At 66.7% G+C, this 110,192-nt stretch carries 113 protein-coding genes and 1 pseudogene (1 of these 114 cut by a window edge); 44 read left to right on the top strand and 70 right to left on the bottom strand.

The genetic code is table 11. The annotated features are described in order from the left end of the window. The 20 genes and pseudogenes from lon to N911_RS0106410 all read right to left on the bottom strand — a co-directional run. Window positions 1-2,247, bottom strand: partial view of an endopeptidase La gene (lon, locus tag N911_RS0106515; RefSeq protein WP_081859069.1) — the 5' portion only. 270 nt of this gene lie to the left of the window's left edge; only the first 2,247 of its 2,517 coding nucleotides appear in the window; the start codon lies at window positions 2,245-2,247; the stop codon falls past the left edge of the window. A gap of 186 nt (window positions 2,248-2,433) precedes the next feature. Next, complete coding sequence (locus N911_RS0106510; protein ID WP_029895497.1) at window positions 2,434-2,706, bottom strand: acylphosphatase; 273 nt, start codon at window positions 2,704-2,706, stop codon at window positions 2,434-2,436. 130 nt (window positions 2,707-2,836) lie between these two features. Continuing rightward, entirely contained in the window at window positions 2,837-3,511 is a 675-nt protein-coding gene (radC, locus tag N911_RS0106505) for a RadC family protein (RefSeq protein ID WP_029895495.1), read from the bottom strand. Next, a complete protein-coding gene (locus N911_RS0106500) occupies window positions 3,508-4,476 on the bottom strand; it encodes a DNA polymerase III subunit delta (RefSeq protein WP_035104446.1) in 969 nt (322 codons plus the stop codon). Before N911_RS0106500 ends, radC begins: the two co-directional genes overlap by 4 nt. A gap of 6 nt (window positions 4,477-4,482) precedes the next feature. Continuing rightward, window positions 4,483-4,977, bottom strand: coding sequence for an LPS assembly lipoprotein LptE (lptE, locus tag N911_RS0106495; RefSeq protein WP_029895491.1), 495 nt, complete (start codon window positions 4,975-4,977; stop codon window positions 4,483-4,485). Window positions 4,978-4,983: 6 nt separating this feature from the next. After that, entirely contained in the window at window positions 4,984-7,470 is a 2,487-nt protein-coding gene (leuS, locus tag N911_RS0106490; protein ID WP_029895489.1) for a leucine--tRNA ligase, read from the bottom strand. A 14-nt stretch (window positions 7,471-7,484) separates the two neighbouring features. Continuing rightward, window positions 7,485-7,955: a transcription antitermination factor NusB gene (nusB, locus tag N911_RS0106485; RefSeq protein WP_029895487.1), complete on the bottom strand. Its 471-nt coding sequence runs from the start codon at window positions 7,953-7,955 to the stop codon at window positions 7,485-7,487. Continuing rightward, window positions 7,956-8,426, bottom strand: coding sequence for a 6,7-dimethyl-8-ribityllumazine synthase (ribH, locus tag N911_RS0106480; protein WP_029895486.1), 471 nt, complete (start codon window positions 8,424-8,426; stop codon window positions 7,956-7,958). Beyond that, on the bottom strand, window positions 8,426-9,667 hold the full coding sequence (locus N911_RS0106475) for a bifunctional 3,4-dihydroxy-2-butanone-4-phosphate synthase/GTP cyclohydrolase II (protein ID WP_029895484.1): 1,242 nt from the start codon (window positions 9,665-9,667) through the stop codon (window positions 8,426-8,428). Before N911_RS0106475 ends, ribH begins: the two co-directional genes overlap by 1 nt. A 325-nt stretch (window positions 9,668-9,992) precedes the next feature. Beyond that, window positions 9,993-10,511: pseudogene (locus N911_RS17925) on the bottom strand (riboflavin synthase); the annotation flags it as partial. Next, on the bottom strand, window positions 10,511-11,653 hold the full coding sequence (gene ribD / locus N911_RS0106455; protein ID WP_029895478.1) for a bifunctional diaminohydroxyphosphoribosylaminopyrimidine deaminase/5-amino-6-(5-phosphoribosylamino)uracil reductase RibD: 1,143 nt from the start codon (window positions 11,651-11,653) through the stop codon (window positions 10,511-10,513). The gene ribD and the pseudogene N911_RS17925, both read right to left, overlap by 1 nt. After that, window positions 11,646-12,107: a deoxycytidylate deaminase gene (locus N911_RS0106450; RefSeq protein ID WP_272913349.1), complete on the bottom strand. Its 462-nt coding sequence runs from the start codon at window positions 12,105-12,107 to the stop codon at window positions 11,646-11,648. Before N911_RS0106450 ends, ribD begins: the two co-directional genes overlap by 8 nt. A gap of 8 nt (window positions 12,108-12,115) precedes the next feature. Beyond that, on the bottom strand, window positions 12,116-13,354 hold the full coding sequence (gene glyA, locus N911_RS0106445) for a serine hydroxymethyltransferase (RefSeq protein ID WP_029895474.1): 1,239 nt from the start codon (window positions 13,352-13,354) through the stop codon (window positions 12,116-12,118). A gap of 144 nt (window positions 13,355-13,498) precedes the next feature. Then, on the bottom strand, window positions 13,499-14,743 hold the full coding sequence (gene fabF / locus N911_RS0106440) for a beta-ketoacyl-ACP synthase II (protein ID WP_029895472.1): 1,245 nt from the start codon (window positions 14,741-14,743) through the stop codon (window positions 13,499-13,501). A gap of 88 nt (window positions 14,744-14,831) precedes the next feature. Further along, a complete protein-coding gene (gene acpP / locus N911_RS0106435; RefSeq protein WP_029895470.1) occupies window positions 14,832-15,062 on the bottom strand; it encodes an acyl carrier protein in 231 nt (76 codons plus the stop codon). A 59-nt stretch (window positions 15,063-15,121) separates the two neighbouring features. Then, window positions 15,122-15,859, bottom strand: a complete 738-nt coding sequence (fabG, locus tag N911_RS0106430; protein WP_029895469.1) for a 3-oxoacyl-[acyl-carrier-protein] reductase — start codon at window positions 15,857-15,859, stop codon at window positions 15,122-15,124. A gap of 62 nt (window positions 15,860-15,921) precedes the next feature. Next, on the bottom strand, window positions 15,922-16,911 hold the full coding sequence (locus N911_RS0106425) for a beta-ketoacyl-ACP synthase III (protein WP_029895467.1): 990 nt from the start codon (window positions 16,909-16,911) through the stop codon (window positions 15,922-15,924). A 25-nt stretch (window positions 16,912-16,936) separates the two neighbouring features. Beyond that, on the bottom strand, window positions 16,937-18,013 hold the full coding sequence (plsX, locus tag N911_RS0106420; protein WP_051693983.1) for a phosphate acyltransferase PlsX: 1,077 nt from the start codon (window positions 18,011-18,013) through the stop codon (window positions 16,937-16,939). Between the two features lie 5 nt (window positions 18,014-18,018). After that, window positions 18,019-18,201, bottom strand: coding sequence for a 50S ribosomal protein L32 (rpmF, locus tag N911_RS0106415; protein WP_029895463.1), 183 nt, complete (start codon window positions 18,199-18,201; stop codon window positions 18,019-18,021). A gap of 47 nt (window positions 18,202-18,248) precedes the next feature. Then, a complete protein-coding gene (locus N911_RS0106410) occupies window positions 18,249-18,782 on the bottom strand; it encodes a DUF177 domain-containing protein (protein ID WP_029895462.1) in 534 nt (177 codons plus the stop codon). A 180-nt stretch (window positions 18,783-18,962) separates the two neighbouring features. On the opposite strand from N911_RS0106410, the gene rpmB reads away from it, so the two are divergent. Further along, window positions 18,963-19,172, top strand: a complete 210-nt coding sequence (rpmB, locus tag N911_RS0106405; RefSeq protein WP_029895460.1) for a 50S ribosomal protein L28 — start codon at window positions 18,963-18,965, stop codon at window positions 19,170-19,172. Between the two features lie 77 nt (window positions 19,173-19,249). Here the strand turns inward: rpmB and gltX are convergent, their stop codons facing one another. Both gltX and N911_RS0106395 read right to left on the bottom strand, forming a co-directional pair. Next, on the bottom strand, window positions 19,250-20,653 hold the full coding sequence (gene gltX / locus N911_RS0106400) for a glutamate--tRNA ligase (protein WP_029895459.1): 1,404 nt from the start codon (window positions 20,651-20,653) through the stop codon (window positions 19,250-19,252). Between the two features lie 67 nt (window positions 20,654-20,720). Beyond that, window positions 20,721-20,948, bottom strand: coding sequence for a NifU family protein (locus N911_RS0106395; protein WP_029895458.1), 228 nt, complete (start codon window positions 20,946-20,948; stop codon window positions 20,721-20,723). 316 nt (window positions 20,949-21,264) lie between these two features. Here N911_RS0106395 and N911_RS17395 point away from each other — a divergent pair, with 316 nt between their 5' ends. From N911_RS17395 to N911_RS0106360, 6 genes are all read left to right on the top strand, one after another. Further along, a complete protein-coding gene (locus N911_RS17395) occupies window positions 21,265-21,804 on the top strand; it encodes a periplasmic heavy metal sensor (protein ID WP_051693980.1) in 540 nt (179 codons plus the stop codon). Between the two features lie 255 nt (window positions 21,805-22,059). Beyond that, a complete protein-coding gene (locus N911_RS0106385; RefSeq protein WP_029895455.1) occupies window positions 22,060-22,383 on the top strand; it encodes a hypothetical protein in 324 nt (107 codons plus the stop codon). A gap of 308 nt (window positions 22,384-22,691) precedes the next feature. Further along, complete coding sequence (locus N911_RS18600; RefSeq protein ID WP_035104438.1) at window positions 22,692-23,312, top strand: Spy/CpxP family protein refolding chaperone; 621 nt, start codon at window positions 22,692-22,694, stop codon at window positions 23,310-23,312. Window positions 23,313-23,500: 188 nt separating this feature from the next. Continuing rightward, on the top strand, window positions 23,501-25,237 hold the full coding sequence (locus tag N911_RS0106370) for a two-component system sensor histidine kinase NtrB (protein WP_051693979.1): 1,737 nt from the start codon (window positions 23,501-23,503) through the stop codon (window positions 25,235-25,237). Then, complete coding sequence (locus N911_RS0106365; RefSeq protein ID WP_029895451.1) at window positions 25,234-26,601, top strand: sigma-54-dependent transcriptional regulator; 1,368 nt, start codon at window positions 25,234-25,236, stop codon at window positions 26,599-26,601. The genes N911_RS0106370 and N911_RS0106365 overlap by 4 nt, the downstream gene beginning before the upstream one ends. A gap of 37 nt (window positions 26,602-26,638) precedes the next feature. Then, window positions 26,639-27,820 carry an aminotransferase-like domain-containing protein gene (locus N911_RS0106360; RefSeq protein WP_029895449.1) on the top strand — a complete coding sequence of 394 codons (1,182 nt, stop codon included), beginning with the start codon at window positions 26,639-26,641 and terminating at the stop codon, window positions 27,818-27,820. Here N911_RS0106360 and metW read toward each other — a convergent pair. Next, window positions 27,817-28,410 carry a methionine biosynthesis protein MetW gene (metW, locus tag N911_RS0106355; protein WP_029895447.1) on the bottom strand — a complete coding sequence of 198 codons (594 nt, stop codon included), beginning with the start codon at window positions 28,408-28,410 and terminating at the stop codon, window positions 27,817-27,819. The genes N911_RS0106360 and metW overlap by 4 nt on opposite strands. Next, complete coding sequence (metX, locus tag N911_RS0106350) at window positions 28,410-29,576, bottom strand: homoserine O-acetyltransferase MetX (protein WP_029895445.1); 1,167 nt, start codon at window positions 29,574-29,576, stop codon at window positions 28,410-28,412. The genes metW and metX overlap by 1 nt, the downstream gene beginning before the upstream one ends. Window positions 29,577-30,296: 720 nt before the next feature. Between metX and N911_RS0106345 the strand changes: the two genes are divergently transcribed. Together N911_RS0106345 and N911_RS0106340 are read left to right on the top strand one after the other, a co-directional pair. Next, complete coding sequence (locus tag N911_RS0106345) at window positions 30,297-30,569, top strand: transposase (protein ID WP_029895442.1); 273 nt, start codon at window positions 30,297-30,299, stop codon at window positions 30,567-30,569. After that, entirely contained in the window at window positions 30,566-31,342 is a 777-nt protein-coding gene (locus N911_RS0106340; protein ID WP_051693969.1) for an IS3 family transposase, read from the top strand. Before N911_RS0106345 ends, N911_RS0106340 begins: the two co-directional genes overlap by 4 nt. A 358-nt stretch (window positions 31,343-31,700) precedes the next feature. Here the strand turns inward: N911_RS0106340 and N911_RS18765 are convergent, their stop codons facing one another. The 9 genes from N911_RS18765 to N911_RS0106295 form a co-directional block, all read right to left on the bottom strand. Further along, entirely contained in the window at window positions 31,701-32,912 is a 1,212-nt protein-coding gene (locus N911_RS18765) for a methyltransferase domain-containing protein (RefSeq protein ID WP_029895438.1), read from the bottom strand. Window positions 32,913-33,001: 89 nt separating this feature from the next. Then, a complete protein-coding gene (locus N911_RS0106330) occupies window positions 33,002-33,361 on the bottom strand; it encodes a ferredoxin-thioredoxin reductase catalytic domain-containing protein (protein WP_029895436.1) in 360 nt (119 codons plus the stop codon). Beyond that, window positions 33,361-33,636, bottom strand: a complete 276-nt coding sequence (locus N911_RS0106325; RefSeq protein WP_029895434.1) for a glutaredoxin family protein — start codon at window positions 33,634-33,636, stop codon at window positions 33,361-33,363. Before N911_RS0106325 ends, N911_RS0106330 begins: the two co-directional genes overlap by 1 nt. Before the next feature lie 129 nt (window positions 33,637-33,765). After that, complete coding sequence (locus N911_RS0106320; RefSeq protein ID WP_029895432.1) at window positions 33,766-34,647, bottom strand: amino acid ABC transporter permease; 882 nt, start codon at window positions 34,645-34,647, stop codon at window positions 33,766-33,768. A 45-nt stretch (window positions 34,648-34,692) separates the two neighbouring features. Beyond that, window positions 34,693-35,520 (bottom strand): transporter substrate-binding domain-containing protein, encoded by an 828-nt coding sequence (locus N911_RS0106315; RefSeq protein WP_029895427.1) that lies wholly within the window; start codon window positions 35,518-35,520, stop codon window positions 34,693-34,695. A 32-nt stretch (window positions 35,521-35,552) separates the two neighbouring features. Next, window positions 35,553-36,278 (bottom strand): amino acid ABC transporter ATP-binding protein, encoded by a 726-nt coding sequence (locus tag N911_RS0106310; RefSeq protein ID WP_029895425.1) that lies wholly within the window; start codon window positions 36,276-36,278, stop codon window positions 35,553-35,555. A gap of 68 nt (window positions 36,279-36,346) precedes the next feature. After that, entirely contained in the window at window positions 36,347-37,147 is an 801-nt protein-coding gene (locus N911_RS0106305) for an amino acid ABC transporter permease (RefSeq protein ID WP_029895423.1), read from the bottom strand. A gap of 260 nt (window positions 37,148-37,407) precedes the next feature. Then, the gene (tmk, locus tag N911_RS0106300) at window positions 37,408-38,052 is read right to left on the bottom strand and encodes a dTMP kinase (protein ID WP_029897651.1); all 645 of its coding nucleotides are present in this window, start codon (window positions 38,050-38,052) and stop codon (window positions 37,408-37,410) included. Next, on the bottom strand, window positions 38,028-39,050 hold the full coding sequence (locus tag N911_RS0106295) for a 3'-5' exoribonuclease YhaM family protein (RefSeq protein WP_029895421.1): 1,023 nt from the start codon (window positions 39,048-39,050) through the stop codon (window positions 38,028-38,030). Before N911_RS0106295 ends, tmk begins: the two co-directional genes overlap by 25 nt. A 192-nt stretch (window positions 39,051-39,242) precedes the next feature. Between N911_RS0106295 and surE the strand changes: the two genes are divergently transcribed. Both surE and N911_RS16665 read left to right on the top strand, forming a co-directional pair. Beyond that, window positions 39,243-40,007, top strand: coding sequence for a 5'/3'-nucleotidase SurE (surE, locus tag N911_RS0106290; RefSeq protein ID WP_029895419.1), 765 nt, complete (start codon window positions 39,243-39,245; stop codon window positions 40,005-40,007). After that, the gene (locus N911_RS16665) at window positions 40,004-40,564 is read left to right on the top strand and encodes an OmpH family outer membrane protein (RefSeq protein ID WP_029895417.1); all 561 of its coding nucleotides are present in this window, start codon (window positions 40,004-40,006) and stop codon (window positions 40,562-40,564) included. Before surE ends, N911_RS16665 begins: the two co-directional genes overlap by 4 nt. A gap of 82 nt (window positions 40,565-40,646) precedes the next feature. Here the strand turns inward: N911_RS16665 and N911_RS0106280 are convergent, their stop codons facing one another. Together N911_RS0106280 and N911_RS0106275 are read right to left on the bottom strand one after the other, a co-directional pair. Then, the gene (locus N911_RS0106280; RefSeq protein ID WP_035104433.1) at window positions 40,647-43,838 is read right to left on the bottom strand and encodes a beta-phosphoglucomutase family hydrolase; all 3,192 of its coding nucleotides are present in this window, start codon (window positions 43,836-43,838) and stop codon (window positions 40,647-40,649) included. A gap of 5 nt (window positions 43,839-43,843) precedes the next feature. After that, on the bottom strand, window positions 43,844-45,061 hold the full coding sequence (locus N911_RS0106275; RefSeq protein WP_051693977.1) for a hypothetical protein: 1,218 nt from the start codon (window positions 45,059-45,061) through the stop codon (window positions 43,844-43,846). A 266-nt stretch (window positions 45,062-45,327) separates the two neighbouring features. Here N911_RS0106275 and fba point away from each other — a divergent pair, with 266 nt between their 5' ends. The 5 genes from fba to rnc all read left to right on the top strand — a co-directional run bounded on the left by fba (window position 45,328) and on the right by rnc (window position 49,159). After that, entirely contained in the window at window positions 45,328-46,251 is a 924-nt protein-coding gene (fba, locus tag N911_RS0106270) for a class II fructose-1,6-bisphosphate aldolase (RefSeq protein WP_029895411.1), read from the top strand. A gap of 79 nt (window positions 46,252-46,330) precedes the next feature. Beyond that, the gene (gene gap / locus N911_RS0106265) at window positions 46,331-47,320 is read left to right on the top strand and encodes a type I glyceraldehyde-3-phosphate dehydrogenase (RefSeq protein WP_029895409.1); all 990 of its coding nucleotides are present in this window, start codon (window positions 46,331-46,333) and stop codon (window positions 47,318-47,320) included. Window positions 47,321-47,460: 140 nt separating this feature from the next. After that, a complete protein-coding gene (locus tag N911_RS16660) occupies window positions 47,461-47,994 on the top strand; it encodes a hypothetical protein (protein WP_035104430.1) in 534 nt (177 codons plus the stop codon). Continuing rightward, the gene (rnhA, locus tag N911_RS0106255) at window positions 47,991-48,455 is read left to right on the top strand and encodes a ribonuclease HI (RefSeq protein ID WP_029895405.1); all 465 of its coding nucleotides are present in this window, start codon (window positions 47,991-47,993) and stop codon (window positions 48,453-48,455) included. Before N911_RS16660 ends, rnhA begins: the two co-directional genes overlap by 4 nt. Further along, a complete protein-coding gene (gene rnc, locus N911_RS0106250; RefSeq protein ID WP_029895403.1) occupies window positions 48,452-49,159 on the top strand; it encodes a ribonuclease III in 708 nt (235 codons plus the stop codon). Before rnhA ends, rnc begins: the two co-directional genes overlap by 4 nt. Before the next feature lie 125 nt (window positions 49,160-49,284). Here rnc and N911_RS0106245 read toward each other — a convergent pair whose 3' ends face one another. Then, entirely contained in the window at window positions 49,285-50,184 is a 900-nt protein-coding gene (locus N911_RS0106245; RefSeq protein ID WP_029895401.1) for a flagellin N-terminal helical domain-containing protein, read from the bottom strand. 295 nt (window positions 50,185-50,479) lie between these two features. Between N911_RS0106245 and N911_RS17390 the strand changes: the two genes are divergently transcribed. Continuing rightward, a complete protein-coding gene (locus tag N911_RS17390) occupies window positions 50,480-50,833 on the top strand; it encodes a flagellar protein FlaG (RefSeq protein WP_051693975.1) in 354 nt (117 codons plus the stop codon). A 151-nt stretch (window positions 50,834-50,984) separates the two neighbouring features. Here the strand turns inward: N911_RS17390 and N911_RS0106235 are convergent, their stop codons facing one another. The 10 genes from N911_RS0106235 to dnaE all read right to left on the bottom strand — a co-directional run bounded on the left by N911_RS0106235 (window position 50,985) and on the right by dnaE (window position 63,709). Then, window positions 50,985-52,652: a flagellar hook protein FlgE gene (locus N911_RS0106235; protein WP_029895397.1), complete on the bottom strand. Its 1,668-nt coding sequence runs from the start codon at window positions 52,650-52,652 to the stop codon at window positions 50,985-50,987. Between the two features lie 54 nt (window positions 52,653-52,706). Beyond that, window positions 52,707-53,459 carry a flagellar hook assembly protein FlgD gene (locus N911_RS0106230; RefSeq protein WP_035104427.1) on the bottom strand — a complete coding sequence of 251 codons (753 nt, stop codon included), beginning with the start codon at window positions 53,457-53,459 and terminating at the stop codon, window positions 52,707-52,709. 19 nt (window positions 53,460-53,478) lie between these two features. Continuing rightward, window positions 53,479-55,293 carry a flagellar hook-length control protein FliK gene (locus N911_RS0106225; protein WP_029895393.1) on the bottom strand — a complete coding sequence of 605 codons (1,815 nt, stop codon included), beginning with the start codon at window positions 55,291-55,293 and terminating at the stop codon, window positions 53,479-53,481. A 120-nt stretch (window positions 55,294-55,413) separates the two neighbouring features. After that, entirely contained in the window at window positions 55,414-56,787 is a 1,374-nt protein-coding gene (locus tag N911_RS0106220; protein WP_051693974.1) for a glycosyltransferase family 9 protein, read from the bottom strand. Window positions 56,788-56,793: 6 nt separating this feature from the next. Beyond that, a complete protein-coding gene (locus tag N911_RS0106215) occupies window positions 56,794-58,491 on the bottom strand; it encodes a CgeB family protein (protein ID WP_029895389.1) in 1,698 nt (565 codons plus the stop codon). After that, window positions 58,491-58,823, bottom strand: a complete 333-nt coding sequence (locus tag N911_RS0106210) for an STAS domain-containing protein (RefSeq protein WP_029895387.1) — start codon at window positions 58,821-58,823, stop codon at window positions 58,491-58,493. The genes N911_RS0106215 and N911_RS0106210 overlap by 1 nt, the downstream gene beginning before the upstream one ends. Further along, window positions 58,805-59,230, bottom strand: a complete 426-nt coding sequence (locus N911_RS0106205; RefSeq protein WP_029895386.1) for an ATP-binding protein — start codon at window positions 59,228-59,230, stop codon at window positions 58,805-58,807. Before N911_RS0106205 ends, N911_RS0106210 begins: the two co-directional genes overlap by 19 nt. Before the next feature lie 131 nt (window positions 59,231-59,361). Continuing rightward, window positions 59,362-59,829, bottom strand: a complete 468-nt coding sequence (dtd, locus tag N911_RS0106200) for a D-aminoacyl-tRNA deacylase (protein ID WP_029895385.1) — start codon at window positions 59,827-59,829, stop codon at window positions 59,362-59,364. Continuing rightward, on the bottom strand, window positions 59,829-60,215 hold the full coding sequence (locus N911_RS0106195) for a 6-pyruvoyl trahydropterin synthase family protein (protein ID WP_029895384.1): 387 nt from the start codon (window positions 60,213-60,215) through the stop codon (window positions 59,829-59,831). The genes dtd and N911_RS0106195 overlap by 1 nt, the downstream gene beginning before the upstream one ends. Beyond that, window positions 60,200-63,709 (bottom strand): DNA polymerase III subunit alpha, encoded by a 3,510-nt coding sequence (gene dnaE, locus N911_RS0106190; protein WP_035104423.1) that lies wholly within the window; start codon window positions 63,707-63,709, stop codon window positions 60,200-60,202. Before dnaE ends, N911_RS0106195 begins: the two co-directional genes overlap by 16 nt. A gap of 168 nt (window positions 63,710-63,877) precedes the next feature. On the opposite strand from dnaE, the gene N911_RS0106185 reads away from it, so the two are divergent. Together N911_RS0106185 and N911_RS0106180 are read left to right on the top strand one after the other, a co-directional pair. Continuing rightward, the gene (locus N911_RS0106185) at window positions 63,878-64,189 is read left to right on the top strand and encodes a hypothetical protein (protein WP_029895380.1); all 312 of its coding nucleotides are present in this window, start codon (window positions 63,878-63,880) and stop codon (window positions 64,187-64,189) included. After that, window positions 64,186-64,605, top strand: coding sequence for a YHS domain-containing (seleno)protein (locus N911_RS0106180; protein WP_051693971.1), 420 nt, complete (start codon window positions 64,186-64,188; stop codon window positions 64,603-64,605). Before N911_RS0106185 ends, N911_RS0106180 begins: the two co-directional genes overlap by 4 nt. On the opposite strand, the gene N911_RS0106175 is transcribed toward N911_RS0106180, so the two are convergent. The 10 genes from N911_RS0106175 to N911_RS0106130 form a co-directional block, all read right to left on the bottom strand. Further along, window positions 64,602-65,378, bottom strand: coding sequence for an IS3 family transposase (locus N911_RS0106175; RefSeq protein ID WP_051693969.1), 777 nt, complete (start codon window positions 65,376-65,378; stop codon window positions 64,602-64,604). The two genes, N911_RS0106180 and N911_RS0106175, sit on opposite strands and share 4 nt — an antisense overlap. Further along, window positions 65,375-65,647, bottom strand: coding sequence for a transposase (locus tag N911_RS0106170; RefSeq protein ID WP_029895375.1), 273 nt, complete (start codon window positions 65,645-65,647; stop codon window positions 65,375-65,377). Before N911_RS0106170 ends, N911_RS0106175 begins: the two co-directional genes overlap by 4 nt. Before the next feature lie 389 nt (window positions 65,648-66,036). Then, the gene (locus N911_RS0106165) at window positions 66,037-67,272 is read right to left on the bottom strand and encodes an ABC transporter permease (RefSeq protein WP_237559906.1); all 1,236 of its coding nucleotides are present in this window, start codon (window positions 67,270-67,272) and stop codon (window positions 66,037-66,039) included. Beyond that, window positions 67,253-67,933, bottom strand: coding sequence for an ABC transporter ATP-binding protein (locus N911_RS0106160; RefSeq protein ID WP_029895371.1), 681 nt, complete (start codon window positions 67,931-67,933; stop codon window positions 67,253-67,255). The genes N911_RS0106165 and N911_RS0106160 overlap by 20 nt, the downstream gene beginning before the upstream one ends. Next, window positions 67,930-69,171, bottom strand: coding sequence for an efflux RND transporter periplasmic adaptor subunit (locus tag N911_RS0106155; protein WP_029895369.1), 1,242 nt, complete (start codon window positions 69,169-69,171; stop codon window positions 67,930-67,932). Before N911_RS0106155 ends, N911_RS0106160 begins: the two co-directional genes overlap by 4 nt. Before the next feature lie 15 nt (window positions 69,172-69,186). Beyond that, window positions 69,187-70,839 carry a phosphoglucomutase (alpha-D-glucose-1,6-bisphosphate-dependent) gene (gene pgm / locus N911_RS0106150; protein ID WP_029895368.1) on the bottom strand — a complete coding sequence of 551 codons (1,653 nt, stop codon included), beginning with the start codon at window positions 70,837-70,839 and terminating at the stop codon, window positions 69,187-69,189. 79 nt (window positions 70,840-70,918) lie between these two features. After that, complete coding sequence (locus tag N911_RS0106145) at window positions 70,919-72,286, bottom strand: phosphomannomutase/phosphoglucomutase (protein WP_029895365.1); 1,368 nt, start codon at window positions 72,284-72,286, stop codon at window positions 70,919-70,921. A 43-nt stretch (window positions 72,287-72,329) separates the two neighbouring features. Further along, the gene (locus tag N911_RS17385; protein WP_051693966.1) at window positions 72,330-73,733 is read right to left on the bottom strand and encodes a sensor histidine kinase; all 1,404 of its coding nucleotides are present in this window, start codon (window positions 73,731-73,733) and stop codon (window positions 72,330-72,332) included. Continuing rightward, window positions 73,733-74,707 (bottom strand): ABC transporter substrate-binding protein, encoded by a 975-nt coding sequence (locus tag N911_RS0106135; protein WP_029895361.1) that lies wholly within the window; start codon window positions 74,705-74,707, stop codon window positions 73,733-73,735. The genes N911_RS17385 and N911_RS0106135 overlap by 1 nt, the downstream gene beginning before the upstream one ends. Window positions 74,708-74,874: 167 nt before the next feature. Then, complete coding sequence (locus N911_RS0106130; RefSeq protein ID WP_237559905.1) at window positions 74,875-75,612, bottom strand: LexA family transcriptional regulator; 738 nt, start codon at window positions 75,610-75,612, stop codon at window positions 74,875-74,877. 239 nt (window positions 75,613-75,851) lie between these two features. Between N911_RS0106130 and N911_RS0106125 the strand changes: the two genes are divergently transcribed. The 6 genes from N911_RS0106125 to N911_RS0106100 all read left to right on the top strand — a co-directional run bounded on the left by N911_RS0106125 (window position 75,852) and on the right by N911_RS0106100 (window position 81,469). Continuing rightward, on the top strand, window positions 75,852-76,544 hold the full coding sequence (locus N911_RS0106125; protein WP_051693964.1) for a S24 family peptidase: 693 nt from the start codon (window positions 75,852-75,854) through the stop codon (window positions 76,542-76,544). A gap of 436 nt (window positions 76,545-76,980) precedes the next feature. After that, window positions 76,981-77,664: a LexA family transcriptional regulator gene (locus N911_RS0106120; protein ID WP_029895356.1), complete on the top strand. Its 684-nt coding sequence runs from the start codon at window positions 76,981-76,983 to the stop codon at window positions 77,662-77,664. A 151-nt stretch (window positions 77,665-77,815) separates the two neighbouring features. Next, on the top strand, window positions 77,816-78,649 hold the full coding sequence (gene panB / locus N911_RS0106115; protein WP_029895354.1) for a 3-methyl-2-oxobutanoate hydroxymethyltransferase: 834 nt from the start codon (window positions 77,816-77,818) through the stop codon (window positions 78,647-78,649). Beyond that, the gene (locus tag N911_RS0106110) at window positions 78,649-79,605 is read left to right on the top strand and encodes a membrane protein (protein WP_029895352.1); all 957 of its coding nucleotides are present in this window, start codon (window positions 78,649-78,651) and stop codon (window positions 79,603-79,605) included. Before panB ends, N911_RS0106110 begins: the two co-directional genes overlap by 1 nt. Before the next feature lie 14 nt (window positions 79,606-79,619). Beyond that, window positions 79,620-80,330 carry an aspartate/glutamate racemase family protein gene (locus N911_RS0106105; RefSeq protein WP_029895350.1) on the top strand — a complete coding sequence of 237 codons (711 nt, stop codon included), beginning with the start codon at window positions 79,620-79,622 and terminating at the stop codon, window positions 80,328-80,330. Between the two features lie 20 nt (window positions 80,331-80,350). Next, window positions 80,351-81,469, top strand: coding sequence for a PQQ-dependent sugar dehydrogenase (locus N911_RS0106100; protein WP_029895348.1), 1,119 nt, complete (start codon window positions 80,351-80,353; stop codon window positions 81,467-81,469). Between the two features lie 30 nt (window positions 81,470-81,499). Here the strand turns inward: N911_RS0106100 and N911_RS0106095 are convergent, their stop codons facing one another. From N911_RS0106095 to N911_RS0106065, 7 genes are all read right to left on the bottom strand, one after another. Then, window positions 81,500-81,955 (bottom strand): YbhB/YbcL family Raf kinase inhibitor-like protein, encoded by a 456-nt coding sequence (locus N911_RS0106095; RefSeq protein ID WP_029895346.1) that lies wholly within the window; start codon window positions 81,953-81,955, stop codon window positions 81,500-81,502. A gap of 84 nt (window positions 81,956-82,039) precedes the next feature. Beyond that, window positions 82,040-82,897 (bottom strand): bifunctional methylenetetrahydrofolate dehydrogenase/methenyltetrahydrofolate cyclohydrolase FolD, encoded by an 858-nt coding sequence (gene folD, locus N911_RS0106090; RefSeq protein WP_029895344.1) that lies wholly within the window; start codon window positions 82,895-82,897, stop codon window positions 82,040-82,042. A gap of 150 nt (window positions 82,898-83,047) precedes the next feature. After that, window positions 83,048-84,337, bottom strand: coding sequence for a phosphopyruvate hydratase (eno, locus tag N911_RS0106085; RefSeq protein ID WP_029895343.1), 1,290 nt, complete (start codon window positions 84,335-84,337; stop codon window positions 83,048-83,050). 2 nt (window positions 84,338-84,339) lie between these two features. Next, the gene (locus N911_RS0106080) at window positions 84,340-85,131 is read right to left on the bottom strand and encodes a type III pantothenate kinase (protein WP_237559904.1); all 792 of its coding nucleotides are present in this window, start codon (window positions 85,129-85,131) and stop codon (window positions 84,340-84,342) included. A gap of 11 nt (window positions 85,132-85,142) precedes the next feature. Further along, the gene (locus tag N911_RS18760; protein ID WP_237559903.1) at window positions 85,143-85,487 is read right to left on the bottom strand and encodes a hypothetical protein; all 345 of its coding nucleotides are present in this window, start codon (window positions 85,485-85,487) and stop codon (window positions 85,143-85,145) included. A 383-nt stretch (window positions 85,488-85,870) separates the two neighbouring features. After that, window positions 85,871-87,016, bottom strand: coding sequence for a radical SAM family heme chaperone HemW (hemW, locus tag N911_RS0106070; protein WP_029895337.1), 1,146 nt, complete (start codon window positions 87,014-87,016; stop codon window positions 85,871-85,873). A gap of 198 nt (window positions 87,017-87,214) precedes the next feature. Beyond that, window positions 87,215-88,312 (bottom strand): ISL3 family transposase, encoded by a 1,098-nt coding sequence (locus N911_RS0106065; RefSeq protein WP_237559964.1) that lies wholly within the window; start codon window positions 88,310-88,312, stop codon window positions 87,215-87,217. Here N911_RS0106065 and N911_RS18755 point away from each other — a divergent pair. Continuing rightward, complete coding sequence (locus tag N911_RS18755; RefSeq protein ID WP_237559974.1) at window positions 88,238-88,606, top strand: hypothetical protein; 369 nt, start codon at window positions 88,238-88,240, stop codon at window positions 88,604-88,606. The two genes, N911_RS0106065 and N911_RS18755, sit on opposite strands and share 75 nt — an antisense overlap. Before the next feature lie 213 nt (window positions 88,607-88,819). On the opposite strand, the gene N911_RS0106060 is transcribed toward N911_RS18755, so the two are convergent. Genes N911_RS0106060 through N911_RS0106050 form a run of 3 tightly spaced genes read right to left on the bottom strand, consistent with a single transcriptional unit; the run spans window position 88,820 to window position 91,886 of the window. Further along, on the bottom strand, window positions 88,820-89,380 hold the full coding sequence (locus tag N911_RS0106060) for an epoxyqueuosine reductase QueH (RefSeq protein ID WP_029895334.1): 561 nt from the start codon (window positions 89,378-89,380) through the stop codon (window positions 88,820-88,822). 10 nt (window positions 89,381-89,390) lie between these two features. Continuing rightward, window positions 89,391-90,878 carry an Rne/Rng family ribonuclease gene (locus N911_RS0106055; RefSeq protein ID WP_029895331.1) on the bottom strand — a complete coding sequence of 496 codons (1,488 nt, stop codon included), beginning with the start codon at window positions 90,876-90,878 and terminating at the stop codon, window positions 89,391-89,393. A gap of 45 nt (window positions 90,879-90,923) precedes the next feature. Then, window positions 90,924-91,886, bottom strand: coding sequence for a radical SAM protein (locus tag N911_RS0106050; protein ID WP_035104412.1), 963 nt, complete (start codon window positions 91,884-91,886; stop codon window positions 90,924-90,926). Between the two features lie 63 nt (window positions 91,887-91,949). Here N911_RS0106050 and N911_RS0106045 point away from each other — a divergent pair, with 63 nt between their 5' ends. After that, window positions 91,950-92,852: a tRNA (adenine-N1)-methyltransferase gene (locus N911_RS0106045; RefSeq protein ID WP_051693961.1), complete on the top strand. Its 903-nt coding sequence runs from the start codon at window positions 91,950-91,952 to the stop codon at window positions 92,850-92,852. Here the strand turns inward: N911_RS0106045 and N911_RS0106040 are convergent. Next, the gene (locus N911_RS0106040; protein WP_051693960.1) at window positions 92,813-93,589 is read right to left on the bottom strand and encodes a molybdopterin-dependent oxidoreductase; all 777 of its coding nucleotides are present in this window, start codon (window positions 93,587-93,589) and stop codon (window positions 92,813-92,815) included. The genes N911_RS0106045 and N911_RS0106040 overlap by 40 nt on opposite strands. Window positions 93,590-93,664: 75 nt before the next feature. Between N911_RS0106040 and N911_RS0106035 the strand changes: the two genes are divergently transcribed. From N911_RS0106035 to N911_RS16655, 5 genes are all read left to right on the top strand, one after another. Then, window positions 93,665-94,192, top strand: coding sequence for a nitroreductase family protein (locus N911_RS0106035; protein WP_029895323.1), 528 nt, complete (start codon window positions 93,665-93,667; stop codon window positions 94,190-94,192). After that, a complete protein-coding gene (locus tag N911_RS0106030) occupies window positions 94,189-94,812 on the top strand; it encodes an MBL fold metallo-hydrolase (RefSeq protein ID WP_029895321.1) in 624 nt (207 codons plus the stop codon). The genes N911_RS0106035 and N911_RS0106030 overlap by 4 nt, the downstream gene beginning before the upstream one ends. 65 nt (window positions 94,813-94,877) lie before the next feature. Beyond that, window positions 94,878-95,057, top strand: coding sequence for a hypothetical protein (locus tag N911_RS0106025; protein ID WP_237559902.1), 180 nt, complete (start codon window positions 94,878-94,880; stop codon window positions 95,055-95,057). 1 nt (window position 95,058) lies between these two features. Further along, the gene (locus N911_RS0106020; RefSeq protein WP_029895318.1) at window positions 95,059-95,652 is read left to right on the top strand and encodes a flavodoxin family protein; all 594 of its coding nucleotides are present in this window, start codon (window positions 95,059-95,061) and stop codon (window positions 95,650-95,652) included. Then, window positions 95,634-96,425, top strand: a complete 792-nt coding sequence (locus N911_RS16655) for a ComF family protein (protein ID WP_138774347.1) — start codon at window positions 95,634-95,636, stop codon at window positions 96,423-96,425. Before N911_RS0106020 ends, N911_RS16655 begins: the two co-directional genes overlap by 19 nt. Here N911_RS16655 and N911_RS0106010 read toward each other — a convergent pair. Beyond that, the gene (locus tag N911_RS0106010; protein WP_051693955.1) at window positions 96,406-96,954 is read right to left on the bottom strand and encodes a cysteine hydrolase family protein; all 549 of its coding nucleotides are present in this window, start codon (window positions 96,952-96,954) and stop codon (window positions 96,406-96,408) included. The genes N911_RS16655 and N911_RS0106010 overlap by 20 nt on opposite strands. Before the next feature lie 14 nt (window positions 96,955-96,968). Further along, on the bottom strand, window positions 96,969-98,105 hold the full coding sequence (locus tag N911_RS0106005; protein ID WP_029895313.1) for a beta/alpha barrel domain-containing protein: 1,137 nt from the start codon (window positions 98,103-98,105) through the stop codon (window positions 96,969-96,971). A 179-nt stretch (window positions 98,106-98,284) separates the two neighbouring features. Between N911_RS0106005 and rplU the strand changes: the two genes are divergently transcribed. From rplU to ligD (N911_RS0105945), 12 genes are all read left to right on the top strand, one after another. After that, the gene (gene rplU, locus N911_RS0106000; RefSeq protein WP_029895311.1) at window positions 98,285-98,593 is read left to right on the top strand and encodes a 50S ribosomal protein L21; all 309 of its coding nucleotides are present in this window, start codon (window positions 98,285-98,287) and stop codon (window positions 98,591-98,593) included. Window positions 98,594-98,602: 9 nt separating this feature from the next. Beyond that, window positions 98,603-98,872, top strand: coding sequence for a 50S ribosomal protein L27 (gene rpmA / locus N911_RS0105995; protein ID WP_029895309.1), 270 nt, complete (start codon window positions 98,603-98,605; stop codon window positions 98,870-98,872). A gap of 112 nt (window positions 98,873-98,984) precedes the next feature. After that, window positions 98,985-99,587, top strand: coding sequence for a cobalt transporter CbiM (cbiM, locus tag N911_RS0105990; RefSeq protein WP_029895307.1), 603 nt, complete (start codon window positions 98,985-98,987; stop codon window positions 99,585-99,587). A gap of 11 nt (window positions 99,588-99,598) precedes the next feature. Further along, window positions 99,599-100,210, top strand: a complete 612-nt coding sequence (locus N911_RS0105985; RefSeq protein ID WP_051693954.1) for a hypothetical protein — start codon at window positions 99,599-99,601, stop codon at window positions 100,208-100,210. Beyond that, window positions 100,211-100,963 (top strand): cobalt ECF transporter T component CbiQ, encoded by a 753-nt coding sequence (gene cbiQ, locus N911_RS0105980; protein ID WP_029895304.1) that lies wholly within the window; start codon window positions 100,211-100,213, stop codon window positions 100,961-100,963. A 10-nt stretch (window positions 100,964-100,973) separates the two neighbouring features. Further along, entirely contained in the window at window positions 100,974-101,708 is a 735-nt protein-coding gene (locus N911_RS0105975; RefSeq protein WP_029895302.1) for an energy-coupling factor ABC transporter ATP-binding protein, read from the top strand. A gap of 147 nt (window positions 101,709-101,855) precedes the next feature. Beyond that, window positions 101,856-102,626 (top strand): DUF4198 domain-containing protein, encoded by a 771-nt coding sequence (locus N911_RS0105970; RefSeq protein WP_029895300.1) that lies wholly within the window; start codon window positions 101,856-101,858, stop codon window positions 102,624-102,626. 183 nt (window positions 102,627-102,809) lie between these two features. Then, window positions 102,810-103,826 (top strand): GTPase ObgE, encoded by a 1,017-nt coding sequence (gene obgE / locus N911_RS0105965; RefSeq protein ID WP_029895298.1) that lies wholly within the window; start codon window positions 102,810-102,812, stop codon window positions 103,824-103,826. Next, entirely contained in the window at window positions 103,823-104,977 is a 1,155-nt protein-coding gene (proB, locus tag N911_RS0105960) for a glutamate 5-kinase (RefSeq protein ID WP_029895297.1), read from the top strand. The genes obgE and proB overlap by 4 nt, the downstream gene beginning before the upstream one ends. A gap of 165 nt (window positions 104,978-105,142) precedes the next feature. Beyond that, entirely contained in the window at window positions 105,143-105,772 is a 630-nt protein-coding gene (locus tag N911_RS0105955; protein WP_029895296.1) for a DNA polymerase ligase N-terminal domain-containing protein, read from the top strand. Beyond that, window positions 105,769-106,773, top strand: coding sequence for a non-homologous end-joining DNA ligase (gene ligD, locus N911_RS0105950; RefSeq protein WP_202593858.1), 1,005 nt, complete (start codon window positions 105,769-105,771; stop codon window positions 106,771-106,773). The genes N911_RS0105955 and ligD (N911_RS0105950) overlap by 4 nt, the downstream gene beginning before the upstream one ends. Further along, complete coding sequence (ligD, locus tag N911_RS0105945; protein ID WP_029895294.1) at window positions 106,770-107,675, top strand: non-homologous end-joining DNA ligase; 906 nt, start codon at window positions 106,770-106,772, stop codon at window positions 107,673-107,675. Before ligD (N911_RS0105950) ends, ligD (N911_RS0105945) begins: the two co-directional genes overlap by 4 nt. Window positions 107,676-107,758: 83 nt before the next feature. On the opposite strand, the gene N911_RS0105940 is transcribed toward ligD (N911_RS0105945), so the two are convergent. Further along, a complete protein-coding gene (locus tag N911_RS0105940; RefSeq protein WP_029895292.1) occupies window positions 107,759-110,173 on the bottom strand; it encodes a methyl-accepting chemotaxis protein in 2,415 nt (804 codons plus the stop codon). Window positions 110,174-110,192: the final 19 nt, after the last annotated feature.

Genomic DNA, 110,192 nt, shown 5'->3' with positions numbered 1-110,192 from the left:
GTTGCAGACGCCCTGGCCGGTGAGGGCCGAGATGAGGGCCGTGACCAGGGTGATGCCCGCGGAGGGGCCGTCCTTGGGCGTGGCTCCGGCGGGCACGTGGATGTGGATGTCCCGGTTCTCGTTGAACTCGGGGTCGATGCCCAGCTCCTTGGCCTTGGCCCGCGCGTAGGACATGGCCGCCTGGGCGGACTCCTTCATGACCTCGCCGAGCTGGCCGGTGAGGGTCAGCTTGCCCTTGCCCTTCATGGTGGTCACCTCCACGTGCAGCATCTCGCCGCCGTAGGGGGTCCAGGCCAGGCCGGTGGCCACGCCGGGGGGCAGCTCCCGCTCCCGCTCGTCCTCGCGGAAGGGGGGCACGCCGAGCATGTTTTGCAGGGACTTGGTGGTCAGGCGGAAGGGGCCTTCCTCGCCCTCGGCCTTGCGGCGGGCGAACTTGCGGAAGATGGAGCCCACCTCGCGCTCCAGGTTGCGCAGCCCGGCCTCGCGCGTGTACTCGCGGATGACCTTGGCCAGCACCTTGTCGCCGATCTGCACTTCCTCCTCCTTGAGGCCGTTCTCCTTGGCCTGTCGGGGGATGATGAAGCGGCGGGCGATCTTGACCTTCTCCTGCTCGGTGTAGCCTTCAAGCCGGATGATCTCCATGCGGTCGCGCAGGGGGCCGGGGATGGTGTCCAGCACGTTGGCCGTGCAAATGAACATCACCTTGGAGAGGTCGAAGGGCACGTTGAGGTAGTGGTCCTGGAAGGTGTCGTTCTGCTCCGGGTCCAGCACCTCCAGCAGGGCGGAGGAGGGGTCGCCCCGGAAGTCGGCGCCCACCTTGTCGATCTCGTCCAGCATGAGCACCGGGTTGCGGGTGCCGCACTGCTTGATGGCCTGAATGATGCGGCCGGGCATGGCCCCGATGTAGGTGCGGCGGTGGCCGCGAATCTCGGCCTCGTCGCGCATGCCGCCCAGGCTCATGCGCTGGAACTTGCGCCCCAGCGAGCGGGCCACGGAGCGGCCCAGGGAGGTCTTGCCCACGCCCGGAGGGCCCACGAAGCAGAGGATGGGGCTCTTCATCTTGGGGTTGAGCTTGCGCACGGAGAGGTACTCCAGGATGCGGTCCTTGACCCGCTCCAGGTCGTAGTGGTCCTCGTCCAGGATGCGCTTGGCCTCCTTGATGTCCAGGCGGTCGCGGGAAGCCTTCTTCCAGGGCAGCTCAACCATCCAGTCCAGGTAGGTGCGGATGACGGTGGCCTCGGAGGAGTCCGGATGCATGGACTCCAGCCGCTTGAGCTGCTTTTCGGCCTCCTTCTTGACCTCCTTGGGCATGCCCGCCTTCTCGATATTCTCGCGCAGCTCCTCGAATTCCTCGGTCTCGCCGCCTTCCTCGCCCAGTTCGCGGCGGATGGCCTTGAGCTGCTCGCGCAGGAAGTAGTCCTTCTGCGCCTTGTCCATGCCCTCCTTGGCCATGGACTGGATCTTGTGCTGCATGGAGGCCACCTCGGCCTCCTTGAGAAGCTGTTCGTTGACCAGCTTGAGGCGCTTGACGTGGTCCTGGGTCTCCAGGATGGCCTGGGCGTCCTCCACCTTCATGCGCAGGTTGGAGGCGATGAGGTCGGCCAGGCGGCCGGGTTCCTCCACGCTGGCCAGCACCGAGGCGATGTCGTCGGAGGAGACGCCGCGCAGCTGCATGATTTTTTCGCTCTGCTCGCGGGAGGAGCGCATCAGCGCCTCCACCTCGGAGGTGGTCTCCTCCACGTCGTGCTCCTCGATGACTTCGAGGTTGGCGCTCATGAAGGGGTCCTCGGAGGTGAAGTCCGTGACCCGGGCGCGGGAGAGGCCCTGCACCAGCACCTTCAGGCGGCCGTCGGGCATCTTCAGCATGCGCATGATCATGCACACGGTGCCCACTTCGTGCAGGTCGTCCGGACCGGGGTCCTCCACGGTCTCGTCCTTCTGGGTGAGGATGAGGATGAAGCGGTTGGCGTTCAGGGCCGCGTCCACGGCCTGCACGGATTTCTCCCGGCCCACGAAGAGGGGCAGGATCATGTAGTTGAAGACCACGATGTCGCGCACCGGCATGACCGGCATGTGCGTGGGGATGTCCAGCTGGCTCTTCTCGTCGTCCCCTTCGGCGGTCTCGTCCAGGGGGTTCTCGATGTCCCCCTCCTCAACGAACTCGTATTCGATGAGGGGGCGCTCTTCTCCTTCCCCTGCGTTGTATTCCGCGGCGAACAGGCCGTCGAGGCGGGTATCGTCGTTCATATGGTTCGTGCCTCCGGATGAAGTCGTCTTTGGGGAGGTCGTCAATCGGGTTCTTGGGCGGAAAAAACCCGCCTGGAAGCCGCTTGCGTCACTCCGGAGAGGCCCAATTAATCATTTTGCCCGGCTCGTAAAGCGGTAGAGCCTGATTTTTGCCGAAAAAACCGGGTAAAACCCGACTCATCCGGCCTATCTGCGCACCTCGAAACCGCCGCTGGCCTCCGCGCCGGGGCGTTCGTCCGCATCCACCCCCTCCACGCGGGAGGCGGGCGGTCCCTGCCGCACCTTGTCCATAAACGCCCGCACGGCGTCCTCCCCGCCGGAGGCCAAAAACTCCACCGTGCCGTCCGGCACGTTGCGCACCCAGCCGGAGACGCCCAGCGAGTCCGCCGCGCCCCGGGTGAAGTCCCGGAAGCAGACGCCCTGCACGCGGCCGCGGACGATTCCGTGAACAGTCAGCATGGTTTTTCCTCCCTTTCCCGTTGATTCACCCTGAGTGAATACCACGAAAACGGGGGAAGATGGCAAGCAGCCTGGTGAAAACGGAAAAAAGAGCGGAAAAAGACCTTTTCTTTGAAAAAAATCGTTTCGCCTAAAGCATGCCTTCCTGCTGGAAGGAGTAGTAGGCGTCGTCGGTGACCACCAAGTGGTCCAGAATGCGTACGCCCAGGTCGGAGGCGGCCCGCACCAGGCGGCGGGTCAGCTCCATGTCCTGGGATGAGGGGTGTGGGTCGCCGCCGGGGTGGTTGTGCACCAGAACGATGCCCGAGGCCTCGTGCTTAAGCGCCAGGGCCATTACCTCGCGGGGGTAGACCGGGGCCTGGTCCACCGTGCCCTGGCTCACCCGCTCCCAGGCCAGCAAGCGGTTTTTGTTGTCCACCAAAGCGGCCCAGAACTCTTCGGAGCGGGAGGGACCCAGCCGGGCCATGGCCAGTTCGGACACCTCCTGCGGCGAGGAGAGCACCGCCCGGCTGCGGGCCGGGGTCTCGTGCAGCCGGGCCCAGACCTCCTTCCACAGGTGCCAGAAGGTCTCCATGGCCGGACCGAAGCCCTCCGCCTGCCGCAGTTCCTCGGGCGAGGCCTGGAAGACGCCGCGCAGGTTCTGGTGGCGGGCCAGCAGCTCCTTGGCCAGGGGCTTTGTGTCGCCGCGCCGCAGCACGTAGCCCAGGAGCATCTCCAGCACCTCGTAGTCCGCCAGGGAGCGCGGGTCGCGCTGCAGCCGTTCGCGCAGACGCTGGCGGTGGCCGTGGTAGTGGGGCTTCTTCACCCTCGACCCCCGGGGGCGGAGGCCAGCGAGCCCAGGTCGGACACCAAATGCTGCAGGGCCTGCTCTTCCTTCATCTCGCCGGTCTTGACCCGCACCTCGGCCTCCAGGGCCAGGCGGAACAGACGCCTCAGGCCGGCCACGCCCAGCCGTTTGGCCACGGGGGCCTTCTTGTCCGCTAACCAGCCTGGCAGGCCGGGGTTCTCGCCGTGCAGGATCATCCACATCTGCCGCGCGTCGCGGGTCAGTCCGGCCAGCAGGGGGAAAAGGAGGCTTTCGGAAGAGGTGCGGTGCCGCAGCACCTCGCGCCAGACGCCGGCTCCGGCCTGCCCCTTGGTCAGGGCGTCCAGCACGGCCCAGATTTCAAGGCCCTCCTCGGGCGGGGCCAGCAGGTCCAGGTCCTCGCGGGCGAGTTCGCGCCGCTCGCCCAGGGCCAGTTCCAGCTTGTCCAGCTCCGAGGCCACGGCCGCGGCGTCGGGCGGCAGACGGGAGGAAAATTCTCTGGCCAGTTCACGCGGCACGGTGATGCCTCGCGCCTCGGCCCATTCCCTGGCCATGCGCTCCACCCCGGCGCGATCCAGGCCGGGGCTCTGCCACAGCCAGCCCTTGCGCTCGGCCACGCTCCAGAACTTTTCTTTCTTCCAGTGGGCTGGAATCCTGGGCTTTTTCTTTTCCCAAGGGCCTTCCAGACAGAAGATGGGCCAGCAGGCGTCGTTGAAGCCGCCCAGCTGCGGTGTCAGGGAACGGACCTGGTCGGCGGGCAGCTTTTCCGCCCTGCGCAGGACCAGGGCCTTGTTGCCGCCCAGCAGCCCGGGGCTGCCCAGATCGGTCCAGAAGTCCTGGTCCAGGCCCTCGTCCCCGAAGTGCACGCGGCGGTCGAAGCCGCCGTCCGCCAGCAGCCGCCGCACCTGTTGCTTGATCAGTTCGGGATCGGGGCAGACGAGGATGCTGAAACCCGGCCTGGCCATGGGGGCTCAGTACGCGTCGGTGAGTTTGTCCACCAGGCGGCGGACGGCCAGGTCCACGGCGCGTCGGCGCGCTTCCTCCTCGCCCACGGCCTGGAAGGTCTGGGCGTAGGCGGCCGTGCCGTTCCACAGCCGTTTGCCGTCGGCCCGGCGGACGATTTCAGCGTTGAGGCGCACGTTGGCCGAGAACTGCAAAGTCTCCTGCCGTTCGCCAACAACCGAGGAGGTCACGGAGTAGCGTTCGATTTCCAAATCCACCAGTCCGTCGGCCCGCTCGCGCGGCGCCCAGGACAGCCCCTCGCGGCGGGTGATCTCGTCGCGGAAGGAGGCCATGAGCTCGGCGGGCAGGCCGGTCTCCATGGTGGGGTTCTCCACCTCGCGCACGTCCAGGGCGCGGACGTCGTCGGGCAGTTCGGCCTGGCCGCCGCCGAAGCCGTAGCGGGCGCAGCCGCAGGCCGCGAGCAGGAGAAGGGCCGGGAGGAGGAGTCGGATTACCGTACGCATGATCGCCTAGGCTACAACGATGTTCACCAGTTTGCCAGGGACCACGATGACCTTGCGCACCGTGACGTCCTCCAGGTGGCGGGCCACGTTCTCGTCGGCCATGGCCACCTTCTCCACTTCCTCGCTGGGAGCGTCTGCGGGCACGTCGATGCGGCCGCGCAGCTTGCCATTGACCTGGACGACCACGGTGATCTCGTCACGCTTGAGCGCGGCCTCGTCGTGCTCGGGCCAGTCCTTTTCCGAGACCAGCCCCTCGAAGCCCAGCCGTTGCCACAACTCCTGGGCGATGTGCGGGGTCATGGGCGAGAGCAGGGTGAGGGTGGTGGCCAGGGCGGAGGACATGGCGAAGCGGCCGTCCTCGCCGGCGGCAAGCTCCTCGCGGGCCTGGGATAATTCGTTGACCAGCTCCATGACCGCGGCCACCGCGGTGTTGAACTGGTAGGTCTTCTCCAGGTCGCGTCCCACGCGCATGACGGTTTCGTGCTCCTTGCGGCGCACGTCCTTGGCGCGGGCGGAAAGCTCCATGGGCGGAACGGCGCAGGCCCCCACCGGCTCCACGGACTCGGCCAGGTCCTCGGCCAGCCGCCAGAGGCGGTTGAGGAAGCGGTGCGCGCCCTCCACGCCCCGGTCGTGCCAGTCCAGGTCCTTTTCCGGGGGCGCGGCGAAGAGGGTGAAGAGGCGGGTGGTGTCCGCGCCGAAGCGCTTCACCATTTCGTCCGGGGAGACCACGTTGCCCTTGGACTTGGACATCTTGGCCCCGTCCTTGAGCACCATGCCCTGGGTGAGCAGCGCCTTGAAGGGCTCGTCCTGCACGGTGTAGCCCAGGTCGCGCAGCGCCTTGACGAAGAAGCGGGCGTAGAGCAGGTGCAGGATGGCGTGTTCGATGCCGCCAATGTACTGGTCCACAGGCATCCAGTACTCCAGCGCCTGGGTGGAGAAGGGCTCGTCCCCGTTTTGGGCGTCGCAGTAGCGCATGAAGTACCAGCTGGACTCCATGAAGGTGTCCATGGTGTCGGTCTCGCGCCGGGCTTCCCCCCCGCACTTCGGGCACTCGGCGCGGAGGAACTCCTCGGACTCGGGCAGAGGGGAACGGCCGTCGGACAGGGTGCGCAGGTCCTCGGGCAGGGTCACGGGCAACTCGGCGGCGGGCACGGGCTTCACGCCGCATGTGTCGCAGTACAGCACCGGGATGGGCGCGCCCCAGTAGCGCTGCCGGGAGATGTTCCAGTCGCGCAGGCGGTAGTTGACCGTCTGCCGCCCCCGGCCGGTCTCGGCCAGCCAGGCGGTGATACTCTCCTTGGCATCCTCGTTGTCCAGCCCGTCGAAGCGGCCGGAGTTCACCAACTTGCCGGGCCCGGTGTAGGCCTCGGCCAGGGGCTCGGGCAGGCCGTCCTCCGGTTCGATGACCGTGCGGATGGGCAGGTCGTACTTGGTGGCGAATTCGAAGTCGCGCTGGTCGTGGGCGGGCACGGCCATGACCGCGCCGGTGCCGTACTCCATGAGCACGAAGTTGGCCACCCAGATGGGCATCTTCTCGCCTGTGACCGGGTTCTCGCAGTAAGCCCCGGTGAAGACGCCCTCCTTCTCCAGGTCGTCGGAGGCGCGCTTGAGCCGGTCCATGTTGCGGATGCGGCTGGCGAAGGCCTCCACTTCGGCCTGGTGCCCGGTGCCGCGCACCAGCTCGGGCACCAGGGGGTGCTCCGGCGCCAGGGACATGAAGGTGGCCCCGGCCAGGGTGTCGGGGCGGGTGGTGAAGACCGTGGTCTGGTGGCCGCCGTCGATTTCGAAGGTCAGCTCCGAGCCGTAGGACTTGCCGATCCAGTTGCGCTGCATGGCCAGCACGCGCTCGGGCCAGCCCTCACCCAGCTTGTCCAGCCACTCCAGAAGCTCGTCCGCGTAGTCGGTGATGCGCAGGAACCACTGCTCCAGCTCCTGCCGCTCCACGGTGGCGTCGCAGCGCCAGCACAGCCCGTCCTCCACCTGCTCGTTGGCCAGCACGGTGTTGCAGGAGGGGCACCAGTTGACCGGCGCTTTTTTACGATAGATCAGCCCCTTCTCCAGGAACTGCAGGAAGAAGAGCTGCTCCCAGCGGTAGTATTCGGGGCGGCAGGTGGTCACTTCGCGGTTCCAGTCCAGGGAGAAGCCGAGGCGGTCCAGCTGGGCGCGCATGTCGCGGATGTTGGAGTAGGTCCACTCGGCCGGGGGCACGTCGTTCTTGATGGCCGCGTTCTCCGCGGGCATGCCGAAGGCGTCCCAGCCCATGGGGTGCAGGACGTTGTAGCCCTTCATGCGCCTAAAACGCGCCAGCACGTCGCCGATGGTGTAGACGCGCACGTGCCCCATGTGGATGCGCCCAGAGGGATAGGGGAACATCTCCAGCACGTAGTACTTGGGCTTGTCCGATTGGTTGGGCGCGCTGAAGAGGTTCTTCCCGCGCCACTCGTCCTGCCAGCGCCGCTCGATGTCGTCGAAGTCGTATTTGCCGAAGCCCATTGTCCGTCTCGTTCTCAGATTTCCTTGCCGGTGCCCAGCTCGCCCTTGTTCACGGCCCTCGCGGCCGCGTCCAGGATGCCGTTGACGAAGGTGGAGGAGGCCTCGTCGCCGTACGACTTGGCCAGTTCCACGCCCTCGTTGATGGCCACCTTCAGCGGCATGTCCGGCACGTACAGCATCTCGTAGAGGGCCAGCCGCAGCACGGTCAGCTCGATGCGGCCGATGCGGTTGACCTTCCAGTGGGTGGAGAAGCGGGTGATGACCTCGTCCAACTCGTCCATGCGGGACCACACCCCTTCCACCAGCTGGGCGGCGAACTGCCGCGCCCGCTCGGACACGTCCTCGTTCCACAGGGCGGGGCTTTCGGCCAGCACGTGGGGCAGACTGTCCAGCCCGCGCGCGGGCGGCACGTAGGTCAGCCCGTAAAGAATCTGGAAGGCCTTGGCGCGCCCTTCGCTGCGCGCTCCGGTCCGCTGCTGCGCCATCTACAGCTGCTCCACCACGCGGACCATCTCCAGGGCGGCGGCCGCGGCCTCCACGCCCTTGTTGCCCGCCTTGGAACCGGCGCGCTCCACGGCCTGCTCCAGGGAGTCGCAGGTCAAAACGCCGAAGCCCACGGGCAGGCCGGAGTCCATCATGACCTGGGCCAGGCCCTTGGAGCACTCGGCGGCCACGTAGTCGAAATGGGGGGTGGCCCCGCGGATGATGGCGCCCAGGCAGATGACGGCGTCGTACTCGCCCTTTCCGGCCAGCCGCTTGGCGGCCAGGGGCAGCTCGAAGGCTCCCGGCACGCGGACCAGGGTGATGTTGTCGCGGTCCGCGCCGTGGCGGGTGAGGTAGTCCACCGCGCCGCCCACCAGCTTGTCCACCACGAACTCGTTGAAGCGTCCCGCCACCAGCGCGAAACGCAGGCCCTTGGCGTCCAGTTGCCCTTCCACGGTTTTCAGGTGCGGCATTATTCGTTCTCCTGGTGCGGTTTGAGGTCAAGCAGGTGGCCCATCTTGTCGCGCTTGGTTTCCAGGTAGCGCAGGTTCAGGTCGCAGGCCTCGCACTCGATGGACACGCGTTCGGTGATCTCCAGCCCGTAGCCCTCGAGGCCGACCATCTTCTTGGGGTTGTTGGTCAGAAGGCGCATCTTGCGCACGCCCAGGGCCACCAGGATCTGCGCCCCGGTGCCGTAGTCGCGCATGTCCGGGGCGAAGCCCAGCTCCTCGTTGGCCTGCACCGTGTCCATGCCCTTGTCCTGCAGGTGGTAGGCCTTGATCTTGTTGGCCAGGCCGATGCCCCGGCCCTCCTGGCGCATGTAGAGGATGACCCCGCGCCCCTCCTCCTGCACCCGGCGCATGGCCGTGTGCAGCTGGGGGCCGCAGTCACAGCGCATGGAGGCGAAGACGTCGCCGGTGAGGCACTCGGAGTGCACACGCACCAGCACGGGGTCGCCGTCGTCGACGTCGCCCAGGGTCAGGGCGATGTGGGTGCGGCCGTCGGAGGTGGAGTCGAAGGCGCGGATGTTGAACTCGCCGAAGCAGGTGGGCAGCTTGGCCTCGCCCACGCGGGTGACGGTGTGGTCGCCGAAGCGCATGCGGTAGGCGATGAGGTCGGCGATGGTGGCGATCTTGAGGTCGTGCTTTTTGGCGAACTCCACCAGGTCCGGCATGCGGGCCATGGAGCCGTCCTCATTCATGATCTCGCAGATAACGGCTGCGGGCTTGAGCCCGACCAGCTTGGCCATGTCCACGCTGCCCTCGGTCTGGCCGGTGCGCACCAGCACGCCGCCGCTCTTGGCCCGCAGGGGAAAGACGTGTCCCGGCGTGACCAGGTCGTCCGGCTTGGCCTCGTCGGCCACGGCGGTCTGGATGGTGTGCGCCCGGTCGAAGGCGGAGATGCCGGTGGTCACGCCCTGGCGCGCCTCGATGGAGACCGTGAAGTTGGTCCCGAAGGAGGACTCGTTGCGGGTGGCCATCATGGGCAGGTCCAGCCGCTCCACCATGGGGGGGCTCATGGCCAGGCAGATGAGGCCCCGGCCGTGGGTGGCCATGAAATTGATCACCTCGGGGGTGACGTGTTCGGCGGCGATGGTCAGGTCGCCTTCGTTCTCTCGGTCCTCGTCGTCCACGAGGATGATCATCCGCCCCTTGCGGATTTCCGCGATGGCCTCCTCGGCCGAGCAAAGGGGCGGTTCGTGCGATTGGGTCATTACTGCTCCGGGTATCGAGTCCCGCGCCGTGGGCCCGGGGAAGGGCCGGGCGGCCGGGAGAATTGGCGAACGGGGACCTTACACGGAATCGCCGCGCTTTGAAAGCCCCCGCCAGGGGTCCCGGCCACGCCGGAAAGAGGTCGGAAATCCCTTCGTGAAGGGAGGCGTCAGAAGCCGTGGCGGCGGAAGAACTCCTCGCCCAGGCCGCCGGGCTTGCCGCCCCCGCCTCCCCGGCCGGCGCCGGAGCCGCCCCGGCCCACGGGCCCACCATGCGGGCCACGTACTTGCCGATGAGGTCGGTCTCCATGTTCACGGCCGTTCCAGGGGTCCAGGAGCGGATGGTGGTGGCCTTTTGCGTCTCGGGGATGATGTTCACCGAGAGGCTGGTGGCGGTGCACTCGTTGACGGTCAGGGAGATGCCGTCCAGGGCCACCGAGCCCTTGGGGATGACGAAGGGGGCCTGCTCCTTGGGAAAGGAGAGGGTGTAGACGGTGGATTCACCGGCCGGGGCGGTGGAGGCCACCTCCGCCAAGCAGTCCACGTGGCCGGAGACCATGTGGCCGCCCAGGCGGTCGCCCATGGCCAGGGCGCGCTCCAGGTTGGCTTCGGACCCGGCGCGCAGGCCACCCAGGTTGGAGCGGGAGAGGGTCTCGGCCGATGCGTAGGCGGTGAAGGCCCCGCCGGTCCAGGTCTCCACGGTCAGGCAAACGCCGTTGACCGCGATGGACTCGCCCAGCCGCACCTCCTCGAAAGTTCCCAGAGGGCGGATGCGGAAACGGGTCTCGCCGCCGCGCGTCTCGGCGCGCTCGATGCGGCCAAGGCACTGCACCAGTCCGGTGAACATCAGTCGTCCTCCCGCTTGGGACGGTAGCACAGTTCCAGGTCCGCCCCGGAGGAGGCGGTCCAGCAAAGCCGCAGGGACAGGGCGTCGGCCATGGGTATGTCGCCGGCCCCGGCGAAGGAGGCGCGGGCGCGCTCGTCGCCAAGCACGCGCGGGGCCATATACAGGCGCAACTCGTCCATGAGCCCGGCTCGGGCGAGGGACATGGCCAGCGTGCCGCCGCCCTCGCAGAGCACGTGATGGACTCCGGCCTCGTCGTACAGCCTGTTCAGCCCTTCGCCCAGGTCCAGGCCGCCACCGGACTCGCCCAGGCCCCACACCCGGCAGCCCAGGGCGCGCAGGTGGTCAGCCTCGTCGGATTCGGCCCGCTCCCGGCTGGTCAGAAAGACAGTCTCCGCCGGACGCTGGCGCAGCAGGCAGAGCTGCGCCCTGGGGGGCGGCAGGGAGCGGGTGGCCACCACGGCCAGGGGTTGCCCCTTGGGGGACAGGCCGCGCTCCTGCGGGTCCAGGCGGCAGGTCAGGCGAGGGTCGTCGGCCCGCAGGGTGCCGCCGCCGACCAGCACGGCGTCGGCCCGGCCGCGCAGCTCCTGCACCCGCCGGTGCGACTCGGTGCCGGAGACCTTTTCCGGAACGCCGGAGCGGGCGGCGATGCGGCCGTCGATGGTCTGGGCCAGCTTGACCAGCACGTGGGGGCGCTTGTCCCGTTGCCAGCGCACGAAGTCGTCGATGGCGTCGCGGCAGCGCTGTTTGAGTACGCCCTCGACGACTTCAACCCCGGCCGCGCGCAGCCGGGCGGAGCCGCCGCCCTCCACCTCGCGGTTGGGGTCGGCGCAGCCCTCGATGACGCGGGCCACCCCGGACTCGAGGATGGCCTCGGTGCAGGGCGTGGTGCGTCCGTGGTGGTTGCACGGCTCCAGGGTTACGTAGAGGTCGCAGCCGGTGGGGTCCACCCCGCGCGCGGCCGCGTCCGCCAAGCAGGCGCGTTCGGCGTGGGGCTCGCCCGCTCGGGCGTGGAAGCCCTCGGCCAGGATGCGCCCCTCCCGGGCCAGCACCGCCCCCACGCAGGGGTTGGGCGCGGTCAGGCCCCGGGCGCGCTCGGCCAGCTCCAGGGCGCGCCGCATGATGGGCTCGTGGGATTCAGCCATGGCTGTGGGGCATCTCCCGGAAGGTGATGTTGGCCTCCTCGATCATGGCCCGCGACAGCTCGTCCGGGTAGGACTCGGCGAAGAATATTTCCTTCACCCCCACGTTGATGAGCATCTTGGTGCAGATGAGGCAGGGCTGGGTGGTGCAGTAGATGGTGGCCTCGGCGATGCTCACGCCGTGGGCCGCGGCCTGGATGATGATGTTCTGCTCGGCGTGCAGGGCGCGGCACAGTTCGTGCCGCTCGCCCGAGGGCACGTTCATCTGTTCGCGCAGGCAGCCGATGTCCAGGCAGTGGGCCATGCCCGCGGGCGCGCCGTTGTAACCCGTGGCCAGGATGCGGTGCCCCTTGACCGCGACCGCGCCCACCCGCCTGCGCAGGCAGGTGGAGCGCTCGGCCACGATGTGGGCGATCTTCATGAAGTAGTCGGGCCAGGGCAGCCTCTGGTCGGACACGGTTCACCTCACCAGGCGAAGAGGGGGAACTGGCGGCCGAAGGCCTTGACCTCGCCCGCGATCTCGGAAAGCCGCGTCTCGTTGCCCACGTTGTTCAGGGCGTCCACGATCCAGCCGGCCACCTTGGCCATGTCCTCTTCCTTCAGGCCCCGGGTGGTCAGGGCGGCGGTGCCCATGCGCACGCCGGAGGTGACGAAGGGGGAGCGGGTCTCGAAGGGCACGGTGTTCTTATTCACGGTGATGCCGGCCAGGTCGAGGGCGTGCTCGGCGTCCTTGCCGGTGATGTCGCGGTCCGTGAGGTCCATGAGCACCAGGTGGTTGTCCGTGCCGCCGGAGACCAGGGAGAAGCCCGCGTCGGTGAGGGTCTTTGCCAGGGCCTGGCAGTTGTTCACCACCTGTTGCTGGTACGCCTTGAAGGTGGGACGCAGGGCCTCGCCGAAGGCCACCGCCTTGGCTGCGATGACGTGCATGAGCGGCCCGCCCTGGATGCCGGGGAAAATGTTGGAGTTGAGCGGCTTCATGTTCTCCTCCTCGGAGAGGATGAGGCCACCGCGGGGGCCGCGCAGGGTCTTGTGGGTGGTGGAGGTGGTGTAGTGGGCGTGGCCGATGCAGGTGGGATGCACCCCGGCGGCGATGAGCCCGGCGATGTGGGCCATGTCCACCACCAGCTTGGCGCCCACCTCGTCGGCTATCTCGCGGAAGCGCTTGAAGTCGATGACGCGGGGGTAGGCCGAGGCCCCGGCGATGATCATCTTGGGGCGGTGCTCCTTGGCCTTGGCCAGCACGTCGTCGTAATCGATGAGGCCGGTCTCCCTGGAGACGCCGTAGAAAGCGGTGTTGTAGAGCTTGCCCGAGAAGTTGACCGGCGAGCCGTGGGTCAGGTGGCCGCCGTGGGAGAGGTCCATGCCCAGGATGGTGTCGCCGGGCTGCAGAATGGACATGTAGACGCCCATGTTGGCCTGGGAGCCGGAGTGGGGCTGGACGTTGGCGTAGGTGCAGCCGAACAGCTCCTTGGCCCGGTCGCGGGCCAGGTCCTCGGCGATGTCCACGTATTCGCAGCCGCCGTAGTAGCGCTTGTGGGGGTAGCCCTCGGCGTACTTGTGGGTCAGCACCGAGCCCTGGGCCTGGCGCACGGCGGTGGAGGTGAAGTTCTCCGAGGCGATGAGTTCCAGCTTCTCGATCTGGCGGCCGCACTCAAGCTCGATGGAGCGGGCCAGTTCCGGGTCCTGCAGAATGAGTTCTTCCATGGGATGTACGATTTCCTTGCCGCGATGGCGCGGGTTTGGGGGGTCGCGAAGAGGGTGGGGGTACCCCCCGTTCAAGGGGGTCACTACCTTTGCCCATTGGAGCGGGACCGTCAAGTGGCGGTCCCGCTCCAGGGGAAGGACGAACTATTCCGAGAACTTGCGGAACAGCAGCGAGCAGTTGGTGCCGCCGAAGCCGAAGGAGTTGGACAGCACATGCCGCATTTCCTGCGGTCTGGCTTCGCGGGGGCAGTTCAGGTCGAATTCCGGGTCCGGGTCGTCGAGATTGACGGTGGGCGGGCAGATGGAGTTGATCATGGAGAGCACCGCGAAGAGGGACTCCACGCCGCCGGCCGCGCCGAGCAGGTGCCCGACCATGGACTTGTTGGCGGTCACGGTCAGCTTGTCCGCGTGCTCGCTGAAGACCCTGCGGATGGCCCGCACCTCGCACATGTCGCCCACGGGCGTGGAGGTGGCGTGGCAGTTGATGTGGTCCACGTCTTCGGGAGCCACCCCGGCCTCGCGCAGGGCGCCCTGCATGGACAGGGCCATGCCGGAGCCGTCCTCGGGCGGGGCGGTCAGGTGGTAGGCGTCGGACGAGGCGCCGTAGCCCACGACCTCGGCCAGGATGTTGGCCCCGCGCGCCTTGGCGAACTCGTACTCCTCCAGAACCATGACGCCCGCGCCCTCGCCCATGACGAAGCCGTCGCGCCCGGCGTCGAAGGGACGCGAGGCTTTCCCGGGGTCGTCGTTGCGGGTGGAGAGGGTCTTGGAGGCGTTGAACCCGGCCACCGCCAGCGGGGTGATGGTGGATTCCGAGCCGCCGCATATGGCCGCCTTGGCTCGGCCGAGCTTGATGTCGGAGTAGGCCGCGCCGATGGCGTGGGCCCCCGAGGCGCAGGCGGAGGTGGTGCAGTACTGCGGCCCCTTGGCTCCGGAGAAGATGGAGGCCTGGCCCGCGGCCATGTTGGCGATGAGGATGGGGATGAAGAACGGGGAGACCCGCCTGGGGCCGGATTCCACGAGCTTGGTGTGGAATGTCTCGATGGTCTCCAGGCCGCCCAGCCCCACGCCGATGATGCAGGCCACCTCGGGGGCCAGCTCCTCGGTGATCTCCAGGCCCGCGTCGGACAGGGCGCGCATGGAGCAGTACACCGCGTAGCGCGTGAAGAGATCCATGCGCTTGGCGGCCTTCTTGTCTATGACCGAGGTGTCGTCGTAGTCCTCGGCCACCTGGGTGGCGAACTTGGTGGCGTGGCTGGCGGTGTCGAAGCGGGTGATGGGCCGGGCGCCGGAAGCGCCGGCCAGCAGGTTCTTCCAGGAAGTCTCGTGATCGTTGCCGATGGGGGTCACGGCCGATAGGCCGGTGACGACGACGCGCTTGCCGATCATGGTTCCCTCGCGACGGGTTAGCTAAAAAAAGTCCGGGGCGCCGGACCGCGTGGCGGCCGCGCCCCGGAAGAAGCGCTGCTGCGGTCGGCTACTGCTTGGACTTGATGAAGTCCACGGCGTCCTTGACCTTGATCAGCTTCTGGGCCTCCTCGTCGTCGATCTCCATGTCGAATTCCTCTTCCATGGCCATGATCAACTCGGTCAGATCCAGGGAGTCGGCTCCCAGGTCGTCCACGAAGGAAGCCTCGGGCTTGACCTCGTCCTCGCCCACGCCCAGCTGGTCCACGATGATGCCTTTCACTTTCTCTTCAACACTCATGTCGTTCTCCTTGCGGTCCTTTTCCTATCGCGCCTTGGGCGCGCCATGATACCTTTTCGCTACATGTACATGCCGCCGTTCACCCCGAGCACCTGGCCGGTGACGTAGGCCCCGCCGGGGGAGGCCAGGTAGCTCACGGCCTCGGCCACTTCCTCGGGCTTGCCGAAGCGGCCCAGAGGGACGGAATCCTTCATGTTCTGGCGGATGTCCTCGGGAAGTTCGGAGGTCATGTCGGTCTCGATGAAGCCCGGGGCCACGGCGTTGACCGTCACCCCGCGGGAGCCCAGCTCCCTGGCCGCCGTCTTGGTCAGGCCGATGAGGCCCGCCTTGGCGGCCACGTAGTTGGCCTGGCCGGGATTGCCCATCTGCCCCACGATGGAGGAGATGTTCACGATGCGGCCCTCGCGGCGCTTGGACAGCAGCTTGGCCGCCTCGCGCAGGCAGGTGAAGGCCCCGGTCAGGTTGACACCGAGGACCTTGTCCCAGTCCTCGTCCTTCATGCGGATGAGCAGGCCGTCGCGGGTGATGCCGGCGTTGTTGACCACGCAGAACAGCGGCTGGCCCTTGAGGCCCTTGAAATACTCCACCACCGCCTGGCGGTCGCCGACGTCCAGCCGGTCGGCCTCGGCCGAGCCTCCGGCGGCGGTGATGGCGGCCACCACCTCCTCGGCCTGCTCGGGCTTGCTCACGTAGGTCAGACGGACGTGGAATCCGTCCAGGGCCAGCCGTTCGGCGCAGGCGCGGCCGATGCCGCGCGATCCGCCGGTTACCACGGCGATTGGCTTGGATTCGCTCATACGGTGCGTTCTCCGGAAAAGATGCGGGATTATTTAGCCCAAATGATGCGGGCTTGGCAAACCTAGAAGCGGATCAGGGCCGAACCCCAGGTGAAGCCGCCGCCAAAGGCGGCCACCAGCACCAGATCGCCCTTCTTCACGCGCCCTTCCTCCCTGGCCTCGGCCAGGGCCATGGGCACGGAGGCCGCGGAGGTGTTGCCGTACTTGTGCACGTTCATGAATACCCGGCCGTTGTCGATGTTCAGCTTCTTGCCCACGGCCTCGATGATGCGCTGGTTGGCCTGGTGGGTGATGAGCATGTCCACGTCGTCGGTGGTCAGCCCCTGGCCGTCGAGCACGGCGCGGCAGGCTGACTCCATGGTGCGCACGGCCACCTTGTAGACCTCGCGCCCCTCCATGACGATGAAGTTCTCCGGCCCAACGGTGTCCCCGGCCTTGTACGGCCAGCCCGAAGCGCCGCCCTTGATGTGCAGCAGTTCCGAGTAGTTGCCGTCGGTGCCCAGGATGACGTCCAGCACCTCGCCGTCCACCTCGCGTTCCCCCGGGGCCCCCGTGAGAACGGCCGCGCCCGCGCCGTCGCCGAAGAGCACGCAGGTGGTGCGGTCCTCGTAGTTGGTGCGGGAGGAGAGGATGTCCACGCCCACCAGCAGCACCTTGGAGTGGGGATGCAGGGCGAGCACGGCGCGGGCCTGTTCCAGCCCGAAGGTGAAGCCGGAGCAGGCGGCGTTGATGTCGAAGGCGATCTTGCCGCTGATGCCCAGCTTGCGCTCCAGGTGGCAGGCGCAGGCCGGGGTGAAGGTGTCCGGCGTGCAGGTGGCCACGATGATGTGGCTGAGATCGTCCGGTGTCAGCCCGGCCTCGTCCAGGGCCTGGCGGGAGGCCTGAAGCGCCAGGTCGGAGGCCGTCTGGCCGGGCGCCACCACGTGGCGCTCCTTGATGCCGGTGCGGGTGACGATCCACTCGTCCGAGGTCTCGACCATCCGTTCGAAGTCCTTGTTGGTCAGGACCTTCTCGGGCACGAAACGTCCGGTTCCGAGGATATGGGCGGTCATGGGCAGGATTCCTTATGGAACGCCGTCAGGCGCAGTCGCCGGCCTGGCGGCGGGAGTAGCGGGTCAGGTCGCAGTTTTCCGAGAGCCGCTGGGCCATGAGGGCGGAGGTGTTGTTCCGCACGCTGGTGGCGGCCATGTCCACGGCGTTCTTCATGGCCTTCTCGTTGGAGGCCCCGTGGCAGACGATGACCGAGCCGGTCAGCCCCAGCATGGGCGCGCCGCCGTATTCGGCGTAGTCCACCAGCCGCTTGAAGCGCCGCAGCGCCCCGATGGAGAACATGGTCCCCACCTTGGCGAAGAAATCGGAGGTCAGCTCGCGCTTGAGCAGCCTGCCGAAGGAGGAGGCCAGCCCCTCGGAGAGCTTGAGGCAGACGTTGCCCACGAAGCCGTCGCAGACCACGATGTCCGTGCCGCCCCGGAAGATGGCCCGGCCCTCCACGTTGCCCACGAAGTCCAGGGTGGAGGAGCGGAGCATGTTGAAGGCCTCGCGCACCTGCACGTTGCCCTTGCCTTCCTCCTCGCCGATGGAGAGCAGCCCCACGCGGGGCCGCTCGTAGCCCAGCACGGTGTGGGCCAGGGCGTCGGAGAGCATGGCGAACTGGAAGAGGTGGTGCGCCTTGGCGTCCGGGTTGGCCCCCACGTCCGTGAGGATCATGGGGTTCTGCTCGGTGGGCATGATGGAGGCCAGGCAGGGCCGGTCCACGCCCTTGATGCGGCCGATGACGAACACGCCGCAGGCCATGGTGGCCCCGGTGTTGCCCGCGCTGACCACGCCGTCGGCCGCCCCGTCCTTGACCAGCCGGGAGGCCACGACGATGGAGGAGTCCTTCTTGCGGCGGACCACTTCGGAGGGCTTGTCGCCCATCTCGGCCACCTGGGAGGCGTTGACCACCTCGATGGCCAGCCCGGAGGTGTCCAGCTTCTCAAGCTCCGTCTCGATACGGCGCACGTCGCCCACCAGGACGAGGTTGAGGTCCTGTCCCCTGGCGGCTTCGACCGCGCCGGGCACGACGACCTGGGGGCCGAAATCGCCGCCCATGGCGTCCACTGCGATGCGGGGGGCGGCGCGGCCCTGAAGCGGCGCCTCGGCAGAGGGAGTCATGCCCGCTACTGTTCTTCCTCGCGCCGCAGCATCTGGCGGCCCTTGTAGGCGCCGCAGGCGGAGCAGACGCGGTGGGGGACGGCGGGCTCGCCGCACTGGCAGTAGACGACGGTGGGCTTGGCCGCGTGGTCGTGGGCGCGGCGCATGCCCTTGCGGGACTTGGAAGTCTTCTTCTTGGGGACAGCCATGATGTGCCTCGTTGGTTGGTCTTTGGTCTTCCCGCCCGGCGGGAGGCTCAGTCCTTGTCTATCTTCAGCCCGCGCAGGGGAGCCAGGCGCGGGTCGCCGGTCTCCGCCTCGCAGGCGCACTCGCCCTCGTTCAGATCGGCCCCGCAGGTGGGGCATATGCCCTTGCAGGAGGCCGCGCAGAGCACCTTCAACGGCAACTCGAGCAGCAGGAACTGCCACAACAGGGAGGCCACGTCGAGCATGGGCTCCCCGTCGCGGGTGACCACCACCCGCTCCTCCGGGCCCTCGCCGGTCTCCGGCTCGTGGCCGGGCTCCTCGAAGTGGTCGAAGGAGGCGGAAACCTCCGTGGCCACGCTCTCCGCGCAGCGGTCGCAGGACAGGAGCACAGCTCCCTCCAGGGACCCCTGGATGAAGTACCCCTTGCCGCTGGGCCGCACCAGAACCTCGGCCTCGGGCACGCGCTCAAGGCTGAAGGGAGCTCCGTGGCGGGACAGCAGATCGTCCCACATGGCGGGGTCGCTGGTCTGGAAGCGGCGCCCGTCCTGGGGCAGGTTGGTGAGCGACAGCAAATGCTCTGACATAGGGGTCCTCCGGCGCGGAAAAGGGAACGTAGAGGCAGGTCCGACCCTTGTCAAGAAAAAAGGGGTTGCCATTTTTTTCCAAAGTGGCTAAAGAGCGATGTTCCCCGAGCCGACACGCCGGGGACGAGTACGACCATACCACGCCCGGCGCGGCCGGGCGAATCGTTTTAGGAGGCGACCATGGGCAAGGAATGTTCCATCTGCGGCAAGAAGCGCCAAGTCGGCAACAACGTCAGCCACTCCAACATCAAGACCAAGCGCACCTTCGGGGCCAACCTGCAGCGCATGCGCGTGCAGCTCCCCAACGGCGAGGTCTCCCGCGAGATGGTCTGCACCACCTGCCTGCGTTCCGGGAGGGTGGTCAAGCCCGCCGCCCGCAGCGCCGAGTAGTCCAGGCGCACGGACCGCAATGAAAAAGGCCCGGCTGTTCTCCAACAGCCGGGCCTTTTCTCGTTGGGCAGCCGGGGCTATTCCCCGGCCATGCCCAGGGCCCGGTCCAGGCGGGACAGGCTGCGCTCGCGGCCAAGCACGGCCAGGGTCTCGTGCAGGCCGGGGCTCTTGGTGCGGCCGGTCACGGCTACCCGCATGGGCTGGGCGATGTCCTTGAACTTCAGCTCGTTGCGCTCCACGTAGCCCTTCAGGGCCGTCTCCAGCGTCTCCTCCTCGAAATCGGGCAGCCCGGCCAGCATCCCGCGCAGGTCGCGCAGGCGGCCCACGGCGTCGCCCTTGAGGAACTTGTTCACCGCCTTTTCGTCGTAGGGCAGGTCCTCGGTGGAATAGAGGAAGAAGTCCGCCCCCTCCACCATCTCCACCAGGGTCTTGGCCCGGGGCTGGTAGTGGGGGACGATGCGGCGCAGGTACTCCTCGTCCGAGGCGTCCAGCCCCTTCTTCTCGAACAGCGGGCGCACCAGCCGGGCGAGCTCGGCCGGGTCCTTCTCCTTGATGTAGTGGGCGTTGAGCCAGTTGAGCTTCTCCACGTCGAACACCGCCGCGGACGCGCCGAGGTTGTCCGTGGTGAACAGCTCCACAAGCTCGTCCAGGGAGAATATCTCCTGGTCCTTGTAGCTCCAGCCCAGGCGGACCAGGTAGTTGACCATGGCCTCGGCCAGGTAGCCCATGTGGCGGTATTCCAGCACGGACAGCGCGCCGTGGCGCTTGGAGAGCTTCTTCTTGTCCGGGCCCAGGATCATGGGCACGTGGCCGAAGCGCGGCTGGGGCACGCCCAGGGCCTGATAGATGAGGATCTGCCTCGGCGTGTTGGAGACGTGGTCCTCGCCGCGCAGCACGTGGGTCACGCCCATGTCCATGTCGTCCACCACCACGGCCAGGTTGTAGGTGGGCGAGCCGTCGCCCCGGCGCAGGATGAGGTCGTCCATCTCCGCGTTGGGCGTGGCGATGTGCCCCTTGACCAGGTCCTCGTACACGGTCTGGCCGTCCAGGGGGGCCTTGAGGCGGACCACCCGCCCAGGGGCGGCGGTCATGCCGCGCTCGCGGCAGCGCAGGTCGTACTTGGGCTTGCGGCCCTCGGCCCGGGCCTTTTCGCGCATGGCCTCCACCTCTTCCGGGGTGCACTCGCACCAGTAGGCCTGGCCGGACTCCAGCAGCTGCTCGACGACCTCGTTGTGGCGGTCGGTGCGCTGGCTCTGGAAGACGGTTTCGCGGTCCGGCTCCAGACCCAGCCAGGCCATGCCGTCCAGGATGGCCTGGGTGGCCTCGGCGGTGGAGCGCTCGCGGTCGGTGTCCTCCACGCGCAGCAGGAACTCGCCGCCGTGGTGGCGGGCCAGCAGATAGGAAAACAGCGCGGTGCGCGCCCCGCCCACGTGCAGGAATCCGGTGGGGCTGGGCGCGAAGCGGGTGACGATCTGGCTCATGGGTATCCTTTGGAGAGCAAAAAAAAGCGGGCCGGAAGGCCCGCCGCGTTCGAAAGCGGACCGCGCCCTACATGGGCACGGATTCGACTGCCTTCACCTCGGGCACGGCCTTGAGGATGATCTTCTCGATGCCGTTTTTGAGGGTGATCTGGGACATGGGGCACCCCTGGCAGGCGCCCTTGAGGCGCACCTTGACCACGTTGTCGTCTGTGATCTCAACCAGTTCGACGTCGCCGCCGTCGGCCCGCAGGCTGGGACGGACGGTTTCCAGTGCGGCTTCGACCTTCTCGCGCATGCCACGCTCCTTGGTTGCGGTTGGTGGTCAGGTAGCCCCTCCCCCCGGGCTTGTCAATCAAGCGGGCGGGAGTGGACGGGCCATCATACCCTCCACGCGCGCCGAGGCAAGCCCCGGCGGGACGCGCGCCCTTCGCCGTGCACATTTGTGCACCCGTTTGCACATGCTGGTGCAGCGCTTCGCACAACCCGGGCGGATGCGGCGGGTGCGCATTGGGTAAGTATTCGTTATGACTATTTTTTCATTTTTGGCACGGCTTCTGCCTCTCTCCTGGGCAATGGCGACGACGCGTTGCACATCAAGCAAGGAGAGAGACATGACCAAGCGTACATCCATTTTCATCACGGCGATTCTGGCCCTGGGCCTGCTGGCCGCCGTCCCGGCCATGGCCCGCAACCACGGCGGACCCGGCCACGGTTCCGGCTACGGACACGGCGGCCCGGGCTACGGCCACGCCCAGGGCTATGGCTGCGGAGGTCCCGGCTCCATGCGCGGCGGCCCCGGATACGGCGGCCCCGCCCTGACCACGGAGCAACAGAAGACTTTTGACCAGATCATTGACAAGCACCAGGAGAAGCTCTTCCAGCTGCGCCAGGACATCTGGGCCAAGCGCACCCAGCTCGACGCCCTGACCCGCTCCGGCCAGGCCGACCCGGGGAAGGTCGAGCAGCTGACCACTGAAATCTCCGATCTGCGCGGACAACTCTTCCAGGAGCGCCAAGCCATGCGGCGGGAACTGAACCAGAAGCTGGGCGATGTGGCCGCCAACAACAGCTATGGTCGTGGCTACCACCGTGGCCCCCATCACGGCATGATGGGGCACGGCATGGGCTACGGTCCCTGCATGACCTGGTAGGAGCTCCTGTCCACATACCCTCCATCCTCCTCATCCTTGAACCCCAAACCGGAGAGCCCGGCGGCCCAGGCCGCCGGGCTCTTCACGTTGGGGGGGGGTGCACCCGGATGCACAAGGCGTGCGGAGAATTGCACATCGCGTGCACATCACAGAAAATGCCCTCCTGTCTAAATACTTGAAATTATTAGGCTGTCGTCTTGGCACGCTCTCTGCTTTATGTATACTGAAACGCAAGGAAAGAAAGGAGAGAAAACAATGCAAGGCAAGACCATGCTTCTTCTGGCCGCAGCCCTCGTCATCGCCCTGGCGGCCATCCCCGCCCTGGCGCAGAACGGCGTCGGCTTCGGACAAAACAACGGCTACAACCAGGAACAAGCCTACAACGGCCGGAATACCGGGCAGTACAACCAGCGGTACCAGGGCAACGCGGCCATGAACGGCCAGCGCGGCCACTACCGGGGCCACATGAACCGGTATGACCAGGCCGGGAACTGGAACCATGGCCAGGGCATGCGCCAGGGCCGCGCCACGGGCTACGGCCACCGCCGAGGCGGAGGCTGCCCCGGCTGGAACTACTAGGCTACAGTCCGAACCTCCGGTTTCGGGGGGAAGTACAGGCGGCCCGGCGGAATATCCGCCGGGCCTTTTTTTGCCACCAGCAATGCGTACAATCCAGACCCTCGCATCCGCACCCTCCATCTGATAGAAATGGGGAGAGTCCGTATTGTCGGCGAAGCTGTGCGGGATGTTGCACAAGTCTGCGCGTCGATGGATGCGGAAAGTGCGGCAACTTTCCAATAATACAGGGGAAAGACGCCTTGGCACGTCGTCTGCTTATTTTTTTGTTGCAGCGGACGGCGAAACCATTTTCCCTTGAGGAGGACGACATGACCCGCAAGACGATGTTGTTGACCACCCTGGCGCTGGCCCTCGGTCTGCTGGCGGCCGTACCCGCCCAGGCGCAACGCTGGGGCGGAGGCGGCTACTACGGCGAGTGCCCGGGCTATTCCTACCAGGGGCAGCGGAACCTCAGCGACGAGCAGCGGCAACAGGCGCGGGAGATCATGGACAAACACCAGGACAGGATTTTCGCCACCCGCCAGGAATTGTGGGCCAAACGCACGCAGTTGGACCACCTCATGGCTTCCGGCCAGGGCGACCAGGCCAAGGTGGAGCAGCTGACCAAGGACATCGTGGAGCTGCAGACCCAACTGCGCCAGCAGCGCCGGGCCATGCGCGACGAATTGCGGAACGCCCTGGGGGATGCGGTCTACCTGGAGGGTTGTCCCGGCTGGAACGACGGATACGGCCGTGGCCGCATGGGGCCAGGGATGATGCGTGACGGCCGGGGCCGCCACATGGGGCCCGGGATGATGCACGACGGCCAGGGCCGCCACATGAGGCCGGGCATGATGCATGACGGCTACAACGGCCGCAGGGGCATGATGTACGATGAGTACAACGGCTACGACTCCCGGGGCCGCCAGGGCCGCATGAACGACTACTAGGCGGAAAGTATGCCGCGATGCGGGGCCCGGCGGACGGCCGCCGGGCCCCGCGCCTTGTCAGGCCCACGGCGGAACTGTATGGCGATGAGGCGGCCCGATTCTTTGCGCAGAGACAAAGCAATATGATCCATTTTTCCGTCTTTTCCACACATGTCCGCCTTCCCGGCAGGTTCCGGGCGGAGGCCTAGATGGAGTTCCGCCTCGACCGTGGCGGCCTGCCCACGTGGCTCGCCTGGGCGGCCATCGCCGCTGCCTGTCTGGCCGTGACCGCCGTGACCTGGGACGGAGTGCGGCGGCAGCGCCATCTCATGGAGGAACACCTGGAACTGGCCTCCGAAGTGGTGGCCAGAGGGGTGCGCGGGGGCCTGACCCGCCGTTTCATGGGACCAGGCATGATGGGGCACATGGGCCACATGGGGCGGAACCACATGCGGGAAGGGCGGGAGCGCCGCCCGCCGCCGGACGGGACCGAGGCGGCGGATCCCGATATCCTGGCCACTGCCGGCGCCTTCTTCCGCGAGGTGGCGGGCGAGTCGGACGTACGCTTCATGGCCCTGCTGGGGCGTGACGGACGGCAACTCGCCGTCCTGCGCGGAGAGGGGAGCGAGGCCGTGGACCTGCCGCCGGGAGCGGCGCGGGCCCTGGACGTCAGGGAACGCTGGTCCGGGTTCCTGCCTGGACAGGAAGTATACATGACCATCATACCAGGAGGGCGCGTCCTGTCCAACGTCTGCTCCATGGATCCCGGCATGGGCTGCGAGCCGGGCGGCCGGGAGCCGATCCACCTGGCCGTGGGGCTCGGGGCCGGGGAATTCATGGAGGGCTACCGGGGTGCGCGGCGCACCGCCTGGCTGACCACCGGTTTCACCGCCGGAGCGGGCGGACTGTTGATTTTCATGGGCGCGGCCTACGCCCGGCGGCGCGAGGCGGGGCGGCGGCTGGCCGCCCTGGAGCGCGTGCACCACGGCCTGCTGGACGCCATGCCCGACGGCCTGCTGCGGGTGGACGCTTCCGGCGACGTGACCGCGGCCAACGCGGCCGCCCGCGACATGCTGGGCGGCGAGGCCGTGGGGCGGCCACTGGCCGAGGTCATGCCCGGCGTGTCCCTCTGCCGGGGGGCCTCCCATATGGAGCTTTCCGGCCGCAGGCTGGAGGTCATCCGCAAAGAATTGCCCGGCGAGGGCGGTTGCCTGATGCTTTTGCGAGACCGCACCGAGGTGGGACGGCTGGAGGCGGAATTGGCCCGTTCCGAGCGGCTGGCGGCCGTGGGACGGCTGGCGGCCGGCGTGGCCCACGAGGTGCGCAATCCCCTGTCCTCGTTGCGCGGCTTCGCCCAGTTCTTCCGCAAGAAGTTCGCCGGGCGCGCGCCGGAAGAGGAGTACGCCGAGACCATGGTGCGCGAGGCGGACAGGCTGAACAAGGTCATCTCCGACCTGCTTTTCATGGCCCGGCCCGCGCCCAGAGACCTTGCGCCGGTGGACCTGGCCGAGGCCGCCTCGGAGATCGAGCGATTGCTGATCTTCGATCTTGAGGAAAAGGGCGTGGAACTGGAGACGGATTTTCAGGCCCCCGAGGCGCGGGCCGATCCGGGCTCGCTGCGGCAGGCCCTGCTCAACCTGGTCATGAACGCCCTGACGGCCGTGGACGAGGGCGGCCGCATCCGCATCGGCTCCCGCGAGGTGGACGGCGGAGTGGAGGTCTCGGTGGCGGACAACGGCCGGGGCATGGACGCCGAGACCCTGGAGCGCGCCCGCGAGCCCTTCTACACCACCCGGGCCGAGGGAACGGGGCTGGGGCTGGCCATCGTCTCCGCCGTGGCCGAAGGGGTGGGCGGCAGGCTGGACATCGACAGCAAGCCCGGGGAGGGAACCACCATGCGGCTGTTTTTCCCGAATGAACCGGAAACCGGCGGAGAGGCGGCATGACCGGACGCGTGCTCATTGTGGACGACGAGAAGCCCCAGCGCATGATGCTGCGGGCCGTGCTGGAGGACGCCGGCTGGGAGGTGGCCGAGGCCGACGGCGGCAAAGCCGCCCTGGAAAAGGTGGCCGAGGTGGAGCCTGAGGCGGTGCTGCTGGACATGCGCATGCCGGACATGGAGGGCTCCGAGGTGCTGGAGCGGCTGTTGGCCGACCGTCCCGGCCTGCCGGTCATCATGCTCACGGCCTACGGCACGGTGGGCTCCGCGGTGGAGGCCATGAAGCGCGGGGCCTTCGATTACCTCTCCAAGCCAGCGGACAACGACGAGCTCGTGGCCGTGCTGGACAAGGCGCGGGAGTGGGGCAGGCTGCACCGGGAGAACCGGGAACTGAAGCAGCGCCTCACCGCCGGACCGGACATGGTGGGGCAGTCCGCGCCCATGCGGCGTTTGGCCGAACTCATCGAGCAGGTGGGCCCCAGCGAGGCCACGGTGCTCATCCAGGGCGAGTCCGGCACGGGCAAGGAGTTAGTGGCCGAACGGCTGCACACCGCCAGCCAGCGGGCGGACGGCCCGCTCATCAAGGTCAACTGCGCCGCCCTGCCGCACGAGCTGCTGGAGAGTGAACTGTTCGGCTACGAGAAGGGGGCCTTCACCGGCGCGAACAAGGCCAAGCCGGGGCGCTTTCAGTTGGCCCACGGCGGCACCATTTTTCTGGACGAGGTGGGCGAGCTGGACACGGGGTTGCAGGCCAAGCTGCTGCGCGTCCTCCAGGAGCGCACCGTCGAGCCGCTGGGCTCCACCCGGCAGGTGAAGGTGGACGTGCGCATCATCGCGGCCACCAACCGCGACCTGGAGGCCGAGGCGCAAAAGGGAAATTTCCGCGAGGACCTGTACTACCGGCTGGCCGTGCTGGTTGTCCGCATCCCCCCGCTGCGCGAGCGCATGGAGGACCTGCCCCTGCTGGCGGCGCACCTGCTGCGCAAGCTGGGGGAGAAGAACCGCAAGGACGTGCGCGACGTCTCCCCCGCCTTTCTGGAGGCGTTGCGCGGCCACGACTGGCCCGGCAACGTGCGCGAGCTGGAGAACGTGCTGGAGCGCGCCCTGGTTCTGGCCCGTGCCGACAGCCTGACCCCGGACCTGCTGCCCCCGCAGCTCCGCGCCGGAGGCGGAGATGCGGCCGCGGGGGGTGAATCCGCCGCCGAGGGGGCCCAGGAGGAGGGCATCTCCCTGGACCAGGCCGAGAAGTCCGCCCTGGAGGACGCCTTGCGCCGCCATGGCGGCCACCGCCAGAAAACGGCCGATGCCCTGGGCATCTCCCGCCGCACCTTGCAGTACAAGCTCAAGAAGTACGGCCTGACCAGCCGCTAGGCTTGCCATGGCCGCCGGGCGGGTGCAGGATGCCGCGATGCCTTCCACGACACCCCTTCGCACCGCCAGGCGCCTGGACGCGGTCAAGCGTTCCTACATCCGCGAAATCCTCAAGGTCACGGCCGATCCGGAGATCATCTCCTTCGCCGGCGGCCTGCCCAGCCCGGACCATTTCCCGGTCCAGGCCATGGACCGCGCCGCCCGGGCCGTATTCGCCGAGGAAGGGGCGCAGGCCCTGCAATACGCCGTCACCGAGGGCTTCCCGCCCCTGCGCCGGGCCATCGCCGCCCGCTACCGCACGCGGTTCGGCTGGGAGGTGAACCCGGAGAACGTGCTCGTCACCACCGGCTCCCAGCAGGCGCTGGACCTGCTGGGCAAGGTCATGCTGGACGAGGGCGACGGCCTGCTGCTGGAGCGGCCCGGCTACCTGGGGGCCATCCAGTCCTTCTCCATGTTCGCGCCGCGCTTCGCCACCGTGGGCCTGGGCGACACCGGGCCGGACACGGCCGAAATGGCCGGCAGGCTGGCCGAGCGTCCCAAACTTTTCTACTGCGTGCCCAATTTCCAGAACCCTTCGGGCGCAACCTACTCCGCCGAAGCCAGGCAAGCCGTGCGCGACCTGCTGGCCGGCTCCGACACCCTGCTGGTGGAGGACGATCCCTACGGCGAGCTGCGCTTTCTGGGCGAGGACCTGCCGCCCGTCGCCCAGGGGGTGGAAAACGCCGTGCTGTGCGGCTCCTTCTCCAAGATTCTGGCCCCCGGACTGCGCCTGGGCTGGGTCGTCGCCCCGGACGACCTGTACGCCAAGCTGGTCACGGCCAAGCAGGCCGCGGACCTGCACACCCCCTCCCTCACCCAGCGCATCGCCTCCCGCTTTCTGGCGGAAGAGGACCTGGACGCCCACGTGGAGACCCTGCGCGGAGTCTATGGCCACCGCCGCCAAGTCATGGTGGAGGCCATTGGCCGGGAGTTCCCCGAGGCCTTGGAGTACACCGAGCCCGAGGGGGGCATGTTCCTGTGGTGCCGCCTGCCGGACGGGCTGCGCAGCGAAGACGTCTTTCACGAGGCCATCCGCGAGAAGGTTGCCTTCGTGCCCGGCAGCCCCTTCTACCTGGACGGATCGGACGGGGCCTTCCGCCTCAACTTCTCCAACGCCGCGCCCGAGCGCATCGAGGAAGGCATCGCCCGTCTCGGGGCCTGCCTGCGCAAGGTGGTCTAGTCCCCCAGCATGTAGATGCCGTGGGTGGCACGCAGGTTGGGCCAGAAGCGCACCGTGCGCCCCTCGGCCGGGTCCAGGGAGATGACCGCTTCCTCCCGCTGGATGGCGAAGCCCTGCACGCGGCAGAAACGGCGGAAATCCGCCAGGGTGATGACGCGGATGTTGGGCGTGTCGTACCACTCGTAGGGCAGGTTGCGGGAAACCGGGGCGCGGCCGCGCATCAGCAGGTGCATCCGGTTGCCCAGGCGGGCGAAGTTGGGAAAACTGACGATGCCCCGGCGGCCCACCCGCAGCATGCGCCGGATAAGCCCCGCCGGGTCGGCCACCTGCATGAGCGTCTGCGAGAGGATGACGTAGTCGAACTGGCCGTCCGGGTAGTCCCCTATCTCCTCCACCAGGTCGCCGTGCACCACCGCCAGCCCCCGGCCGATTCCCTTGCCCACCTTCTCCTCGTCGTGCTCTATGCCGGTGCCGCGCACCCCCTTGTCCTTGACCAGGTGCTCCAGCAACGAGCCGGTGCCGCAGCCAAGGTCCAGCACGCGCGCGCCTTCCTCCACCCAGGAGGCGATGACCTTCAGGTCGAAACGCATCAGCCCCGCCCCTCCTTCGTGCTCTCAAGGAAAGAGGCGATCAGGTGGGCCAGCCGGTGGTTGGGCAGCAAAAAGGCGTCGTGGCCGCAGTCGGCCGCGATCTCCATGAAGCTCACCTCCAGCCCGTTCTTCTTCATGGCCTTGACCAGGTCGCGCGACTGCGCCGTGGGGTACAGCCAGTCCGAGGTGAAGGACACCACCAGGAACCGGGCCATGGCCCGCTCGAAGGCCGCCACCAGCGAGCCGTTGCCCCAGGCCTGGCTGATGGAGAAATAGTCCGCCGCCTTGGTCAGGTACAGAAACGAGTTGGCGTCGAACCGGGCCGTGAACTTCCGCCCCTGGTACCGCAGGTACGACTCCACCTGGAAGTCCGCCTCCAGGTTGTACGAGGGCGCGCAGCGGTCCTGCAGCCTCCGCCCGAACTTGCGCCGCATGGCCTCGTCGGAAAGATAGGTGATGTGGCCGATCATGCGCGCCACCGCCAGGCCGAAGTCCGGCATGGGGCCGCCGTGGTAGTCCCCGCCGTTCCAGTTGGGGTCGGCCAGAATCGCCTGCCGCGCCGTCTCGTTGAAGGCGATGGCCAGGGCCGAATGCTCCGCCGTGGTGGCCAGGCAGCACGCCCCGCGCACCATCTCCGGATACCGCAGGCTCAACTCCAGCACCTGCATGCCGCCCACCGAGCCGCCCACCACCGCCAGCAGCCGCTCCACGCCCAAATGCTCCACCAGCCGCTTCTGCGCCCGCACTTGGTCGCCGATGGTCACCACCGGAAAATCCAGTCCCCAGAATTCGTCCGAACCCGGCTTCTGCGAGGCTGGGCCGGTGGAGCCCATGCAGCCGCCCAGCACGTTGGAACAAATGACGAAATATCTGTCCGTGTCCACCGGCTTGCCCGGCCCCACGTAAATGTCCCACCAGCCCGGCTTGGCGTCCGTCTCGTGATGGTACCCGGCCGCGTGCGCGTCGCCCGTCAGCGCATGGCACAGCAGCACCGCGTTGTCCCCCGCGGGCGACAACTCCCCGTACGTCTCGTACGCCACCGTCACCGGCGACAACTCCCGGCCGCACTCCAACCAAAACGGCTCGGCCTCGCCAAAGGTGTAGAACCGCGTCTCCACCCGGCCCACCGAACCGCCCCAGGAATCAGCTTCCGTATACTCGCTCATGACCCGGATCTTGTAACGCGGAAGAGGGCGAGGGACCAGGGGGAAGGGAAGAAGGAATGAGAGGAAGGAAGATTTCGCCCTGCGGGCGACCAGGGCCTGCTCGGCCCTGGACCCGAGGCAAAGTAACTTTGCATATGTGACGCGGGATTACGGAAGGTGGTGCGCTGGTGGGATACACTCCGGCGAATGTGCGAGTGGGGCTCGGGGCTGAGGGTATTTTCACGTTGGTCGTGAAGTATCAGACGCGCTGGACGCGAAATTGGGCTGATGTCCCCCGCCAGCCGCGTTCTTCGCACCACGCCCCCGAGCGAAGCGAGCGGTAAAGAGTTTTGAAGGATGAGAGGGGGTATGGGGGATATTTCGCCCTGCGGGCGACCAGGGCCTGCTCGGCCCTGGACCCGAGGCAAAGTAACTTTGCATATGTGACGCGGGATTACGGAAGGTGGTGCGCTGGTGGGGAGCACTCCGGCGAATGTGCGAGTGGGGCTCGGGGCTGAGGGTATTTTCACGCTGGTCGTGAAGTATCAGACGCGCTGGACGCGAAATTGGGCTGATGTCCCCCGCCAGCCGCGTTCTTCGCACCACGCCCCCGAGCGAAGCGAGCGGTAAAGAGTTTTGAAGGATGAGAGGGGTATGGGGGATATTTTATCCTGCCCCCAGTTTGAAACAGCCTTGATTTAAGTGGAAGTCCGTGGCTTCTCAACAGGCAGGAGGTTTGCCATGAAGCGACGGAAGTGGACCCCGGAGCAGAAGACTCGGGTCGTCCTCGAAGGCCTTCGAGGACGACCCGTGGGCGAAGTGTGCGCCGAGTACGCCATCTCGCAGAACCAGTACTACAAGTGGCGCGATCAATTCCTTGCCCAGGCGCACAAAGCGTTCGAGACCGAGCACGGCGCACAGCGTACGGCCAAGCTTGAGCGCGAGAACATGAAGCTCAAAAGCCTGATCGGTGAGTTGACCATTGAGCTAAAAAAAAGCGGGCCGTTCGGATGAAGCGTGGACCATATGCAAAGGTCGCCGAGCGCAACGCCGACCTCCTGGCCCGCATTCGCGGCATCAAGGCCGACCATCCGTTCTGGGGATACCGTCGGGTCTGGGCGTTTCTGCGCTTCGTGGACGGCGTAGTCGTCGGCAAAAATCGCGTCTACCGGCTCATGAGCGAGCATGACCTCACGGTGAAGCCCAACCTGCGACTCAAGGCCAAACGCAGGCCGACCGGCGTCAAGCCCCGGCCCACGCGACCCAACGAGTGGTGGGGTATCGACATGACCAAAATCAAGATTGACGGCTACGGCTGGCTGTACGTGGTCATTGTGCTTGATTGGCGCACCAAGAAGGTCGTCGGCCATTACGCCGGCGACCAGGCCAAGGCGTGGCATTGGCTCTCGGCGCTCAACGCGGCTGTCGGCAGGCAGTTCCCCGAAGGCGTGCGCGACGGCGGTCTTCATCTCATGGCCGACAACGGCTGCCAGCCGACCTCGGCGAGCTTCATGAAGGCTTGCCGCGTCATGGACATCAAACTCGCCTTCACCAGCTACAACAACCCAAAAGGCAATGCCGACACCGAGCGCTTCATGCGCACCATGAAGGAAGAGCTGGTCTGGATTAATGAATGGCGTAGCCCGACGGCCTTTTGCCAAGCCTTGGGCTCCTGGATCGAAGAATACAACCAAGGCTACCTGCACTCGGCGCTGGGGTATAAAACCCCGGTGACAACCGAGCAGGAACTGATCAACTCGCGGACTCTCTTAAAAAAGGCTTGCTAAACCGGGGGCAGTACAATTTCGCCCTGCGGGCGACCAGGGCCTGCTCGGCCCTGGACCCGAGGCAAAGTAACTTTGCATATGTGACGCGGGATTACGGAAGGTGGTGCGCTGGTGGGGAGCACTCCGGCGAATGTGCGAGTGGGGCTCGGGGCTGAGGGTATTTTCACGTTGGTCGTGAAGTATCAGACGCGCTGGACGCGAAATTGGGCTGATGTCCCCCGCCAGCCGCGTTCTTCGCACCACGCCCCCGAGCGAAGCGAGCGGTAAAGAGTTTTGAAGGATGAGAGGGGGTATGGGGGAGAGAAGGAAACTTTTCCAAAAGTTTCCTTCTCTCCCCCATATTTTCTTCTTCCCTTCCCTACACCGCCTCGCCCTGCACCGCGAAGACGGGGTCGGCGGTGAAGATCTGGCCGTAGTGGGGGTCGTCGGCGGGGCGCCACCAGTTGCGGTGGGAGGTGCCGTGGAGGTTGGTGAAGCCCCCCGCGCGGAGGAAGAGTTCGAGGACGAAGCCTTGGCGTTCGAAGGGGTGGAGGTCCGGCCAGACCAGGGTGGTTTTGGGCGGGAACCAGCGGTCGGAGAAGGTGAGGATGAAGGGCGCGCCGGGCTTGAGCACGCGTCGGACCTCGCGGAACACGGCCAGGGGGTCGCGCAGGTATTCCACCGAGAGGTGGCAGAAGCAGGCGTCGAAGCTGTTGTCCGCGAAGGGCGGGGAAGGATCCCGGTTGAGGTCGTGGACCGTGTGGCTGTCCAGATGGGGGTTGGCGGCCATTTCCTCGGTGTTGAGGCCCAGGCCGGTGACCCGCAGGCCGTGGCCGTCGGGCAGGTGGGACTGCACCGAGGCCATGAGGTCCAGGACCTCCATGCCCGGGGCGAGGGAGCGCATGGTGATGTCGCGGATGTGCTCGGAGGCTTGGGAGTCCACGTGGCCGGTGAGCTTGGGCGAGGCGTAGAATTCGGCGTCCGGGGTCTCCTCGGCGCGCGGCAGGGGGTAGTCGCCGCCCCAGAAGTCGGTGGGTCGCCCATGGAAGCGGGCCTGCATGCCGGGGCCGAAGTTGAGCACGTCCTCCAGCCACATGGCGCAGGCTCCGCCGGTGTCGCCGGTCTTTTCCCGGCAGTTGATGACGTGCACCTCGCCCCGCGCGGCGAAGCGGGCGAAAGGGTGGTTGCGGTCGCAGGTCAGGCCCTGGTCGTCCTTGTCCAGCAGGCGGAAGGGCGTGGCGGTCTGGGGGTGGACGCTTGGTAGCCGCAGCACCCCCTGCGGGTAGAAGCGTCCCGGCCGCAGGGGGATCTCCCGCCCGGCCACGGCGCGGGGCAGGTAGTCGCGCCAGGGCAGGCGGTCCACGCGCTGTTCCGAGTAGGCGGGGACGGCCTCGCCCGCTTCCAGGGAGAACGGCACGGAGTCGCCCGGTCCCTTGCCCACCAGCTCCTCTTCCACGCCGGGCGGGAAGCAGTCGCGCCAGAGGTTGGCCTTGCGGGCCAGGTAGCGTTCCTCGAAGGAGGCCTCGGGGCTTTGCCAGAAAAGCCGCACTTCCAGCACGGCCAGGGAGTCGGGGGTGATGGCTTTGGACATGCGCCAAGAGTAGCACGCGGCGCGGAGCAAAAAAAGCGGCCCCGGCGGAAAACCGGGGCCGCGCGGCGTCGATGGTGTGCGCGGGTTGGTTAGTCGCCGCCCAGGTTGGCCTCGAGGGCCTCCATGACCTTTTCCGGCGGCCTGCGCTCGGGCACGGTCTTCTTGTCCATGCGCTCCTGGTTGTAGTCGTCGGAGACGTACAGGGCGCAGAAGCAGGCGCCGTATTCCTCCACGTCCGGGCCGCGGTAGGTGCAGGGGCAGATGATGTCGCGGTCCTTTTCGTACTCGCCGGTGGCCAGGCGGCAGGGACAGGCCATGTAGCCGTGTCGCTCCTTGTTCACCAGCAGCGACTCCAGCAGGGGCATGGTGTAGGTCATGTCCTTGTTGAACTGGTAGCCCTGTTTCTCCTGCAGCGGCTTTAGCTTTTCGTAGAGCTGCTTGGCGTCCATTACTTCTCCGGAGTGTAGCCGCAGTTCTCCAGGGCCGACTCCAGCTCCTCGGAATTGAAGCCGACCACAACGGTTTCCCCGTCGTCAAAGACGATGGTGGGGAAGGAGAGAGCCTTGTTGTGCTTCTTGATCTCGTCGATGCACTGCTGGCGCTCGTCACCGGAGAGCCTGTCCACGTAGGTCAGGTCGTAGTTCACGTCGCGTTCGTCGAGAAATTCCTTGGCCTTCTTGCAGTGGATGCAGGTGGAGAGACCCCAGAACTTGATGGGAGGCATGGTACCGTCCTTTGCATTTTGCGATTCAAGCCGCCATCGTAGTGGAGAGGGCGCGGATGTCAACACCCGGACCGCTTTTCCGCCGCATGGCACTCGGAAAAGCGGAGGGGAATGGCGTACGCACCCGGCCTAGAAGCCCCAGCGGGCCAGATAGGCCTCCAGCCTGCGGGAAAGCAGCGACAGCGTCAGGCACAGCGCCAGGTACATGCCCAGCACGGTCAGCCATATCTCGAAAGTCTGGTAGGTGGTGGCCATGATCTCCATGCCCTGGAAGGTCAGCTCGCCGATGGAGATGACCGAGACGATGGCCGAGTCCTTGATGGTGGAGATGAACTGCCCCGCCAGCGGCGGCACGATGCGGCGGAAGGCCTGCGGCAGCACCACCCGCCGCATGCGTTGCCAGGGGGAGAGCCCCAGGGCGTAGGCCGCCTCCCACTGGCCGCGTTCGATGGACTGCACCCCGGAGCGGACGATCTCTGCGATGTAGGCCCCCTCGTACAGCCCCAGGGTGAGCACGGCCGAGGCGAAGGCAGCCAGGCGCCCCGGTTCGGCCGCCAGCCAGGCCGTGGTCTGCCGCATGGAATCGGGCAGGGCGCGGGCCGCCTCCTGCACGCCCAGGGCGGTCATGACCTGGTCGCCCACGAAGAAGTAGAAGATGAAGATGAGCACCAAGGGCGGGGTGTTGCGCACGAACTCCACGTACACCCGCGCCAGCAGGCGCAGCCCCAGCCGCCCGCGCGCCCGGGCCAGCCCGGCGATGGTGCCCACGGGCAGGGCCAGGAGCATGGACCACAGGGCCAGCTTGATTGTGGTGAAGAGCCCTTCCAGCAGCAGGTTGGGGGCCACGCCGTCCGGGGTGGTCTTGACCAGGTAGCGGCTCACCACGGACCAGTCCCAGTCGTAGTCCAGGTTCGCCCCCGCGCGCAGGACGAGCCAAGCCGCCCCGGCCGCGAGCAGCAGGCCGAGGAGGAGATCGAGACGGGTGAATGTGGCGGGTTTGCCGGGCAGCATGGGAAAATGGCGGGGCCCCGGCGGACCGGGGCCCCGGATGGTTGGCTACTTGAGCTGGCCTTCCCAGTCGCGGGATTCGAACCAGTACTTGAACCGCTCCATGAACCAGCCCTCGGCGGCCACGGCGCGGATCCAGGAGTTGAGGTAGTTCAGGGTGTCCGGGTCGCCCTTGCGCACGGCCATGGCGTTGGGCTCCTTGGTGAAGGTGCCGGAGAAGGGCAGGAAGAGCTTCTCCGGGTGCTTGGCCGCCTCGAAGCCCGGCTTGGGCGCGGTGGAGACGAAGGCGTGGGCGTTGCCGTTGAGCAGCTCCTGCACGGCCTGGGGCTCCTGGTCGAAGAGCAGCAGGTCGGCCTGGGGCATGTGCTTGCGGGCCGCCTTGGCCGCGGTGGTGCCGGTGCGGGCCGCGATGACCACCCCGGACTTGTTGAAGTCCGCCAGCTCGTCAAAGCCCTCGGCCTTTTCCTTGGAAGCCACGATGGCCATGCCGGTGTAGTTGTAGGGGATGGAGAAGTTGACCTTCTTGGCCCGGTCCGCCCGGATGGACATGCCGCCGATAATGACGTCGAACTTGCCTGTGAGCAGGGCGGGGATGATGCCGGCCCACTGGGTGGAAACCAGTTCCAGCTCCACGCCCATGTCCTCGGCCAGCCGCTTGGCCACGTCGATCTCGAAGCCGATGAACTCGCCCTGGGCGTCCTTCATGGCCCAGGGCTCGAAGGTGGACATGCCCACGCGCAGCACGCCGCGCTCCAACACCTTCTCGATGGTGGACTGGCTGGTCAGCTCCTGCCGCACGTCGGCCGAGGCGGGCAGGGCCACGGCCAGGGTGAGGATCAACGCCGCCATCAGGGCGGCGATACGTTTGCACTTCATGTTCGCTCCGCTGTTTTCCGGCTCGCGCCGGGTTACAGGATTTGCGCCAGAAAGGCCTTGGTTCGTTCGCTTTTGGGCTGCAGGAAGAAGTCCTCGACCCCCGCCTTTTCCACCACGCGCCCCTCGTCCATGAAAATCACGCGGTCGCCCACCTCGCGGGCGAAGCCCATCTCGTGGCTGACCACGATCATGGTCATGCCCTCGCGGGCCAGATCGCGCATGACGTCCAGCACCTCGCCGATCATCTCCGGATCCAAAGCGCTGGTGGCCTCGTCGAAGAGCATGACCTTGGGCCGCATGGCCAGGGCGCGGGCGATGGCCACCCGCTGCTGCTGCCCGCCGGAGAGGTGGGCGGGGTAGCTGTCCGGCTTGTCCTTAAGCCCCACCTGCTCCAGAAGCTCCCGCGCCTCGGCCTCCACCTCCCTGGAGGGGCGGCCGCGCACCAGGCGCGGGGCCAGGCAGACGTTTTCCAGCACGGTCATATGCGGGAAGAGGTTGAAGGACTGGAAAACCATGCCCACCTCGGTGCGGATGAGGTCGCGGTTTTTGCGCGAACCGTCCAGGGGCGCGCCGTCCACCACGATCTCGCCGGAGTCGCGGTCCTCGATGCCGTTTAAGCACCGCAGCAGGGTGGACTTGCCCGAGCCGGAGGGGCCGACGACGACCACCACCTCGCGCTGGCGCACGTCCAGGTTGACGTGGTCCAGGGCGGTGGTGCCGCCGGGAAAGGTTTTCACCAAGTCGCGCACCCGCACGATGACGTCCCCCAACGGGGGCTTTTCCGGGCGGACGGGCGCCCGGTCCTCGGTCTGGAATGCCATGAGGCTCACGTCTCCACCTTGAAACGGTGTTCCAGGGCTCCCGACAGGGCCGAGAGGCTTAAGGTGACAAGAAGGTACAAGGCCGCCACGGTGAACCAGATCTCGAAGGTGAGGAAGGTGTCGGCCACGATGACCTGCCCGCGCAGGGTCAGCTCGAAAATGGAGATGGTGGACAGCAGGGCCGAATCCTTGACCAGGGCCACGGCCTGGGAGGTGAGCGGTGGAATTACCCGCCGCAGGGCCTGCGGCAGGATGATCCTGCGGTAGGTGTGGCGAACGGACAGCCCCAGGGAGTGGGCCGCCTCCCACTGGCCCCGAGCCACGGAGGTGATGCCCGCGCGGATGATCTCCGAGGCGTAGGCACCCTCGAACAGGGACAGGGCAAGCACCCCGGCCCAGAAGCGGGGGATGTCCAGCATGGGGCCGAGGACGAAATAGATGAAGAATATCTGGATGAGCAGCGGGGTGTTGCGGATAAGTTCGAGATAGCCCCGGGCCACGGCCCGGCCGATGAGCGACGGGGAGAGGCGCAGCACGGCCGCGGCCAGACCGAAGAAAAAAGAGAGCAGCAAGGCCACCCCGGCGATGCGCAGGGTCTCGGCCAGGGCGGCCAGCAGGGGGCCGGGGGAGAGGCCGTCCTCGAGATCCAGAAGGTAGGGCGGCACCTGGTGCCACTGCCAGTTGTAGCCCAGCCGCTCGGACCCCATGGCCATGAGCCAGACCACTCCGGCCAGGACCAGCAGGGCGAACAGCAAATCGGGCAGGGCGCGCGCGAGGCGCGAAAGAGACAGGCGTGCGTCGGACATTCGTAGTGCCTGGCGCTACCTGTGTGCCGGCCCGGAGGGCTCGGTGCAATTGGTCAACTGGATGAGGAAGCCATTGCAGTGCACGAAACAGCCGATGCGGCGCATGGAGGGTACTCCGTGTTCGGTTGGTGGCTGCGGCCGGGAGAACGGCCGGGTCCTGACGCACGCTTTTTAGGCGTCTAGTATATGGCAGATGCGGCGGCGGCTGTCCAGGACGGTTGGAAGCCGCCTGGACGTGGTGGAGAGGGGGAAGGGACGGTCTAGCTCTGGCGTATGGCCAGGGCACGGTCCAGGGCGTCGCGCACCTGGGCGAATACCTCGTCGGGCGAGCCGGAGGCGTCCACCACCGCGAAGCGGTCGGCATTGAGGGCGGCCCAGGTCAGGTAGCCCTCGCGCACGCGCTGGTGGAAGTCCATGGCCTCGGCCTCGAAGCGGCCTTCCTTGTTCTGCTTGCCCTCGCGGATGTTGCGGTCGAAGGCGCGCTTGAGGCCCGTTTCCGGCTCGATGTCCAGCAGAATGGTCAGGTCGGGCCACAGCCCGTCCACCGCGGTGTCGTTGAGGCGGTGCAGCAGGTTGGGGTCCAGCCCCCGGCCGTAGCCCTGGTAGACCACGGTGGAGTCGGCGTAGCGATCGGAGATGACGGCCGCGCCGCGCATAAGGGCGGGGCGGATGAAGGTCTCCACGTGCTGGGCGCGGTCGGCCAGGTAGAGGAAAAGCTCGGCCCGGCCGGTCAGGTCGCGGCTCTCCATGGACAGCAGGATGCGCCGCAGTTCGCGGCCCAGGCGGGAGCCGCCCGGCTCCAGGGTGGTCTCCACCTCCAGGCCGTTTTCCCGCAGGTGCTCCACGGCGCGGGCTATCTGGGTGGTCTTGCCGGTTCCCTCTATCCCTTCAAAGGTAACAAACACTGCGGCGGCTCCTTGTCGTCCTTGGGGCGGTCCTTGCGGGGGGTGCGGGCGGGTTTGTAGAGAAAGCGGTCCAGGGCCCGCACAAAGGGCGAGAAGTCGCCGGGTTCGGCCTCGGGCTCGAAGGCCTGGGCCACGGTGTTCATCTTGGCGTCGATCTGGTCGGCGTAGTGGAGCAGCATGGCCTCGGAAGTCTTGGGCCGCTTGGGCGAGCCGAACTCGTACTCGCCGTGGTGGGAGAGGATCATGTGCTTGAAGTGCAGCACCAGCTCCTCGTCCAGCGACTTGCAGCGGCGGAAGAAGGGCTCCAGGATCTCCAGGCAGAGGTTGATGTGCCCCAGCAGGCGGCCCTCGGCGGTGTAGCCGGAGGCGGGGCCGGAGGTCAGCTCCCAGGCCTTGCCCAGGTCGTGGAAGGCGGCGGCGGCCAAAAGCGCCTCCTTGTCCACCTCCGGGTACAGGGCGGCCAGGCTGGCGCAGATGCGGCAGACGGCCAGGGTGTGCTCCAGCAGGCCGCCGGAGTAGGCGTGGTGGATGGCCTTGGCTCCGGGCGCGGCCAGCATCCTGGCGCGCACCTCCTCGTCGTTCAACACTTTAAAGACGAAGGTTTTCCACGGTTTGTGGGTCAGGTGCTCGCGCAGCAGGTCCTCGAGTCGCTCCATGAGCTCCACGGGCGGCACTTCGGAGACCGGAACAAGCCCTTGCAGCAGGTCGTGGTCCGGCTCGTCGAGAACCTCCATCTCGCGGATGTTGAGCTGGTTCTTCTCCCGAAAGACCTCCACCTGGCCGGAGGCGCGCACCACCTGTCCGGAGGCCAGCCCCTCGAAGCGCTGGGACAGCGGTGACCATATCTTGGCCTCCACCCTCCCGGAGGCGTCGGACAGCAGCAGGTTCCAGAAGGGACCGTTGCGCGATTGGCCCAGCCTGGCCTCGGAGATGAGGAACAGGTCCGAGACGTGGCTTCCCGGGGTGAAGTCCCTGATGTAGGCGGATTTCTGGGGCATGGTCCTTGCAGATTATGGCCGGGATGACTACAAGGGGTGCCTTGGGCTTTCCCCGGTCCGGCTTGAAGGCAAGGTGTGCCCCCAAAGATGCCGGATTGTCAATGTGAGCCCCGGCAAACGCGAAACGCCATCGGCCCCGAAGCGGGGCCGATTTGTTCCGGGCGGGCGGTTCCCCCCCCGGAGAGGAGAACGATGCGGATACTCTTGACCAACGACGACGGCATCCAGGCGGTTGGCCTGCGCGCCGTGTACAAGGCCATGAAGGAGGCGGGGCACGAGGTGGTCTGCGTGGCGCCCATCTCCGAGATGAGCGCCGTGGGGCACGCCGTGACCCTGTCCCAGCCCCTGCGGGTGAAGAACTTCAAGGAGAACGGCTTCCGGGGCTTCGGCGTTTCCGGAACTCCGGCGGACTGCGTCAAGCTGGGGCTGTCCTCCCTCATGGAGGGCAAGCCGGACCTGGTGGTCTCCGGCATCAACGCCGGGGGCAACTGCGGGGTGGACATCCTCTACTCCGGCACGGTCTCCGCTGCCACGGAGGGCGCGCTCATGCGGTTGCCCTCCATGGCCGTCTCCTTCGACGGCTTCAACCCCGAGGACCTTTCCGGACAGGCCCGTTATCTGGCGGATTTCGTGGCCTCCATGTCCTGGGAGGGACTGCGCGAACGCTGCGTCCTGAACATGAATTTCCCCGACCTGCCCATCGAGCAGGTCAAGGGACTGAAGGTCTGCCGCCACACCCGGGCCCCCTACCGCGACTGGTACGACCAGCGCCAGGACCCGCGCGGCAGGCCCTACTACTGGCTGGACGGGGTCATCCCGCCCGAACAGCTGAGCGAGGACACCGACCGCGCCCTGCTCACCGAAGGCTGGATCACCCTGACCCCCCTCAGGTTCGATTTCACCGACTATGAGGTGATGGACCTGCTTTTGAAAAGTTGCCAAACGGAGGCGAAATGAGAAACACGTACAAACTTCCGATGCTGCTGCTGGCCGCCCTTTTGTTGGGTCTTTTCCTCACCGGGTGCAACCAGGGCGGACAGTCCGGGGCCAAGGACGCGGCCCCCGCCATCGGCGTGGTGGACGCCAAGAAGGTGATGGAGGACAGCGCCGTGGCCAAGGAGGGCATGGCCGGGCTCAAGGAGATGAGCGAAAACCTCTCCGGCGAGCTGCAGTCCATGCAGGCCGACATGGGCGAGAACGCCACCCAGGAGCAGCGCAAGGCCATGCAGCAGGCCGTGGGACAGGCCCGCGACGAGCTGTCCCAGGCCCAGCAGCGCCTCAACCAGCAGATCGGCCAGGCCTTCGAGAAGGTCGTGGAGCGGATTCGCCAGGAGAAGGGCCTGACCGCCGTCCTGGTCAAGGACCAGGTCATGGCCTACGCCCCCTCGGCCGACGTCACCCCAGACGTCATCAAGGCCATGGACGAGATGGACGTGGACGTCACTCTCAAGGCGCCCGAGGGCGAGGGCGAGGGCCAGCAGCCCGAACCCAAGATGCCCGGCTCCGAGCAGTAGCCCGGACAGGGCCAACGAGACGTAAAAAAGGGCGCTCCCCCGTCGGGGGAGCGCCCTTTTTTACGTCCATTTTCCGCCCGGCCTATTCCGGCTTTCCGTCCACGCCGTCCAGGGGCAGTTCCACCACCTCGCCGGGCGGCAGGGAGATCATCTCGCCCTTGTACTGGAACACGGACTGGGTGCGGCGGTCGCTCTCCAGCCACATCTTCATGCTCTCGCGGCCGATGCGCAGATTGTACCACACGCGGCGGTGGCAGAAGCGCAGGGCCAGGCCGTTGAAGTGCGGCGGGGGCGAGGGGTTGATGATGGGCTGCTTGGAGTGGACCTCCACCCCGGCGAAGTAGCGCACGATGGTCATGAGGGTTCCGGCCATGACGCCGGTGTGGATGCCCTCGATGGTGGTGCCGCCCTGGGTGTCGAACAGGTCCGAGCGCATGGCCTCCAGGAACCAGTCCCAGGCGGACTCGGTGCGGTTGATGAAGTTGGAAACCACGGCGTGCACCACCTTGGACAGGGTGGAGCCGTGGGATGTGCGCGGCTTGTAGTAGTCGTAGTTGACCCGCAGCAGCTCGTAGGGGTCCTCAACCGGGTAGCCCAGCTGCTCCAGGATGCGGGCCACGGATTCGGGGGAGAGGACGTACCAGGTCATGAGCACGTCCGCCTGCTTGGCCACCTTGTAGTGGTCGGGGCTGTCGCCCTCGGCCTTGAGGATGCGGTCCATGCGGTGGATGGAGTAGTAGTGGCGGCGGTAGTGGTCCCAGTCCAACTCGTCGAGGTCCATGTAGCCCTCGAACTGGGAGATGACGCCGGACTCGTCGATGATGACCTTCATGCGCCGGGTCATGTCCCGCCACTTGGCCGTTTCCTCCTCGGTGAGGTTCATCTCCTCCAGCAGGCGGTCGCGGGTCTGCCTGGGCAGGATATCCATCAGGGAGAGGGCCTTCTCCATGAGCCAGACCACCATGATGTTGGTGTAGGCGTTGTCCGAAAGCCCCGGCTCGTCCGAATCGGGCATCTTCTCGTGGAATTCGTCCGGGCCCATGACGCCCCGGATGTGGTAGCGGCCGTCCTCCTCCAGGCTGGCGATGGAGGCCCAGAAGCGGGCGATGGCCAGCATGACCTCCGCGCCGTTGTCGCGCAGGAAGGTCTTGTCCCCGGAGATCGTGTAGTAGCGCCAGAAGTTGTAGAAGATGGCGATGGAGACGTGGCGCTGCCGCCGCGAGAGGTCCGGCCCCCAGCTGTCCGACTCGGGGTTGTAATGCACCTCCTGGGTCTCCTCGCCGCCGTCGTCCGCGGTCTGCCAGGGGTACATGGCCCCTTCCGCGCCGATGCTGCGGGCGTATTCCCTGGCCGCGTCCAGCCGCTTGACCCGGTAGGTGAGCAACGCCTTGGCGATGTCCGGGAAATTGAGGTCGAAGAAGGGCAGGATGTAGAGTTCGTCCCAGAAGATGTGGCCCCGGTAGGCCTCGCCGTGCAGCCCGCGCGCGGGCATGCCCGCGTCGAGGTCGGTGTTGTGGGGCGAGGCCGTGCTCAGCAGGTGGAAGATGTGCAGCCGGGTCACTTTCTGCACGAAACGGTCCCCGCCGACCACGATGTCGGCCTTCTCCCACAGCTTCTCCCAGGCCCGGGCGTGCGGGGTCTTGGCCTGGCGGAAGGTTCGGATGCCGTCGAGGGTCTTGATGGCGGCCTGCTCCGCCTCCTCCGGGATGGGGGTTTCCTCCTCCAGGGTGGTGTGCACGGCCACCAGCTTCTCGAAGGTGCAGGTGGCCGACTCGCGCAGGGAAACGTCCATCTCCTCGCTGATGCGCGCCCCGTCAATGACCACCCGCTTGGCCAGGGGGATCTCCTTTTGGTTCTCGAAGGCGCGGGTCTTGGCCCGCATGACCAAATGGTAGTTCGAGGCCTTGGTCTTGACGTGCAGGCTGACGCCGTCGTCGGTGGCTCCCAAGCCCATCAAGTCCAGGTGGTTGGATGACAGCGCCCGGTAGCGGGCCACCCCGGCGTTGATGACATTGCCGTCCAGGGAGGAGCGGATGGTCACGGTGTCCGAGAAATTGAGCGGGGTGATGCAGAACTGCTGGCAGGCCAGGTTGCGGTTGGCCATGGACACGAACCGCTTGGTGTGCAGCCGAATGAGCCGCCCCAGGCCGTCGCGGCAAATGATGGTGCGCATCATCACGCCCTTCTTCATGTCCAGGGCGTGGGTGTAGTTCAAAAGCTCCATGGACAGGGGGCTCTTGAAGTCGGAGGTGCCGATCTTGATCTCCACCGCCGTCCAGTTGGGGCAGTTGACGAAGTCGTTGTTGTAGATGGTGCGGCCGTGGACCTCGCTGGGCAGCTTGTTGAACATGCCCGCGATGTAGGTGCCGGGATAGAAGTTGAAGGAGGCGGACTCGGACTCGAAGGAGCCCCGGGTGGCCATGAAGCCGTTGCCCACGGTGGTCAGGGTCTCGCGCAATTTCTCGTCGCCCGGGTCGAAGCCCTCGTAGGTCAGCCGCCAGGAGTCCTTCTCGATGCCGTGCAGAAACCATTTGTGGATCTCGTCCAGGGGGATTTCCGAGAGGTCCTGCACCACCTTGTCCGCGCCGAAGCGGCGCAAAAGCTCCGGCGAGGTGGTCCTGGAGACGCCCAGCACCAGGCCGAAGTTTCCGGCCCGGCCGGCCTGCACGCCGGAGATGGCGTCCTCCACCACCATGCACTCGCCGGGCCACAGGCCCAGCTCCTTGGCCGCGGTGACGAAGATGTCCGGTTCAGGCTTGCCGGCCAGTTGCAGTTCAGCCGAGCGGATGCCGCCCACCACGGTGTCGAAGAGCCCGTCCAGCCCGGCCAGCTCCAGCACCAGGCGGGCGTTCTTGGAGGAAGAGGCCACGGCCACCTTCAGGCCCTCGGCGCGCAGGGATTCCACGAACGCCACCGAGGTCTGAAAGACCTCCGGTCCCTTTTCCTTGAGAATCGCCTGGAAGATGTCGTTTTTGCGGTTGCCCAGGCCGCAGATGGTCTCCTCGTCCGGGGAGTCCTCCGGGGTGCCGTAGGACAGCTTGATGCCCCGGGACTCCAGAAAACTCTTCACTCCGGCGTAGCGGGGCTTGCCGTCCACATACTTCTGGTAGTCGTCGTACTTGTCGAATGGCAGGAAGGGGACGTTGTTGCGCTCGGCGTAGTCCTGGAGGAAGTCGTTGAACATTTTCTCCCAGGAGTCGGCGTGCACCCCGGCGGTGTCGGTGATGACGCCGTCGAGGTCGAATACCACGCCTTTGACTTCGGTGGTGAACATCCGGGCTATTCCTCCTCTTGGGCCAGGCGGTTGCACAGGGCCACCAGCACGTCGGGCACGGGGGCGATGAGCGCCTGGGGGCAGGCCTCGCGGGTGCGCCGGGCCAGGTCGTCCTTTTGCGTGACCAGCAGACAGGCGGTCTCCTTGGGGCACATTTCACGCACCGCCGCCAGCATGGGCAGGTCCGAGGCGGTGTCGCCGCAGACGAGGTGGGGGCCGTCGGCCATGTCTATGCCCAGTTCCCCGGTCAGGTAGCGGATGGCGTCGCCCTTGTCGAAATCCTTCACCCCGCCCTCGCCCTCGATGGTCAGGATGATTTCGATGTCCAGGCCGGTGTCCTCGATGCGGAAGTTCTCGTTGTCCGGGTCTATCTGCCGCACAAGCCCGGACACGGCCTTGAGGAAGGAGCGGGACTCCTCCTCGGGAATGGAACCGGTGACGTCCTGCCGGGCCACGGTGGTCTGGCCGAACTTGAACTGCAGCCCCGAGCCGATGAGGCCGAAGCGCTCGTAGCCGGGCCGTTCCAGAAGCAGGGTCAGCTCGGCGTTGAGCCGGTCCAGCAGGGCCTGCTTGTCCGGGTCCACGGGGTAGGCCCGCCGGTTGCCGGACAAATCAAGGAACTCCCGCCCCTTGGAGGCGCCATAGATGAAGCTGTGCTCCGGGTTGACGCTGACGTCGAGTATGCCGAAGTCCGACAGGGGCGCGGAGGTGATGAACACGGGGTTGTCCACCCTGGCCCGGGCGAAGCGGGTCAGAAAGACAGCGTTGTAGGCCGACTGCACCGAGGAGCGGTAGCGGCCGCAGTAGTTGTTGGTGGTGCCGTCGCGGTCGGTGATGAATGTGGTGAATCGTTTGCCCGCCAGCGGCTCGGCCAGCCGCTCGACTTCCTCCGGCAGGGCGGGGTGGTCCTCGGCCAGCCGGTCCAGCAGCGCCTTTTCCCCCTGGCGGAAATAGACGATGTCCTTGTCCAGTTCCGTAGTCTCATAGGTCAGGTCGGCCAGCACGGTGCGCTCGCCGTCCAGGTCCAGCCTGGCCTTGCCGTCCTCGTGGGGCAGGCCGCGCAGGGCGGCCAGGGCGTTCTCCAGGGACTCGGCCGCCTCGACCGGCGGTTCTCCCCCGTCGAGAATGGCGGAAACGGCCTCCAGCCGCACCTCCCGGGTGGCGGCCATGAGCCGGTAGAACTCCTTGAGGCTGCGGATTTCCATCCGCGCTATCTCGGTCATCGTCACCTCTCGTCTGGTCTCCCGGCGGGGGCGGCCCGGGGCGTTGATTCGCCGCGGTCGGGAAGGCCCCTTCACGGGTCATGCTTCATGTTGTGCCCGCTCAGGTCGGTTTTGGCAAGGACGACGGGGGAAAGCGTGTGACTCCGGTCCCTTGTTCACGGTTCGTTGACAGCCGCCACGCCCCCGGATACATAATTGATGGTATTTACGCGCGGTGGTCCCGGCCACCGCGCCGATATTCCCAATAATCCGCCACAGGAGGCACAATGCCGCTGGTTTCGCCGAAGGAGATGTTCGACAAGGCCTATGGGGGCGGCTACGCCGTTGGCGCCTTCAACGTGAACAACATGGAGATCATCCAGGGCATCATGCAGTCCGCCGAGGAGCTGCGCAGTCCGCTCATCCTCCAGGTCTCGGCGGGGGCGCGCAAGTACGCCGGGCAGGACTACATCATCAAGCTCATGGAAGCGGCCCTGGCCCGCACCGACCTGCCGGTGGTCCTGCACCTGGACCACGGCCAGGACTTCGACATCTGCAAGGAAGTCATCGACGGCGGCTTCACCTCGGTCATGATCGACGGCTCCCACCACTCCTTCGAGGAGAACATCCGCATCACCAAGGAGGTGGTGGAGTACGCCCACGACAAGGGCGTCTGGGTGGAGGCCGAGCTGGGCGTGCTGGCCGGGGTGGAGGACGAGGTCTCCGCCGAGGAGAACATCTACACCGACCCCGACCAGGCCAAGGAATTCGTGGAGCGCACCGGCTGCGACTCCCTGGCGGTGGCCATCGGCACCTCCCACGGGGCCTACAAGTTCAAGTGCGAGCCCAAGCTCGACTTCGAGCGGCTGGAGACCATCAACAAGCTCATGCCCGGCTACCCCCTGGTGTTGCACGGGGCCTCCTCCGTGCTGCCCGAGTACGTGGAGATGGCCAACAAGCACGGCGGCGAGATCGAGGGCGCCTGCGGCGTTCCCGAGACGCTGTTGCGCAAGGCCGCGGAGTACGGCGTCTGCAAGATCAACATCGACACCGACATCCGCCTGGCCATGACAGCCACCATCCGCAAATACTTCGCCGAGAACCCCGCGGACTTCGACCCGCGCAAGTACCTCGGCCCGGCGCGGCAGGCGGTCAAAGACATGGTCACCCACAAGATCGAGCACGTCCTGGGCTGCAAGGGAGCGGCCTAGTTTGTCATGGCCCGCGGAGGCGGCCCGTGCGAGAAAAATACGCTGAAACACTCACCCCACAACAGCGAGGGAAGAACATATGCCCGTACGCATCGGCATGAACGGCTGGGGCCGCATCGGACGCTATCTGGCGCGCATCATGGCGGAGGACGGCACGCTCGAGCTGGGCGTAATCAACGCCCGCGCCTCCAACGAGGATCTGGCCCACCTCTTCAAGTACGACTCCGTGCACGGCACCTTCCCCGGTGAGGTCGGCACCTGGGACGAGGGCATCGTCATCGCCGGCCGCAAGATAAAAGTCACCCGCAACGCGCCGGGTGAGTGGACCTGGGGCGACGAGGGGTGCGACTTGGTGGTGGAGTCCACCGGCAAGTTCACCGACCGCGAGTCCTGCGAGAAGCACCTGGCCTGCGGCGCCAAGAAGGTGGTCATTTCCGCGCCGGGCAAGAAGCCGGACGTGACCGTGGTCATGGGCGTCAACGACGACGACTACGACCCCGCTGCCCACAAAATCGTCTCCAACGCCTCCTGCACCACCAACTGCCTGGCCCCCGCGGCCAAGGTGCTGCACGAGAAGTTCGGCATCAAGCACGGCCAGATGACCACCGTGCACTCCTACACCATGAGCCAGCGCATTCTGGACGGCTCCCACAAGGACCTGCGCCGTGGCCGGGCCGCGGCCGTGTCCATGCTGCCCACCACCACCGGCGCGGCCAAGGCCGTGGGCCTGGTGCTGCCCGAGCTGGACGGCAAGCTGGACGGCATGGCCGTGCGCGTGCCTACCCCGGACGGCTCCCTGGTGGACTTGGTGGTGGAGGTGGACAAGGCCACCACCGCTGACGAGGTCAACCAGGCCTTCAAGGACGCGGCAGACGAGCACCTGGGCTACACCGAGATTCCGCTGGTTTCCTGCGACTACATCGGGGACACCCACGGAGGAGTGGTGGACGGCCTGTGCACCCGCGTGCAGGGCGGCACCCAGGTCAAGGTCATCGTCTGGTACGACAACGAGGCCGGCTTCACCCACCAGCTGCTGCGGCTGGTGAAGAAGGTGGCCGCCTCCCTGTAGGCCCGCCGGGAAGCCAACATCCGCAACGACCGGGCGGCGTCCCCACGCGGACGCCGCCCGTTTTCGTTCCCCCGGCCGAGGCCCTTGCCATCGGGGGCGTTGCGGTACAGTATGGGCTCGCCCACGGAGCGGTTCATCCCATGTCCAGACTCTTTCCCTCCCTCAAGCAGTCCTCCGGCCTGGAGCGGTTCATCCGCATCGTGGCGCTTTTCGCCATCTTCGCGGCCGTCATCTGGGCCTTTTGGGAGAACAACCAGCGGGTCATCTCCGAGATAGAGCGCAAGCAGGACGTGGCCGACACCGGTGGCTACCTCTCGGACGAGCAGCTCTCCTTCGTGAAGGGATTCCGCGACGCCCTGCACTCCCGCTACGGCATCTCCTTCAGGCTGCGGGTGGTGGAAGGGCCGGCGCCGCGGCCCGAGTCGGACCAGAAGACGCTCTACGTGGGGCTTTCGCCCGCCAGTGAAGAAATCGTGCTGCGGCTGCCTCCGCTTTTGGGGTCGGCCCTGGGTGAGGAGTTTCTGGACGACCTGCGCGCCAACCATCTGAATGATTTTTGGCAAGACGAGGAGTGGCAGAGCGGCCTGGTGCTGCTGCTGGCCGCCATATGGGAGCGGCTGGAGGAAATTTCAGGAAAAGACCCCGCTGTGCGGGAGGGGGAAAATCCATCGTGAAAGAGGTCCGCGTCCATACGGACGGCTCGTGCCTGGGCAACCCGGGGCCGGGCGGCTGGTGCGCGCTGCTTGAGTACAGCGGCTCGGAAAAGGAACTGCACGGCGGGTACGGCCGCACCACCAATAACCGCATGGAGCTTTTGGCCGTGATCGAGGCCCTGGAGGCCTTGCGCGAACCATGCCGGGTGGAGCTCTACACCGACTCGCAGTACGTGCAGAAGGCCATCACCCAGGGCTGGCTCAAGGGCTGGAAGCGCAACGGCTGGAAGACGGCCGCCAAGAAGCCGGTCAAGAACCGCGACCTGTGGACCCGGCTCGATCCGCTGCTTTCCCGCCACGATGTCCAGTTCCATTGGCTCAAGGGCCACGCCGGGCATCCCGAGAACGAACGCTGCGACGAGCTGGCCAGGGCGGCGGCCCAGCGGGACGGTCTGCCAGCGGACGAGGGGTACGGGACATGACCGCGCCGCGGACCGACACATCCGGACTGGAAGAGCGGCTGGGGCACGGGTTTTCCGACGAGGCGCTGCTGCGCCTGGCCCTGACCCATTCCTCCTGGATAAACGAGTCCGCCCACGGCGGTGAGAGCAACGAACGGCTGGAGTTTCTGGGCGACGCCGTGCTGGAGCTGTGCGTCTCCGAAGAACTGTACGCCCGCTTTCCCGGCGAGCGGGAAGGGCGGCTGACCCGGTTGCGCGCGCGCTTGGTGCGCGAGCCCGCCCTGGCCCGCCTGGCCAGGGAGATCGCCCTGCCCGACTACATCTACCTGGGCCGGGGCGAGGAGTCCCAGGGCGGCCGCGACCGCGATTCCCTGCTGGCCGACGCCTTCGAGGCCATCATGGGCGCGGTATTCGTGGACGGCGGGTTCGAGGCTTCGCGCAAGGTGGTTTCCCGGCTTCTGGCGGGACTGTGGCCGGAGTCGGCCGAATTGCCCCACGCCAAAGACCACAAGACCGCCCTGCAGGAAGTCACCCAGACCCTTTTCCGGGCGCGCCCCGTCTACTCCCTGGTGGGCGCGGAAGGCCCGGATCACGCCAAGATCTACCGCGTCCGGGTGGACCTGCCGGATGGCCGCTCCTTCGAGGCCCAGGCCTCCAGCAAGAAGACCGCGGAACAGGAATCCGCCCGCCTGGCCCTCACCGAACTCTCTCACGACGCCGAATAGAAAAAGCCCCTTCCCTGGGGAGGAAGGGGCTTGCGCGGAAGAACGGCCGGACCCCCGGGGGAGAGGCGTAGCCTTCGTTCCTCATGGATAACGGCGGGCCGGTCGCGGCCCTCCGTTATCGCCTACTAGCCGCCGCCGATGAGCTGCATGGCCATTCTGGGCAGGCTGTTGGCCTGGGCCAGCATGGCCACGGCGGACTGCGAGAGGATCTGCTGCCGCACGAACTCGGTCATCTCGGTGGCCACGTCCACGTCGGAGATGCGCGATTCCGAGGCCATCAGGTTCTCGGACTGGATCTGCAGGTTGGTGATGGTGTTTTCCAGGCGGTTCTGCATGGAACCGAGATGGGCCCGGATCTTGTCCTTGGAGATGATGGCCTCGTTGATCTGGTCCAGGGCGGTCTGCGCCAGGGCCTGCGTGGAGATGGACGCTCCGGCGGTGTTGGTCAGGTCGCTGCCCAGCCCCAGCCCCAGCGAGGAGGCCGTGGAGGTGCCGATCTGGACGTAGTAGTAGTCCTCGGCCGAGGAGTTGCCGGTGCCGAAGTGGACCTTCAGCCTGCCGGTGGAGACCAGCCCGTTTCCGTTGAAGGTATCCGAGGAAAGCTGTCCGTTGAGAAGCTGGATGCCGTTGAAGTCCGTTGCGTTGGCGATTCGGGTGATTTCCGAAGCCATGGCCTGATACTCGGAGTCGATGATCAGGCGCTGGTCGGAGTTGTAGGTACCCGTGGACGCCTGTTCCGCCAGCTCCTTCATGCGGATCAGCTTTTCGTCGATGACCTGCAGCGCGCCGTCAGCGGTCTGGATCATCGAGATGGCGTCCTGGGCGTTGCGCACGCCCTGGTTGAGGGACGCGATGTCCGCGCGCATAAGCTCGCGGATGGCCAGTCCGGCGGCGTCGTCGGCGGCCGTGCCGATGCGCAGGCCGGACGAAAGGCGCCGAACCGAGGTGCTGAGGCCGCCGTAGGCGTCATTCAGATTCCTCGAGGCGTTCATGGCCATGAGGTTGTGGTTGATTACCAAAGACATGACGAAAACCTCCTTGTTGCTCTCTCCTGCCGTTCCTTGGGGTTTGTCTGGAGAAAGCACGGGCCGTGCCAACGGAAACTTTTTCAGTTTATACGGTGTATTGTGTGCAGTGTGGCAGTTTTTTCCCAGGTCCTGGCCGGTGCGCGCGGCCCCCTATACCGCGGGGGAGGGCAGATCGTTCCCACGCGGGCGGGTTTTTTTCCGCCGCGCTAAAGAACCGGTGCCGCGGGGCCGAAAAGAGAGTCGGATAGGCGGGCAAAGGAATGCGCCGCCGGACATCCAGGGAGGGAACGAAATGAGCACCATACACACCCTGCGGTTCGACGACGCGCGCTCCCAGGGAGGGGTGGAAAAGCCCCGCGCGCGCCCGGCGGAGATTCCGGCCGAAGCGCGCAAGCGCCCGCTGGACTTCCAGGAAGCCAGGGACAAGCGCGTGCTGGACGAGGCACGGGGGCAGGCGGAGGAAACGCTGGCCTCCATCGGCCTGAAACTGCGCTTCAAGGTGGACGAGGAGTCGGACACCGTGCAGGTGGAGATCGTGGACCCTGGGTCGGGCAAGGTGGTGCGCAAGCTGCCGCCGGACGACCTCCTGAAGCTGTCCCGCTCCATCCGCGACATGGCCAGGGGCCTTCTGGACAAGACCTACTAGGCGTCGGGACGGCCCGGACGACATGGGGCGCGGCGAGGCCCATGCGAAAAACCCCTCCCGGGGATACGGAAGGGGTTTTCGCTTTGTAGCGGGAGCCGCCGCGGGTCGGACGGCGGCCCCCTGTATGGAGCGAGTCGGGGTCGACTGGTGCTTAGCGCTTGAGGGCGATGAGTTCGCCGAGCATGGTGTCGGTGGTGGTGATGACCTTGGAGTTGGCCTGGAAGCCGCGCTGCGTGGTGATCATGGTCACGAACTCGGTGGCCAGGTCCACGTTGGACTGCTCCAGGGAGTTGGACTGGATGGAGCCCAGCCCGGCGGTGTTGGGCCGGTTGGTGATGGCCGGTCCCGACTCCCTGGTCTCCAGGTAGAGGTTGCCCCCGTCTCTCCGCAATCCGTTGAGATTGTTGAAGTTGGCCAGTGAGACCACATACAGCTCCTGCACCTGTCCGTTGGAGAACCGGCCGGTCATGACGCCGTCGCGGTCCACCGAGATGTTCTGCAGGAAGCCCGCGTTGTAGCCGTCCTGCGACTGCTGGATGGTGGTGGAGCCCGAGGAGAAGGAGGTGGAGGCCAGGGCAGACCGCTCCGTGTCTCCGAAGTTGGGCAGGTTCTGCACCGCGCCGCCGCTGGTGGAGGGGTTGTTGATGGAGAACAGGGCTGCGTTGGAGTTGGTGGCGTTCAGCCCGCCCCATTGGGTCTGCTGGTTGCGCATGCCGAAGTCCATCTCGATGAGGACCTTGGAGCTGTCAGCCTGGGAGGCGTTGTTGAAGCTGGCGTTCTCCCGGCCCAGGAAGTTGGCCACGAAGGTGGGGTAGCCGTTCTGGGAGAAGCCGCTCTCCGGCACCTTCCAGTTGGAAAGGGCCTTGAGGTCGCCATTAATCTCGCCCGCCTGCAGCTGGTACGAGGACACGCCGGTCAGCTCGCCCGCGGCGTTGAAGGTCAGCGTGCCCGTGCCCAGCAGTCCGGCCGCGGAGGTGGTGTTCATGGCCGTGCCGTTGGACAGCAGCCGCCCGTCCTCCGCCGGGTCCACGGTGACGATGTACTCCCAGACCTTGCGGCCGCCCGCGTTGGAGACGTCCACGGGGTCGTAGTAGACGGTCATGTTGTGGGAGGAGCCGTTCTCGTCGTAGATTTGCACGGTGGTGGAATAGGCGAACTGGGAATCGCCGATGGGATCCTCGGCCTGCCCGTTCCACACCTGGTGCATGGCGAAGAAGGGATTGTTGGGATCCTCGGACCGGGAGGTTTCGCCGGAGTCGAGGTTGGTGATGACCGAGACCCGGCTGGTCTCCTTGGGCGGCGACTGGAAATTCTCCAGCTGGATGTCGGTGGGCACGCCCACGATGCGCGTTTCCTGCGCGGCGGAACTGGATTCCGTCTGGTTGGTCTGGGCCGCGCTGGTTGTGTTGCTGTCCTCCACCTCCCAGCCTTGCAGGACGTATCCCTGCGGGCTGACCAAGTTGCCGTTTTTGTCGAAGCGGAAGTTGCCCGAGCGGGTGTAGAAGTCCTGTTCCGAGTTGGCGTCGCGGACGATGAAGAAACCCTCGCCGCCCACGGCCAGGTCGGTGGACTCGTTGGTGTTCTCGAAGGAGCCCTGGCTGAAGTCGGCGTAGACCGCCCCCAGCCGCACGCCGCGCCCCACCTGGCCCACACCCTGGGAGGTGGAGATGTCCTGGCTGACCGCGTCCTCGAAGTGCATGCGGGCGGCCTTGAAGCCGATGGTGTTGACGTTGGCGATGTTGTTGCCCAGCACGGACATTTTCTCGCCATGGGCGCCAAGGCCCGTGATGCCGGAAAAGAGTGCTGCTGAAAGACCCATGTTTTCCTCCTTGACTCGCTCTTCGGTTGACCCGTTGCTGCCGACCCGAAAGGGTTATTGCGTTGTCTCTTCGCTTTCCTGGGATTCGTCGCCTCCGCCGGTCTCCTCCTCGCCGCCGTCGGCGGGGGGAGCTGCGGGATTGACCACTTCCTGGACATCCATGAACTTGACGGTGCGGCCGTCCCGCAGGCGCAGGTAGTGCTGGCCCTCGTAGGTGGAGACGCCGGCCACGGTGCCGTTGACCTCGGTGTCCACCATCACGGGTTGCCCGTCGGCGCCCTCGGCGGAGATGGAAACGGTGTATGTGCCGTCCGGGGCTTTGTTGCCCTGCCAGTCCTTGCCGTCCCACTGGAACTCGTACATGCCGCCCTGCATGGCGCCGCCCTGGATGGTGCGGATGACGTTGCCCCAGGAGTCGAAGATGTTCACGTTGACGTTGGTGACCGGCTCCTCCAGCCCGTAGTAGACGGTGGAGGAGTAGTCGCCGTACTTGCTCAAGGTGTTGCCCTCGGCGCGCACCTGCTTGCCGATGAAGCTGACCGCGGAGAGCATTTCCTGCCTCTTGGAGGCCTCGTTCATGTCGCCGATGCCCTCGTTGATGTTGGTCAACTGCTCCAGGGAGGAGAATTGGGCCAACTGGGCGGTGAACTCCTTGTCCTTCATGGGGTTCAGGGGATCCTGGTTGCCCAGCTGGGCGGTCAGGAGCTGCAGGAACGTGTCGCGGCCAAGCTCCTTGTTGATCTCCTGCTTGGAGGGGTCGACCGTGAATTCCTGTTCGGCGCGTCCTATTTCCTGAAAAGCGTACATGCGATGTTCTCCGTGACGGCTAGGCGATCAGGCTGATGCCGTTTTCCGAGGCCAGCCGTCTGATCTCGGCCATCTGTTCCTGCAAGGCGTCGCCCCGCACCGACTCCTGACGGAGGTTGCGCATGCGGGTGCGGATTTCGGCCATGGCCTGGCGCTGCTGCTCCAGGTTGTGCTGCTCCGCGTCCTTCCACTGGCGGCCCATGGCGTCCTCTCGGGAAAGCCCGGTCTGGACGTCCATCTCCGTGACCTTCATGCCCTGCTGTTCCAGGGTCTGCTTCACCTGGGCCATCTGTTCGGCCAGGACGCGGGTCACGTCGTTGTTCTCGGTGCGGATGAGGGCCTTGACCTCCTTGCCCTGCACCTGCAGGGCCACGGTCAGCCGGCCCAGTTCGCGCGGCTCCAGCTCCAGGGTGAGCTGCTTGCCGCCGCCAGGCATGTTCTTCAGCATCCCCTCGCGGACCTGCCGGAAAATTTCCTCGGAGTGCTGGTCAGCCAGGCTGGCGCGGGCCTGCTGCGACAGGGAGGCCTTGGCCTCGGCCCTGGCGTTTTGCACTTCGGCCCTGGCGTCGGCGAAGACCTGGCGCACGGCCGGGTCCTCGATCTCCTTCTCCACCTTGGACCACAGCTCGTCGAAGGCGTTCTTCTGTTCGGCTTGGCGCTGGTTCTCCTGTTCGCTCCAGTGGCCCTGGTCCTTGGAGCCGTCCTTGCGGGCGTTGACCAACTCCTCGGAGGCGCTCCCCTTGTCCGCTTCGCCGCCGTTCTTGGCGTCGGCACCGGCTTCCTTGGCGTCCCCGTTCTCCTTCTTGCCCAGGAACTGCTCCATGGCCGTCTTGTCCCTGCCCGCGGCGATGACCTTGGCCGAATCCTCGTCCGCCTGCTGGCCGGAGGCCTTTTGGATGGCCGCCTTGAGGGCGTCCTCCACCGCGGTTTTCACTTCGCGCAGCAGGTCGAGCTTCTGCTTCTGGTCAAGCTCCACCTCCTTGCGCATCTCAGAAAGCATGTTCTTCAGCTCGTTCAGCCCCACCTCGCGGCTGTCCTCGCCTTTGAACAGCGATTTGAGCTTGTCGCTTGCCTCCTTGGAAAGGTTCAGCGACTCCACCAGGGCGTGCACGCCCTTGGGGTTGAGCTTGAGCAGCTTGTCCTGGGGCAGGCTGGAAATTTGTTTGTCCACAACCTCCAGGACGCTGCTGAACTTGCCGTTGGCCAAGTCGTCCATGAGGTCGGCGGATTCGTCGGCCGAGAAGCCGATCTTTTGGAAAAAGGAGTCCAACTGCTGTTTCTGCACCGTGGAGAGTTCCGCGCCCTGGCCCGTCTCGAGCAGTTCCTTGCTCTTGGCCATGATGCGCTCAACCATTTCGCCCCAGGTCAGGCCCTCGTCGCTGCGCAGCTTCTCGCGCAGCCCCTCGATCTCCTCCTTGGAGAAGCCGAGCTGGGCCAGTTTGCCCTGGAGCTCCCCGAAGTCGTCCTCGGTCATCTTGACCTCGTGCGGCTTCAGCTCCCCGGAGCCCTCCACACGGCGGAACGCCTCGCGGTTCACCTCGGCGCCGCCGCGCCCAGCCTGTTGTTCGGCGGCGGAACGGGCGTCCTCCACGCGCCGCCGGGCGGCGTGCTCCGCGTCCTCGGCCGCCTGGCGGGCGGACTGGCGGGAGTCGTCCAGGCGGATGGTCTCGGAGTCGCTCCGCTCGCGGCGGTTTTCGGCCGCAGCGCGCACGGCGCTGGCGGCGGAGCCCATGAGCTCGGCGAAGCTGTCCGCTCCGCGGCGGGTATCGGCCCGCAAGGAAAACAGGCCCTCCCCGGAGGACTCCTTTTGGCTATGGGAAGGAAAAATCTGCATGGCGTGAACTCCTTTGCCGGGGAAAGTACAAGGCGTGTACCAGTCTGGCTGGCCTTGTGATTCCAGCTACTTGGAGAGCGCGTCAGGGCGGGGAGGGGCAGTTTTTTCCCTGCCGGACAATCAAGCCAGCAGGGCGGAGAGGGACTCGGCCAGGCCAAGTGCGCGCTTGCGCGCGGCGGGGGAGTGGTCGGCGTTGTCCAGCATGGTCTGCAGGTAGCCTGTGAGGGAGCGGAACAGGGGCGGGGCCTGGTCCCAAAACGGAGTGGCCGGGTCGCGCAGGCCGCGCCCCAGCACCCTGTGCAGAAGGGGCAGGCGGGCGGCCATGGCCTCGGCGGATTGCGGCGCGGCCTCGCGCAGGGCGTCCAGCCTGACGGCCGCCTCGGCCTCGTCCCACAGGCCGAAGGCGCGGCCGAAGAAGCCCTGCCAGAAGCGGTCGAGCACCAGACGCGGGGAGGCCGGTCCGGCCGGGCTGAGGTCGTAGAGGCCGAAGCGGTCGCGGGCGGTGGCGGCCAGCCGCAGTCCGGGGGGCTGGGGGGGCATGGTTCCGGGCGCGCGCAGCAGGCGGCGGCACAGGTGGGCCACGGCCGCGGGGCGGAAGCGCTCCCGGCAGAGCAGGGCGGGGCGGGTGCAGCGCCAGCAGCCCAGGCAGGAAAGCCCGGTCCGGGCCACGGTGTGCCCCTCGGGGTGGGGGCCGGTCTCCCAGGGGTGGACCGGCCCCATGGAAAGGTTGAGCACCGGGGTGCCCATCCAGGCCGCCAGGTGCATGGGGCCGGTGTCCGGAGTGACCAGCAGGGCCAGGGTGCGCAGCGCGCCCACCAGCTCCGCCAGGCCGGTCTTGCCCGCTAGGTTGAGGATCTTGCCGCCGAAGGCCCGGGCCAGCCGTTCGCCTTCCCCGGCCTCGGCCGGGCCGCCCAGGATGACCGGCCGCAGGCGGCGGGCGAAGAGTTCCCCTATCAGGTCGGCCCAGAAGGATTCCTTAGGCCGTTTGGCCGGTTCGCTGGCTCCGAGGAAGACGCCCACGGCCTCGCCCTGGCCCACCCTGGGGTGTTCCCAGCGGGTGGCGGCCATGCGTTCGAGGGGAACCGTGTCCAGGGCGTTGAGGTCGGCCCAGTGGAAGAGGTTGTGCCGGTTGTTGTGCACCAGCGAGGCGCGGTAGATTTGCCACTCCCCCCGGATGCGCCGCGCGCCGTCCGCGTCCAGGTGGGGGCCCAGGAGCAGGTCGGTCTCCAGCCGACCGGCCAGTTCGGCCGCCCGCTCGCGTATGGAGAGGTTGACCACGGCTGCGTAGCGCCGGGTGGCCAGCTTGTCCGCCGCCCCCCAGGGAAAGAAGACCGCGCCGGGCGACACCGGGTAGAGGTCCTTGAAGAAGGATTCCTCCCCCACCACCCAGATTTCCCGCTCCGGGTGCAGGCGCCGCAGCCAGTGGACCAGGGGGAAGGTCAGCACCAGGTCGCCCATGCGCTGCATCTGGAGGATGAGGATGGGGTCGGCCACGGCTATCTATCCATAGATGGAGCGCATTGCTTCCAGCAGTTCGGCCAGGCGGTGGTCGTAGGTATGCTCGGCCAGCACCCGTTGCCGGGCCGCCTCGGCAACCCGGGCGCGGGCGGCCGGGTCGTCCAGGTAGCGGGCGGCCAGCTCCGAGGCTTCCTCCGGGGAGGTGTAGAATACCACCTCCCGCCCCGGCTCGAACAGGTCCTCCATCTGGCGGCGGTGGTCGGTGAGAAGGAAGGCCCCGGAGGCGGGCACGTCGAAGACGCGCTGGTTGACCGCGCCCTTCATCTGCTTGGAGGTGCAGTTGAAGTTGACTTCCGAGAGGGGATAGAAGCGAGGCAGGTCGTCGTAGTAGCCGAGCTCGGAGTGGTAGCGCCAGCCGCTCCCCTCGCCTGGCAGGCTTTCCTTCCAGTAGGGGTCTCCCACGATGAGGGGGGTGAATGGCAGGGTGGACCGCACGCAGGCCAGCCGGTAGGCGCGGGTGGATTCCCAGGTGACCAGGGTCTCGAAGGCCAGCTTGCGCTCGGTGGTCCCCAGGGACTCGAAGGCGGGCATGAAGTCCGGGTGGCTGCGCTCCATGAAGGCCCGCACACTCCAGTCCTCGCTCCCGCCGAAGCCAGCGGCGATTTTCGGGTAGGCCTCGCGTAGTTCGGGCGGGGGAGCGGCCACCTCCAGCCGCCGGGCCACCTTGTGCACCATGGAGTTGCCCACGAAGGAAACCCGCGACCGCCAGGAATCCGGCCCGGGTGGGGCGTCCGGCCGGAAGCGGTGGACGTCCGTTCCCAGGGGCAGGTAGCGCACATTGGGGAAGCCCAGTTCGGCCAGGGAGTCCAGGTTGTCCGCGTCCCAGGTGAAGACCGTGGTCCAGGGGGAGGTGAGGTTGTCGTAGATGTAGAGGATGAGGTGGGGGTTATCCACGAACCAGGAGGCCAGCGGCAGCTCCAGCCGCGCAAGCAGGTCGGTCAGCACCCCCTCGCGGTCCACGCCCAGGTGGTTGATGGTGAAGACGAAGTCCGGCTTGAATTCCAGCACCGACCGCAGCAGCTCCTCCACGAAATCCGCCCGGCCCACCTCGCCGTCCTCGCCCTCGCTGGCGGAGAGGTCCAGAAAGCGGTGCTCCACGCCCATGCGCTCGCAGGCGGCCATTATCTCGCCCATGAGGAAATAGCGGGAGGAGATGAGCAGCACGCGCGGGGTGTCGCCGGTGAACTTGGCGTAGCGCGCCTTCTCCCAGAAATTGAAGCGGCTGGAGGCCTCCAGCCCGCGCTTGAGCCCGGTGTAGTGGTCCGGGTCCAGCCGCAGGTAGACTGGGTGGGGCAGGGGGACGAGCGGCGCGCCGCCGTTCTCCATCTGCCAGCGGGTCAGCTCGGCCAGGGCTTCCCGGGCGTCCTCCCCGTCCAGCCACAGCACCCGGCCCGAGGCCTCGGCCTCCCGTCGCGCGGGAGAGTGCGCCTGGATGGCCGCCTCCTTGTCCACCACGGCCACCGGGCCGTCGTACCCGGCCAGCAGCTTCCGCAAGCCGTGCCCCAGCCCCGCGCCCAAGAGCACCGGCAGGCCGGGCGTCTCCCGGGCCAGAAACCCCTCCACGGGCCGGGTCTCCGTGCGCGCCCCCCCGCGCCCCAAAAGCGGCTGGGAGCGGCCGTTCAGGTCGAGGAGGAGGTCGGTTTCGCCTCCGGGGGCGGTGGTCGGTTTGGGGTCGGCCATCAGGCTGGCAAGTCGTCGATATGGTCGATGAAGTTGAAATAGCGGTGCAGCTGCACCAGGGAGAGGGTCTTGCGCACCTGGGAGCCGGGGCAGCAGAGGTAGAGCTTCTTGCCCAAGCTTTGCAGCCGGGTGTCCAGGGAGACCAGAAAGCCGATGCCGGAACTGTCGATGAAGGGCACGTCCGAGAGGTCCAGCACCACGCGCTCCGCCGGGCTGTTCTCCACCGCGTCCACGGCCCGCCGGGACAATTCGGTCACGGTGTCGATGACGATTTCGCCGCTGTAGGTCAGCTTCAGGCAGCCGTCGCCGGGGTCTATTGCGAGCCCTTCCATGCCGCTTCTCCCACGCGTTTGCGCATGCGCACCAATGTGCGCCCCTCCACCCGGCGGACGTCGAACTCGTCCGCCAGCGAGGCCATGATGAACAGACCCCGCCCGCATTCGGCCTCCGGGCCGGGGTCGCGGATGGGGGCCTCGGGGTCGAGCCCCATGCCCCAGTCGGCTATCTCCACCTCCACGAAGCCGCCCTCCTCTTCAAGGAGCAGGCGGACCTCCAGGTTTCCGGGGCGGCCGCCGTAAGCGTGGCACACCACATTGGCGCACCCTTCGGTGACGGCCAAATCCAGGTCGTGCAGCAGGTCGGCGTCCCCGATGCTGGCCCCCAGGATGGCGCAGGCCGCCTTGGACAGCCGCCGGGCCGAGGCGGGAAGCGCATCGCTGCGCAACAGGAATTCAGCCATGGACGCCCTCCCAGAGAAGCGCGTGCGCGCTTCGGCCGTTCATACCGATGGCGGCCATATTCCACGTTTCCGCGCGGAAAGGCAAACCCCCGTCCGGCTTTTATAAAAGGGCGGGCAAAGGAGGCGGGGAATCAGGCGAGTTTTTCGGAATCCAGCAGGATGGTCACCGGACCGTGGTTGACCAGCTCCACGTTCATGGAGGCGGCGAAGCGGCCGGACTGAACCCGGCCCGGCAGCCGGGCGGAGCAGTCCGCCACCAGCCGGTCGTACAGCCCCTCGGCCGTTTCCGGCGGGCAGGCCACGTGGAAGGAGGGGCGGCGGCCCTTGCGGCAGTCCGCGTACAGGGTGAACTGGGAGACCAGCAGCAGCCCGCCGCCGGTGTCCTCCAGGCTCAGGTTCAGCTTGCCCGCCTCGTCCTCGAAGATGCGCAGGCCCATGAGCTTGGCGAGCATCTTTTCCCAGATCGGCGAGCCGGGCAGGTCCTCGCCGTCGCCGCGGCCGAAGCCGACCAGCACGCACAACCCCGGCCCGATCTCGCCCAGCGTCCCGCCCCCGCTCTCCACCCGGGCGCGGGAGACGCGCTGCGCCAGCAGCCGCATCAGCCCGCCTCCGGGATGTAGGCCGCGGACTGGCCCGGCTTCTCGCCCACCTCCACCTCCGCGATGCGCACCCCGGCGTGGTCCGCCAGCCGCTCGGCCAGGCGGTCGTGGATGTGGCGGGCGATGCGCTCCGAGGACACGGAGCGGCCCTCGAAGGCGGGCAGCTGGTTGAGGTGGGAGTGGTCCAGCTCGTCCAGCACGGCCGAAAGCTCCGCCTTGAGCACGCCGAAGTCCAGCAGCATGCCGGTGGCCGGGTCCGGTTCGTGGCCCTCCACCAGCACGGTCACCTGGAAGTTGTGGCCGTGCATGCGCTCGCACTTGCCGCCCTGCTCCAGAATTTGGTGGGCGGCGGAAAAGGATTTCTCGACCTTCAGCCGGTACGGCATGTCACGTCTCCATTGGCGCAGAGTTCCTTCCGCCAGGCCTCCACGGCCTTGTGGAAGTCGGAGGAGGGGTAGACCTTGTATTTGGAGTCCAGCTCCAGGCGGCAGACCGCCCCGTCCACCCGCAGGCAGAGGTACACCGGGGCGTGGCCGGGATGGCTGGCCAGCACCTCGCCCAGGCCGTCCAGCCGCTCGGGGGGCAGCCCCACAACGTCCAGGGCCAGGGTAACCGGCTCCGAGGAGGAGGCCTGGGCCTCGGAGAGGGGCTTGGCCGATTCGGCGAAGAGCTTGGCCTTTTTGGGGGTCTCCTCGTCCACGTCGTCATCGTCCTCGCTGGGGGCTATCTTGGCCGTGACCAGCAGGGGCTGGTCCTCGTCCAGCAGGTGGCGCATCTGTTCGAAGGCGCGAGGGAATACCAGCATCTCGCAGGATGAGGTCAGGTCCTCGATCCAGCAGATGGCCATCTTGTCGCCCTTCTTGGTGTACTTCTCCTGCTTGGAGGTGATGATGCAGGCCACCTTGACCTCGGCCTCCGCGCCCATCTCGGCGCATTCCTCCAGGGTGGCCAGCCGCAGCCGCCGTATCTCCGAGCGGTGGGCCAGCAGGGGGTGGGAGGAGAGGTACAGCCCCAGGGCGTCCTTTTCGAAGCGGAGGATCTTCTCGTCCTCCATCTCCTCCAGGGTCTGCTCCTCGCAGTTGATGCCCAGGCCGGGCAGCTTCCGCGGCTGTTCCGGCAGTAGGCCCATCATGGAGAGCTGGCCGGAGTCGCGCTCCTTCTGCTGTTTCTGGGCCTGGGCGTGCACCCTTTCCAGACCGGCCAGCAGGGCGGCGCGGGTGGTGCCCAGGCAGTCCATGGCCCCGGCCTTGACCAGGTGCTCCAGCACCCGCTTGGTCATCTTGCGCAGGTCCACCCGGGTGCAGAGGTCCAGCAGGGACGTGTAGGGGCCGCCTTCCTCCCGCTGGTCCACGATCTCCTGAATGGCCGCCTGGCCCACGTTCTTGATGGAGCCCAGGCCGAAGCGGACGCCCTTGTCCCCCTCGGCCCCCTCCACGATGAACTGGTAGCGGGAGTGGTTTATGTCCGGTCCCTTGACCGGGATGTCCATGTCCCGGCAACAGGTGATGTACTTGAGAATCTTGTCCTGGTTTTCGATTTCCGAGGTCATGAGCGCGGCCATGAACTCCATTGGGTAGTGCGTCTTGAGGTACCCCGTGTGGTAGGAGATCATGGCGTAGGCGGCCGAGTGCGACTTGTTGAAGCCGTAGGCAGCGAACTTCTCCATGAGGTCGAATATCTCGTTGGCCGTGGAGTCGGGAATCTCGTTCTCGCGGGCGCCCTCCAGAAAGCGCACCCGCTGCTTGGCCATCTCCTCCTCGATCTTCTTGCCCATGGCCCGGCGGAGGATGTCGCCCTCGCCCAGGGAGTAGTTGGCGATGACCTGGGCGGTCTTCATGACCTGCTCCTGGTAGACCATGACCCCGTAGGTGGGCTTCAGGGTCTCCTCCAGGGAGGGGTGGGGGTACTCCACCTTCTCGCGGCCGTGCTTGCGGTCGATGAACATCTCCACCATGCCCGAGGAAAGCGGACCGGGCCGGTACAGCGCCAGCATGGCGATGAGGTCCTCGAAGCAGTTGGGACGCAGCTTCTTGAGGTAGCCGCGCATGCCCCCTGACTCCACCTGGAAGACGCCGTCCGTGTCGCCGCGCGAGAAGAGGTCGAAGGTCTTCTGGTCGGTCAGGGGCAGGGTGTCCAGGTCGGGCGGGGTGATGCCCTGGCGGGCGATGTTGTCCAGGCTGTCCTGGATGACGGTCATGGTGCGCAGGCCGAGGAAGTCGAACTTGATGAGGCCGACCTTCTCGACCTTCTTCATGTCGAACTGGGTCACGATTTCCCCCTTCTTCCCTTTGTAGAGGGGGAGGTACTCGGTCATGGGCTTGTCCGAGATGACCACGCCCGCGGCGTGGGTGGAGGCGTGGCGGCACAGCCCCTCCAGCCTGCGGGAGACGTCCAGCAGCTTCTTCACCTTGGGATCGGTCTCGTAGATGGTGCGAAGCTCCGGCTCCTTCTCCATGGCCTTGTCGATGGTCATCTTCAGCTCTTCGGGGATGAGCTTGGCGATCTTGTCCGCCTCCCCGAAGGTGAAGCCCATGGCCCGGGCCACGTCGCGCACCACCGCCTTGGCCTTCATCTTGCCGAAGGTGGTGATCTGGGCCACCGCGTCCTCGCCGTACTTGGGGGTCACGTAGTCGCGGATGACCTCCAGGCGGCGGCGTTCGCAGAAGTCGATGTCGATGTCCGGCATGGACACGCGCTCGACGTTCAAAAACCGCTCGAAAAGCAGGTTGTAGGGCATGGGGTCGATGTTGGTGATGCGCAGGGCGTAGGCCACCAGCGACCCTGCGGCCGAACCGCGTCCCGGCCCCACCGGGATGTTGTTGTCCTTGGCCCAGTTGATGAAGTCCTGCACGATGAGGAAGTAGGCTGGGAACTGCATCTCGCAGATGACGCCCAGCTCGTACTCCAGCCGCTCCCAGTAGGCCTCGTGCCTGTCCGGCTCCACCAGCTCCAGCCGCTTCTTCAGGCCGTCGCGGCACAGGCGGCGGAACTCCTCGTCCAGGGTCATGCCCTCGGGCAGGTCGTAGACCGGGAAGTGCAGGCTCTTGAGGTCCAGCTCCACATCGCATTCCTCGGCGATGCGCAGGGAGTTGGCCACCGCCTCGGGCGTGTCCGAGAACTCCCGCTCCATCTCCTCCGGGGAGCGGTAGTAGAGGGAGTCGGTGCCGAACTGCATGCGGCCGGGGTCGTCGATGGTGGCCGCGGTCTGGATGCAGAGCAGCACCTCGTGGGCCTGGACGTCGGAGGATTCCAGGTAGTGGCAGTCGTTGGTGGCCACCAGCGGCAGGGACAGGTCGCCCGCCAGCTCCTTGAGCCGGTCGTTGACCGTAAACTGCTCCTGGATGCCGTTGGACTGCAACTCCAGGTAGAAATGGCCCGGAAAAAGGTCGGCGTGGCGCTTGACCACCTCGCGGGCGTGGTCCATGCCCTGCCCCAGAATGGCCCGGGGAACCTCGCCCGCCAGGCAGGCGGACAGGGCGGTCAGCCCCTCGCAGTGGTTTCGCAGCAGGTCGAAGTCGATGCGCGGCTTGTAGTGGAAGCCGGTCAGAAAGCCCTCGCTGACCAGCTTGAGCAGGTTCTTGTAGCCCGCGTTGTTCCTGGCCAGCAGCACCAGGTGGAACCCGGCCGCCTTGGCCGAGTTGGCCGAACGGTCGGTGCGGCCGTTCGGGGCCACGTAAACCTCGCAGCCGAGGATGGGCTTGATGCCGTAATCCTTGGCCTTCATGTAGAACTCCACCGCGCCGAACATGTTGCCGTGGTCGGTGATGGCCGCGGCGGGCATGCCGAAGTCCTTGGCCTTCGTGCAGAGGTCGTCAAGACGGATGGCGCCGTCCAGAAGGGAATATTCGGTGTGGCAGTGCAAGTGGACGAAGGTGGACATGGGGCTCCGAAAAAGAGTTATTTCAATGTGTTATGTTTAGCAGACGAGGATAGCGCAAAGGGCTTCAAAGGTAAACGGAACAGCATGGCGGACGATTTCCCGGAACCCCCCTTCCGAAGGCCCGCACGGGATGATAGATTGTAGCGAAAATCTCCAAAGGAGCGCTCAATGGTCGTGAACAGCAGTTCCCTCGTCGGCGACTGGACCAACCCGCAGCAGAAATCACGTCTCCGCATCGAGGAGGACGGCCGCTACTCCCTGAGCTACCCGGGTGGAGAGGACATCCGAGGCACTTGGCGCGCCGTGGAAAACAGCCTGGTGGTGGTCAACGACTCCGACGCCCCGGATTGCCCGGGAGCCGAAGGCTGCTACAAAGCCAAGGTGGAGGAGGGCAAACTCGTCCTCTCCCCGTTCAACGACGACTGCCCCACGCGCAAGGAACACTTCGCCGCCGGGTTCAGCCGCAAGGAAAAGCCATGATCAAAACCCTCGCCGCCCTCATGCTGGGGCTGCTCCTGGCGTTGGCCGTCCCAGCCCAGTTGTCGGCCGACGAACCGGTCAACTCCACCTTCCTCGCCGACTTGGCCATCCACGGTTACGACCCCGTGGCCTACTTCATCCAGGAAGAGGCCGTGGAGGGCCTGGGCGACTATGAGTTCGAATGGAACGGCACCACCTGGCGATTCGCCTCCGAACAGCATCGCGCGATGTTTATGGAGAATCCGGAGAAATACGCCCCGGCCTACGGCGGCTACTGCGCCTGGGCAGTGGCCCAGGGCTACACTGCGGACGTCGACCCCACCGCCTGGAAAATCGTCAACGGCCGCCTCTACCTCAACTACGACCACGACATCCAGCAAAAGTGGGAACGAAACCATGTACTGCCCCCGGTTTAGCAAGCCTTTTTTAAGAGAGTCCGCGAGTTGATCAGTTCCTGCTCGGTTGTCACCGGGGTTTTATACCCCAGCGCCGAGTGCAGGTAGCCTTGGTTGTATTCTTCGATCCAGGAGCCCAAGGCTTGGCAAAAGGCCGTCGGGCTACGCCATTCATTAATCCAGACCAGCTCTTCCTTCATGGTGCGCATGAAGCGCTCGGTGTCGGCATTGCCTTTTGGGTTGTTGTAGCTGGTGAAGGCGAGTTTGATGTCCATGACGCGGCAAGCCTTCATGAAGCTCGCCGAGGTCGGCTGGCAGCCGTTGTCGGCCATGAGATGAAGACCGCCGTCGCGCACGCCTTCGGGGAACTGCCTGCCGACAGCCGCGTTGAGCGCCGAGAGCCAATGCCACGCCTTGGCCTGGTCGCCGGCGTAATGGCCGACGACCTTCTTGGTGCGCCAATCAAGCACAATGACCACGTACAGCCAGCCGTAGCCGTCAATCTTGATTTTGGTCATGTCGATACCCCACCACTCGTTGGGTCGCGTGGGCCGGGGCTTGACGCCGGTCGGCCTGCGTTTGGCCTTGAGTCGCAGGTTGGGCTTCACCGTGAGGTCATGCTCGCTCATGAGCCGGTAGACGCGATTTTTGCCGACGACTACGCCGTCCACGAAGCGCAGAAACGCCCAGACCCGACGGTATCCCCAGAACGGATGGTCGGCCTTGATGCCGCGAATGCGGGCCAGGAGGTCGGCGTTGCGCTCGGCGACCTTTGCATATGGTCCACGCTTCATCCGAACGGCCCGCTTTTTTTTAGCTCAATGGTCAACTCACCGATCAGGCTTTTGAGCTTCATGTTCTCGCGCTCAAGCTTGGCCGTAGGCTGTGCGCCGTGCTCGGTCTCGAACGCTTTGTGCGCCTGGGCAAGGAATTGATCGCGCCACTTGTAGTACTGGTTCTGCGAGATGGCGTACTCGGCGCACACTTCGCCCACGGGTCGTCCTCGAAGGCCTTCGAGGACGACCCGAGTCTTCTGCTCCGGGGTCCACTTCCGTCGCTTCATGGCAAACCTCCTGCCTGTTGAGAAGCCACGGACTTCCACTTAAATCAAGGCTGTTTCAAACTGGGGGCAGGATATTCCTTCCTCCCCCTCCCCCGCCATCCTTCCAAAAAATGCACTTGGGTCTCGCTTCGCTCGGGGGCTTGGTACGGGCATGTGGCTGCCGAGGGATACCTGCTCAATTTCGCGTTCAACGTATGCGAAGCCAAACGGCCGGGGCGGCGTTTTACCGAGGAAACGCGCCCCTGAGCGCAAGCACGCCGGGATACTCCCTCTCCGCGCCCCACCGTGCGCCATCTCGCGAACCCAAATGCAAAATTATTTTGCCGCAGGGTCCAGGGGGCGCGAAGCCCCCTGGTCGCCCGAAGGGAGAAATCTTCCTTCTTCTCTTCCTACCCCTTCAACGCCTCTATGGGATCCAGCGCGGCGGCGCGGCGGGCGGGGCGGAGGCCGAAAATGATGCCGATGGCCAGGGCGGAGCCGAGGGAGAGGAGGAAGATTTTCCAGGAGAGTTCAATTTGCAGGATGTCGAGCCGGACCAGGAGTTGGCCTAGGGCCAGGCCGAGTCCCTGGCCCAGGAGGGAGCCGGTGACGGTGAGGCCCACGGCTTCGGCCAGGAATTGCAAGAGGATGGCGCCTTTGCGCGCGCCGAAGGCGCGGCGGATGCCGATTTCGCGGGAGCGTTCGCTGACGCTTAAGTAGAAGAGGTTGGCCAGGACGAAGCCGCCCACCAGGATGGCCACGGCCGCTGTGACGCCCAGGAAGGCGACAAGACTGCCCTTGAGCATGGAGAGGAACTTGAGGACTTCGTCGGCGGTGAGGATGGTGAAGTCGTCGCTCTCGCCGGGTTCGAGGTCGTGGAGGTGGCGGAGATAGGAGCGCAGATTGGCGGCGTTGGCCTGCATGTTCTCCACGTCGTGGAACTTGATGCGGAGGGCGCGGAAGTAGTTGCGGTCGAGGTTGAAGCGCTGGGTGAGGGTTGTCAGGGGGAGGATAATGCGGTTGTCGGGCGAGCGGCGGCCGCTGAAGCCGCGCTCGGTGAGGCTGCCCACGATCTGGAAGGGCATGTTCTTGACGAAGATGGTCTTGCCGATGGGGGACTGGCGCCCGAAGAGTTCCTCCGCGGGCTCGGAGCCGATGAGGGCGATCTTGGCTGCCCGGTCCACGTCCTCGCGGGAGATGTCGCGGCCTTCCTCCAGGGGCCAGTCCCAGGCCAGGGCGTAGTTTTCCGTGGAGCCGATGACGTTGTCCAGGGTGATGTGGTTGCCGCCGTAGCGGGCGGTGACTTCGCCCACGGCGCGCATTGGCACGACCATCTTGGCCCCGGGCAGTGACTGGCGCAGCTTGCGGGCGTCGTCCCAGGAGAGGGTGAGGACGCGCTGGCCCACGGCGCGGTTGAAGATGTCGCCGCCCAGGATGAAGGCCGCGTCCGGGCCGAACTGCTCGGTGATCTCGCGGGCCATTTTCTGGGCCCCGTCCACCGAGGCTACGATGACGGTGAGGGAGGCGATGCCCAGGGCGGTGGCGCAGATGACGAAGGCGGAGCGCAGCTTGAAAGCCCAGAGGGCGCGCAGGGCCTGGCCGACGACGTGCCAGGCCAGGAGGGGGCTATTCCTGGTTCGAGACAAGGCCGTCCACCATGGTGATGCGGCGGCCAGCATAGCTGGCTGTCAATTCGTCGTGGGTGACGACCACCACGGTGCGTCCCTGGCCGTGGATGCGGGAGAGCAGGCCCATGATTTCCTCGGAGGTGGAGGAGTCGAGCTGGCCGGTGGGTTCGTCCGCCAGGATGAGCTTGGGGTCGTTGATGAGGGCGCGGGCCAGGGCCACGCGCTGCTGCTGGCCGCCGGAGAGCTGGGCCGGGCGGAAGGAGGCGCGGTCGGCCAGCCCCACCTGGCCGAGGATTTCCTCGGCGCGCTCGCGCAGCTCGCCGGAGGGGGAGGCGGCGTAGAGGCCGGGCAGGAGCACGTTGTCCAGGGCGGTGGCGTAGGGCACCAGGTAGAAGCTTTGGAACACGAAGCCCAGGAGCTGGTTACGCAGGTCGCTGCGCTCGTCGTCGTCCAGGTTGGCCGCCTCCCTGCCGGCGATGGAGTATTCGCCGGAGGAGGGGCTTTCCAGCAGGCCGAGGATGTGCAGCAGGGTGGACTTGCCCGAGCCGGAGGCCCCCTGCAGGGCAACGAACTCGCCTTCGGAGATGTCCAGGCTGATGCCCTTGAGGACCTCCACCGCCGTGTCGGCTTGGCGGTACTCCTTGCGGATGTCCCGCAGCCTGACCAGTGGCTGGCTCACTGCCCGCCTCCGGCGGTTTTGGCGCCTTCGGGCAGCACGATCCTGGTGGCCACGTCATCGCCCGGAGCCAGGCCGGAGAGAATCTGGCTGCGCTCCAGGCCTTCCAGGCCCAGGTCGGGGTCGATCTGTTCGGCCGCGCCGTCCTGCCCGACCCGGAATACGACCTTCTTTTCGCCAACCCATTTGAGGGCGGTGTTGGGCAGGCTGACCACGTCTTGCAGTTCCTGGACAACGATTTGGCACTGGGTGGTCATTTCCGGCCGGAGTTGTCCGGCCTCTTCCTCGTCCAGGTCCACGATGGCCTGGTAGTAGACGATGTTGTCGCGGATTTCCGGCTCGGGGTAGATGCGGTCGATGGTGCCGTGAAAGGTGGTGTCCGGGTGGGCGTCCACGGTGAACTCCACGGGCATGCCCCGCTCGACCTGCCCCACGTCGGTCTCGTCCACGTAGATCCACATTTCCAGCCGGGTGGGGTCCAGCACGGTGATGAGGTTGGAGACCTGCAGCCCGGAGACCACGGTTTCGCCCTCCTGCGCCGTGACCTGGGAAACAATGCCGTCGATGGGGGAGTGGATTTCGGTGTAGGAGATGCGGACCCGGGCTGACTCCAGGGCGGCCTGGGCCTCCCGCACGGACTCCCCGGCCTTGTTCAGTTCGCGCTCGTATTCTTCGTTCAGCCGGCGCAGGGTGGCTTGCCTGGCGGCCACGCGCTTGGCGGCGGTGCGGGCGTCGCGCTCCGCCTTGTCAAGCTCCTCCACGGCCTGGAGGTCCTGCTCCACGAGCCGTTTCTGGCGGCGCAGGGTTTTTTCGGCGAACTCCAATTCGGCCTGGGACAGCCGCAGCTCGGCCTCGGCCTCCTCTATCTGCAGAGGGTAGACGCGGCGCACGCGCTCCAGCTCGGCCCTGGCGCGGGCCAGCCTGGCATTGGACTCGTCGAGTTGGGCCTTTTCCTCGCGGGAGTCGATGACCGCGATGAGGTCGCCCTTTTGCACCCGGTCGCCGATGCGCACCAGCATGTCCTCGATCTCGCCGGTGGAGCGCGCGCCGATCTTGATCTGCGCGCCCACCTCGGCCTTGATGATGCCGGTGGCCTCCAGGACCTTGCGCACGGAGTCGCGCTCCACCTGGGCCGTTTCCAGGACCTCGACGCGCCCTTTCTTTTCGCCGGAGCCGAACAGGTACCATGCCCCGCCCCCGGCGACAGCCAGGGCGAGGAGAAGCAGCAGGATTTTCTTCATACGGGAGTGGGGTCCTTACGCTCCGGCCTTTTGGAAGGCCTCGGCCACCATGGCCTGGGCCTCCTTCTGTATGCGGGCCAGGTGGTCCGGGCCCAGGAAGCTTTCGGTGTAAATCTTGTAGATGTCCTCGGTGCCGGAGGGCCGGGCGGCGAACCAGCCGTTCTCCGCCACCACCTTCAGGCCGCCGATGGGGGCGTCGTTGGCCGGGGCGCGGGTCATCTTGGCGATGATGGGCTCGCCCGCCAGGCTGTCCGCGGGCACGTCCTCCGGGGAGAGGTTCTTGAGCACGGCCTTTTGCTCGCGATTGGCCGGGGCCTGCAGCCGCTCGTAGACGGGGGAGCCGTGCATCTTTTCCAACTCGGCGTACAACTCGGCCGGGTCGCGGCCAGTGCGGGCGGTTATCTCGCAGGCCAGCAGGCAAAGGATGATGCCGTCCTTGTCCGTGGTCCACACGGTGCCGTCTCGGCGCAGGAAGGAGGCCCCGGCGCTCTCCTCGCCGCCGAAGCCGTATTCGCCGGAAAGCAGCCCGTCCACGAACCACTTGAAGCCCACCGGCACCTCGGCCAGCTCGCGGCCCAGGTCGGCGGCCACCCGGTCGATCATGGAGCTGGAGACCAGGGTTTTGCCCACCTTGGCGGTCTCCGGCCAGCCGGGGCGGTGGCGGAAGAGGTAGTCCACGCACACCGCGAGGTAGTGGTTGGGGTTGAGCAGTCCGGCGGAGCGGGTGACGATGCCGTGGCGGTCGGTGTCCGGGTCGTTGCCCAGGGCTATGTCGAAACGGTCCTTGAGTTCGATGAGTCCGGCCATGGCGTAGCTGGACGAGCAGTCCATGCGGATGACGCCGTCCTTGTCCACGGGCATGAAGGAAAAGGTGGGGTCCACCCGGCCGCCCACCACCTCGATGTCCAGGCCCCAGTGCTCGGCGATGGCCTTCCAGTAATCGATGGAGGCGCCGCCCAGCGGGTCCACGCCTATCTTCAGCCCGGCCGAGCGGATGGCCTCCATGTCCACCACGTCGCCCAGCTGGGAGACGTAGGGCGTGACTAGGTCGCGCGGCTCGGTGGTCTCCGCGGCCATGGCCTCCTCGAAATCCATGCGGCGCACGGCGGTGCGGCCCTGGCGCATGATGTCCCCGGCCCGGGCCTCGATCCAGGTTGTGACGTCCGATCCGGCTGGGCCGCCTTCGGGCGGATTGTACTTGAAGCCGCCGTCCTCCGGGGGGTTGTGGGAGGGGGTGATGACGATGCCGTCGGCCTTGGCGGCGGGGCCGGAGCGGTTGTGGTCGAGGATGGCGTGGGAGACGGCCGGGGTGGGGGTATAGCCGTGATTTTCCTGCGGGATGACGCGCACGCCGTTGGCCGCAAGCACGGCCAGGGCGGTCATGTGGGCCGGTTCGGACAGGCCGTGGGTGTCCATGCCCAGGAAAAGGGGGCCGGTGATGCCCTTTTCGCGGCGATAGTCGCAGACCGCCTGGGTCACGGCCAGGATGTGGTCCAGGTTGAAGGAGCGCGACAGGCTGGACCCCCGGTGGCCGGAGGTGCCGAAGCTGACCCGTTCGGCGGGCTTGTCCGGGTCGGGCTTGTATTCGTAGTAGGCCGCCACAAGGCGCGGGATGTGGACCAGCAGTTCGTCGGGCGCGGGCTTGCCGGCCAGGGGGCTCGGGGACATTGCTCCTCCTTGGAGTTCGGCTAATCGCGGCGAGGATAGCGCAAGCGCGCCCTTTTTCCAATACGCCCGGTGCGAACGGCTAGACGGGCGCGTCGATCCAGCCGCGAACCCGGTCCTCGACCTCGGCGCGGATTTCCGCCAGCCGCTCGGCGGTCTCCGCCTCGCAGCGCACCACCACCACGCTTTGGGTGTTGGAGGCTCGCACCAGCGCCCAGCCGTCGCCGAAGTCCACGCGCACCCCGTCGATAGTGGAGGTGGGGTAGCGCCCGGAGAAGTGGTCCACCGCCCGGCGCACGACGTCGAAGTTGGTCCCTTCCGGGGTCTCGATGCGCATCTCCGGCGTGGCGTGGGTCTCTGGCCAGCCGCGCGGCAGGGAGGAGACGGGGCCGTCCGCGCGGGAGGCGATCTCCGCCAGCTTGAGGCAGGCAAGGGCGGCGTCGTCGTAGCCGAAAAAGTCCGCGCCGAAGAACATGTGCCCGGACAGTTCCCCGCCGAAGGCCGCGCCCAGTTCGGCCATTTTCGCCTTCATCAAGGAGTGGCCGGTGGCGGCCATGACCGGATTGCCGCCGTGGTTCTCCACGTCGCGGAAGAAGAGGTGGGAGCACTTCACGTCGCCCAGCACGGTGGCCCCGGGGTGGCGGGAGAGGCACTCGCGGGCCAGCAGGGCGGCCACCCGGTCGTTGGGCCACAGGCCGCCGGTTTCGTCCACCAGCCCCACGCGGTCGCCGTCGCCGTCCAGTCCCAGTCCCAGGTCCGCGCCGCTTTTCCGCACGGCCTCGGCCAGGTCGCGGGTGTTCTCGGCCACCGAGGGGTCGGGGTGGTGGTTGGGCAGGTCCGGGTCCGGGGCGCAGTACAGCTCGATAACCTCAGCGCCCGCCCTACGCAGGGCCTCGGCCGCCACGTCCCCGGCCGCGCCGTTGCCGCCGTCCACCACGACCTTCACGGGCCGCGCCAGGGAGGAGCGTTCGGCCAGGGCGTCCAGGTACGCGGGGAGGATGTCGTGGCGGCTGACGATGCCGGCGCGTTCGGCCGGGGCCGGCTCCTCCTCCATGAGGGCGCGGATGGCCTGGATGTCGTCGCCGTACACGCAGCGCTCCCCGCGCAGAATCTTGAAGCCGTTGTATTCCGGCGGGTTGTGGGAGGCGGTGATCATGACGCCCGCCCACAGGTCCAGGTGGCGGGTGGCGAAGTAGAAGGCCGGAGTGGGCAGACGGTCCAGAAGGACCACGTCCAGCCCGGCCATGGCCAGGCCCAGGGCGGCGGCCTCGGCGTAGGCGGGCGAGGTGTGGCGGGCGTCGCGGGCCACGGCGGCGCGGGTGCGGCCGTCCTCGCGGAAGAAGCGGCCGCAGGCCAGGCCCAGGCGCTCAACCCATTCCGGGTCGAAGTCCTGGTCCACGATGCCCCGGATGTCGTACTTGCGGAAAATGGCCGGATTGATGGGCCGCATGGCGATCCTCCCTGGGAGGGCCTAGGTACGCCAGCCGCCTTGTTCAGGCAAGGGGGACGGTGGCTCGCAGGCTGGTTCCCTCGCCCGGTTCGGAATCCAGGACCAGGTCGCCGCCCAGAAGTTCCAGCCGTTCCCGCATGATGGCCAGGCCGTGTCCCCGGTCCACGTCCGTCTGGTCGAAGCCCTGGCCGTCGTCCCGCACCTCCAGGTTGAGCATGTGGTCCTCGGACCAGACCTTGATGTCGATGTGGCTGGCCAGGCCGTGGCGGGTGCCGTTGCTGAGGGCTTCCTGGGCCACTCGGAAGAGGCAGGCCGCGGCGTCGTCCGGCACCGGGGGCAGCTCTTCCTCGGGCATGTACTCGTACTCCGTGTCCGGGTAGTTGGTGGCGTACTGGCGGCAGAGCCAGTGCAGGGCCTGGTCCAGGCCCAGGTCGTCCAGAACCGTGGGGCGCAGGTCCATGATCAGGCGGCGCAGTTCCCGCACCTGTTCCTTGATGACGTCCGAGGCCAGGGCCAGCCGTCTGGGATCGATCTCCTCGTCCTTCAGCTTGGCCACCTGGGCCTGCTCCTCCAGGATGAGGCCGGCCCCCACCAGGGACTGCACCACCCCGTCGTGCAGTTCGCTGCCCAGGGCCTTGCGCTCCCGCTCGGAGTTGCGCAGAAGCATGCTGATGAGCCTGCGGACCTTCTGCTCGCTTTGCCGCCGCAGCCGGGACTCCTCGGTGAGGGAGTCCATAGAGACGGTCATCTCCCGCAGCCTGTCCACCATGGCGTTGCAGTCGCGGGCCAGCTCGCCCATTTCGTCGTCGCTGATGACGCGGGCGCGGTGGTTTTCGTCGGCGTAGGTCATGCGGCGCATGTCGTCGCGCAGGGCCTCGATGGGCCGCTGGATGGAAATGCCGATGCGGTGGACGAGGACCAGCAGGCTGAGGCCGAATACAGCGATGGCCATGACCGTGGCCAGGAAGCTGGTCTGTTTGCTGCGCTTGGACAGGGCCTCGGCCCTGGCGGCCAGGTGTTTGGCCACGGACTCGGTCTGCTGGGTGAAGAAGGAGACCATGGAGAGGCGGAACTCCTGGCCGGGGATGCCGGTGTCGATGGCCCGGCTGGCCTGCTTGAATACGGCGTCCGCCTTGCCCAGAGTGTCGCGGATGGCCTCCACGTCCTGCCCCACCTCCCGGCTGACGCGCTGGTAGCGGGCGGTGAGGTCCAATACGCGGCCGTGCAGGACGCGCCATTGATTGGTGACGCGGCGGAGGTTTTGCGGGTCGGCTTCGAAGGCCAGCCGGTTGAGGTTGGAGCAGGCCATGACGATGTCCATGCTCACGTCCCGCATACGGGTGTAGGAGGCCTCGCGGGTCTGCACCCAGAGAAAAAGTCCCAGCAGGAGAACGGCCTGCGCCAGGGCCAACAAGCCGAGAAGGCGGAGCTTGCCGCGGATGGTCATCAGTGGATGATGGTCACTCTGCCCGGATCAATGGACATGAGGGGGTCGGGGCAGAAGATGTTCGTGAAGTCGGGCAGCGGCCCCCGCTTTACCACTCCCGTTTGTATGAGCCACTGGGCGTAGTTCTCCATGGTGGGGTAGAGTGACTGGTCCAGGGAGAGCCGGTAGTCGGTGTCCTCCATGAGCTCGCGGACCTTCCGGGGGTCAAGGTCCAGCTTAGCGGAGATGAAGTCCACGGCCCGCCCCGGGTTGTCCCGCAGGTGCTGGATGCCCTGGTCCAGTGAGCGAAGCATGGCCACGGCCAGGTCGGGGTTTGCGCGCACGAAGTCCTTCCTGGCGAGGAGAAAGACGTGGCGCAGGAAAACCGTGTCGTCCGCGAAGACCACCAGGTCGCCGCCCAGGACCTCGCTGGCCTCGCGCATGCGGGATGGCTGCTCGGAAACGGCGTCCACCTCGCTCTTGGACAGGGCCGCGGGCAGCTCCTTGCGCTTCATGGGAACCACTTCCACCTCGGAGATCTCGATGCCGTTTTTCAGGAGCAGGGCGTACAGGTAGTAGTCGCTCCCCCTGCCGCGTCCGGTGACGCCGATGCGCTTTCCCCGCAGGTCGCCAACGGTGGTGATTCCCTTGCCGCGGTCGGCCCAAACCTCGAAGAGCTTGCCGGTGGAGCCCAGGCTGGCCAGGAGGCAGAAGCCGTCGTGGTCGAAGGCGGCCTTGGTGATGGGGAGTCCGCTGGTCCAGCCGAAGTCGTATCCCTTGGCGAGGAATTCGGCCATGGCTTTGGCGCCCTTGCCGTGGTGGCTGATCTCCAGGTCGATGCCGTTCTGTTTGAAGGCGCCGATCTGCTGGGCGGAGGTCAATGGCAGGCCGAATGCCCCGGACCCCATCGAGATGGTGGCTCTCTGCTGGGCGTTGGCGGGGTGCGGCACAGCGAGAAGGAACAGGAGCAGGATGAGAAGTGGCGGGAAGCGCATGAAAAAGACTCCGGTTGTGAAGAATCGCGGAACGGTTTTTCTGTAACACCAGCCGGGTCTGATTGGAAGCGCGTATGCGCGAAGGCGTTGTCGAAGTCGTGGAAAGGGTTGAATCATTCTTGTGGTATGCGCCAGTCACAGTCCGGTGCGGACGGGAAACGCCGGGTTCAGGCCAGGCATCTCCCCGACCACACCACCCGGGCCAGCACGCGCAGGTCATCGCTGGGGTACGGCACACGGACGTCCTCGCAATCCGGGTTGTCGTTGCCCAGGACCAGTTCGCCGGGCAGCCGTTCCAGCCGCTTGATCACCACCTCCTCGCCCATGGCCACCGCGTACACCGAGCCGGGGATGATCTCTGTCTGGGAGCGGTCCAGCAGGAGCAGGTCGCCCCGCACCAGGCTGGGCTCCATGTGTCGGCCGTGCATGGGCATGACCGCCATGGAGGCGATGGTGCCCAGCCTGGAGAGCCAGAAGTGCTGGAAGCAGACCCCGGGCTGTTCCGGTGATTCCTCGAACAGCAGGGAGTCCCGCAGAAGGCGCGGCTCAACCCGTGGCGGGACGACCACCTCCCCTGCCTGGAACACGCGGGGTGTGCCGTAGCCGGAGGATTCAGGCTCGCGTCCGGAGTGATCGGCCCGGGCGGGGCCGCCGGTTTCCGCCTCAACCCGCCTCGGGCCGGATTCCCGGCGCATGCCGCCGCGCCCGTAGAGCAGCCAGTCGATGGAGACGCCTTCGGACTCGGCGGCGTAGCGCAGCCAACTCATGGGAATCTGCCTGCGCTGCCTGGCCGAGGAGACTCCCTGGTGGCTGATGCGCAGCGCCTTGGCCAGCTCGCTGGCGTTGCGCACGCCAAGGGCCTCTTTGAGGCGCTTGAAGCATTCCTCGAATTGTTCTTCGTTCATTTCGCCGTAAGAAAAGGTGGGTTCGCCAACGAAATCCTGTCCCCGCTCCGCCTGGTGCATGCCTGGGCTCCGTATCGCTTTTTTGAATCGAAAGTTCAAATGATAAATACTGACTTGCGCCATGCCTCATTTCGTTGGGCCGCATTCATATTCCGCTTGCCAGTATTCGCAATGTGTTGCTACATGCTCGGAAAAAGCGCAACCTTGAATTGCATAATCCGAAGGAAAGGGGTGGTTCTATGGATATTGGCTTGGAAACATTACGCAATCCCGAACATTTCGAAGAGATATTCCATCGCGTGCAGACGGCCTCGGGCGCCCGCACCCAGGTGGAACTGGCCGCCAGGCTGGGCATCCGCCAGTCCAGCGTGTCCGACGCCAAGAAGAACCGCCGCGTACCCGCCTCCTGGGTTCTGAGCCTGGCCCTGGACGGCTGGAACCCCCGCTGGCTGGTGGCGGGCGAGCCGCCGCGCAGCCTGACCGGAGCGGACGAAGCCGACGCCGAGGGCGTGGCCGAATCGACCACGGGCTACGGCGGTGTATCCATGATCACCGTGCACAGCCAGGACGGGGAGATGGGTGCCGAGGGCCGATGGACCGCCCCGGAGCTGGGCAGGGTGGGCGTGCCCGCCAACCTGGCCCGCCAGGACGTGCTGGCCGTGCGCATGCAGGATTCCGGCATGGCCCCCACCGTGCGCAGGGGGGCCCTGGTGGGCGTGGACCTGGCCAGGCGCGGCGTGCAGGAGGGGGACGTCTACGCCGTGGCCATCCCGGGCATGGGCATGGTCCTGCGGCGGGTCTTTCTGGACCTCTCGGAAGACGCCCTCATCCTCAAGGGCGAGGACGCCGCCGCTCCGGGCGACAGACTGCCCCTGGCCCAGAAAAGCGACCGTCTCATCGGCCGCGTGGCCTGGGTGGTGCAGGAATTGTAGCCATTCCCAACTCCCTTCGCGTCCGCCCCGCTCCGGAGGCGACTTCCTTGCCGGTGGTCCGGCGTGCGTGGGGGGGGCCGCTGTGGGGAAAAAATATACCAAAAAAGTGTGAAAATTATCGCCTGAGGAAAAAGATTGACTTGCCATTCTTTCCTCAGGGTAATAGAAAGTTGGATACGAGACCCGCCCATAATCGCGGCCGTCCTAGGCATGGGGGGCCATGGGCATGATATGTTGTTCGAATCGTAAGCAATGTCAAGCGGGCTGCCCGTACTCTGGAGGCGGGTGGCGAATAAGGTCATGGATTTGACGGTTCCCGCGTTTCTGATGCAGGCAGTGTGCCGGGGAAGGGGGTCGTCATCATGTGGCGCCCCGGATTCATGAAGAAGCGGATATCGGCGCCGAAACCGTAACTGAAGCCACGAGGGGAAGTACCATGAGCTTCGACGAAACGCTGGAGCGTATCAAGAAAGCCACCGGGGCCAGAACCCAGGTGGAGCTGGCCAACATCCTGTCCATCAGGCAGTCGAGCATATCCGACGCCAAGCGGCGCAACTCGGTGCCGTCGGACTGGTTCCTCAAACTGTTCCGCAGCCACGGCCTCAACCCGGACTGGCTGTCCGACGGCATGGATCCCATGTACCTCAAGCCGGAAATGGCCGACAGTTCGGCCAATTTCCAGGGCGTGGCCGAGACCGCCACCACCTATGGCAAAAGCCCGTCCCGCAGCCGGGTCGTCAACGTCTCCTCCATGAGCGGTGTGCGCGGGGAGGAGGGGCAGTGGCAGCCGGACTACGTCAGCCAGCTTGCCCTGCCCGAGACCTTCCACAAGCCTTCCATCCTGGTGGTGCGCGTGGACGGCTCCGGAATGGAGCCCATCATCCGCCGCGGGGCCTACCTGGGGCTGGACGCCGAGAACAAGCGGGTTCGCTCCGGCGAAATCTACGGGCTGCACGTGCCCCACGAGGGGTTGGTGCTCAAGCGTGTCTATTTTGACGCGGACAACAACCGTTTCATCATGCGCAGCGAGAACGCCGAACACCCTGAGCAGACCCTGGAGGCCGCCAAGGCCGAGGAGCGCATCGTGGGCCGGGTGGTCTGGGTGCTGCAGGAACTCTAGCGACGCCTTGCATTCCCGCCCGGGAAACCGGGTGGGCCGATGGCTCTGCACAAGCCCGCCCCAGGCGGGCTTTTTCTTTGCCGGGGTTTTCTTGGACCGGCAAAAGGGGTAGGTTGTCCACCTTCCGCCACCCCCAACCCGGAGACAGCCCATGGCCAGGCAGCTGACCGCGCCGGAACTGGCCGCCCGCAAGGGCGGAGACAAGATCGCCATGCTCACCGCCTACGACGCCGCCACGGCCACCCTGGCCGAGCGAGCCGGGGCGGACGTTTTGCTGGTGGGCGATTCCCTGGGCATGGTGGTGCTGGGCTACGAGGACACCCTCTCCGTTACCATGGAGGACATGCTCCACCACACCAAGGCCGTGGCCCGTACGGCCAAGAGCGCCCTGGTGGTGGGCGACATGCCCTTCGGCTCCTACGCCGTTTCCGTGGAACAGGCGGTGGAGAACGGCCTGCGCTTTCTGGCCGAGGGCGGGGCTCGGGCTGTCAAGCTGGAGGGCGCCAAGCACCTTGAGGCGGTGCGCGCGCTGGCGCGGGCCGGGGTGCCGGTCATGGGCCACGTTGGGCTCACCCCGCAGCGGCTGGCCGAGATTGGCGGGTTCAAGGCCCAGGCGCGCAGCGCTGAGGCCGCCAGGGTGCTGCTTCAGGAGGCTCGCGACCTGGAGCGGGCGGGCTGCTTCTCCCTGGTGCTTGAGGCCGTTCCCTCCGAGGTGGCCGAGCTGGTCACGTCGCGGCTGGACATCCCCACCATCGGCATCGGCGCCGGGCCGGGCTGCGACGGACAGGTGCTGGTCATCCACGACGTCCTGGGCCTCTTCGACCGCTTCACCCCGCGCTTCGTCAAACGCTACGCCGAGCTGGGCTCGGCCTCCGCTGAGGCTCTGGCTGCCTACGTCAAAGACGTGCGCCAGGGCGGCTTTCCCGGCCCCGAGCACGAGTTCCGCCTCTCGGGCGAGGAACGGGAGAAGCTCGAGGAGCTGTGATGGACCCGGCCTCGCTGTGGGACGGGCTGGGCTGGCCCCTTCTCCGCCTCACCTTCTTCATTTCCCTGGGCCTCATCGTGGGCAACCTCATCGAGGCGCTCAACTGGACCCACGCCATGGCCCGCATCGCCTCGCCGCTCATCCGGCTGGCCAAGCTCAAGGACGTGGCCGGGGCCTCCTTCTCCATGGCCTTCTTCTCCGGTGTCTCGGCCAACACCATGCTGGCCGAGGCGCACAAGGAAGGGAAGATCGACCGCACCGAGCTGGTGCTCTCCAATCTTTTCAACGCCCTGCCCACCTACCTGCTGCACTTGCCCACGGTCTTCTTCATCACCCTGCCCTTCATCGGCATGGCCGCGGCCTGGTACGTGGGGCTCTCCCTGTGCGCGGCCGTTCTGCGCACGGCCGTCATCATCGCGGTGGGGCGGCTGACCCTGCCGCCCATTCCCGAGGGCTGCGTGGTCTGCCGCCTGGACGAGGCCGGGCCCAAGTCCTTCGCCTCCGCCCTGGGCAAAGCCTTCCGGCGATTCAAAAAGCGCATCCCGCGCATCCTCTTCATCACCGTGCCGGTCTACACGGCCATATTCTTCGCCAACCGCACCGGGCTGTTCGACCAGCTGGAGTCCTTCCTGGCCAACAACGTGGGGCTGCTGTCCTGGCTGCATCCCAAGACCTTCTCCATCGTGGTTTTCCAGATCGCCTCGGAGTTCACCGCGGGGCTGGCGGTGGCGGGCGCGCTGCTGGAGGCGGGCAGCCTGCCCGCGCGGGAGATCGTGCTGGCGCTTCTGGTGGGCAACATCCTCTCCAGCCCCATGCGCGCCTTCCGGCACCAGTTCCCGTACTACGCGGGCATTTACACTCCGGCACTGGCCCTGCGGCTGATGGTATTCAGCCAGGGGTTGCGGGTGCTGGCCATGTCCTTCGTCACCTGGGTATTCTACGTCACCACCATCTGAGCAAGGAGCCCCGCGTGCGTACCATCGGCATTCTCGGCGGCATGAGTTGGGAATCCACCCTGGAGTACTACCGGCTCATTAATCAGGCCGTGGCCGAGAGCCTTGGCGGACTGCACTCCGCCCCCATCCTGCTGCATTCCTTCGAGTTCCAGGAGATAGCCGACATGCAGCGGAAGGACGACTGGAGCGGGCTGGGCACCAGGCTGGCAGAGGCGGGCTCGGGGCTGGAGCGGGCCGGGGCGGAGTGCCTGCTCATCGCCACCAACACCATGCATGTGGTGGCCCCGGCCGTGCGCGAGGCGTCCTCGGTGCCATTGCTGGACATCGTGGAGGCCACGGGCGAGGAGGCCGTCCGCCGGGGGTACTCCCGCGTGGGGCTGCTGGGCACCCGCTTCACCATGGAGCGCGACATCTACCACACCGTCTTTTCCGAGCGCTTCGGCGTGACCGTGGACATTCCCCCGGACGAGGAGCGGGAGTTCGTCCACCGGGTTATCTTCGAGGAACTGTGCCGGGGCGAGTTCCGCCCCGAGTCCCTGGCGCGCTACGTGGAGATCATCGGCGGGCTGGCCGGGGGCGGGGCGGAGGCCGTGGTGCTGGGCTGCACCGAGATTCCGCTGCTGGTCCGGCCACAGGACTCGCCCCTGCCGCTCTTGGACACCACAGCCCTGCACGCCCGGGCCGCGGCCACCTTCTGCCTGGGCGAAGAGGTTGCCGGAACCTGAAGGCCGGGATACAAGAAATCATGCTCCGGTTTCCTGGTAACCTTCCACTGTTGCTGCTCCTGCTGGTTTGGGCCGCGCCCGCGGCCGCGGAGCCCGGGGACTGGCGGGACGAGTTGAGCACCCTCTCCCTGCCCGAGGGCTTCTCCATCTCCATCTACGCCGAGGTGCCCGGTGCGCGTTCCCTGGCCCTGGGCGAGCGGACGCTGTTCGTTGGCACCCGGGGAACGCGGGTCTACGCCGTGCGCGATTTGGACCGCGACGGTTTCGGCGAGGACGTGCTGCCCCTGACCGAGGCCATGGCCCAGCCCAACGGCGTGGCCTTCCGGGGCGGAGACCTCTACATCGCCGAGATCGACCGTGTCACCCTGCTGGAGGACATTGAGTACCGGCTGACCGACCCGCCGTTCCCCCGGGTGGTCAACGACTCCTTTCCCGAGGACCGCCGCCACGGTTGGAAGTACATCGCCTTCGGCCCGGACGGCTGGCTGTACGTGCCGGTGGGCGCGCCGTGCAACGTCTGCGCCCCGCCCGAGCCCTACGCCGCCCTCCACCGCATGCGGCCCGACGGCTCCGGCCTGCAAACCGTGGCCAGGGGAATCCGCAACACCGTGGGCTTCGATTGGAACCCCGACACCGGGGTCTTGTGGTTCACGGACAACGGCCGGGACTGGCTGGGTGACGAGCGACCGCCGGACGAACTGAACCGCGCCGCCGAAGCGGGCAACCACTACGGCTATCCCTACTGTTTCGGGAAGAACACCCCGGACCCGCGCTACGCGGGGCGGGTGGACTGCTCCCGCTTCACTCCGGCCCAGGTGGAACTGCCCGCCCACGTGGCGTCGCTGGGCATGCGCTTCGTTACCGGCCCCATGTTCCCGGAATCCATGCGCGGCGACATCCTCATCGCCGAGCACGGCTCCTGGAACCGCACCACGCCCATCGGCTACCGCGTCACGCGGGTGAGGCTGAACGAGGACGACGAGCCGCAGGGCTACGAGCCCTTCATCTCCGGCTGGCTGAACCAGGAGACCGGGCAGGCCTGGGGGCGGCCGGTTGACCTGCTGCGGCTGCCGGACGGCTCCATGCTCCTGTCCGACGACGAGGCGGGCCTCGTCTACCGCATCACCTACTCGCCCTGAGCTGTCCGAGGCGGCCCGTTCCCGGACCGCTCATCTGGCGTAGGTTCCCATGAATTCCCCCTTGTCCAGCACGTGTCCCTGCATGGCGTGCAGTACGGCGTCCTTGTCCACCCCTTCGTCCAGACCCAGTTCGCGGTCCAGGGCGTAGAGCGTGAAATAGTAGCGGTGCGTGCCGCCCGGCGGGCAGGGGCCGCCATAGGTGGCTTTGCCGAAGGAATTGACTCCGTGAGCGGCCTTGCCGGGCAGGGTGGCCGCGGCCATGCCCTCCTCAAGACCGGCGGTGTCCGGGGGCAGGTCGAAGAGCACCCAGTGGGTGAAGGTGCCGCCCGGGGCGTCGGGGTCGTCGCAGATCAGGGCCACGGAGGCCGTGCCGCCGGGCAGGCCGGAGAAGGCCAGGGGCGGGGAAAGGTCCTTGCCGTCGCAGGTGTATTTCTTCGGGATGGGTTTGCCGTCGTCGAACGCGGCGCTGGTGATGGTGATGGCCATGCGGTGCCTCCTTGGGTTTTTACCCCAAGGATAACACAGCACGGAAAGCGGTTCCAAGGCTGTCCGGTGGAAAAGCCGGGTGAATCAGCCCAGCCGCCGGGCGCAGGAATCCACAGTGTTGCGCAGCAGCATGGCGATGGTCATGGGCCCCACGCCGCCGGGAACCGGGGTGATGGCCGAAACCCTGTCGCGCATGGCCTCGAAGTCGCAGTCGCCCTTAAGCCCGTCGTCTGTGCGGCTGATGCCCACGTCCACCACCACGGCCCCGTCCTTGACCATGTCGCCGGAGATCATGCCCGGCTTGCCGATGGCGGCGAAGAGGAAGTCAGCTCGACGGGTGTGCTCGGCCAGGTCCGGGGTGCGCGAGTGGCAGACCGTGACCGTGGCGTTGCCCATCTCGGTGGGTTGCTGCAGCAGCAGCGCCAGGGGCTTGCCCACGATGTTGGAGCGTCCCACGATGACGGCGTGCTTGCCCTCGGGCCGCAGGCCGTAGCGGCGCAGCAGTTCCATGCAGCCCGCCGGGGTGCAGGAAACGAAGCCGGGCAGGCCCAGGGCCAGCCGGCCCACGTTCACGGGGTGGAAGCCGTCCACGTCCTTGTCCGGGTTGATGCGGTCCAGGATGGGCTGGGCGTCCAGCTGGCGGGGCAGGGGGAGCTGCACCAGGATGCCGTCGATGGACGGGTCGGCGTTGAGGTCGTCCACCACCCGCTCCAGCTCGGCCTGGGAAGTGGATTCGGGCAGTTCCAGGTGGCGCGAGAGGATACCGGTCTCGTGGCAGGCCTTGACCTTCATGCGCACGTAGACCTTGGAGGCGGGGTCCTCGCCCACGATGACCACGGCCAGTCCGGGCGGACGGCCGTGCTTCTCGGCCAGGGCGCGCACCTCCCCGGCCAGTTCGGTACGTATGGTCTGGGACGTGGCCTTGCCGTCCAGCAGGATCATGGCGGGATTCCTCCGGGCTGGGGTGTCGCTCGTGAAAGACCGCTCACTACAAGGGGACGCCACCAAGCGCAACCCGCCGGACGCGATTGAAAAAGGGGAGGGCGGCTTGGCCGCCCTCCCCAGGGGGTGTCGTTGTTCCGAGTGTCCTTGCTATCCGCCGAAGAACATGGCGGCCATGGAGGGACCGAAGTAAAGGCCCTCCTCCTCCAGGTTCTCCTCGATGCGCAGGAGCTGGTTGTACTTGGCGATGCGGTCGGAGCGGGACAGGGAGCCGGTCTTGATCTGCCCGGCGTTGAGCCCCACGGCGAGGTCGGAGATGAAGTGGTCCTCGGTCTCACCGGAGCGGTGGGAGATGACCGTGGAGTAGGAGGCCTCCTTGGCCATCTCGATGGTGTCCAGGGTCTCCGTGACTGTGCCGATCTGGTTGAGCTTGATGAGGATGGAGTTGCACACCCCGCGCTCGATGCCCTCGGCCAGGATCTCCGGGTTGGTCACGAAGAGGTCGTCTCCGACAAGCTGAATGGAGTCGCCCAGCTCATCGGTGAGGTGCGCGAAGCCTTCCCAGTCGCCCTCGGCCAGGCCGTCCTCAATGGAGATAAGGGGGAACTTCTTGCACAGCTCGGCGTAGTAGCCGGTCATCTCCTGGGCGGAGTAGGAGGCGTTCTCGCCGGAGAGGACGTATTTGCCGTCCTTGTAGAACTCGGAGGCCGCGGCGTCGATGGCCAGGGCAATCTGCGCACCGGGCTGGTAGCCGGCCTCCTCAATGGCCCACATGAGGTACTCGAAGGCCTTGGCGTTGGAGGGCAGGTCCGGGGCGAAGCCGCCCTCGTCGCCCACGCTGGTGGACAGCCCATCCTTGGCCAGGATCTTCTTCAGGGCGTGGAAGGTCTCGGCGCCCATGCGCAGGGCCTCGGAGAAGGTCTCCGCGCCCAGTGGCATGATCATGAATTCCTGGATGTCCAGGTTGTTGGCCGCGTGCTCGCCGCCGTTGATGACGTTCATCATGGGCGCGGGCAGCACCTTGGAGTTGACCCCGCCAAGGTACTGGTACAGCGGCAGGCCCAGGAAGGCGGCGGCGGCGCGGGCGTTGGCCATGGACACGCCCAGCATGGCGTTGGCGCCCAGGCGGGATTTGTTCTCGGTGCCGTCGAGGTCGATGAGGGTGTTGTCCAGGGCGGGCTGGCGCAGGGCGTCCAGGCCGATGACCTCCTCGGCGATGACGTCGATGACGTTGTTCACCGCCTGGGTGACGCCCTTGCCAAGGTAGCGGCCCTTGTCGCCGTCGCGCATTTCCAGGGCTTCGCGTGAGCCGGTGGACGCTCCCGAGGGCACGGCGGCCACACCCACGTGGCCGGACTCCAGAGTGACTTCGACCTCGACGGTGGGATTGCCGCGGGAATCCAGGATTTCCCGTCCCCAGACGGAAAGAATGCCGCTCATTGTCATGCTCCTTTGGCTGGTTGGAAAAGCGAATTGTCGGTGTATGCCAGCTCCAGGCCCTCCAGCAGCAGGTGCGGCCGCACCAGGTGGATGGCCCGGCAGACGCGGGCGATGTGCGGGGCCAGGCCGCCGGTGGCCACCACGGCCGAGCCTTCGGGCAGGCGGGGCAGCAGCCGCGCGGCCAAGCCCTCGGCCATGGCAGCGAAACCGAAGACCAGGCCGTGGGACAGCGAGGTGGCCGTGGACAGGCCGGGCTCGGCCTGGTCCGTTTCCACCCGCAGTTCGGCCTGCGGCAGCTTGGCCGTGCCGGAGGAAAGGGCCCGGGCCGAGGTCAGCACGCCGGGGCAAATGAGGCCGCCCAGGTACTCGCCCCCGGCCACCAGGTCGAACGTGGTGGCCGTGCCGAAGTCGATGACCAGACAGCCGGGCGTGTCCACCGTGCGGGAGGCGGCGTAGGCCGTCACCAGCCGGTCCGCGCCCACTTCCTCGGGCCGCTGGTAGCGGTTGGCCAGGGGGAGGGGAATCTCGCCGGGAACGAACAACGCCTCGCAGCCGCAGTAGCGCATGGCCGCTTCGCGCAACAGCCTGTCCAGCCGGGGAACCACGGAACAGGCCACCCAGGCGGGCATGTCCTCCGGGTCGAACCCGGCGTGGCTGATCGCCGAGATGATGGACAGGCCAAGGGAATCCGCCGTGGCCTCCGGAGTGGAAGGCAGTGAATAGTCGCGCAATTCCCCGTCCGGACCGCGCAGGCCCAGTTTGAGGGAAGTGTTTCCGGCGTCGAGCAGCAGCACGGGCAAAAGGGCTATTCGGACCGGCAGCGGCCCAGGCACTCGCCGAACCGCTCGTTGCACAGGGCGTCGAAATCCATGTCGCGGTATTCGGTCCGCACGGGCTCGCAGTCGAACCAGCCCGGGCGGGTCTGGCCATCCGGCAGGAAGATGCTGCCCATGTAGTCGCCCTCCGGGCCAAGGAAATCCGCCAGAGACGTCTTGGCGGGCTCCACTTCGGGCATGCGGTAGCATTTGACGCCGTAGCTCGGGCAGAAGCCGTCCGCGCGGACAGCCGGGGCGGCGGCGAGCAGCCCCAGCAGGGCGGCGGCGAGGAACAGTCGAGTCATGGTCGGCTCCGTGTCTGTCTTGCGTTGCACCTACGGGAGAGTACACCCGCCGAAGGATGAGGGCAAGGCGGCACGGGGAAAAGAGCGGGAATGCCGGGGCATGCGCAACGAGGGCTTGAAGGAGGGCTGTTTCGCCCGGTCCGGGCGATTGTCCTTGCGTTCGCCGCGCAGGCCGCGTTACAGCCTTGCAAAAAGGACGCACGGAGCCGACAGCCGTGTGCTCGGCCGATTCATCAGCCGGCATGCGGCGGGCCGCGCAATGGAGAATACGTGTCAAACCATCTCGAAAAGAAGAAATATACATGCGGGTGCGAGGTGCGCGGCGTTCAGGCGCCGGACACCTGCCCGCTGCACGGCTCCCCGCAACGCGTCGATGCGGACGAAGAGTCACGCCGGAAGAAAACGGAAGGAAACTACTCTTCTTCTTCGTCGTTGTAGAGTATCTTTTCCAGAATGGCGTTGGAGACCAGCATGCCGTTCTTGGTAAGGCGGACATAGTCCTTGGTGATGCGCACCAGTTCGTGCTGCCGTAGCACCGTTAACAAGGCGTTGTGCTCCCGCACGAAATTCCTGCCGGAAACCTTTTTATAACGCTTCAGGTCCAGTCCCCGCGAAGTGCGCAGGGAAAGCATCACCAGCTCCCGCACCCGCGTCTCGCGGTCCAGCCGCTCCGCCTCGCTGCCAAGCATTCCCTTCTCCGCCTGCTCCGCCCAGGCCGCCACATCGCGCGGGTGCTCCCAGCGCGCCCCCTTGATGGTGGACACGGCCGACGGGCCCATGCCCAGATAATCCTTCCCCTCCCAGTACCCGAGGTTGTGGCGGCAGACGAAACCCATCCTGGCGAAGTTCGAAATCTCGTAGTGCAGGTACCCCCGTTCCTCCAGGTACTCCGCCCCCTTGACGAAAATCCGCGCCTGCTCCCGGTCGCCGGGTGGTGAAAACCCCCCTTCAGCCTCCTTCTCCGCCAAGGGCGTGCCTTCCTCCACCGTCAGGCTGTAACAGGACAGGTGCCCCGGCCCCAACTCGTCGCAGACAAACCGCAGCTGCTTCAGCCAACCCGCCAGCCGCTGCCCCGGTACCCCCCAGATGAAATCCAGGTTCAGGTTCCGAAACCCCGCCATGCGCGCCATGTCCACCGCCGCGATGGCCTGCGACCGGGTATGCGGCCGGCCCAGCGCCTTGAGCTCCTCGTCGTTCAAGGACTGCACGCCCAGCGACAACCTGTTCACACCCAGATCGTGCAACTCCCCCAGCAAACCCGTGTCCACCGAATCCGGGTTGGCCTCGAACGACACCTCCGCCCTGCGGTCCAGATCGAAATTGTCCCGCACCGCCCGGAGCACTCGCTGCACAAGCCACGGCGGCATCATCGAAGGCGTCCCACCGCCCACATACAAACTGGTCAGCCTCGGCCGACCCAGCTTCTCCCCCCAATACCGCGCCTCCAACTCCACCGCCCGGCCAAACACCTCGAAAGCATCCATGTCCGGCACCACGGAATAAAACGCGCAGTACTCGCACTTGCGGCGGCAAAACGGCACATGCAAATACAACAGCATAGCCGCCTCCTGCCTGATGGACGGAGAAAGGGCAAATGGAAGGGAATATGAAAACGGGGTTGAGCGAGTCCCGGGCCTCGCTCAACCCCCTTCTTTTCAGGGGGAGGCAAGGGAATGGAAAGTGGCTGGCGGGGTTGTGCGTTCAGGGCAGTGGGAGAGGAAGGAAAAACCCTTTAAAAAGGTGGTCCTTCCGGGATTTCAGTGGGTGGCTCCGGTTTTGCAGGCCGGATAGAGGTCCAATCCACCACAGAAGAAGTAGATCGCCGTCTTGAAGTGCTCTTTGTTCCTGTAGCCGCAAGCTCGGCGTTTGATTGCCATGATCTTGCTGTTCAGTCCCTCGGCCACGGCGTTGGTAATCCGATGCCGGCAAAAGGTTACCACGTTGTCCATGTGAGCTCTCAAGGTCTGGGCCACCTTCTTCATCGGCGTGATCCGGGATCGCGTGGCCCAACCGCACCACCTCTCCAGGAACCTCTTTGCCCAACCAGGGCTCATGTAGCCCCATAGATCCTGCAGGCTTTCCTTCATGGCCCAGGCTTTGGCCGTCTTCAGGTTGGCCTGCTTGAGGTCATCGAACCGAGGTTTGTGCTTATCCGGAAGCCGGCTTTCGCCGTAAAGCCACAAGTATCTGGTGCCCTTGAGGGTTGACTCCCCTTCGGCCATCAGGGCCTTGTGTTCCTGACGCCGGACAGTGTCCACCGCTTTCCCCACGTGCTGCATGACGTGGAAACGGTCAAAGACGATTTTCCGGCTTGCCTCAGGGATCCACTTCATAGTGGCCGAAAAATACGGCTGCCACATGTCCATGCTCACGGCCCGCACTGCTTCCAGCTGCTCGCTACTCAGGCTTTGATAATACGCCTCGAGGCTCGCCGTTCGGCGATCTTCAGCAACATGCTCAACTGTGCCCCTCATCAGATCGCAGACGACGGTCATGTACTTGTGTCCCTTGCGGAAAGCCTTCTCGTCCACCCCGAGGTAGTGGATCTTGCGCTGTTCCTTGCGGCTCAAGCCTCTTTTGACGGCTCGTTCCATGATCCCCCAGGTCTCATCCCAGGAAATACGCAACAGCTTGCGAGCGCCTTCGATGGTCGAGCAGGCCGAAATTACGTCAATGGCCATGCGCTCCATGAGCAGGGTGAATCGAGAATGGGGAGCCGCCCAGGGAACTTGCGCTTGGCGTACGCCATGATCAGGACAGTTAACCCGTGGAATACGTGCATGGAGAAATGTCTTGAACTGGCAGGTATCAAGATGTCTCCATGTCCGTTCTTCGGCATGATCCCGGCAAGCCAACTCTCGCCCGCACTCTGGGCAAGCCCAAAGAGCGCCAGGCTCATGATCGATCCATACATCCACACGCCCAGCCTCAGTCTGGAGCTTCACGTCATCCACATGCCAGGGGTGGTCAATGCCAAGAATCTGAGCATAGAAATCGATGTCCCTCATGAGCAATGTCTCCTCTGGAACAGAGGACTACCTCAGGCTGCTACCCACGACAATTCCGGAAGGACCAAAAAGGTTGGAGTCTCCGTTGTTCAAACGTATGAAATTAAAAAGATGGACACCGATTATTTCATCGAAGATTAGCTTGATGAATCATTTTGTCCGAGTACTGCTAATCGAACACCCGCCGGAGTGCTCCCTCCCCGCGCCAACACCACGCACCATCTCGCGAATACACATGCAAGATTATCTTGCCGCAGGGTCCAGGGGCGCGTAGCCCCCTGGTCGCCCGAAGGGCGAAATCCTCCCTCCTTCTTTTCAGGTGCGCGGCCGCGCACCTGAAAAGAAGGAAGAGAGCTATTTCGCCAACAGCTTCTTCCGCCGCTCCAAATCAGAATACAGGCAGCCGCAGTAGTCCTGGCGGTACATGCCCAGGTCTTTGGAGCGGTGGATGCCTTGTTGCCAGCCTTCTCTGAAGTCGCGGTAGAGGAAGCGGGCTTTGGCCGCGGATTCGGGGCCGAGGTCGCGGCCGAGGGCGGCGATTTCGTCGTGTTTTTGGTGTTTGGAGTAGAGGAGGGTGGTGGTGAAGTGGTCGAACTGGCCGCGCTTGGCGATGAAGGAGGTCTTTTCCAGGCGGATGCGGGCGCAGTGGAAGCAGCGGTTGGTTTCGCGGAAGGTGATTTCGCGGAACCAGGCCTGGGGATCGTAGTCGGCGTCCTTGACGATGACCTTGTCCGCGCCCAGGTCCTCGGCGTGGTCGAGGAAGGCGTCGCGTCGGCGCACGTATTCTTCAACGGGGTGGATGTTGGGGTTGAAGTACAGCGCGGTGACCTGAAAGCCTTCCTCCCGCAGGGCGGGGATGGTGTAGGCGGCGCAGGGTCCGCAGCAGACGTGGACCAGGACGCGGGGCGCGGCCATGCGGCGGCCTCTACTGTCCGGCCGGCGCGGGGCCGGATGGCGCGGGGACGACGCGGATGCTGACGCCGAATTCCTCCTCGAATTCGAGGAGCTTGGCCCGCTTGGTGTTGAGCAGGTAGGCGGCCAGTTCGGCGTTGGTCTCGAAGGGCAGTTCGCCGTTGTGCTTGCCGCCGGAGAGCTTGGTGTAGATGGCCTTGAGCGCCTTGAGGGCCTGCCATTCCAGGTTGCGGCGCAGGCCACGGCCGGAGCAGCAGGGGCAGGCCTCGAAGTTGGAGGAGATGGCCGAGGAGCCCATGCGCTGGCGGACTATTTCCATGAGGCCGAAGCGGGAGATGCGTCCCACGTCGGTGCGGGCGCGGTCGCCCTTCATGGCCTGGCGCATGGTTTTTTCCACTTCGGCGACGTGCTTTTTGTCCTTCATCTCGATGAAGTCCACCACGAACTGCCCGCCCAGGTCGCGCAGGCGGAGCTGGCGGGCGATTTCCTCGGCCGCCTCGGTGTTGAGACGCAGGGCCATTTCCTTGAAGTTCTTCTTGCCGCCGATGCGTCCGGAGTTGATGTCGATGGCGGTGAGGGCTTCGGTCTGGTCGATGACCAGCTGGCCGCCGGAGGGGAGCGTGACGTTGCGGCCGTAGATCTCGTCCAGCTGCTTTTGCAGGTTGAAGCGTTCCCAGAGGGTGTTGTCCGTGTCCTCGTGGATTTTGACCATGGCCTTGCGGCGGGGAAAGACGAGGTTGACCATCTGGTTGATCTGCTTGCCGGTCTCCTTCTCGTCCACCCATATCTCGGCCACGTCGGGGGTGAGGTAGTCGCGCACGGCGCGGGCGGAGAGCTCCAGGTCCTGATAGACCAGGGAGGGCGCCTTGACCTCAGTGCCCTTTTTGCGGACCTCTTTCCAGAGGCGTTTGAGGTAGTTGACGTCCTTGGTCAGGGACTTCTGGGACTGGCCGGAGGAGACGGTGCGCACGATGAGGCCCAGGCCCTCGCCGGGGTCGAGCTTTTCCACCAGCTCCTTGAGGCGCTCGCGTTCCTGTTCGTCGTCGATCTTGCGGGAAACGCCGGTCTGGTCGCGGCCGGGGGTGAGGACGAAGTAGCGGCCCGGCAGGGAGAGGTAGGTGGTAACGAAGGCGCCCTTGGTGCCTGTGGGTTCCTTGACCACCTGCACCAGGAGTTCCTGGCCGGGCTTGAGCACGTTCTGGATGAGGGGAAAGCGCGAGCGGTTGGGTATCTGCGCCTTGCCCTGGTAGTATTCCGGATGGACCTCGTCGATTTGCAGGAAACCGTTTTTGTCCGCGCCGTAGTTGACGAACGCGGCTTGTAGCGAGGAGTCGACGTTATGGATGTAGCCTTTGTAGATGTTGCCTTTGGTTTTGGCCTGGTGGAGCATCTCGACGTAGTATTCCTGGATGCGTCCTTCCTCGGTGATGACGAGCTCCACCATCTCTCCGGGCAAGACGCTGAGAAACATCTTGCGCCGGGCTTTCTTACCCGTGGTCATAAAGAACCTCGAAAAAGTTGTTCCGGGCAAAGCGGCCCGGATGCGTCACTCGAAAAAGCCTGAGGGCGCGTAAAATTCGTCTCGGCAGTCAATCAGGCCGTCCTGGGCCATTTCGGCCAGCTCGCGGCGAACGCGCTCCTCGGGCAGTGCCAATGCGCCTGAAATTTGGTCAGGCGTCTGCGGTCGACGCCTGAGCGTAGACAGAAGTATTTCCCGAATCGGCTCATCCGTCAACTCGCGCCTGCCGGATTCCATCGACCGTGGGGTGGTTTCGGGGTGTTGGGCGGCCATACCGTGGCTTTCGGGCTGTGCCCCGGCGTCCAGGGCGGCCTGGAACCGCTCCAGCGCGTCGGCGTCCGCGGCCTTGGCGCGGGACGAGGTGCCCGGCCGGGAGAGGGTGGTCACGTCCACCCGGTGGGGCCGCAGCTTGGCCGTGAAATCGCGCAGAAGCTCCAGGTTGGCCTCGGAGTCGTTGATGCCCGAGGCCAGCAGGACTTCCAGGTAGACGCGTCCGGCGAACTCCTCCCGGAAGGCCAGCAGCGCTTCGGCCGTGGCGCGGGCGGTAACGCCCCCGGCCGGGCGGTTCAGGGCGGCGAACTCGGATTCCACCAGGGAGTCCAGGGAGGGCAGCACCAGGTCGGCCCCGGCCAACTCGGCCCGCACGGCCGGGTCGGCCAGGGGTGTTGAGTTGGTCAGCACGGCCACGGGCACGCCGGGCAGCACGCCTCGGCAGCCTTCGATGATCTGTTCCAGCTCCAGGTTGAGGCAGGGCTCGCCCATGCCGCCCAGGGTGACAACGTCCGGCGCGTCGTGTCGTCGGGCCCACTGGGCCAGCTCGTCGAGGAGTTTGGCGGCGGGAACGTAGGCGGCGCGGTGGCTGGTCAGCTCCCGGGTGGGGCCCACCTCGCAGTAGAGGCAGTCCATGGAGCAGATGGGCGCGCCCAAAAGGTCCAGGCCCAGGGAGCGGCCCAGGCGGGATGAGGTGACGGGTCCGAAAACGTGCTGCATGCGGTTTGCCTTGACGGGAGAAACGGGTCAACGTAGGCATTCCAGCCCACGGAGGACCCTGAAATGATCGAGACCGGCGAATTGGTACTTCTTGTCAGCCCCAAGGGCAAGCGTTACCTGCGCAGGCTGGACCCGTCCCAGCCGCTGCACACCAACGACGGCCGCCTGTCCATGGAGGACGTGGCCGGGGCCGGTTTCGGCGGCGTGGCCCGCACCCACATGGGCCGCCCCTACCGCATCCACCATCCCACGCTGTACGATCTGTGCAAGCACGTCAAACGGCAGACCCAGATCATCTACCCCAAGGAGATCGGCTACATCCTCATGCGCCTCTCCATCGGGCCGGGCAAGACTGTCATCGAGGCGGGCTCCGGCTCGGGCTCGCTGACCATGGCCCTGGCTTGGTCCGTGGGGCCCACGGGAAAGGTGTACACCTTCGAGCGGCGGGAGGAGTTCTCCAAGCTGGCCGCGCGCAACCTGGCCTGGGCCGGGCTGGACGACGGCCGCGCCGAGACGCGGGTGGCGGACATTTCCGAGGGTTTCGACTGCCCGCTCGCCGACGCCCTGTTCCTGGACGTTCGCACGCCGTGGGACTACCTGGAGCAGGCCGCGGCCGCGGTCAAGCCGGGCGCGCCCTTCGGGTTCCTGTTGCCCACCACCAACCAGGTCTCGCGTTTGCTGGAGGGGCTTGAACAGGGGCCTTTCGCCGACGTGGAGTGTCTGGAGATTCTGCTGCGCCGCTACAAGCCGGTGCCGGACCGCTTCCGTCCCGAGGACCGCATGGTGGCCCACACCGGGTTCCTGGTGTTCGCGCGCCACGCTCCGGCTGCGGAGGCCAAGGTGGAGGCGGCCGAGTCCGAGCCGGCGGCGGAAGCCGAAGCCAGTGCCGAGCCGGATGTGGAAGCGCCGGAGACGCCAGGAGCCGCTCACGAGGAAATCGGCGGCCAGCCGGACCGCTCCGAGTAGGGCGTGCGTTCGGGCTCCGGCTCGTCCAGCCGCCTGGGCGGCACGGGCGCGAAAACCGGGTAGGCGGAGTTGGCCAGGGACCACCAGCCCCGGCGCGGTCGGGGGGTGAACTCCACCCGGCGCACGAACTTGATGGACTTGTAGGCCAGGTCGAAAGGCGTCACCAGACGCAGCGGCGCGCCCCGGTCGCCGGGCAGGGGCTCGCCGCCCAGGTCCAGGGCGAAAAGGTAGTCCAGCCCGGGGGCGGTCAGGTCGGCCAGAGGGAAGCACTCCACGTAGTGGCTCTGCCCCTCGGGCGTGAAGCTGGTGGCCCCCAGGGAGTGCAGCACCACCCAGGCGGCGTCCGGCTTGGGACGGGCGCGCTTGATGAGTTCCGCCGGGGAGAAGCCCGCCCAGGGAATGTCCTCGAGGCTCCAGCCCTCCACGCAGTGGAAGTCCGAAACCTGCTCCGTGCGCGGCAGCCCGCGCAACTGGCCGTAGGACAACTCCAGAGGATTCTCCACCAGCCCGTCCACCACCAGCCGGTAGGGCTCCCGGCCCTTGTTCTCCCAGGACAGGTCGCCGGTTTCCGGGTCGAACCGGAATGTTCCCCGCTCCACCGTGCGGGTGGGGAAGGAGGGCGCCGTGGAGGCGGCCGCCCAGACGCCGCGCAACGGCCACAGCGTCCCGCAGGCCATGCCCGCGCAGAGGCAGGCCACGGCCTTGATCAGGCTGCGGCGGGTGGTATTCCTGTTCATGCCTGCTACAGTAGGCACTGGCCCGCGCGTTGGCAATCGCCGGGCGAGAATGTATGGAATGCCCCTGGAGGTATCATGAAGGAAGAACAGAAGGACGCGGTGCTGGAGGCCATGCACCAGCGCCGCAGCATCCGCGCCTACACGGACGAGGACGTCGCCCGCGAGGAAATCGAAACCGTGCTCGAAGCGGGCCGCTGGGCCCCCAGCGGGCTGAACAACCAGCCCTGGCGCTTTCTGGTGGTCAGGGCGGGCGACCGGCGGCAGGAGGCCCTGGCTGAACAGACCAAGTACGGCCACGTCGTGCGCCGGGCCAAGGTGCTCATCGGCGTCTACCTGGACCGCGAGGCCAAGTACGACGACCGCAAGGACAACCAGGGCGCCGGGGCTTGCATCCAGAACATGCTGCTGGCCGTGCACGCCCTGGGCCTGGGCGCGGTCTGGCTGGGTGAGATCATCAACCACGAGCCGGATGTGGTGGAGGCCGCCGGCCTGGACCCCGCCCGCTACGAGATGATGGCCCTCCTCGCCGTGGGGCGGCCCGACCAGAAGGGCTCCTCCGACCGCAAACCCCTCGACGACCTGCTGCTGGAGCCCCTGGCATGAGCCCGCGCGTAACCACCTTTCCCATCGGCCCCTTGGAGACCAACTGCTACCTGCTGGACAACGGGGGACGCGCCGTAGCCGTGGACCCGGGCGGCGAGCCCGGCCCGCTGACCAGCTTTCTCGACCGCGAAAAGCTGGCTCTGGACGCGGTGCTCATCACCCACCTGCACTTCGACCACATCTACGGCGCCAGCGCCCTGACCAGTCGCACAGGGACCAAGGCCTACGCCCCGCCGGGGGACGAGTACCTCATGCGCACCGAGCTGGGCCGGGGCGGCTTCATGGGGCTGCCGCAGGTGGACGAGTTCGACTACGAGCCCATCGAGGAAGGGGAGTACGAATTCGCGGGGCTTCCCTGCCACGTGCTGTCCACTCCCGGCCACACCACGGGCAGCGTCAGCTTCCACTTCCCGGACGCGGGCTGCGTCTTTGTGGGCGATCTGCTTTTCTACCGTTCCATCGGCCGGGTGGACTTCCCCGGCGGCGACCTGGAGACCCTCAAGGACTCGGTGCGGCGGAAGATATTCACCCTGCCGGACGAGACCACGGTGTACGCCGGGCACATGATCGAGACCACCGTGGGCGACGAGAAGAACCACAACCCCTACTTCCAGGAGTGACCATGGGCGAGGACGGCGGTCGCAAGCTCTATCTCGACCTGACCGGCAGGTGCTGAGGCGTGGGCGTGGAGGTAAGTTGGTACCTCCGTTTCCCCCGCCAGGACATCCTGGAGGCGCTGGTGGACACCCGCACCGTGGGGCAGATCCGGCACCACACCGGTGCGGTCGCGGGCTGGAATCTGGACGTGGAGGACCGGGGCGAGCACTCCCTGGTGCGCCTCCGCCGCGCGGAAAAGGAGGCCTGAGGTGTCCGATGCGCTGATACTGGCGGGCAGCCCCCGCGCCGGGGGCAACTCCGACGCCGCCGCGCGGGCCATGGCCGAAGGGGTGGAGAGCGCGGGCGGTTCGGCCCGGGTGGTCCACCTGCGCTCCCTGGACGTGATGCCCTGCCGGGGCTGCTACGGCTGCCGCCGCGATCTGGGCGGCCGCTGCGTGCTGCCGGACTCATCCGGGGTGGTGGATGTGTATGAGGACTTGATGCGCGCGCCCATGGTGGCCTTCGCCTCGCCCATCTTCTTCTACCACATGCCCGGTGTGGCCAAGACCTTCGTGGACCGCTCCCAGCCATGGTACCTGCGCTGGATGGAGGGGGACGGGGAACTGCGCTCCCTGCCCCGGCGCACCGCCCCGGTGGCCCTGGTGGCCGGGCGGCCCACCGGGGAGAAGCTCTTCGACGGGCTGATGCTGACGCTGAAGTACTGGCTGGTGACGTTCAACATCGTCCCGGCCGAGCCGCTGGCCCTGCGCGGCAAGGACCAGCCCGGCGACCTGGAGGCGGACGCCGGGGCCATGGACGCACTGCGCGAATACGGGCGCAAGGGGTGGCTGGGGCTGTTGTGAACGCCTTGGCCGGGGCCTTCTGGGACGCCCGGAACGCGGGGCGGCGGCTGCTGGCGGCCAGCGGCCTGCTGGAGGTGCGCTGCCCCGGATGCGGTTTGGTGATCCCCAGGCCGGAGCGCGGCCGCTTTTGCCCCGCCTGCTCCGCCGACCTCGCCAGGCGGGAGTCGGGCTACTGCCCCTCCTGCGGCGAGCCCTTCGAGGACGCGGCCTCTCCGCCGCATCCCTGCGGGGCCTGCCTGCGCCAGCCCCCGCCCTGGGACCGGCTGGTTTTCCACGGCGCGTACGAGGGCCTTCTGGCCGAGATGCTCAAGGCCTACAAGTTCGGCCGCGCTCTGGGACGGGGCGGCGAACTGGGCCGCATGCTGGCCGAAACCTGGCTGGCCCGGGCCGGGGAGGAACACCCTCCGGACGTGCTGGCGCCGGTGCCCCTGCACCCCAGGCGGCTGCTCTGGCGCGGCTACAACCAGAGCCTGGAGCTTGCCCGGCCGGTGGCCCGCCGCCTGGGCGCGCCGCTGGAGGCGGACCTGCTCGAACGGGTGCGCCACACCACCCCGCAGGTGGAACTGGCCCGGGCCAGGCGGCTGACCAACCTCAAGGGCGCTTTCCGGGCGGACGCGGAACGGACGCGAGGCAGGCGGGTTCTGCTGGTGGACGACGTGTCCACCACCTGCGCCACCCTTGTGGAGTGCGCCCGGACCCTGCGCCGCGCCGGGCCGAGAGGTGCGACGTGCTGGTGCTGGCCCGCGCGCGGGGCTAGTGGTCGAACTCGTTGAGGGTCTGCACGGCGCCCTGTTCCGAGGCGCCCAGCTCAAGCATCTCCCGCAGCGCCTTCCGGGCTTCGTCCTTATCCACCCCGGCGACGGCGTCGGTGATGACCAGCACCTGGTATCCCTGGTCCCGCAGGGCCCGCACCGCCGTGAGCACGCAGTGTTCGGTTGCCACGCCGGTCACATAGACCGTCTCCACCTTCAGCGATTCCAACTCTTTGAAGAACTGCGGCTCTTTGGCGATGTCGATGTGCTTTTTCTTGATCACCCTGTCCTCGTTGGTCACGGCCAGGCTCTCGACCACTTCGGCGCCCTCGGTGTCCCGCACGGCGTGAGCGGGCCAGTCCTGGAACTCGGGGTCGTCCGGGTCGTGGGCGTCGCACAGGAAAATGACATTCTCGCCCTCGCCGCGGAAGCGCTGGGCGATGTTGTCGATGACAGGAACGAGGATATCCGCCCCTGGCACGCGCAACGGGGCGTCCTCGCGGACGAAGTCGTTGAGCATGTCGATGATGACGAGCGCTTTGTCAGCCATGGTGTCCCTCCTGGCTAAAAGACCCGGCGCATTGCCGGATTGGGTTTGTAGTGGCGGCCCGTCTTGGCGAAGTGGCGGAGGCGGGCTTTGTGGGTGTCGGCGGCGCGCACCACGTCGGCCGTGGCGTGGCGGCCGGGGAATATTCCGCCTATCCCGAGGGCCTCGAAAAGCCGTCCGTTCCGGTTCTCCTCCTCCACAAAGGCCCGCACCTTGTCCACGTTGCCGAAGCCGGAGGAAAGCACGATGCCCACATCCTCAAAGCCCTCGGCGTCCAACGCGTCGCGCAGGGCGCGGGCGGAAACCGTACGCACGCCGCGTCCCGCTGTGTAGTGCGCCTCTGCCTCGCGGGAGGGGCGGCCGCCCTGGGCGATGATCTCCCCGGCGGTGTCCAGGCGCACGGCGAACAGGTTCTCTCCCAGAACGCGCGCCGTGGCCAGGGCGTCGTCGATTTCCTTGCCGAATGTGTCGATGAGGGCGATGCGCGGGCTCTCCGGCTCGATGTGGCGGTCGAAGGCGGCGGTGGCCTCGGCCGTGGCGCGGGAGGGGCCCATCTCGAAGCCGAAGGCCAGGACCAGGGCGTGCGGCACCGTGCCCACCCCCTTGCTTTGTCCGGCGGCCCGCGCGCCGAAGTCGGTGGAGGCGCTGTCCCAGCCCGCCTCCTGGATGAGGGCGCGGGCAACGGCGTCGTCCTCGGAGTAGTGCCAGTGGCGCGCGCCGAAGTAGACGAGGGTCTTGTCCGGGCAAAGGTCGCGGATGGCCTTGGCGTCGTCGAGCATGGCCCCGAAGTCGATGGCCCCGCCGCCGTTGGCCCAGGAGGTCTCCCGGGAAATGGCGCCGAGGTACATGGTTTCCAGTTCGATGATGTCCTGGAGATAGGCGTGGATGTGCATGAAGGTGTCGCCGGGCTGGTAGGGCGAGCCTTCGGGCAGGGCGTCCACGTGTCCGTGGTTGCCCTTGAGGTTGGAATACGCCTCGAGCATCTCCACGGCCTCGTCCAGGCCGTGGGCGCGGCCGGGGCCGTCGCGCATGAAGACCTGCATGGTCACGTACGGGTTGATGTCCTCTTTCTTGAGGACCTCGGAAGCGTGCAGGAAATAGACGTCGGTGTGCTGTCGATGGTCGCGCGGCAGGTTGAAGGTCCTGGTCGTCACGGCTTCTCCTGGCTTGGAAGTGGTTTTTTGGATACTCTTGGAGCATACACGCCGACGCGAGGGATGCAACGGGCAGGGAGCGGGGATAGGCGGGGGAGTGAAAAAAGCACCGGCCAAGGGTTGACTGGCGGGCCTGAATCCTCTAATTACTCCCTTCTCTTTTCGCGGAGGAAAAAATCATGTTTGCGATTATCGAATCGGGCGGCAAGCAACACCGGGTCGAGGAAGGCTGGCGCTTCAACGTGGAGCGCATCCAGGCCGAGGAAGGCTCGGAGCTGGTCCTGGACAAGGTCCTCATGGTCGGCGGCGACAAGGCCGAGGTTGGCGCGCCCTATCTGGAAAAGGCCAAGGTCACCTGCGAAGTGCTGGCTCACGGACGGGGCAAGAAGTGCATCGTCTTCAAGAAGCGCCGGCGCAAAAAGTCGGCCGTCAAGAACGGCCATCGCCAGGAATTCACCACCCTCAAGGTCAAGGCCATCAGCGCCTAGGAGGCAGCCATGGCACATAAGAAAGCAGGCGGCAGCTCCCGCAACGGCCGCGACTCGCAAGGACAAAGGCGCGGCGTAAAGCGCTACGGCGGCCAGCAGGTCACAGCCGGCAATATTCTGGTGCGCCAGCTGGGCACCAGGATCCACCCCGGCGAGAACGTGGGCACCGGCCGCGATTGGACCCTCTTCGCCCTGGTGGACGGCAAGGTGCGCTACGAGAAGTACCGCCGCAACAACACCACCAAGACCCGCGTGCATATCGACCCCGTCGAAGCCTAGCCCCGCGGAATCGAATTGTTTTTCAGGCGGCCCGGCACATGCCGGGCCGCCTTTTTCGCGTGAGCGAACGCAAGGGGTGGCAAGCTTTGGGCAAGTGTGCTACGCCCCAGCCATGCACATCGCGGAAGGCGTACTCTCCCCGGTCCTGCTGGCCGCAGGCTGGGGCCTGACCGTGGCCGGCACGGCCCTGGGACTGCGGCGGCTGGACGAGGCGCGCATCATGCCCACGGCCCTGCTCACGGCCGCCTTCTTCATCGCCTCCCTGGTCCATGTGCCCATCGGCCCGGCCAACGCCCACCTCGTGCTCAACGGCCTGCTGGGGGCCATCCTCGGCTGGGCCGCCTTTCCGGCCATCCTGGCGGCGCTGGTGCTGCAGGCCGCGTTGTTCCAGTTCGGCGGGCTGGTGGTGCTGGGCGTCAACGCCGTGGACATGGCCCTGCCCGCCGTGGCCTGCTTCGCCGCCTTCCGTCCCTTTTTGCTGCGCCAGGGGAGGGCAAGGACCGCCGCCGCCTTCGCCTGCGGCTTTTTGGCCGTTGGGCTGTCCGGCTTGCTGACCGCCCTGGCCCTGGCCCTGTCCGGCGAGGCTTTCGTGCCCGCCGCCAAGGCCCTCTTCCTGGCCCACCTGCCGGTCATGGCCGTGGAAGGGCTGGTTACGGCCGCGGCCGTGGGCTACCTGGCCCGGGTGCGGCCCGGGCTGTTGCACTCCGCCACCTGACTGGAGCCGCCATGCGCCGTTCGCCAATCCTTCCCCTCGCTTTCGCGCTGCTCGTGTTTCTGGCCGCCGGAGCCCAGGCCCACCGCGTCAACGTATTCGCCTATGTGGAGGGCGAGTCCATTCACGTGTCCGGCACCTTTCCTGGCGGCGGTCCAGCCAAGGACTGCCGCGTGCTGGCCTTGGGACCAAGCGGCGCGGAACTGGCCGAAACCGCCACGGACGACAGGGGGGAGGCAGTGTTGCCCGTGCCGGACGAGGCCCGCGACGGCTCCATGGACCTGACCGTTGCGCTGGAGGCTGGGCAGGGCCACCGGGACGAATGGGTGGTCCCGGCCACCGAGATCGCTTCGGCAATGGGGGTGGAGACAACGGAAGCGGCCGCGCCCAAGGTTGAGGAAGCCGCGGAGCCTGCCAGCGGTGAGGAGATGTCCGTCAGCCGCGCGGAGTTGCGGCGCATCATCTCCGCGGAAGTCGCCGCCCAGGTGCGCCCCGTGAAGGACATGCTGGCCCGCCGCGAATCCGGGCCGGGACTGGCCGAGGTGGTCGGCGGCCTGGGCTGGATCGTGGGGCTGGCCGGAGCCTGGGTTCTCGGCGCTTCCCGCCGCAAAGGCGGGGACGGCTAGGTGCTGGAGGACCGGGCCAGCGGGGGCGATTCCCCCATCCACCGCCTGGACCCCAGGGCGCGCGTTGTCCTCGCCTTGGCCTTCACCCTGCTCATGGCTTTCTGCCAAAGCCGCGCCACGGCCCTGGCCGGATGCGTCCTGGCCCTTGGCTGGCTGCTTCTTTCCCGCCCCTCGCTTCGGACGCTCCTGCCCAGGTTGGCCGCGGCCGAAGCGTTCGTGCTCTTCCTGGTGCTCTTTACCCCCTTTTCCGTGGCGGGCGACCCCGTTTTCTCCGTGGGCCCGCTGACCGCCACCCGGCAGGGGCTGGAGCTGGCCGGGCTTCTGGGGCTCAAGGCTACGGCGGCCATCCTGGCCATGGCCGCCCTGCTGGCCACCATTCCCGCGCCGCTGCTCGGCCGGGCGCTGCAGGGGCTTGGCGCGCCCAGGCGGCTCTGCCTGCTGCTGGTCTTCGCGGCCACGCAGATTCACGCCCTGGCGCGGGAGTTCGAGCGGCTGCGCACCGCTGCCCGGGCGCGGGGATTCTCCCCCGGGACCAACCGCCACACCTACCGCACCACCGCCCACCTGGTGGGCATGGTGCTGGTGCGCGGGCTGGAGCGCGCCGAGCGGCTGGAGACGGCCATGCTCGCCCGCTGCTTCGACGGACGCTTCCGTTCTCTGCCGCGTCGGGGAATGGGCGGGGCGGACCTGCTCTTCACCTCCGCCATGCTGGCCCTGCTGGCCGGGCTGGCCGCCGTCGAGATAATCCGCTAGGAAACCGCCCATGTCCGCGCTGCTGCAACTCCGCTCCCTGACCTATCGCCACCCGCGCGCCGAAGGCCTGCTGCTGGACGGCGTGGACCTGGACCTGGAGGAGGGCGAACGGCTGGGGCTGCTGGGGGCCAACGGCTCAGGCAAGACCACCCTGCTGCACCTCATGGTGGGCCTCAAGCGCGCCGGGTCCGGCTCCGTGCTGCTACGCGGGCGGGAAATGGCCGCGGAAAAGGATTTCCGGGAGCTGCGGCGCGAGGTCAACCTGCTTTTCCAGCGCAGCGAGGACCAGCTCTTCAGCCCCACCGTGCTGGAGGACGTGGCCTTCGGGCCGCTGAACCTTGGCCTGCCCCCCCAAGAGGCAAGGGAAAGGGCGGAGGAGACCCTGGACCGGTTGGGCCTGCCGCACCTGGCCGACCGCCTCAGCCACACCCTGTCCGGCGGGGAGATGAAGCTGGCTGCCCTGGCCACCGTCCTCTCCATGCGGCCGCGCCTGCTGCTGCTGGACGAACCCAGCAACGACCTCGACCCCCGCGCCCGCGACCATCTCTTGGAGGTGCTGGGCGGGCTGGACACCGGGCTGGTGGTGGTCTCCCACGACTACGACTTCCTGGCCCGGCTGGTGGACACCTACGCCGCCCTGGAGGAAGGCCGCCTGGCCCGCCGCGAACGCCCGGCGGTGCACCATCATCCCCACGCGCATCCCCTGGGCGACCACCCGCACAGCCACGGCGACGGGACGCTCTAGCCACTCCATTCGGTCGCGCCGATTGGTTTTTTCGGCCGCTCTTTCCGACTGCATCGCCATGATTGAATTTTTATATCCCCATAGTGACACGTCAAATTGAATCGTGTAACCAGTGGTCGAACACACAGCATGGAAAAGGAGTCGGACATGCGCATCACGGTTTTCACGCTGGCCCTGGCCCTCACCCTGGCCCTGGCTGTTCCCGCCCTGGCCCACTTCGGCATGGTCATCCCCTCGGACCCCGGATTCACGGCGGGCAGCCGCACGGTGGAACTCGATCTTTCCTTCTCCCATCCCTTCGAGGGCGTGGGCATGGAACTGGTCAAGCCCGAGGCCTTTTTCGTGGAGGCGGGCGGGCAGCGCACAGACCTGCTGGACGACCTGAAGAAGGCATCGGTCATGAGCCACCCCGCCTGGCGCGCTGAGTACAGCGCCAAGCGGCCCGGCACGTACCGTTTCGTCATGGAGCCCAAGCCCTATTGGGAACCTGCCGAGGACGCCTTCATCATCCACTACACCCAGACCATCATGCCCGCCTACGGAGGCGAGTCCGGCTGGGCCGAGCCCCTGGGGCTGAAGACCGAGATCATGCCCTTGACCCGGCCCTTCGGCAATTACGCGGGCAACGTGTTCACCGGAAAGGTGCTGCTGGACGGCGAACCCGTGCCCCACGCCGAGGTGGAGGTTGAACTGTACAACCGGGGCCGCTTCGAAGCCCCCTCGGAATATCACGTCACCCAGGTGGTCACCGCGGACGGGAACGGCGTCTTCTCCTTCGCCTGCCCCGAGCCGGGCTGGTGGGGCTTCGCCGCCCTGAATACCGCGGACTACACCCTCAAGGACCCCTCCGGCGCGGACAAGCCCGTGGAGCTGGGCGCGGTGCTGTGGACCTACATGCACCCTTGGAAGTCCAAGTAGCCGCACGCAGGTACTCCCGCGCGCGAGGCCCCGTCCGCCGTTTCGGCGGGCGGGGCCTCGTTCGTTGTGCGGCCCCCCCTCGACAGCGGGGCCGGGGGCGGCTATTGTCCGGGTTTGCGAATCACAGGCCCACAAGCCGCGACATGACCACACAGTTCCATCTCCAGAGCAAGGACCTCCCCCATGCGCTTCGTTGACGAGGCATCCATCCATGTGGCCTCTGGCAACGGGGGGCACGGCTGCGTCTCCTTCCGTCGCGAGAAGTACATTCCCAAGGGCGGCCCGGACGGCGGCAACGGCGGCCGGGGCGGCGACGTCATCCTGCGGGCCGAGCCCCGCCTGCTGACCCTCTACGATCTGCGGTTGCAGCGCTCCTACCGCGCCGAGAACGGCCAGCCCGGCCAGGGCAAGCAAAAGCACGGCCGCAACGGCGAGGACCTGTACGTGGACGTGCCCGTGGGCACCATGATCTTCGAGCAGGCCGAGGACGGCTGGGAGCAGGTGGCCGACCTGACCGAGCCGGGCCAGGAGGTCGTGGTCGTCCGGGGCGGCCGGGGCGGCAAGGGCAACGAGCACTTCAAGTCCTCCACCATGCGCGCCCCCCGTTTTTCCCAGCCGGGCGAGGAAGGGGAGGAAAAGCGGCTCAAGCTGGAGTTGAAGATCATCGCCGACGTCGGATTGGTGGGGCTGCCCAACGCGGGCAAGTCCACCCTCATCTCGGCGCTCTCCCGCGCCAAGCCCAAGATCGCCGACTACCCCTTCACCACCCTCACCCCGCAGCTTGGCGTGGTGGAGGACGACCTGGGGCGGCAGATCGTGCTGGCCGACATCCCCGGCCTCATCGAGGGGGCGCACGCCGGGGCCGGGCTGGGCCACACCTTCCTGCGCCACGTGGAGCGCACCCGGCTGCTGGTCCACTTGCTTTCCTGCGAGGATATGGACCTTGAAAATCCCTTCGCAGGGTTCGACCTGGTGGACGAAGAACTGGCCCTGTTCAGCGCGGACCTGTCCGCCAAGCCGCAGATCCGCGTCATCAACAAGATAGACCTGCTGGACGACGACCGGATCGAGGCCATCCGCGCGGCCGCCCGCGAGAAGGGGCTCCCCGTGTTCCTCGTCTCCGCCCAGCGCGGGGACAACCTGGACGAGTTGCTGGCCGAGATATGGCGTCTCATCGACGAGGCGGCGGAGGAGGCATGAGCGAGATGCGCGAACGCACCGGAGAGGTTCTTTCCAACTGCAAACGGGTGGTCATCAAGGTGGGCAGCGCGGTGCTGACCACCGAGAACGGGCTGGACCTGCGGGTGGTCAACCGGCTGGCCGACCAGATTTCCGCCCTGCACGACCAGGGACTGGACGTGGTGCTTGTCACCTCCGGCGCGGTGGCCGCTGGCCGCAGGGCCACCATCCACTGCAAGGAATGCGACCCGGATGACAACCTGGCGGCGCGGCAGGCCGTCTCGGCCATAGGCCAGTCGCGGCTCATGCACGAGTACGACGAGGCCTTCCACCGCTACGGCAAGACCACCGCCCAGGTGCTGCTCACGCGTGGCGATTTCGGCGACCGCTCCCGCTTTCTCAACGCCCGCAACACCCTGCGCACCCTGCTGGACTGGCGGGCCATCCCGGTCATCAACGAGAACGACACCGTGGCCGTGGCCGAGCTGAAGTTCGGCGACAACGATGTGCTGGCGGCCATGGTCATCTCCCTCACCGAGGCCGACCTGTTCGTGAACCTCACCAGCGCGGACGGCGTGTACACCGCCAATCCGGACGAGGACCGCACGGCCAGGCCCATCAGGGCCATCGAGGACATCATGACCCTGGACATCGAAACAATGTGCCGGGGCAAGACCGGGGCGGGCTCCGGGGGCATGTACTCCAAGCTGGTCTCCGCCCGCCGGGCGGCCCAGCTGGGCGTGCCCACCCTCATCGTCTCCGGCCACACCCCCTACGCCCTGGAGCGCGCCTTCGCCAACGAGGACATGGGCACCTGGGTCCTGCCCTCGGAGCAGCCCATCGCCAAGCGCAAGTTCTGGCTGGCCTACCACAAGAAGCCCGAGGGAGAGGTCTGGATCGACCAGGGCGCGGCCGAGGCCGTGGCCGAGCGGGGCAAGAGCCTCCTGGCTGCGGGCGTGGTGCGGGTGGAGGGCGACTTCCCCGAAGGCGCGCTGGTGCGCATCCTCAATTTCCAGGGGCAGACCGTGGGCGTGGGGCTGTCAAACTACGCCAGCTCCGATCTGCAGCGGGTCATGGGGCTGAAAACCGAGCACATGGGCAAGGTGCTGGGCCCGGGCATCCACCCGGAGGCCATCCACCGCGACAACATGCTGGTGGACCCGGCCTTGTAGGGGGCCGCGAATCCCGGTTTGTTTCGAGCCGGGAGATGGGTTCGGCAAACGGTTTGGTCCTTCCTCCGTATAACGGGGGAACCGCTCCGGCTCCCCGCCTTATCCCCGCTTTCTCCCTTTGTCCCTGGCCTTCTCCCTGCTATTGTGCAGGTTGAGGAGTGTTCCATGGGCATGGACATCGATTTCGACAAGCTGCGCGAGTACAAGGGAAAGCGTGACTTCTCCAAAACCCCGGAACCCGCCGGGAAAAAAGGTGGAGAAGGCGGCGCGCCCGTATTCGTCATCCAGCAGCACGACGCCTCCCACATGCATTGGGACTTCCGCCTGGAGACCGAGAGCGGCGTCCTGGTTTCCTGGGCCGTGCCCAAAGGCCCCAGCACCGACCCCAGCAACAAGCGGCTGGCCGTTCGAACCGAGGATCACCCCCTGGAGTACGCCCGTTTCGAAGGCGTCATTCCCAAGGACGAGTACGGCGGGGGAACGGTCATCGTCTGGGACGCGGGCGAGTTCGAGAACCGCAGCGAGAAGGACGGCCGGAGCCTCTCCCTGGAAAAGGCCCTGGACAAGGGGCATGCCCGGGTTTGGCTCAAGGGGAGCAAGCTGCGCGGCGGCTACTCGCTTATTCACACCAGGATGCGCGGGGATGAGCGCAACTGGCTGTTCATCAAGGAGGACGATGAGGAGGCCGACGCCCGCCGCAACCCCGTGAGCACCGAGCCCGAGTCCGTGCTTTCCGGCCTCACCGTGAAGGAGATGGCCGAGGCCATGGCCGAGCGGGAAGGAGGCGCGTCGTGAGCCTGCCGCAGGACGTACTCGGCGAGCGGGCGGCTGGGCTGCCCCGGGCTGAAGCCGAATACCTGCCGCCCATGCTGGCCACTCTGACGCACAACCATTTCTCTTCCCCGGACTGGATTTTCGAGCGCAAGCTGGACGGCGAGCGCTGCCTTGTGGTGCGCAAGGGCGGCAAGGTGCGGCTGTACTCCCGCAACCGGAAAGAGCTCAACCGCACCTACCCGGAACTGGTTGACGCGCTACGTGCCATGCACGCCCACGGCACGCCGGACTTCGTGGCCGATGGCGAGGTGGTGGCCTTCAGCGGGCAGGTGACCAGCTTTAAGCGGCTGCAGCGGCGCATGCAGGTCAAGGACCCGGAGGAGGCCCGGTCCAGCCGTGTGGCGGTCTATCTCTATCTCTTTGACCTGCCGGTCTGCGACGGTCTGGACCTCTCCTCCCTGCCGTTGGTGGACCGCAAGAAGGTCCTCAAGGTCCTTTTGGAGTACGAGGATCCCATCCGCTACACCGCCCACCGCAACCAGGAGGGCGTGGACTACCACAGGCAGGCCTGCCGCAAGGGGTGGGAAGGCATCATCGCCAAGCGGCGTGACGCCGCCTACACGGGCAAGCGCTCGCGCGACTGGCTCAAGTTCAAGTGCGGCCGGCGGCAGGAGTTCGTTATCTGCGGTTTCACCGAGCCCGAGGGCGAGCGCGTCGGTTTCGGCGCGTTGCTGCTGGGGTATTACGACGGGGACTCACTGCGGTACGCCGGGCAGGTGGGCACCGGCTTCGACAACGAGTTCCTGCGCTCCTTCCGTGAAACACTGGCGGACATCGAGCGGGCCGAACCGCCGGTGGAAAGCGGTCAGTTGCCCAGCAAAGGGGTGCACTGGGTGGAGCCGGAATACGTGGGGGAGGTTGGCTTCACCGAATGGACCGGCAAGGGGCGGCTGCGCCACCCCAGGTTCCTCGGGCTGCGGCGCGACAAGGCGCCTCGGCAGGTTGTGCGGGAGGAGGCGTGAGCAAGCGGACCTACGGCCCCTATTCCTTCGAGGCCTCGCGCGAGGATAAGGTCCTCTACCCGGACGACGGCATCACCAAGGGCATGATCATGGACTACTACGAGGCCGTGGCCGAGGATTTGCTGCGTCACGCCGGGGGCAGGCCCCTGACCCTGCGCCGCTTTCCGGATGGCATCGACGCCTTCGGCTTCTACCAGCAGGACGCCCCGGACCATTTTCCGGACTGGATGGAGCGGGTCACGGTGGACAAGGAAGGCGGCCACGTGGACCACGTGGTGGCACGCCGCGCCGCCGACCTGGCCTTTCTGGCGGACCAGGGGACGCTGGTGCTGCACATGTGGGGCAGCCGGGCCGACGACGTGCGCCTGGCCGACCGGCTGGTCTTCGACATGGACCCGCCCGAGGGCGGAGAGTTCGGCGTGGTGCGCCGGGCCGCTGCCGACCTGCGGGAGATGCTGCGGGAAATGGGGCTGACCGGCTTTCCCATGACCACCGGCTCCAAGGGGATGCACGTGGTGGCGCCCCTGCGGCCGAGAGAGGATTTCGACGAAGTGCGCGAGGTGGCCCGCCGGGCGGCGGAACGGCTGGCCGCCCGCAAACCGGACGAGTACACCACCGAGCAGCGAAAAAAGAAGCGCGGGGGGCGGCTCTTTCTGGACTGGCTGCGCAACTCCTACGGCCACACCACCGTGGCCCCGTACTCCCTGCGTGCCAAGCCGGGCGCGCCGGTGGCCGCGCCTCTGACCTGGGAGGAGGTGGCGGCCCCGGACGTGGGCCCGCGTTCCTTCAGCTTGCGCGACGTGCCGGACCGGCTGTCGCGCCATGGCGACCCCTGGAAGGGCATGTACCGCCGCGCCGCCTCCCTGGACGGGGCGCGGAGGAGGCTGGCGGCCAAGGATTGAACGCCTCCCCGCAAGGGGGCCGACGAAAAAAGGCCGGGGAGCTTGCTCTCCGGCCTTTTCGCGGTTCATGGCGTGCGGGAGGGTTACTCCTTGCGCAGTTCGTCCATCAGGTCCATCAGTTCGGAGGATCGCTGGGCCAGGTCGGACACGGCCCGGGCGGATTCCTGCATGCCCTGGGCGGTCTCGCTGGAGATGCGGTTTATGTCCTCGACGGCCCGGTTGATCTCCTCGGAGGTGGCCGATTGCTGCTCGGCCGCGGTGGCGATGGAGGAGACCTGGGAGGCGGTGCCTTCCACGATGGAGACGATCTCGCCCAGGGCCTGGCCGGATTCTTCGGCCAACTCGGTGGACTCCACCACCGCCTTGGCCGCGCTCTGGGTGGCTTCCACCGAGGTCTCGGCCCCCTTCTGGATGGCCGCGATGGCTTCGCCCACTTCCTTGGTGGCGTTCATGGTCTTTTCCGCCAGCTTGCGGACCTCGTCGGCCACCACGGCGAAGCCGCGCCCGGCGTCGCCGGCCCTGGCCGCCTCGATGGCCGCGTTGAGCGCCAGCAGGTTGGTCTGGTCGGCTATGTCCTCGATGACCGTGATGACCTCGCCGATGGACTGGGCCTGCTCACCCAATTTATTCATGTTGCCGCGCAACCCCTCGGTCTGGTCGCGCACGCCCTCGATGGAGGTGATGACCCGCTTGACCACGTCCTCGCCGTGCTTGGCCTTGGACATGGCCTGCTCGGCGCTGCCCGAGGCCTCGGTGGCGTTGCGGGCCACCTCCAGCACGGTGGCGTTCATCTCCTCCATGGAGGAAGCGGTCTCCTGGACGCGTTCGCTTTGCTGCTCCGCGCCACGGCTGGCCTGCTCCACCTGGGAGGACAGCTCCTGGGAGGCGGAGGAAACCTGCTCGGCGATCTCTCCGGCCTGGCTGGCCACCCTGGCGATGCGTTCGTTCTGTTCGCGGATGCGCTGCTCCTGGGCGCGGATCTCGGTCAGGTCGTAGTAGGTGGTGAAAGCGCCCTGCAGCTCCCCGTCCAGGTCGTAGATGGGGGTGGATGAGACCGCCAGTTGCAGTTCCTTGCCTGCCTGGGAGGTGTAGGAGACCTCGCGTTCCTGGTGGTCCCGTTCCTTAAGCGCCTTCCTGGAGAGGGTTTCCTTGGCTGAATCGCCGTAGAGGAGTTCTCCCGCGGTCTGCCCGTAGCAGTCCTCGGCGCAGGTGTCGCGTCCCAACAGGTCCATGAGTTTCTGGTTGCCGTAGGTCACCTTCTCGTCGGGGGCCACCACCACGCAGGGCATGGGCATGCCCTCCAGGATGCCCTGGGCGAAGCCGAGGCGCTGCTTGATCTGCTCCACCATGTTGCGCACGGACTCGATGGTGCGTGAGACGGCGTCGTTGGCCTGGTAATCGATGGAGGCGGTGAAATCGCCCTCGGCCACTTTGGAAGTGTAGCTTTCAAGCTGGCGCAGCGGCTTGCTGATGACCCGCAGGATGATGAAAGCCAGCACCACGCTCAGGGCCAGCATGCCAACCGCGCCCAGAGAGGAGGCGGTGAGCATGCGCTTGTCCGCGCCGAGCAGCATGTCCTTGTCGTCCATGCCCACGGCCACGTGCCAGTCCCAGGGCTTGAAGTGGTGGACGTAGGCGGTCTTGGGCTCGCCTTTGAAAGTGTACCTGAAGAACTCGTCGTCAGCGTCCATGAACTCGTCGCCCAGGCCGACCTCGCTGGCCTTGGTGCCGACGATCTCCTCGTCGGGGTGGACCAGGAAGGTCCCGTCGCCTGCGACCGCGTACGCGTAGCCCTCGCCCTGGATGTCGGCATTGAGGATGGTGTTCTTGACCTCGGGGGTGACGATGCGGCGGCCCACATAGGCCACGCCAACGATCTTGCCGGCGATATTCGTCAGGGGTTTGTAGGCGGTAATGTACCACTGGTTCACCACGTAGGCCCGGCCGCGAAAGGTTTCGCCCTTCATAATGGTCTTAAATACCGGGCTGGATGAGGGGATGTAGGTTCCGGTTGCCCGCTCGCCGTCGAGCTTGAGCACGTTGGTGGAGACCCGGATGAGCTTGTCGTCGTGGAGTTGGAAAATGGTGGCCGTGCCGCCAACCATTTCCTGCAGCTTGTCCACGATGGACGGGTCGTACAGGGAGGAATAGCCCGCCTTGAGGGTGGGCATGGTCACTTGTTCTTTTTCGCTCGTGACCTGGTTGGTCACGGTCATGGTTTCCATGTTGTCATCGTCGGTGCGGACGATGCCGTTGGCGTCCAGGATCTGCTGCAGCAGTGCCAGGTCGGCGCTGACTTTTTCCTGGGTCAGGCTGTTCTGCCCCTCCAGGTCGCGCATGACCGACTCGGCCACGGACCTGACGGTGGTGTGGGCGAAGTTCTCAAGGGAATTCTTGGCCTGCCACAGGTTGATGGAAGTGAGGACCACGATGGTCAGCACCACCAGCCCGATGAGACCGAACACGAGTTTAGCGTTGAGTGATATGCGGTTACGCATGCTGCCCCTCCTTGTCGTT

Origin of the sequence: Desulfohalovibrio reitneri (assembly GCF_000711295.1) — a bacterium.
GTDB classification, from domain to species: domain Bacteria; phylum Desulfobacterota; class Desulfovibrionia; order Desulfovibrionales; family Desulfovibrionaceae; genus Desulfohalovibrio; species Desulfohalovibrio reitneri.
Note: the sequence above shows the minus strand (reverse complement) of the source record. Positions and strands in the feature narration are given on the sequence as shown.

Coding starts and splice junctions, on each gene's coding strand:
- N911_RS18765 (WP_029895438.1), bottom strand. CDS start 32,912: ATGTCCAAAGCCATCACCCCCGACTCCCTGGCCGTGCTGGAAGTGCGG.
- acpP (WP_029895470.1), bottom strand. CDS start 15,062: ATGAGTGTTGAAGAGAAAGTGAAAGGCATCATCGTGGACCAGCTGGGC.
- N911_RS0106295 (WP_029895421.1), bottom strand. CDS start 39,050: ATGCCCCAGAAATCCGCCTACATCAGGGACTTCACCCCGGGAAGCCAC.
- N911_RS0106280 (WP_035104433.1), bottom strand. CDS start 43,838: ATGTTCACCACCGAAGTCAAAGGCGTGGTATTCGACCTCGACGGCGTC.
- N911_RS0105955 (WP_029895296.1), top strand. CDS start 105,143: ATGGGCATGGACATCGATTTCGACAAGCTGCGCGAGTACAAGGGAAAG.
- N911_RS0106045 (WP_051693961.1), top strand. CDS start 91,950: ATGATCGAGACCGGCGAATTGGTACTTCTTGTCAGCCCCAAGGGCAAG.
- N911_RS0105970 (WP_029895300.1), top strand. CDS start 101,856: ATGCGCATCACGGTTTTCACGCTGGCCCTGGCCCTCACCCTGGCCCTG.
- N911_RS0106155 (WP_029895369.1), bottom strand. CDS start 69,171: ATGAAGAAAATCCTGCTGCTTCTCCTCGCCCTGGCTGTCGCCGGGGGC.
- cbiM (WP_029895307.1), top strand. CDS start 98,985: ATGCACATCGCGGAAGGCGTACTCTCCCCGGTCCTGCTGGCCGCAGGC.
- ribD (WP_029895478.1), bottom strand. CDS start 11,653: ATGGCTGAATCCCACGAGCCCATCATGCGGCGCGCCCTGGAGCTGGCC.
- N911_RS0106225 (WP_029895393.1), bottom strand. CDS start 55,293: ATGCAGATTTTTCCTTCCCATAGCCAAAAGGAGTCCTCCGGGGAGGGC.
- N911_RS0106120 (WP_029895356.1), top strand. CDS start 76,981: ATGAGCTTCGACGAAACGCTGGAGCGTATCAAGAAAGCCACCGGGGCC.
- N911_RS0106030 (WP_029895321.1), top strand. CDS start 94,189: ATGAGCCCGCGCGTAACCACCTTTCCCATCGGCCCCTTGGAGACCAAC.
- dnaE (WP_035104423.1), bottom strand. CDS start 63,709: ATGTCCACCTTCGTCCACTTGCACTGCCACACCGAATATTCCCTTCTG.
- eno (WP_029895343.1), bottom strand. CDS start 84,337: ATGAGCGGCATTCTTTCCGTCTGGGGACGGGAAATCCTGGATTCCCGC.
- N911_RS0105940 (WP_029895292.1), bottom strand. CDS start 110,173: ATGCGTAACCGCATATCACTCAACGCTAAACTCGTGTTCGGTCTCATC.
- N911_RS0105975 (WP_029895302.1), top strand. CDS start 100,974: ATGTCCGCGCTGCTGCAACTCCGCTCCCTGACCTATCGCCACCCGCGC.
- N911_RS0106365 (WP_029895451.1), top strand. CDS start 25,234: ATGACCGGACGCGTGCTCATTGTGGACGACGAGAAGCCCCAGCGCATG.
- N911_RS0106345 (WP_029895442.1), top strand. CDS start 30,297: ATGAAGCGACGGAAGTGGACCCCGGAGCAGAAGACTCGGGTCGTCCTC.
- N911_RS0106410 (WP_029895462.1), bottom strand. CDS start 18,782: ATGTCAGAGCATTTGCTGTCGCTCACCAACCTGCCCCAGGACGGGCGC.
- N911_RS16665 (WP_029895417.1), top strand. CDS start 40,004: ATGAGAAACACGTACAAACTTCCGATGCTGCTGCTGGCCGCCCTTTTG.
- N911_RS0106040 (WP_051693960.1), bottom strand. CDS start 93,589: ATGAACAGGAATACCACCCGCCGCAGCCTGATCAAGGCCGTGGCCTGC.
- N911_RS0106330 (WP_029895436.1), bottom strand. CDS start 33,361: ATGGACGCCAAGCAGCTCTACGAAAAGCTAAAGCCGCTGCAGGAGAAA.
- N911_RS0106395 (WP_029895458.1), bottom strand. CDS start 20,948: ATGCGCGAGAAGGTCGAAGCCGCACTGGAAACCGTCCGTCCCAGCCTG.
- N911_RS0106035 (WP_029895323.1), top strand. CDS start 93,665: ATGAAGGAAGAACAGAAGGACGCGGTGCTGGAGGCCATGCACCAGCGC.
- N911_RS0106205 (WP_029895386.1), bottom strand. CDS start 59,230: ATGGCTGAATTCCTGTTGCGCAGCGATGCGCTTCCCGCCTCGGCCCGG.
- hemW (WP_029895337.1), bottom strand. CDS start 87,016: ATGCTGTTGTATTTGCATGTGCCGTTTTGCCGCCGCAAGTGCGAGTAC.
- obgE (WP_029895298.1), top strand. CDS start 102,810: ATGCGCTTCGTTGACGAGGCATCCATCCATGTGGCCTCTGGCAACGGG.
- rpmA (WP_029895309.1), top strand. CDS start 98,603: ATGGCACATAAGAAAGCAGGCGGCAGCTCCCGCAACGGCCGCGACTCG.
- N911_RS0106305 (WP_029895423.1), bottom strand. CDS start 37,147: ATGTCCGACGCACGCCTGTCTCTTTCGCGCCTCGCGCGCGCCCTGCCC.
- N911_RS0106010 (WP_051693955.1), bottom strand. CDS start 96,954: ATGGCTGACAAAGCGCTCGTCATCATCGACATGCTCAACGACTTCGTC.
- N911_RS0106475 (WP_029895484.1), bottom strand. CDS start 9,667: ATGACCCAATCGCACGAACCGCCCCTTTGCTCGGCCGAGGAGGCCATC.
- proB (WP_029895297.1), top strand. CDS start 103,823: ATGAGCGAGATGCGCGAACGCACCGGAGAGGTTCTTTCCAACTGCAAA.
- N911_RS17385 (WP_051693966.1), bottom strand. CDS start 73,733: ATGACCATCCGCGGCAAGCTCCGCCTTCTCGGCTTGTTGGCCCTGGCG.
- rpmB (WP_029895460.1), top strand. CDS start 18,963: ATGGGCAAGGAATGTTCCATCTGCGGCAAGAAGCGCCAAGTCGGCAAC.
- N911_RS17395 (WP_051693980.1), top strand. CDS start 21,265: ATGACCAAGCGTACATCCATTTTCATCACGGCGATTCTGGCCCTGGGC.
- N911_RS18755 (WP_237559974.1), top strand. CDS start 88,238: ATGGAGAAATGTCTTGAACTGGCAGGTATCAAGATGTCTCCATGTCCG.
- fabG (WP_029895469.1), bottom strand. CDS start 15,859: ATGAGCGAATCCAAGCCAATCGCCGTGGTAACCGGCGGATCGCGCGGC.
- fba (WP_029895411.1), top strand. CDS start 45,328: ATGCCGCTGGTTTCGCCGAAGGAGATGTTCGACAAGGCCTATGGGGGC.
- rnc (WP_029895403.1), top strand. CDS start 48,452: ATGACCGCGCCGCGGACCGACACATCCGGACTGGAAGAGCGGCTGGGG.
- N911_RS17390 (WP_051693975.1), top strand. CDS start 50,480: ATGAGCACCATACACACCCTGCGGTTCGACGACGCGCGCTCCCAGGGA.
- metW (WP_029895447.1), bottom strand. CDS start 28,410: ATGCGTTTCGACCTGAAGGTCATCGCCTCCTGGGTGGAGGAAGGCGCG.
- N911_RS0106340 (WP_051693969.1), top strand. CDS start 30,566: ATGAAGCGTGGACCATATGCAAAGGTCGCCGAGCGCAACGCCGACCTC.
- N911_RS0106135 (WP_029895361.1), bottom strand. CDS start 74,707: ATGCGCTTCCCGCCACTTCTCATCCTGCTCCTGTTCCTTCTCGCTGTG.
- N911_RS0106370 (WP_051693979.1), top strand. CDS start 23,501: ATGGAGTTCCGCCTCGACCGTGGCGGCCTGCCCACGTGGCTCGCCTGG.
- N911_RS0106050 (WP_035104412.1), bottom strand. CDS start 91,886: ATGCAGCACGTTTTCGGACCCGTCACCTCATCCCGCCTGGGCCGCTCC.
- rplU (WP_029895311.1), top strand. CDS start 98,285: ATGTTTGCGATTATCGAATCGGGCGGCAAGCAACACCGGGTCGAGGAA.
- gap (WP_029895409.1), top strand. CDS start 46,331: ATGCCCGTACGCATCGGCATGAACGGCTGGGGCCGCATCGGACGCTAT.
- N911_RS0106500 (WP_035104446.1), bottom strand. CDS start 4,476: ATGGCCAGGCCGGGTTTCAGCATCCTCGTCTGCCCCGATCCCGAACTG.
- plsX (WP_051693983.1), bottom strand. CDS start 18,013: ATGACTCCCTCTGCCGAGGCGCCGCTTCAGGGCCGCGCCGCCCCCCGC.
- N911_RS0106170 (WP_029895375.1), bottom strand. CDS start 65,647: ATGAAGCGACGGAAGTGGACCCCGGAGCAGAAGACTCGGGTCGTCCTC.
- nusB (WP_029895487.1), bottom strand. CDS start 7,955: ATGGCGCAGCAGCGGACCGGAGCGCGCAGCGAAGGGCGCGCCAAGGCC.
- N911_RS0106110 (WP_029895352.1), top strand. CDS start 78,649: ATGGACCCGGCCTCGCTGTGGGACGGGCTGGGCTGGCCCCTTCTCCGC.
- N911_RS0106195 (WP_029895384.1), bottom strand. CDS start 60,215: ATGCCGTACCGGCTGAAGGTCGAGAAATCCTTTTCCGCCGCCCACCAA.
- N911_RS0106245 (WP_029895401.1), bottom strand. CDS start 50,184: ATGTCTTTGGTAATCAACCACAACCTCATGGCCATGAACGCCTCGAGG.
- N911_RS0106325 (WP_029895434.1), bottom strand. CDS start 33,636: ATGCCTCCCATCAAGTTCTGGGGTCTCTCCACCTGCATCCACTGCAAG.
- N911_RS0106130 (WP_237559905.1), bottom strand. CDS start 75,612: ATGAACGAAGAACAATTCGAGGAATGCTTCAAGCGCCTCAAAGAGGCC.
- leuS (WP_029895489.1), bottom strand. CDS start 7,470: ATGGGCTTCGGCAAATACGACTTCGACGACATCGAGCGGCGCTGGCAG.
- lptE (WP_029895491.1), bottom strand. CDS start 4,977: ATGCGTACGGTAATCCGACTCCTCCTCCCGGCCCTTCTCCTGCTCGCG.
- ribH (WP_029895486.1), bottom strand. CDS start 8,426: ATGCCGCACCTGAAAACCGTGGAAGGGCAACTGGACGCCAAGGGCCTG.
- N911_RS0106175 (WP_051693969.1), bottom strand. CDS start 65,378: ATGAAGCGTGGACCATATGCAAAGGTCGCCGAGCGCAACGCCGACCTC.
- N911_RS0106215 (WP_029895389.1), bottom strand. CDS start 58,491: ATGGCCGACCCCAAACCGACCACCGCCCCCGGAGGCGAAACCGACCTC.
- N911_RS0106180 (WP_051693971.1), top strand. CDS start 64,186: ATGATCAAAACCCTCGCCGCCCTCATGCTGGGGCTGCTCCTGGCGTTG.
- gltX (WP_029895459.1), bottom strand. CDS start 20,653: ATGAGCCAGATCGTCACCCGCTTCGCGCCCAGCCCCACCGGATTCCTG.
- N911_RS16660 (WP_035104430.1), top strand. CDS start 47,461: ATGTCCAGACTCTTTCCCTCCCTCAAGCAGTCCTCCGGCCTGGAGCGG.
- N911_RS0106320 (WP_029895432.1), bottom strand. CDS start 34,647: ATGCTGCCCGGCAAACCCGCCACATTCACCCGTCTCGATCTCCTCCTC.
- N911_RS0106385 (WP_029895455.1), top strand. CDS start 22,060: ATGCAAGGCAAGACCATGCTTCTTCTGGCCGCAGCCCTCGTCATCGCC.
- N911_RS0106235 (WP_029895397.1), bottom strand. CDS start 52,652: ATGGGTCTTTCAGCAGCACTCTTTTCCGGCATCACGGGCCTTGGCGCC.
- dtd (WP_029895385.1), bottom strand. CDS start 59,829: ATGCGGCTGCTGGCGCAGCGCGTCTCCCGCGCCCGGGTGGAGAGCGGG.
- N911_RS18600 (WP_035104438.1), top strand. CDS start 22,692: ATGACCCGCAAGACGATGTTGTTGACCACCCTGGCGCTGGCCCTCGGT.
- N911_RS0106360 (WP_029895449.1), top strand. CDS start 26,639: ATGCCTTCCACGACACCCCTTCGCACCGCCAGGCGCCTGGACGCGGTC.
- N911_RS0105985 (WP_051693954.1), top strand. CDS start 99,599: ATGCGCCGTTCGCCAATCCTTCCCCTCGCTTTCGCGCTGCTCGTGTTT.
- panB (WP_029895354.1), top strand. CDS start 77,816: ATGGCCAGGCAGCTGACCGCGCCGGAACTGGCCGCCCGCAAGGGCGGA.
- N911_RS0106125 (WP_051693964.1), top strand. CDS start 75,852: ATGGATATTGGCTTGGAAACATTACGCAATCCCGAACATTTCGAAGAG.
- N911_RS0106510 (WP_029895497.1), bottom strand. CDS start 2,706: ATGCTGACTGTTCACGGAATCGTCCGCGGCCGCGTGCAGGGCGTCTGC.
- N911_RS0106060 (WP_029895334.1), bottom strand. CDS start 89,380: ATGGCCGCGCCCCGCGTCCTGGTCCACGTCTGCTGCGGACCCTGCGCC.
- N911_RS0106095 (WP_029895346.1), bottom strand. CDS start 81,955: ATGGCCATCACCATCACCAGCGCCGCGTTCGACGACGGCAAACCCATC.
- surE (WP_029895419.1), top strand. CDS start 39,243: ATGCGGATACTCTTGACCAACGACGACGGCATCCAGGCGGTTGGCCTG.
- N911_RS0106100 (WP_029895348.1), top strand. CDS start 80,351: ATGCTCCGGTTTCCTGGTAACCTTCCACTGTTGCTGCTCCTGCTGGTT.
- rpmF (WP_029895463.1), bottom strand. CDS start 18,201: ATGGCTGTCCCCAAGAAGAAGACTTCCAAGTCCCGCAAGGGCATGCGC.
- N911_RS0106210 (WP_029895387.1), bottom strand. CDS start 58,823: ATGGAAGGGCTCGCAATAGACCCCGGCGACGGCTGCCTGAAGCTGACC.
- metX (WP_029895445.1), bottom strand. CDS start 29,576: ATGAGCGAGTATACGGAAGCTGATTCCTGGGGCGGTTCGGTGGGCCGG.
- N911_RS0106315 (WP_029895427.1), bottom strand. CDS start 35,520: ATGAAGTGCAAACGTATCGCCGCCCTGATGGCGGCGTTGATCCTCACC.
- pgm (WP_029895368.1), bottom strand. CDS start 70,839: ATGTCCCCGAGCCCCCTGGCCGGCAAGCCCGCGCCCGACGAACTGCTG.
- N911_RS0106185 (WP_029895380.1), top strand. CDS start 63,878: ATGGTCGTGAACAGCAGTTCCCTCGTCGGCGACTGGACCAACCCGCAG.
- N911_RS0106145 (WP_029895365.1), bottom strand. CDS start 72,286: ATGCGGCCCATCAATCCGGCCATTTTCCGCAAGTACGACATCCGGGGC.
- N911_RS0106275 (WP_051693977.1), bottom strand. CDS start 45,061: ATGACCGAGATAGCGCGGATGGAAATCCGCAGCCTCAAGGAGTTCTAC.
- N911_RS0106230 (WP_035104427.1), bottom strand. CDS start 53,459: ATGTACGCTTTTCAGGAAATAGGACGCGCCGAACAGGAATTCACGGTC.
- glyA (WP_029895474.1), bottom strand. CDS start 13,354: ATGGAAGAACTCATTCTGCAGGACCCGGAACTGGCCCGCTCCATCGAG.
- N911_RS0106425 (WP_029895467.1), bottom strand. CDS start 16,911: ATGACCGCCCATATCCTCGGAACCGGACGTTTCGTGCCCGAGAAGGTC.
- folD (WP_029895344.1), bottom strand. CDS start 82,897: ATGATCCTGCTGGACGGCAAGGCCACGTCCCAGACCATACGTACCGAA.
- fabF (WP_029895472.1), bottom strand. CDS start 14,743: ATGATCGGCAAGCGCGTCGTCGTCACCGGCCTATCGGCCGTGACCCCC.
- N911_RS0106055 (WP_029895331.1), bottom strand. CDS start 90,878: ATGACCACGGGTAAGAAAGCCCGGCGCAAGATGTTTCTCAGCGTCTTG.